This is a genomic window from Ruegeria sp. BB5 (genome assembly GCF_056539405.1).
In genome coordinates this window covers 622662-738004 of record NZ_JBQFUX010000001.1, presented here as the reverse complement: position 1 = coordinate 738004, position 115343 = coordinate 622662, and the positions used below count along the sequence as shown (strand labels likewise).

Genomic DNA, 115343 nt, shown 5'->3' with positions numbered 1-115343 from the left:
GGAAAGGCCGCAAAAATCGGTGCCACGTCATCCGGCAATTCTTTGGCAATGATAGCGCATCGCTGAGCGTGCCCCAATCCAACCCCGTTGGTTGGAAAAAACACTGTTCGCTGTGCCGTTCGAATAGGTTCGCGTTTTTGGGGCTTTAGGTCTGCTGCCTTTTCCAACCGGGAAATGTCCACCGAATGCAGCCACTGGGATTTTGTCGCCTGTTCAGCCACCCCGGCAAGGTTTTCAAGTATCTTCCCTGTGAGGTACCCGTCCAAGGCAAGCGGCGTTTTGGGTCCGATCAAAGCCGGGGCGCCAGAGGACACAATGGCCTCATCATCCGTGCAATCTATCGCGACCCCACCAGTGGCGATCAGTTCGACTGCAAGCGCGGCCATGCGAACCCCGGCGACACCATGACCAAACATCACCAGGACATCTGTCGTTTTTGCCAGAATACGGGCGGAAAGATCGGTATACAAAATAGTCGGCAGATCATGAAAGGGCGACTCATTGATCACCTTGTTCTGCGCCCCGTTGACGATAAGTTGCAGAGTATAGTCACTGCGATTGCTCATCCGGGCCAAGCAAGAGAGAGTCTCGGGCGCGTCAAGTTCCATGGACCCCAAGACCACGGCAACATTTGGCTTTTCGACCGCCGAACGAGCCGTTGGCCGAATGTCTGCGACCAAGGGACAGGCCGCCGAAGGTAACATCGAGCGCGGCTGGAAGTCCGTAAGGTCCAACACCGTGGCTTCACGCCCAAGGGCATATGCCAGACGCGCCTTTGCACCGATATAACTTTGCTGCGTTTCGAAACGGCCCGTGGCAACCACTGGAACATCCGCCGGCAGTTGCCTTTGCCGCAGGGACGCAAGAAGAAAATCATCAATCTCCTCGGCACCAAGCACAAATACCCTTTCGACCTCATGCTCGCCCGGATCGACCAAAAACTTGGCAGCATCGTAAACCCGGCCGCGACCTGCGTCTTTCGGCAAGTATTCGGCATCGATACACACGTTAAAACCGCGTGCGGTCAGCTGATCGGCAAAGATCAATTGCGCATCAAAGGTCCGCAGCGAGCGCGTGCCAGCCTCGATGAAAATCATTTCATAACCCCGCTGTCTGCAGTCAGGACATTTGACAACATTGCCCTGAAACTCTCTGCCGAATAACGCTCCAGCACCTTTTGCGACCGTGAGACCTGTTCATAATATCGCTGCGGGTCAGCGACCAGATCAGATATGACCCGGTCCACGTCGCCCGGATGACACGTAAGGACACCATCGCCGAAATTTGCCCCGGTTTCCGGATTGGTAAGAACCACTTTGCCAGCGGCCAGCGCTTCGGTCACGACGCGACCAAAGCTTTCTTGCCAGGTCGGCGCTGTAAAATAGACGTAGAAATCGATCATTCCAAAAAACTCGTCCACACTAATGGCGTCAAAAGGCAGCAAGGTCCAATGGGCCCGAAGAACACCCGCGTTCAGCATGGCATCAGCACCCAGAATGACATTGCTTTGAGAATGCTCGGGAAAGCACATGTCGAGGTCGGAAAGCGATGGGAACTTTTCAAACCCCGGTCGTGAATGCCTGCCCCGACGGTCCTGTGGCTTTTCGCACGGAGGACTTACATCCGTATGGCAGATGTTGAACCAGTCGGTGTCCCGAACCCTCCACTGCCTTGCCATGCGCGAGCTGTCCAACCAATCGTTCACGGTCTTGCGATTATGGGGAGAAATCGGTGCCAGGGTTCGCCTCAGCACAAAAGATGACGCCTCAATCTGGTTCAGGCAGCCGGAAACGTCGAACCCTTCCTCGCCGCCCGGACGCAAGAAATTTTCATGCGTCACCACGATCAGATCACGGGCAAAAATTCTGGTGTTCAGTGCCTCGTTGAACTTTAGAAACGATGGATTGTGCAGGATCACGTAATCCGCACTAATACGCGGTGCATCCCAAATCAGCGGGATATGCAATTCGTCCAACACCTGCCGCAGTGCCGGCGCAACAGATTGATTTTCACCAAAAGTTCGCGAAGTTATCGCGTGTACCTCTAGCGTTCCAAAGTCCACAGCCACCCGCAGTTCGGCCGCAACCGCTGCTGACGTTCCACCGGAAAACCGCGGTTCAATGATGTAGGCGATCTTTGGACGCACTGAGCAATTGATGGCCTCGAGCGCCGTCATAAGCTTTAATGCGCCAGCTCGTTGTCGGTCGCAGCAGACGCGGTACCGGCTGTCGGTCCGGCGGTATAGCCAAAGTTCAAAGTACCCGTGGACGCGGCCTCGTAAAAGCTGCGCAATTCGACCGACAGTTCATCAGTTCCGGTCAGCAATCCGGGATTTCTTTCCAGATACGAGCGTAGCGCCTGGGTGTCGTTGGCCGACAAGAGTTGATCGATGGCAAGGAGATGCTCAAGCGTGATCTCAGCGCGCGCATCCTGCGCCGTCGTCAGAAATAGTAGCGCGGTTACTATGCCAATAAGTCTGCTTTCAGTCATTTTACAAAAACCCGTCGATACTTTTTAACTTTACACAATTCAACTTAGTCCTTCGCACTTACCCTATAATAGCGCCATTAGTTTGTCGTTGTCCTGAGTTTTTTCAGAACCTGACTTTTAAGGCGGTTAACCGGGCTACTTTGGGTTGTGGTCCGGCGGCTTTTCTTGGCCACCCGTTTGACCGGAGCTTGGCCAAGACCTTCGCCGGCCAAATACAATTCGATCACCCCGGTGGGTGTTTTGGATTTCGATCCCGTGAAATCGCGCAACAAGGCGCCTGCGTCCTTAGCAAGGGCGGCAGCTTTGGCCGCATCCTGTCTGTGATAAAACCGCACATTGGATTGGGATACTTTGTAACCAACGCGCGCCGTTCCGCTAAGTTCATGCCCCGTCGTTGTTAATTCAGCAACAAATGAGTCCACAGCATCATTGGGAATCTTGTTTGGCGCGTAGAGCCTGAATGACGCGCCGCCACCACTTGCACTCGGATTCGATGGCTTGGCGTCTTCGCTCGGTAGGGCCGCAATATCCTCGGCAGGCAATGCCGCGGGTGTGGCCGAATCCAGCGGGTTTGGTGTCTGTTTCAAAGTAAGCGCCTGTGGGATTGGCGGGCTAAGCGCCACGTCTTCCAGCAAGATCGAAGGATCAGATGAAACGACTTTCAAAGGACGCTCAGCAGGATTACCCGCCAAGGGACGATCTGGCTGAGGCTCCTGGATCCGAATTGACGGCAACTGGTGATCTTCTGCGGCTTCCAAAGCCACCGGAGATTGCAACGACACAAGCTGTGAAGACACGCTGGGCGCGCGCTGCGGGGGAATGATCTGGTTGATCGAAATCGTCAAAGGATCAATTTCTGTGGAAATCTCATCCACCAGGGCAATCCGCGTGGTGAAAAGCTCTGGTTCAAGTTCATAAGGCAGAAAACTCGGGTTTGCCTCTTGTTTTGGTAGGTCACCAGCCCCGCCCACCGGCAACAGCGGTGGTTCAAGCGCCGCAACAAATGACAAAACGCTAGGCGGCACGCTTGAGGTGCTGGGCTCAACAACCTCGGTGCTAGAAGAAACAGTAGTCGTACGCCGCGAGGGCGGGATCGGGTCAATCGAAATCGCCACTGGATCAAAGCCTGCCGAAACTTCGTCCAGCAAAGCGATCGACGTAGTAAAAAACTCTGGTTCGAACTCATAGGGCAGGAAACTGGGATTAGCCTCTCGTCTCGGCAAATAGCCAGCGCCGCCTACCGGTAGTAACGGTGGTTCAAGCGTCGGAACATACGACAGAACGCTAGGGGCCAGACTTGGAGTGCCGGGCTCAACGATCTCGGCCGTTTCCGCCAACTCGGACTGAAGGGGCGCTGATGAGGCAAGACTGCTCAAATCCTTCGTCTCTTCCAATTCTGCGCCGGATGACGACGGCAATGATGACGCGTCGAACAAATCGGCGGAAATGACAGTTTCGCCCCCTGCTCCACTCGGCACATCAGGTTGCGATGGTCCGGTTTGGCCAAAATCGTCTGCCGCTGTACCATCAGTAGATCCAATAGCCGCGCTTTCAATCGGGTTCGATACACCCAATCCGAACAAAGTCAGAAATATCGAAGACGAAGCAACCACACCGATGGTGCATCCAAGGGCCACCAAGCTCCACCTGATCCTGCGCCGCGTCCGTTGGTGAGCTTTCAGCTGTTGCAGGAGCTTTTTGGACAGGCGATGATCAACTTCCTCGGAAGACAGTATTAAACTTAACTCTGCCCTCGTCAGCGCGCTTAAGGACGCGTCTTCGCTGACCAGAGCGTCATCAGACGGGCCCGGCCTCCCTGCGTCCTTTTCTTCCAGAACGCTCTTGGCTGTTGCTTGGTCTGGTTTAGCAGCTGCACGATCAGTCTGTTCACGATTGGTCGGCTTGTCTTTCTGTCTGGGTGTCCGTGTAGAGGTTGCTTTGTCTCCGCCTTGCAGATCTCCCTGACGAGCCTCAGGACTACTGGGGTCTGCTTTTTTCGACTCGGCTGCACGACGGGCAAGCACTTCATTTCTTTTGTGTCTTGCTTCCTCGACCTGAGCGGACCATGGCTTTTGCTTGCTTTGGGCACGCTCATTTGTGGTTGATTGGTTGGTCCTGCGGCGAACCGGTTTGGGTTGTTGACCCTCTTTGTTTTGCTGCGCAGGCGCCGAAAGGTTTTTTTCTCGTTCTACCCGCGCTTTTTCAAGCACCTTCTGCCACTCGGGGGATTGCACAAAATCATAAATATCCGCCGTTTGATTGGCAGTTTTCTTGGCAACTTTAGGTCGAGTTCTTGGGCCGTTAGCCTTTGTCATAAATTCCCCCGACTGGCCGCCGAAACAGGCCCTAATTTATTGTAAATTCGACAAACCGATTACGCCTTAGCGCCGTAATTTCTAAAAGATTATGTTTAAACTATAAAAAGATGGCCACTCGAAAACAAGTCGACCGAACCCGCAATCGCCCTGTCACATAGGCAATTGGCCTTGTGAAATGGGTTCTCAGGTATCCGAAACCGTCCACCAAAGCGCCATTGATACCTAGTGTTCCAAAAAATTTTGTTCCAATTCCTATTTCAAGCTAGGCTGTGGAAAATTGGTGGGGGCCACAGGACCGCTCTGGTCGCGCTGTCGGAGGAACTTAGCTAAACGCTTGGATTTTAATGGAAGATATCCAGAACCATCCGGACCTATTCACTCTAATTGACCACCCCGATCCTGCGTGTGGCAACATGGTCGTGGTGGACTGGACGCTCGGGAATTCGTGCAGCTATGCGTGCAGTTATTGCCCAAAGGCTTTGCACGACGGTTCGCTTGAGTGGCAGAAAACCGGTGACGTTCTGAATCTGTACCGTCAATTAAATCGACACTATGTGGATGAATTAGGCAAGATTGTCTGGCTGCAGTTTACAGGCGGCGAACCCACAATGCATCCTCGCATCATTGATCTGTTAGGTCATGCGTCCGATATAGGGTTCAAGGTCAGCCTGATCAGCAATGCGTCGCGCACACTTCGGTTTTGGGAGATGATCAACAGCCGCCTGAACAGCGTTATCCTGACCTATCATGCTGAATTTGCAGAGCTGAGCCATTTTATCCAAGTGGCGGGTACGATGACTGACCGTATCACCGTTCATATCAACGTGACGATGCATCCAGATCGTTTTGATCAGACGCTTGAAGATGCGCGAGAATTACGCGCGGCGCTGCCCACCGCTTCGATTTCCTTGAAACCGTTGCGGAAAGATTTCGGAGTGCAGCTGTACGACTACACCGACGACCAGTTGCAGGTTCTCGCGGTGGGTTTGCCCTCGGACAGGGCCCCGGTTGGTGAAGAACCTCGATCAGTGATGCGCGCAACCACGCGGTCGGGCCACACTGAGATACTCCGCCCCAATGACTTCCTTCTTAGGGATATGAACCGCTGGCGTGGATATAAATGCAACGTAGGGCTTGAATCCCTTCGGGTCCGGGGGAATGGCGAAATCTTCCGGGGCGTCTGCGGCGTTGGGGGCAAAATAGGGACTCTCGGCGACGTGCTTGACCTGCCTCGCGGTCAAATTCGATGTACAAAAGACGCATGCTCTTGTCTGGCCGACATCCTGATCCGTAAGGAGATGTAACTTCCGCGCAATTAATAGGTCAAAGTTCAAATGCGGAAATCAGGTAAGGATGGCGGAGAGACAGGGATTCGAACCCTGGAGACGGTTTCCCGCCTACACACTTTCCAGGCGTGCGCCTTCGACCACTCGGCCACCTCTCCGTGCGCGCGATATTTGGACCATCGCCGAGGGATTTGCAAGGGGCGATTAAAGCGAAAATTCAACCTTCCGCAGTTCCGCCACAGGCCCCGTTACAGCTCGTCCCCATCACCGTCTGCAAGATCGGCCTCGGTCATGTCCGCAGGCTTGGAAGACAGGGGTTCGGTAGGTGTTTTTTCCGTTGCAGGTTCGGTTTCTTGCGCAGGCCCCTGCCCTCGCAGCGTCTCAGGATTGCGCAGCCAGACATCGCGCTGCGCGAAGGGGATTTCAATACCTTCTTCGACAAACCGGCGATTGATCTCGTGGTTCATATCCGATTTCACCGAAAGCACCCAGTTCACGTCGCGCAAGATGGCGCGAATTTCAAAATCCAGCGAATCCGCACCAAAGCCCTGAAACACCACGCTGGGCGCTGGATGCGCCAGAACCATCGGATGGGAATTGGCAATCTCACCTAAAATCTTCTCGACCACGCGGGTATCCGTGCCGTAGGCCACGCCCACCGGCACGATAACGCGCCCGATCGTGTTGCCCCGTGTGTAGTTCGTCACCACCCCGCTGATCAGGTCCGAGTTGGGAACGATCACATCGGTACGATCAAACGTCTCAATCCGCGTAGACCGCACCGAGATATCGCGCACATAACCCATCATCCCATTCACATCGATCCAGTCCCCCTTGGAGATTGGACGCTCGACCAGCAGGATGATCCCCGACACAAAATTCGACACGATGGTCTGTAGTCCAAAGCCGATCCCAACCGACAGCGCGCCGGCGACAATGGCCAGTGAAGACAGATCAAACCCCGCCAACATGATGGCCACCAGCGCGGCCAGGAATATCCCCACATAGCCGGTGCCCGCGGCAATCGCGTTCTGACCGCCCGGATCGATACTGGTCTTGGGCAGCAGCGAGTTGCGCAGCCCGCTTTGCAACAGCCGGGTCAAGCCATAGCCGATGACAAACACGATTAGGAAGGTAAAGAAGTTGCGGGGCGAAATCGTAACGCCGCCAATGTCAAAACCAAGCAGCAAACGCGACCAGACTTCAAGCAAGTCAGTCTGCCGTGCGCCCCAATACAGCGCCAGAACCGGTAAAGTCAGGATGGCGATTATAAACCCGGCCAACACCGAAAACAGTGAGTCCCGCGCCGACTCACCTTGCCCGCTGAGCCAGCCGTAAACCGAGGTGATAAAGCGATGAAAGATCGTCAAAGCCGCAAACAGAACCAGCGTTTTCACCGCCGGGAAAACGATCCCCTCGGCTGCGTTGGTATATCCAATAGCCGCCAAAATCGGGCTCGCGATCCCCAGCAAAAAAATTGCCTTGCGCAGAAAGTCCATCAGCTGAGTCAGCCCGGCACTTCGCGGCGTTTCACCAGATTGCCCATCTTCGGCTTCCGGTTTTGAGGTCTGAATCCGGCGGATACGCAGAAGAACCAGCGCGGTTCCCACTACCACAGGAAAGCTGATAACGGCCCGGGTCGCGTCCGAAATGTTTTCGATCTGATCAAACAGCAGCCCGAATTCGTACACGATCAGGAAGATCGCCAGAATATCCAAGTATACCCGCAACTGCGTGACACTCTTGCGGGATAGCCGGTTAAAGTTCTGTGCCGCCTGCGAGATGTGAACCTGACGCCCGATCCAGTCGTAATAAAAGATAATCGCGGCCCAATAAGGAACATTCTGGATTAATAGCGTTCCGCGCAATCCCGGCAGGCCAGTCATGATGATCGCCTGAACCAGCAACCAGACACCCAGCCATGGCAGCAGAATCCGCAGCAGTGAAACCAGAAACGACCACACGCCGCTGCCCCGGCCGCCCAACTGCCGCAGATATTCACCGGCAGCCTCGGACCAGTAACGCCCGTAATACAGCAAAACCCCCGCAGCGACGGTTAGGAAGAAAATGCCCAGCCCGCGCTCTTTCAGGTGTTTTTGAACGATTTTGGTTTTCAGGTTCAGCGCAGATTCATTGATCAGGCCTCGCACAGCCTCGACAATATCGACCCAGGCTGGGCCCCAATAGACAGGGTTAAGCGGCGATACACCGCGTTCTAAAAGCTCTTTTGTCTGCCGCTCGCGCAACAGGCTGTCTATCTCGCTGATCAGGCCGTTGGCGCGGCTGAACGCTTCTTCCGAGATGATTTGCGGCACCTGCAGGCTGGTCAGTTGGTTTTCCAGATGCTCGCGAAGCCTGGCAATCTCTTCGGGTTCGGTCGCATCCCCTTCGGGGGCTGGTCCCAACGCCTTGATCTGCGCGTCCAGCGTCTGGATACGGTCGGTATTGGCGCCACGTGCATTGTTGAAATCCTCACGATAGTTGTGGATTTCAGCCCGCAGGTTTTCCAATGCCGCGTTTGACGTGCGATCGGATTCGATATCCTTCTCGGCGCGATCCGCCGTCTCAAGCCAGTTCTGGTAATATTCGCTTTGCCGATCAGTCAACTGGGCGGCAACGGGGCCACCCAGCATGGCAAAACAAACCAGAAAGAAGGCTAGAAACAGGCGAACCTGCCGCAGCATCATACGTCCTCGAATACGCCAGGAATGCTGCGTGGGGCTTCGGTCATCCAATCTGGCACCGGCAGTTCCTTTTCACGCAGGAATTCGGGATTGAACAGTTTGGACTGATAGCGCGTGCCATAGTCGCACAGGATCGTCACGATGGTGTGGCCTGGCCCCAGATCCTTGGCCAGACGCACCGCACCCGCCATGTTGATCGCGGTCGACCCACCCATGACCAGACCCTCCTCGCGCAGCAGATCAAAGATGTATGGCAGCGCCTCGTTATCGGTCATCTGGTACGAGAAGTCTGGCTTGAACCCTTCAAGGTTCTTGGTAATGCGCACTTGACCGATACCTTCGGCGATCGAGCTGCCCTCCAAAGCGATCTCACCAGTGGTGTAGTACGAATACAGTCCTGCCCCCATCGGATCGACCAGAGCGATCTTGACGCCCTTGGGCTGCAACGCGTCGGCCACGCCGGCCAGCGTACCACCCGAGCCTACTGCACTGACAAAGCCATCGACTTTGCCGCCCGTCTGCTCCCAAATTTCGGGGCCGGTGGTTTCCACATGGGCCTGACGGTTGGCAACATTGTCGAACTGATTAGCCCAGATCGCGCCATTGGGTTCAGTCTGCGCCAGTTCCTCGGCCAGACGGCGCGAATAATGCACAAAGTTGTTGGGGTTGCGATACGGGGCGGCCGGAACCTGAACCAGTTGCGCGCCCGCCAGACGCAGCATGTCTTTCTTTTCCTCGGATTGGGTTTCCGGGATCACGATCACCGTTTTGAACCCCATCGACGCGCCCACCAATGCAAGGCCAATACCGGTGTTACCGGCCGTGCCTTCGACAATGGTTCCGCCGGGCTTCAGCTCACCGCGCGAAATTGCGTCCTTGATGATGTAGAGCGCCGCGCGATCCTTGACCGATTGCCCCGGGTTCATGAACTCGGCCTTCCCGAGAATCTCGCAACCGGTCTCTTCACTGATGCGCTTCAACCGGATCAGCGGTGTTTTCCCGACTGCGTCGGCAAGGTCTCGTGCAATGCGCATGGCGCCCTCATTTCATTACGTATCAACGAAGATTTACAGATGCCGTGCGACAACCACAAGCGGCGATAGTTAACCGCGCAAACGATCGCGATGCCGGGCCAGCCAATTTGCCATCATCAACAGGGGCAAATCCTTGAATTCGTTGTTGTCGACCTTTTGAAGGAACGCGTCATATGGCAGGATTTGTGTGCGAATATCCTCACCTTCCGTAGCAACTCCACCATTGTCGATGGTCCGGGTCAAATCAGCCAACCCAACATAAAGGTAGACATACTCGGTCGATGACCCGCTCGAGGAGTAGGCACCGCCCGCATATTCCAAGGCGTTCAGCGACACCTGCGCCTCTTCCTGCACTTCGCGGTGGGCGGCCTGATCCGGCGTTTCACCGGGGTCGATCATGCCTGCTACCGGCTCCCACATCCACGGTTCGGGATCGTCGATCAGAAAAACCGGCGCTCGGAATTGTTCAACCAAAAGAACAGTGTCGCGCACCGGGTCATAAGGCAGAACAACGACGGCGGCCCCCTGCATCAATCCGCTCCGGTGCAGCACGGGACCCATCGTTCCGTCATGCTGGCGGTGCTGCACATCCAATTCTTCCACACCGAAATAATTGACATAGGCCCGCCGATGGCTTTGCACGATCACATCTTTTGCGACGTCACGCGGATCGCCCGTCTGGCGTTTTCGCGCAGCCAGCTTAGCCCAAGCCCGGGTGCGGATCGGCGCAAAGTTACGAGCGATCGTAGTTGCGTCGACCTTGCCGTAATAGGCCAGCTCTTCTTGTGCAGCCAGCAAGGTCACTTCGGACCATTCATCAACCCAGGCCTGCAACGACCACGGCTTGTCTGGTGTCCACAATTCGGGTTCGGGAAAGAACACACTAGCCTCGGCGCGTGAGCCGTCAGCAACGTCCACACCGTGCGGGCTGAGATCATAGTCGAACCCACCTTCATAAAAAGCCAATCGTTTCAGGTCTTCGGGGCTGAAACCCTGAACCAGCAACCCCATGGCCTGACTGCCCTTTTCTGGAACAATCATCGGGAAAGCCTGCCCTGCCACGCCATAAACCGCATGGTCCGGCAAACTGGCCTGAGATATTTTTATTTGTGACAGCGGGTGGCCAAGCACACATTCCAGCAGCGGCAAATGCCTGAGCGTGCCGTAAAAAAACAAATCGGACACTAGAGTAAAGCTCGTCTAAATTCTGGTGAGTTATCGCCAGCGACGGCCGGCTTCTTCGGTTGCAAGCCCTGCGATAAGAGCTCCGATAGCCAAAGTCCACAGAATTTCCGGAACGATGAGCAATTTGCCGTACTCCACACCAATCTGGAAAATGGCCGTGAGCGCCTCAAACGGGCCGTCATAGCGATGACGCATGGCCAGTCGGAACATCTCGTAGCAACCCTGAACAAAAAGGGCCCAGAATACCAATGATACAACCCCAGCGATGCCATTATTGACCGCGGCGGTCCAGCCGCGACCAACGCGCTTTCCCATCACCTTCCAACCACAGGCCACCGCAATAATCATGTTGACATAGGTGAACCAGCCATAGTCCTTGCCCTCTTCGCCGTTGCTGATGATCATGCTCGACACGATAAAGGCCACTGCCAATAGGCATAGTGAAGCAACAAGTCGCGGCGCAGTGGGCATTCGGAATTTCCCTTTGTTAACTGGGTTTTGCTATAGTGATCTGTGTCACATCGCAGTTGCCAGTGTCAAAGGCCGCGCCACACGCGGTTAAATAATAGTTCCACATGCGCCGGAAACGCTCGTCAAAGCCCATTTCCGAAATTTCGTCCCATTTGTCGTTGAACGTTTCGTACCAACGCCGCAATGTCAGGTCATAACTTTTACCGAATTCCCGCGATTTCACGACGTTCAATCCTGCCTCTGCCACCTGTTGTTTCAGGATCGTCGGCGCGGGAAGCATTCCGCCGGGAAAGATATATTTCTGAATGAAATCAACGCCGTTCTTGTAAATGTCCCAGCGGTGATCGGCAACGGTTATGATTTGAAGGGTCGCGTGCGCACCAGGTTTTAGTCGATCACGCACAGTCTCAAAGTAAACCGGCCAGTATTTCTGTCCGACGGCTTCGAACATCTCGATCGAGGCGATGCCATCATACTGGCCACGCTCGTCGCGATAATCTTGCAATTTGAACTCAACAAGGTCAGAAAGTCCTGCCTTTTCAATTCTTTGTCGTGCAAAGCTTAACTGTTCCTGGCTGATCGTCAAACCTGTGACCCGAAGGCCACGCTCTTTTGCGGCATATTCAGCGAAACCGCCCCATCCGCAACCGATCTCAAGGATGTGGTCACCGGGTTTGGCACCCATTTCATCGACTAGGCTGGCATATTTCGCAGTCTGCGCTTTTTCCAGGCTTTCCTGCCCTGTTTCGAACAGCGCGCTGGAATAGGTCATCGTTTCATCCAGCCACAGCCTGTAGAAATCGTTCCCCAAATCGTAATGGTACGAGATGTTCTTCTTTGCTTGTCGACGGTTGTTGTTGTGCAACCAAAATCGAAGCCGTTCATAGGCTTGCACCAGGAACCTTCCGGTGAAATCGTCATACACCGTCTCGGTCCCTAAATGCACCAGATCCATGAACGATCGCAGGTCGGGCGTGCTCCACCCACCTTCTAGGTAAGAATCCGAAAAACCCAGCTCACCCTCTCGGATCAAACGCGCAAATACGTCGGGATCGTGAATGTCCACGCGCGCCACTGGCCCCGGCTTGGCACCTTCGGATCGGAACACGCGCCCATCGGGCAAAGCGATATCCATTCGCCCCGAACCCATCCGGTTCAACATTTTGAACACTTGAGCAAAGTATCTGGGCAGGTCTTTTTGCCCTTCAGTTGTCGTCAGGATCATCCGCTCTCCCCTGTGCGGCCGCAGTTAAAAGCTAGGCCGAGTTTGTGTTTCTGGCAAGTTTTCAGTTCCTTACCCGGTTTTTCGGCCTTCATAAGCCGCCAAGGCCCGTGCTCGGCCAGTGGCCAGATCAACCACTGGTGAAGGGTAATTTTCCGCCGGATCAAGCGCCCACGAATGCGGTACCGCCCGGAAATATGCCAAAGCCGTAGCCGAAGGCTTGGCCCGCCCTTCGGCGATCCAGTGCTTTAGATAGACATCATCAGGATCAAATTTTTCCTGCTGTGTCAGCGGGTTAAATATCCGAAAGAACGGTGATGCATCCGGACCCGAGCCTGCAACCCACTGCCAGCCCATCGCGTTGGCCGCCGGATCCCAGTCTATCAGGCAATCGGCAAACCAGTTTAATCCGATTTTCCAGTGCGTCATCAGATGCTTGGTCAGGTAGCTGGCGACAATCATGCGCGCGCGGTTGTGCATACGGCCGGTCACATACATTTGACGCAATCCCGCATCGACAACCGGAATTCCAGTGCGGGCCTGTCGCCAAGCGACAATTGCGGGATGATCGGCGTCCGTGTTCCAAGGGAAACTGTCCCATTCCGGTTTCCAGTTCCCGCTGAGCAAACGCGGTGTGTGATACATCAAGTGATACGCAAACTCACGCCAAACTAATTGACGCAAGTAGGCGTCTGTCCCTTGCGTGCCGTTCATCGCAGCCCGCTGTACCGCATGCCAGACACTGCGGGGGCCGATTTCGCCAAGCGATAGGTATTCGGACAGATCCGAGGTGCCCTCCAAATCCAAACGGTCCCGATCGTGCGAATAGTCTTGGATTCGGTCCAGAAACTCGTGCAAAGCCTCAAAGGCGGCATTCTCGCCGGGGCGGACAAAAGGTGCGACCACGGCTGCGCCCCGGTTCATTGCCGCACCCAGGTTCCAACCGGTCAGGTTTTCCGAAGTCGGCCAATTCAAGGGTGCTTTGATCGACGACACGCCTTCAGGCGTGGCAACTTCTCGGCCTTGAACGGATCGCCACATCGGTGTGAACACACGAAACGGCTGGCCTGTTTTGGTTGCTACGGTCCAGGGCTCAAACAGTAAGTGACCCGCAAAGGATTTGGCCTCTACCCCCTGCTCTGCCAAAGCAGACTTAATGCGTGTGTCACGGTCGATGGCATCAGGATCATACGCTCGCGTCCAATAGACGCCGCTGGCTCCGGTTTCTGCGATAAGGTTCTGCAAAACAGTCAGCGCGTCCCCGCGCCGCAGGATTAACCGGCTGCCAATGTGCGAAAGAGATTGCGCGAAGGCCTCAAGCCCCAGCCCAAGCCGCCATTTCGGCGCGGCACCGAGCGCTTGAGCCAAATCATCCAGTATGAAAACCGGTAGAATAGGACGACCCGTTTGGACCGCAGCACTTAGCGCGGGATGGTCCGACAGGCGTAAGTCCCGCCGGAACCACATGATGATCGGTGAATGTTTGTTTTCCATGACCGCCCGGCTGTTTTCTTCGCATTACGATGCTGAGCAGAAACCGGATCACAAAACGGCGTCAAGTGCGCCCAATAACTGATCAATTTCCTGTTGAGAGGTATAGTGCGTAAAGCTGACCCGCAGCACGCCCTGATCCAAATCCACACCCATCGCCTGCAACGGGCGCACGGCGTAAAAATCGCCGCCTCCTGCCATGATCCCGTGTTCAACCAGATCGGTGGCCACGGCTTCGGCATTCCGGCTCAGCGATAACGCTACGGTCGGAGCGCGACGTGTAGCATCTGAGGTACCGATCAAGCGTACGGCATTTCGATCCTTGACCGCGTCCAATACGGGCTGCAGCAGCGCAACCTCCTGCCCGCGCATCAGGTCATGCACAAAGGCTCCCCGTTCGGTTGCGTTACCCTTGGGGCCGTTATGGTGGTCGCACAACAGATCAACGTAATCCGCCATACCTGCACTGGCCGCGATCTGAGCGTGATCCGGACCCGCCGGGGTGAAACGCTTGTACAGCGCGTCTGCATTGAAATAGTGCGCCTGGTTTGGCAGCAGCTCACCAAGCGCACGCCTGATCACCATGCAACCCTGATGAGGGCCGTAGGTTTTATAGGCCGAGAACAGATAGATATCCGGCCCCAGATCGCCGACATTTGGGAACCCATGTGGCGCGTATGAAACGCCATCTACACAGACGAACGCTCCCGCCGCATGGGCAATGGCGGTGATTTCGGTGACCGGGTTGATCTCTCCGATCACGTTGGAACAATGCGGGAAACAGACCAGACGCACCTTCTCGTCCAGCAGGTTCTCAAGATCCTGCGGGTTGAGCGATCCGGTTTCCGGGTCGATCTGCCATTCGCGGATTTCAAACCCGTCCTCGACCAGGCGCCGCCACGGTCCCGAGTTGGCCTCGTGATCCTGATTGGTGACAACGATGGCATCGCCCGGCTGCATCCACTGGCGAAATGCCTGCGCCAAAACATAGGTGTTCTGAGTGGTCGAGGGGCCAAAGCTCAGCTCATCGGTGTTCACACCCAGAATCGCAGCCATGCGTGCGCGGGCTTCATCCATCTCTTCGCCTGCCAGACGGCTGGCGTCATAGGGGCCGTAGGGCTGCACTTTGCGTTGCGTATAGTAGCGCGTCAACCGGTCCAGCACCGGCTTACAAGTATATGACCCGCCTGCATTTTCAAAGAACGCCTGACCTTGCAGGCTGGGCTCGGAAAAAGCCGGGAACTGCGCCCTAACGAAATCGATATCAAGAGTGCCCATGGCACGTCGCTCCTTGCTCATGCTGCTTGTTCCGATGACGTGCCCGCGCATGATTTCGGACAACTCGGAAATCACGGCAGGTCTTCCAGCCCAGCCACAGCCCCAGTCAAACAAACAGGAGCACGGGCAGTCTTTCAGGACCAAATCTGGCAATCAAAAGACGCGGATACATAGCCAGCGGCCCTAAGCTCGGTCAACCCGGCATGAAACAAAAAAGCCCCGGCGCTTGTCCGGGGCTTTCGAAGGGCTGAATTGGATTCAGCGGCGTCGCTTTTCGTTCGCAAGACCGATGAAGATCGACACGCACATCAGCACCAGAACGATCGCAAACGGGAAGCCTGTTGCAATCGCAGCAGCCTGCAGCGCACCCAAGCCGCCACCCAGCAACAGAACGATCGCGATAGCGCCCTCCAGAATGCACCAGAACACACGCTGCGCCGTCGGCGCATCGGTTTTGCCACCTGCCGTGATCGTATCAATCACCAACGAGCCGGAATCCGAGCTGGTGACGAAGAATACAACCACCAGAACGATGCCAACGAAGGACAGCAAACCTGTCATCGGGAATTGTTCAAACATGGAGAACATCTTGAGTTCTAGCGCAGCATCCGACAGGGCCTGCCCCGAACCGGACATAACCTGATCCAATGCGGCTCCACCAAAAACGCTCATCCACAGGGCACCTACAACGGTTGGGATCAGGATCACGCAAGTCACGAATTCGCGCACGGTTCGGCCGCGCGAGATTCGGGCGATGAACATGCCGACGAATGGTGACCAGGAGATCCACCACGCCCAGTAGAAGGTGGTCCAGCCCTGCATAAAGTTGGTGTCTTCGCGACCAACCCAATTTGACAGTGCAGGCAATGCGACCACGTATTCAATCAAGCTGTCGAAAAAGCCGGTCAGAATCGCCACGGTAGGCCCAAGGATCAGCACCAGCAGCAACAAGGCCGCGGCCAGGATCATGTTGGCCTCGGACAACCGCTTTACGCCCTTATCGAGGCCAGCAACCACCGAGATCAATGCGAATGCCGTGATCAGACCGATCAGCAGAACTTTCATCCCGTCCGTAATTGGAACATCGAACAGATAATTCAGACCAGCCAGCGCTTGCGTTGCGCCCAAGCCCAGCGACGTCGCCAAACCGAAGATCGTGGCGAACACGGCTAGAACGTCAATGATGTGACCCAACGGACCCCATGTCGCCTCACCAAACAGCGGGTAGAACACCGACCGCATGGTCAGCGGCAGACCGCGGTTGAAGCTGAAGAACGCCAGCGCCAGTGCCACCACTGCATACACGGCCCAAGGGTGCATACCCCAGTGAAAAATGGTGGCTGCCATCGCCAGCTTCTTCGAGGCTTCGGGGTCCTCCAGACCGGCACCTAACGGTGCCCAGTCGGTGCGAAGGCCATCCTCGCCAGCGGCAACCCCGCCCAGCGACGACCCGTAATGCGAGATTGGCTCGGCCACGCCCCAGAACACCAGACCGATGCCCATACCCGCGGCAAACAGCATCGAGAACCACCCGGCATAGCTGTAATCCGGCTTGGCATCATCCCCGCCCAGACGGATCGAACCATACGGCGTGACGATCAGCAGTAGTGAAAACACGACAAAGATGTTCGCCGCAATCATGAACACCCAGTCGAAATTGCTGGTCAAAGCCGGTCGAAGCCAGCCAAAGAACTCGCTCGCCTGCTCGCGGAACACCAGCGAGAAGAACACGAATGCAATGATGGTTAGCCCCGAAACGGCAAAGACCGGATTGTGGACGTCCAGACCCATGATCTGAACGTTGTCCTGACCGACTTCATAGTCGGTTTCCGTATTGTCGGACATTATCTTTCCTTCCCCTTATCGATGCGCAGGACATCCAATATCCGGATCGGCAAGGGCGTAACTGAGAAGACCACCTATTACTTAAAAGCGACAAAATGCGTAAAAGTGACAGGCTTGCTTCATATGACCGCCATGACGAAAATCGGTCACTGTAAATGAAAACAGGCCGGGCAATCGCCCCCGGCCTGCACACAAAAAGCTGTCGAAGAATTTAGCCCTGAACCTTGGTATAGGTCCCCTCACCCGCCAGAATTCCGCGGAACCCGCCCGGCTCATCCAAACCGAATACGATCAGCGGCAGGTTGTTGTCGCGTGCCAGTGCAATGGCCGAGGCATCCATGACGCGTAACCGCTTGGCCAGCACGTCATCATAAGTAACCGTGTCATAGCGCACTGCGTCCGCGTGTTCTTTGGGGTCTTTGTCATAAACCCCATCCACACCGTTTTTGCCCATGAAAATAGCCTCACACGCCATTTCATTGGCACGCAGAGTCGCGGCGGTGTCGGTGGTAAAATACGGGTTGCCAGTTCCCGCAGCAAAAATGCAAACCCGCTTTTTCTCAAGGTGGCGCACGGCGCGACGGCGGATATAGGGCTCGCACACCTCATCCATGCGAATGGCCGAGATGACACGAGTGAACACACCGATTTCCTCAAGTGCCGACTGCATCCCCAGCGCGTTCATCACCGTGGCCAGCATGCCCATATAATCTGCTGTTGTGCGCTCCATCCCCTGTGCTGAACCGCTGAGGCCGCGGAAGATGTTGCCCCCGCCGATGACCATGCAAATCTCGACCCCCAGATCATGCACCGACTTGACCTCTTGTGCGATGCGCTGAACGGTGGGGGGATGCAAGCCAAACCCCTGATCGCCCATCAACGCCTCGCCCGAGATTTTCAGCATCACGCGATTGTACTTGGTTTTGGCGGTCTCGGTGGATTCGACGGTCGGGGAAAGGCTCATGTTGCGCTCCGGGCTGGCACGGGTTTATTTTCCGGCGCAAAATGAAGCAAAACCTTCGCAGGTTCAATGCGATTGGTGACGATTGAGGCAGCCCGAATGGACAATAACGACAGATCGCAGATTTGGGACCGCCTGCCCCCCATCCCCGACGACAAACCGGTGTTGATTGCGGGGCCGACCGCCTCGGGCAAATCGGCCCTGGCCCTGCAGATTGCCGAGACGTTCGGCGGCGTGATCGTCAATGCGGATGCGAGCCAAGTCTATGACTGCTGGCGTGTAATTTCGGCCCGCCCTTCGATCGAAGAAGAGGCCCGCGCGCCGCATCTGCTTTACGGCCACATCGCGTATGATCAGGAGTATTCGACGGGTCATTGGCTGCGCGAGGTAACGCCACTGCTGACCGGGGGACAGCGCCCGATCATCGTGGGCGGCACCGGCTTGTATTTCTCGGCGTTAACCGAAGGGATGGCCGACATCCCCGCCACGCCGCTGGAAATCCGCGCCGAGGCAGACCAACTGGACCTGACCGCATTAATTGCTGGTGTCGATACGCGGACACAGGAACGGATCGACACGCAGAACCGCGCCCGTGTTCAGCGAGCTTGGGAGGTGCAGCGGGCTACCGGACGAAGCCTGAGCGACTGGCAGGCTGAGACACCGCCGCCCGTTCTGAATTTGACTGACACGGTTCCGATCGTTTTTGACGTGGATAAACAATGGCTTCTTGATCGCATCACCCGGCGGTTCGATCTGATGCTGGACTCTGGCGCGCTGCAAGAGGTCGAAGCGATGCGAGACCTCTATGATCCGACGTTGCCCGCCTTCAAAGCCATCGGCGTTCCCGAATTGCTGGCCTATCTTGACGGTCATCTTACGCTGGACGCCGCCAAAGAGCGTGCAACGATTGCCACCCGCCGATTCGCCAAACGTCAGCGCACCTGGTTTCGCGCACGGATGAAGAATTGGAATCAGATAGATTTCTCAAAACGATACAAGCCGTAGTTCAAACTTCATCTCCGAGAATCCTTTCCAGCGATTCCCCCAAACGCCAATTGTTTCGGTTCACGACAGTATACATCGCTTGAAATAAGACGCTGCGGGCCCGAGACAACAGCAAACACTCCCAGCCATGTCGTTTTTGTGCTATCTACGTCGATTTCGAACATTGACCTCATTTGAATTCTAGGGCGGAATAGCCCCATGGGGATGATGAAAATCCAACGAGTATTCCGAGAACCTGCTGTTCGCCTCAATATGGTCTGAACGGTTCCAACCTTCTTCAATAAAAAGAACATGTCACAGGGAGAGACATCGATGAATAAGCAAACCTTTACCGGAGCACCGATTCACTGGGCGGCAGAGATGCATGCTCAGGAATATCGGGACGGCAAATTAAGCCGGCGCGAGTTTCTGACCCGCGCCACGGGTCTGGGTGTTACTGCTGTAGGTGCTTACGGCATGATTGGCTTAGCAGCCCCTGTCCGCGCCGAGGGCGAAGATACCAGACAAGAAGGCGGCACCCTGCGCGTCCAGATGAGCGTTCGTGCCCTGAAAGACCCACGCACGTATGACTGGTCGGAAATGGGCAACCAAACCCGCGGCACAATGGAATACCTGGTCGAATACAACTCGGACGGTACATTCCGCGGAATGTTGCTGGAAGGTTGGGAAATCAATGATGACGCCACTGTCTACACACTGAAACTGCGCCCGGGTGTGAAGTGGACCAACGGCGATGATTTCACTGCAGATGATGTGGCACGCAATATTGCGCGTTGGTGTGACAAAAGCTCGGAAACCAATTCGATGGCAGGTCGCTTTGCGACACTGATCGACGCGGACACCGGCCAGGCTATCGAAGGCTCGATCGAAGTTGTTGATCCGACGACGGTGAAACTGAACCTGCCAAGCTCGGATATTTCATTGATTGCCGGCATGTCCGACTATCCGTCGGCCATCGTGCATAGTTCGTTCAATGAAAACGACCTACTCAACAACGTCGGAACCGGTCCCTACATCCTTGAAGAGCTGGAAGTCGGGGTCAAATGCACATTGGTGCGCGCACCTGACCACACCTGGTGGGGTGAAGAAGTATTTGGTCCTGCGACATTGGATCGTATCGAATATATCGACTACGGCACCGATCCGTCGGCATGGCTGGCAGCCCTGGAATCGGACGAAGTCGATATGCTGCACGAATCCGTTGGTGAATTCATCGATGTGATGGACGGCCTCGGCTATGAGAAATCCGAAGTGATCACCATGGGAACCCTCGTGATCCGTCCCAATCAGCTGGCCGAAGTTGACGGCAAACAGGTTTATGCCGACAAACGCGTGCGCAAAGCTCTGCAAATGGCGGTGGACAACAGCGTTCTGCTTGAATTGGGCTATGGCGGCCGCGGCACGCTGGCTGAAAACCACCATGTCGGGCCTATCCATCCGGACTATGCAGAACTGCCCAAGCAAACGGTCGATCCGGCTGGGGCGAAAAAGCTCATGGAAGAAGCTGGCATGGCTGATTTCGAGCACGAACTGCTGTCGATTGACGACGACTGGCGCCGTAACACAACCGACGCTGTTGCCGCGCAGCTGCGGGACGCGGGCATCAATGTAAAACGCACGGTTCTGCCGGGGAACACCTTCTGGAACGACTGGACGAAATACCCCTACAGTTCAACCAACTGGAACCACCGCCCTCTGGGCGTACAGATCTGGGCATTGGCGTATAAATCCGGTGAAGCTTGGAACGAGTTCGGTTGGGCCAACTCCGAATTCGACGCCATCCTGACCGAAGCCCTGGCCATTGCCGACGCCGACAAACGGCGCGAAGTGGTCGCCAAAGGCGAGGCGCTGATTCAGGAAGAAGGCGTGACCATCCAACCCTACTGGCGCGCGCTGTATCGCCATATGAAAGATGGTCTGGTCGGAACCGATATGCATATCGCTTTCGAACATCACCACTACAAGTGGGGTTGGGCAGCCTAAAACCTGTCAGACAATCAACGGGGGCGCCTGATCCAGGCGCCCCTTTCCAGCCGCAGACAACCCGGCGTCAAGTCGGAAGTCCGAGGCCAGAAAATGGTCCAAAGATCTGCGGAACACCCGAAAAACAGGGGCCATCATGGGACTATTCATCCTCCGACGGTTTGGCGTCATGCTATTGACAGCATTGTGCCTGACGTTCGTGGTCTTCTTTCTGACCAACCTATACCCAAACTTGGAAAAGCTGGCCAAAACCCAGGGCAACCAACGGATGTCCGACGAACAGGTCGAGGCCTGGCTGGGTAATCGTGGCTACCTGCAACCCACGTTGGTCAAATATGGCCAATGGCTGGGCGTGGCACCGGGGTTTTCCAAAACTCTGGATGACGGCACATTCGTGGGCACCTGCACCCGTCCCGGATTGACCGAGGAAACGACGCCCCGGTTTTGCGGCATCCTTCAGGGGGACTGGGGCTATTCCACTGTTTTCAAGGATGAGGTCGGCACCATTGTCGCCAAGCGATTGGGCAATACCGGCTACTTGATGATGTGGGTTTTGATCCTGATGGTCCCATCAGCCCTGTTGGTGGGCGTACTGGCCGGGATGCGCGAAGGCTCAGCGCTGGATCGGTCTCTGTCCACGTTCTCAATCATAACGACGGCGACGCCAGAATATGTGTCGGGCGTGATCTTCATTGCCATCTTTACCTCATCCACCGTTGGTCTGAAATGGTTCAAAGGCACTGCAACGCAGGCGATGGACAATCCGACCTTCGAGAACTTTTTCCTGCCGGTACTGACCATTGCGTTGTATGGCATGGGTTATATCGCCCGAATGACCCGCGCCTCGATGACCGAGGTGATGACAGCGCAGTACATTCGCACCGCGCGGCTGAAAGGCGTATCCTTCCCCAACATCGTCATGAAACACGCGCTGCGCAATGCGCTGATCGCGCCCTTTACCGTCATTATGCTGCAGTTCCCATGGCTGCTGAACGGCGTGGTGATTGTTGAGACGCTGTTCAACTACAAGGGCTTCGGTTGGGCACTGGTGCAGGCGGCTGGCAACAACGACATCCAGTTGCTGTTGGCGATTTCGGTCGTGTCGGTCTTTGTGGTGCTGTTGACCCAGCTGATCTCGGATATCGGCTATGTCTACCTCAACCCGCGCATTCGCATTTCTTAAGGAGGGTTAGAACATGGAACCACTTACCTGGACCGGCTCTATCGCCTTCCTGAACCCGCTGTTGATGATCGCAATCGCAGCCCTTCTGGTCTCCATCGTGACTTGGATAGTTGGCAGTATCGTACTGCCCGAGGCGCCGATGAGTGTGAATCTGGACGGCACGCTCAGCTCAGGATCGGGCATGCGTGGGTTGACGCAAAAGGCGCTGCGCTACAGCTTTGCTGCCTGTGTCGCGCTTGCCGTGGCCTATATCGTGCTGGGCATCGTGTTGGGTACCAGCGCGGGGATCATCGGTGCGATCTCACAGCAGTTTCTACCTGTCTGGCTGTCGCTGATCATCCTGTACGCCATGTCGATCGCGTTTAAGCGGCGTCTGGGCCTTTATGGCAAACTGTTCGACAGCCCCATCGGCATGATCGGCTTCGGCCTTGTGATGTTCTGGGTTTTCACCGGCATCTTTGGGGCATTGGACCTGATCGTTACCCATGACCCGCTGTCACAGATTTCTGGGATGAAAAACAAAGTTCCCGGAACACCTCTGCCCAGCCCGGAAGAGGGGGAATACACCTGGTATCTGTTGGGGGGTGACAACCTTGCCCGCGACGTCTTTAGCCGCATGGTCAAAGGTGCCTGGATCGTGGTGCAGATTGCGCCGCTGGCAACGTTGTTTGCCTTTATGGTCGGGATCACTCTGGGTCTGCCCGCGGGTTACTATGGCGGTCGGTTGGATACGTTTCTGTCCTTCCTGGCCAACCTTATCCTGGCCTTCCCGGTGATCTTGCTGTTCTACCTGCTGGTGACACCGGAAATCGTAGCGACGGGCGTGCCGAATTATATGGCAGCTGTGTTGTTCGTCTTTCCGATCCTATTCATAGGCGTTCTGCTGAATTCACGCTATTACACGCGACCGAATTTCCGCACACCGCTGCTGATCGGGGTTTTGGGCGTTGCGATCTGGTTCTACCTGTCGCTGATCTCGACCGGTGGTTACATCATCAATACCGATAGCTATCGCATCTGGGGACTGCCGACTTATCTGGACCTGTTCGATATTCCCGGCGGCATCCTGGTGGTGTTCGTATCCGTTGTGTTCGTGAATTCACCCACCGTGTTCCGCATCGTGCGTGGTTTGGCGTTGGACATTAAGACGCGAGATTATGTGGCGGCGGCGCAAACCCGTGGAGAAGGTCCATGGTACATCATGCTGTGGGAAATTCTGCCAAACGCGCGCGGTCCGCTGATTGTCGATTTCTGCCTGCGGATTGGCTACACCACCATCCTTTTAGGAACCTTGGGTTTCTTCGGACTGGGGCTGCCACCGGAAAGCCCAGACTGGGGTTCGACGATCAACGAGGGGCGCAAGCTGTTGTCGATCTATCTGCACCCTGCCCTTCCGCCTGCGCTGGCGCTGTTGTCACTGGTTCTTGGATTGAACCTGCTGGCAGACGGCCTGCGTGAGGAAAGTCTGAAGGACTGATGTGATCGAGGCCGGGGGCCCTGCCCCCGGACCCCCGGAGTATTTTCGAAAAGATGAAAATGGTCGCTTGATCAATTTCATCAGGGAGTAGGAAACGATGAACAAACTGGCGGATTATGACGGTCCGATCCTCGAGATCGACAAGCTGTCGATTTCCTTCTTTACCCGTCTGCGGGAAATTCCGGCCGTGATGGATTTCTCGGTCAGTGTGCAACCGGGTGAAGCTGTAGGGTTGGTTGGTGAGTCAGGCTGCGGCAAATCCACAGTGGCATTGGGTGTCATGCAGGACTTGGGCAAAAACGGTCGGATCGTCGGCGGCACCATCAAGTTCAAGGGGCGTGATCTGTCCGAGATGACCTCGGACGAGTTGCGCGACATTCGTGGCAATGAGATCGCGATGATCTATCAGGAGCCGATGGCCTCGCTGAACCCGGCGATGAAGATCGGCAAGCAGCTGATGGAAGTGCCCATGATCCACGAAGGCGTCGGCGCAGAAGAGGCCTATGCCCGCGCGCTTGAGGTGGTCACCGATGTACGCTTGCCCGACCCGGAGCGTATGCTGAATTCCTTCCCCCATCAGTTGTCGGGTGGTCAACAGCAGCGGATCGTCATCGCCATGGCGTTGATGTCAAAACCAGCGCTGCTGATCCTGGACGAACCAACCACCGCGTTGGATGTGACGGTTGAGGCCGCCGTGGTAGAGTTGGTCAAGGATCTTGGAAAGAAATACGGCACCTCGATGCTTTTCATCTCGCACAATCTGGGTCTAGTGCTTGAGACCTGTGACCGGCTGTGCGTGATGTATTCGGGTGAAGCGGTCGAGCGGGGCTCGATTCATGATGTGTTCGACGAGATGCAGCATCCTTACACGCAGGCGCTGTTCCGCTCGATCCCCTTGCCCGGCGCTGACAAGAACGCACGCCCGCTGGTGGCCATTCCGGGGAACTTCCCTCTGCCGCATGAACGCCCGCCGGGCTGTAACTTTGGTCCGCGCTGCGACTATTTTGAGGAAGGCCGTTGTGACGCGCAAAACATTCTGATGGAGCCGGTGCCGGGCAATGATCGGCACCACACGCGCTGTCTGAAGTTCCAGGAAATCGATTGGAACGCACCGATCACCATGGCTGAACAGAAGGAAAAGGGCGAAATCGGGCGCACAATTCTGAAGATGGACAATCTCAAGAAATACTATGAGGTGGCCGCGAATGCCCTGTTCGGGGGGGGAGAGACCAAGGTTGTAAAGGCCAATGAAACGTTGAGCTTCGAGGCCCACGAGTCCGAGACACTGGCCATTGTGGGTGAATCCGGTTGCGGAAAATCCACCTTCGCCAAGGTGTTGATGGGGCTGGAAACGGCCACCGACGGTCAGATCTTGCTGGACAACCGCAATATCGAAGCTGTCCCGATTGAGGAGCGCGACACCAAGACCGTGGGCGAGGTTCAGATGGTGTTCCAGAACCCGTTCGACACACTGAATCCATCGATGACCGTAGGCCGTCAGATTATCCGCGCATTGGAAATTTTCGGCGTCGGAAATTCCGAGGCTGAACGTAAGCAACGTATGCTGGAACTACTGGACCTGGTGAAGCTACCCCGCGCCTTTGCGGATCGAATGCCGCGCCAGTTGTCGGGCGGACAGAAGCAACGTGTCGGTATCGCCCGCGCCTTTGCAGGGGACGCCCGCATTGTGGTGGCGGATGAGCCCGTCTCGGCCCTGGATGTGTCCGTTCAGGCGGCGGTGACTGATCTGTTGATGGAGATTCAGCGCGAGCATAAAACCACGCTGCTGTTCATCAGCCACGACCTGTCCATTGTGCGTTACCTCAGCGACCGGGTGATGGTGATGTATCTTGGCCATGTGGTCGAACTGGGCACCACTGATCAGGTCTTTGCCCCGCCCTACCACCCCTATACCGAAGCCCTGCTGAGCGCTGTTCCCATTGCGGATACGTCGATCGAGAAGCAGCACATCGTGCTTGAGGGCGATATCCCGTCGGCCATGAATCCTCCGCCGGGTTGCCCGTTCCAGACCCGGTGCCGTTGGAAATCCGAAGTTCCGGGCGGGTTGTGTGAACGCGACGTACCGCCAGTGAAAACTCTGGCCGATGGTCATCAGGTGAAATGTCATCTGGCCGAAGATATTCTGGCCCGTATGGAGCCGGTCATCAAAATCGCCGCGGAATAGGCTTCAAAATTGGTGCAAAGGGCGTCGGTTTCTGATCGGCGCCCTTTGGCATTACTTGAACAAATTTTCTCATAAGCATTTTAGCTAAATGTACCTGGTCAAAAGAGACCTAAGCATCGAATTTAACTCAACCGCCCCAGATAACCTTCACGTAGTTCTGGGTTTCCTTGTAAGGTGGTACGCCGCCATGTTTCTCAACCGCCTGAGGTCCGGCATTGTAGGCCGCCAGCGCCAGACGCCACGATTTGAACTTGCGGTATTGCCAGGATAGATACCGCGCGCCACCTTCCAGATTTTGCTGTGGATCATGCGGATTCACACCCAAAAGCTGCGCTGTACCGGGCATCAACTGTGCCAGTCCCAAAGCGCCTTTGTGTGATACTGCACGTGGATTCCAACCGCTTTCTTGTTGAACCAAGCGCAGGAAAAGCTCTTCCGGGACGTTATGTTTGCGTGCCGCCTGACGCGCCAGTGTCATATACTGACCGCGATACTTCCCGGTATAGCGTTTGTTAAACTTCGGTTGAGCAGTCTTGGGTTTAAGCCGCTCGGAATCCCGATACTGGGTTGCGGCGCGCGTGTCCAAAATCTTGGATTGTTTAAGGAAAATGTCCTTCCGGCTTTTGGTCGACAACGTTTGTGCGGCCACCGGATCCGAGACCAGAGCAACACATAAACCAACAAAACAACCAACCAGAAAACGCATTAAAGCCAATCTCGCTTAGTCAGGAACCTTATGGAGTATAGATATCTCAGTTTATAATGAAAGCATGGTTAACCGAACCTGAGTAATTTCTTGCTCAGTGTTGCATGCAGTAACTATGTTTCAACCAAGACGCAGGCCGTATAGGGTCGCTGGGAAACACTGCGCCAGATTCGGCGCGCATACGTCAATTCAGAACGGGGAAATACATGGCGGGTTCAGTCAACAAGGTCATTCTGGTCGGAAATCTTGGCCGCGATCCCGAGGTCCGAACATTCCAGAACGGTGGCAAGGTTTGCAATCTGCGCATCGCCACATCCGAGACCTGGAAAGACCGCAACACAGGTGAGCGTCGCGAACGTACCGAGTGGCACTCCGTCGCGATCTTCAACGAGGGGCTTGTCCGCGTGGCCGAGCAATACCTGCGCAAAGGGTCTAAGGTTTATCTTGAAGGCCAACTGCAGACCCGCAAATGGCAGGATCAATCCGGACAGGATCGGTATTCGACCGAGGTTGTTCTACAGGGCTTTGGCTCTACCCTTGTGATGTTGGATGGCCGCGGCGAAGGCGGCGGCGGTGGCGGCCAATCGGGCGGTTACGGCGGCGGTCAGGCCGGGGGTGGATACGGCGATCCTTATGGCGCACCGTCCAGCGCCCCTGCCCCGGCATCCGGTGGAATCGACGACGACGAGATTCCGTTCTAAGCGTAGCGGAGGCAAATCATGACATGGTCCTTCTCACTCGGCCGGTTTCTGGGGTCCGAGTTGAGGGTCCATGTCACCTTTTTCCTGCTGCTGGCTTGGGTCGGATTCGCCGCCTATTCCCGCGGCGGGCTGCCAGCCGCCATCGAAAACCTGATCTTTGTGCTGGCTTTGTTTGCCTGCGTCGTCGCGCACGAATTCGGCCATGCGCTGATGGCACGGCGATACGGCATCAAAACCCCAGACATAACCTTGCTGCCAATTGGCGGTCTGGCGCGGTTGGAACGGATGCCCGAAAAGCCGATGCAAGAGGTTTGGGTGGCCCTTGCCGGTCCGGCGGTGAATATCGTCATCTGGATCATTCTGGTCGCACTGGGGGCCGGTATGCCACTTGAGACAATGGCGCAGATCGACACCACTGTTCCGGGTTTGTTGAACCGTCTGGCATATGTGAATTTGCTGCTGGCCGCCTTCAATATGATACCAGCTTTCCCAATGGACGGCGGGCGGGTGTTCCGCGCCTTGTTATGTCTCAAAATGGATCGGGCGAAGGCAACCAGGATCGCGGCAATCGCAGGACAGATCGTGGCTGTCGCCTTTGGCTTTTGGGGGCTGAGCACCGGCAACGCCATTCTGGTCCTGATTGCGGTTTTCGTTTTTGTCGCCGCCAATTCCGAAAGTCAGGACGTGGCCATGCGTTCGGTCGCGCGGCGGGTTCTGGCGCGTGATGCGATGATCACTGAATTCCACGCTCTGTCCCCGTCCGATACGCTGGCGACGGCAGCGCAGGCAGTCATCCACACCACTCAGCACGAATTTCCCGTTTTGGATGATGACGGCGCATTGCTTGGGTTTGTCACCCGCGGTCGTCTTTTTGCAGCCCTAGCCGGGGAAACTCCGCGGTCCGACCCCGCCACGTCGGTCATGGAAACCAATATCCCAAGGGTGCAACTGACCAGCGGGCTTGAGATGGTTCTGGAAACGCTCCACAAGGGCGCACCGGCTATCGCCGTCTGCACGCAGACTGGTAAAATGGTCGGCTATATCACCCGGGAAAACATTGGTGAGCTGATGGTGATCCGGGGGCGCTGATTAGGCCGTCGCCAGGGCGTCTTCCAGCACGGATATCACCGCCTCACGCGGGACGTCCGATGTCACGAAAGCTTCGCCGATCCCACGCGCCAGGATGAACCGCAATTGACCGTCGATGACCTTTTTGTCCTGCGCCATTAGATCGACCAAGGCTTCGGCCCCAGGCAGGTCGCCGGGGATGTCATTCAAATCGGTTTTCATGCCCATAGCGCGCAAATGTGCCCGCACGCGGCTGGGGTCTTCCTGTGAACACAGACCCAGGCGCGACGACAGCTCGAACGCCAGCGCGCAGCCAATGGCGACGCCCTCGCCATGCAGCAGACGGTCGGAATAACCAGTGGCAGCCTCAAGCGCGTGACAGAAGGTATGGCCAAGGTTCAGCAGCGCGCGGTCGCCCTGCTCGGTCTCATCCCGCGCCACGATATCGGCCTTCATCTGCACCGAACGGGTTACGGCCCGCACCCGTGCGGCCATATCACCGCCTGAGACATCCGTTCCGTTGGTTTCCAGCCACTCAAAGAACGCTGCGTCTCCCAACAGGCCGTATTTCACCACCTCGCCATAGCCTGAAAGGAAATCGCGCTGGGTCATCGACCCCAACACCGAAGTATCTGCCAGCACCAGCGACGGCTGATGGAATGCCCCGATCAAATTCTTGCCCTGCGGCGCGTTGATCCCGGTTTTGCCCCCCACCGAACTGTCGACCTGCGCCAGCAGCGAGGTCGGGATTTGCACAAACCGTACTCCGCGTCGCAAAGCCGCAGCGGCGAACCCCACCAGATCGCCAATCACACCGCCACCAAAGGCAACGACGATATCCCGGCGCTCAATTTTCTCAGCCAGCAACCACTCTACAGTGCGTTCGAAATGCGGCCAGCTTTTGGTCGCCTCACCAGCAGGCAAAGTTAGCGACGTCATCTCGATCCCGGCGTGGGCTAAACCGTCACGCAAAGCGTCCAGATGCAGCGCGCCCACGTTCTCGTCCGTCACAACCGCCACTTTGGGCCGGTGCAACAACGGTGCGATCCGTGTACCGGCCTGAGCCAGCAATTCCGGGCCGATTTCTACATCATACGAGCGCTCGCCCAGCTCTACATGTACGGTTTGATGCATTACTTCCGTTCCAAAACATCGGGGCGTGTTGCCAGCGCATCCACCACCCGGTTCACCATATTCTCGATCGAGGTCTCGCCGTCGGACTCGGCGATCAAATCCGCTTTCGCATAAACCGGGACACGCTGTTCATACAAGCCGCGCAAAGTCGCATAAGGATCAGAGGTACGCAGCAAGGGGCGCGTGTCTTTGTGTTTGACGCGATTCCACAAAACCTCGAGATCGGCCCGCAGCCAGACCGAGACCCCGCGTTCCGTGATCATTGTGCGGTTCTGTTCCGCCAGAAACGCGCCACCACCTGTCGATAGGATGCCTTTTTCCTCATCCAGCAAACGTCCGATAACCTGAGATTCCTTAGCGCGGAAAAACGGTTCTCCGTCACGTTCGAAAATCTCGGGGATGGTCATATTGGCTGCCGATTCGATCTCAGCGTCGCTGTCGAGAAAGGGAACGCCCAGCCGCGCAGCCAGCGCACGGCCCACCGCCGTCTTTCCCGCCCCCATCATGCCTACAAGTACAACCGTTTTGTGCAGTGCAAAGCCCGCATCTGTGTCCGAGCTGTGGGTGTTATGCTTAATTTCGCTCATTTCACTGTGAATGACGTGATCTTAGGAAAAATGCTAGCTATAACTATGACAAAAGAGAAAATTGGGGCAGCGTTGAGCAATGGGCCGTCTAATCAAGTTCCTGTTATATCTGATTTGCCTGGGTTTTATCGGGCTGGTGGCATATGCCTATCTTGGGCCGTTTTTCGGTGCGGATTTCTCGGCGCCGCAAGACGAGATACGAGAGCCGGTAATCCTGAATGTCGAATAAGGCCGCAGTGTTCGCACTGTGTTTGGCCGGTTCGGCGCAAGCGCAGCAGCAACCTCTTTCTGTCATTGATTGGTTGAGCAACCCGCCAGAAAACCTGCCGGGAACCGTTTTGCTGGAACCGCCCGTGACACAGACCGGTGTGCGGCCGGATGTCGAAGTCACACCGCTTGAGGCGCTGTCGCAACCGCTGGGGTTGGTGTCGTCCTCTGTAACGGGCCTGCCTGTGAGCCTATGGCAGAACAGTGATCCCGACCGGTTGGCGCAGCTGATCGCTCGGGTTCCTGTTAAGTACAACCCAGCAATGCAGCGGCTGTTATTCACTCTGCTATTGTCCGAAGCGCGGGCCCCTGCCGGGCCGAGTGCGGAAGAAACCCTCTTGTTAGCTCGCCTCGACCGCTTGATGCAGCTGGGTGCCGCCGATCCGACGCAATCGCTGGTGCAACTGGCCGGACCCACCGACAGCCGCGCGCGGTTTCAGCGTTGGTTCGATGCAACGCTTCTGACCGGGGATGAGGATCGCAGCTGCACAGCGCTCATCGCGCAACCGCACCTATCGCTGGATTATGCAGCCCAGATTTTTTGCAAGGCGCGCCGAGGCGATTGGAACTCTGCCGCGCTAACGCTTGAGGCGGCCCATGCGCTGCAAGTCCTGCCCCCCGAGGATCTGGATGTGCTGGACCGCTTCCTGAGCCCCGAGTTGTTTGAGGATGCCGAGTACCTTCCCCAGCCCGACAATCCCGATCCGCTGACTTTTCGATTGTTTGAAGCGATTGGCGAACGTTTGCCCTCGGCCCCTCTGCCGCGGACTTTTGCCAACGCCGACCTGCGCGATGTGGCGGGCTGGAAAGCCCAGATCGAAGCGGCCGAACGCCTGACGCGGATTGGCGCGCTGACCCCTAACCAGCTATTGGGCTTGTATACCGAGCGTGCCCCGGCGGCGTCAGGTGCGGTCTGGGACCGGGTGTCAGCCATTCAGAAATTCGAAAACGCGCTGGAAACCGGTAAACTCGAAGCCATCGCCATGGCATTGCCCCTTGTATGGGACCAGATGCGCAGTGTCGGGCTTGAGGTTCCCTTCGCCGATTTATTTGCTGGTCGCCTGTCACAAGTCTCTCTGCCGGATGACAAAGCCGAAAACCTGCGGTGGCGTATCCTGCTGCTGTCCGATCTCTATGAAACCGCAGCCGAGTCTCCGCCGGACAAATCAGAAGATGCGCTTTTTCTAACCGCTTTGGCGCAAGGTGATCCGGGGCGTGCGCGCAGCCCTTCACCTTTGGCCGATGCGGTGGCTCAAGGCTTTGCCTGGGCGGCGCCGATCCCATCGGACATTCAGGCGATGCTGAACAACAACCAGCTGGGCGAAGCTATTCTTGAAACGATGGAAATGTTTGCTCATGGCGCCAGGGGCAATCTGGTCGATCTGACGGCTGCCATTGCCACCCTGCGCCGGGTGGGCCTAGAGGATACGGCGCGGCGTGCGGCCCTGAACCTTTTGATCCTGCAGGGCACATGATCATGGCGTCCCCGGCAACTTCTGAGCTTTGGATTTCCACCTTCCTGCAAGCGCAGGCGGCCGAGCTTGGGGCAGCCAACAATACCCTGTTGGCCTATGGCCGCGACCTAAAGGATTTCGCCGCCTGGCTGCAGCGCCGCAAAACCAACTTTGCCGAGGCAGAGCGGGATCAGATCGAGGCATATCTGATCGACTGCGACGCCCAAGGTCTGGCGCAGTCCACCCGTGCCCGACGATTGTCAGCGATCAAACAAATCTACCGTTTCGCGTTCGAGGAAGGCTGGCGCGACACCAACCCCGCCATTCAGATCAAAGGGCCCGGACGCCAAAAACGCCTGCCCAAAACGCTGGACGTGCCCGAGGTGGACCGGCTGCTGCAAGCCGCCCGCCAGACCGGGCGCACCAAGGCAGACCGGGTGCGGAATACCTGCCTGATGGAAGTTCTCTATGCCACCGGTATGCGGGTGACCGAACTGGTCTCATTACCTGTGTCGTCAGCCCGCGGTGATCCGCGCATGTTGCTGGTGCTGGGCAAAGGCGGAAAAGAGCGTATGGTACCCCTATCTCCGCCTGCACGCGACGCACTGGCGGTCTGGCTAATGGTGCGGGATGAAGCCGAGGATCAAGTTGTTGCCGATGGCGGTCAGCGATCCAAGTTCCTGTTCCCCTCACGCGGCAAATCCGGGCATCTAACTCGGCATATGTTCTTTCTGCTAGTCAAGGAATTGGCAGTTCAGGGCGGCGTGTCACCGGAAAAAGTCACGCCGCACACGCTGCGCCACGCATTTGCGACGCATCTACTTGCCAACGGTGCCGATTTGCGGTCGATCCAGACCCTGCTGGGGCACGCGGATGTGGCGACTACCGAGATTTACACTCATGTTCTCGACGAACGTCTGGCCGAGCTGGTGTTAGAGCATCACCCACTGGCGAAAGACCCCGACAACAAGGGCTAACCCCTTGATCCGCAGGGGGCGCGCCCCCATAACGGATGCAGCAACACCAACAACCAAGGACCAATGGAACCCTCTTCTTCTCTGATCGACGGCGCATTCTGGTTTACCACAGGCGCCATTCTGCTTTTGCTCGTCTTGTCGGGCTTTTTCTCGGGTTCTGAAACGGCATTGACCGCATCGTCACGCGGCAAGTTGCGGGCGCAGGCCGACAAAGGCTCACGCGGGGCGCAAAAGGCGCTGGACATCACCGATGACAATGAACGGCTGATCGGCTCGGTCCTGCTGGGCAATAACCTTGTGAATATCCTTGCCGCCTCGCTGGCCACGGCCTTGTTCACCCGGTTGTTTGGCGAAAGCGGCGTGGCGCTGGCAACGCTTGTCATGACTTTGCTGGTACTGGTTTTCGCCGAAGTTCTGCCCAAGACCTATGCCATTACCAACGCGGAAAAAGCGGCAGCATTGGTCGCGCCGATCATCAGTATTGTGGTGACGGTTTTCTCACCCATGGTCGCAGCCGTACGCCTGCTGGTGCGCGGTGTCTTGCGTTTGTTCGGTGTTCGGATCGACCCGGACAGCAACATTCTTGCCGTACGCGAAGAGATCGCGGGCGCGCTGCAGCTGGGCCATTCCGAAGGTGTGGTAGAAAAAGAAGACCGCGACCGCATCCTTGGCGCGCTGGATCTGGGTGATCGGACGGTGGAAGAGATCATGCTTCACCGCTCGAACATCGAGATGATCGATGCCGACGACGCGCCCGAGGCCATTCTGCAACAATGTCTGAAAAGCCCGCACACCCGTCTGCCCGTCTTCCGGGATGAGCCGGAGAACATTGTGGGAGTCGTGCACGCTAAGGACCTGTTTCGCGCCATGTATGCCCATGCGGGGGCCAGTGAAAGTGACACCAACCGGCTAAAAGAATTCGATATCTCCAAAGTGGCAAACGACCCGTACTTTGTGCCGGAAACCACGACGCTGGACGACCAAATGCGGGAATTCCTGCGGATGCACAGCCATTTTGCACTGGTGGTCGACGAATACGGATCATTGCGCGGTTTGATCACGCTGGAAGATATCCTGGAAGAAATCGTGGGGGAAATCGCCGACGAGTTCGATATCGAAGAAGACGTTCCGGTGACCCGCACCGAAGACGGGCAATTTCTGGTCGAAGGCGCAATGACAATCCGCGACGCGAACCGCGCGATGGACTGGTCATTGCCGGATGACGAGGCGAACACAGTCGCCGGGCTTGTCATACATGAGGCACAGATGATCCCGGTGGTAGGTCAGGTCTTCTCATTCCACGGGTTTCGGTTCGAAGTCACCGCGAAGGACGGCAACCGGGTGACCGAGTTGAAGATCCGACCGCTATAACCCGGCTAAAGAAAAAAACCGGCGCCCACCATCGGGCGCCGGTTTCATTTCCGGGGTTACGCGAACCAGGTACGGCTAGCGACATAGCCATCCATCAGGTCACCGTTCGCATGTGCGGACCAACCCGTCACCTTGTCCGAATATCCGTCGATGAACTGATTGAACATCGGGTTGATCAGACCGCCCTCTTCCCAGACGATCCGCGCCATCTGGGCGTAGATGTCTTTGCGCTTGGCGGCGTCCAACTCGGCACGGGCTTTCAATACCAGCGCGTCGAACTCTTCGTTCTTAAAGTTGGTGTCGTTCCAGTCTGCGGTCGACAGATAGCCAACCGACCACATCTGATCCTGCACCGGACGCCCACCCCAGTAGGATGCACAGAACGGTTTGTTGTTCCACACTTCTGACCAGTAGCCGTCCGCCGGCTCACGCTGAATCTCAAGCGGGATACCAGCCGCTTGTGCCGACAGCTGGAACAATTGCGCCGCGTCAAGTGCACCGGCAAACGCGGCGTCAGACACATGCAGAACGATGGGCGAGCCGTCATGACCCGACGCTTTGTAATGCTCAGCTGCCTTGGCCAGATCGAATTGGCGCTGCTCCATCGACGCATCGAACAGCGGATAGGCTTCGTTGATCGGAATATCGTTCCCGACCGAGCCAAAACCGCGCAGAACCTTGTCGACCAGCTCCTCGCGATTGATGGCGTATTTCAGCGCCAGCCGCAGGTCTTTGTTGTCAAACGGTGCGGTGTCGGTGTGCATGACAAAGATGTAATGCCCCCGGCCCGAGGTCGCATTGATGGTGACACCCGGCGCGCGGCCAAACAGCTTGGCGGTACGGGGGGGAACCACGTTGATAGCGTGTACCTGACCGGCCTGCAATGCTGCCGAACGAGCAGTGTCATCGTTCAGAACAAGGATCTCGTGGCTGTCATAATGGCCAACGTTTTCATCCCAGTGGTTGGCGAACTTCTCGAACGCATAGCGCACTCCAGGTTCATCTGCGGTCACCTTGTAAGCACCGGTCGAAACCCCCTCGCCGGGGTTATCGATCCCGCCACCCGGCTGCATGATCAGATGATAATCCGACATCAGATACGGCAGATCGGCGTTGGGTGTGGTCAGCGTGATCACCACGTAGTCACCGTCGACCCGCACATCCTCAATCCCGCGCATAATGCCCAAAGCACCCGACTGCGACTCTTCGTTCGAGTGGCGAGCCAGGGTCTGCTGTACGTCTTCAGGCGTCAGTGTCTTACCATTGTGGAATTCAACGCCTTTGCGGATCAGGAAGGTCCAGACCTTGCCGTCCTCATTCGCTTCCCAGCTTGCGGCCAGGCTGGGTGCGATCCCACCATCAGCAGTCACCACGGTCAGGGTATTTCCATAGGCCCGAAGCGCTTTGGCCGTCACATGCGACGCCGACAATGCCGGGTCCAGTGAGTTGGTGCTTTCACCACCCGTCAGACCCAAAACGAAATGGCCCCCTTTTTTGGGCGTCTCGGCCAGACCGGCCTCGGCCCAGATCAGGTTCGCAGCAGTGGCTGTCAGGCCAAGTGCCGCGGCTTTGGCCATGAATTCACGGCGGCTCAACGCTTGGGGTTGGGGATCAAACTTGCTCATCTTATGTCCTTGTAGAGTAGTTACACAGGGTCCTTCCCGGACGCCTGGTAGATCGATTCCGTAACAGAACCGCGACACCCTTTAGCGGATGTTTTCCGCAGATGCGATTTGCTGCGGCGACACGTTTTGTCGCATTCGGAATTGCATCCTGATCCCCACTGATCAGACTGGCAAAAACACTGACGGAGGCCTTCATGAAACTTGAAACCCGCGTAGCAGTTATTGGCGGTGGTGTCGTCGGTTGTTCCGTGCTGTACCACCTGACCAAACTGGGCTGGTCCGACGTCATGCTGCTGGAACGCTCAGAACTCACCAGCGGATCAACCTGGCACGCGGCGGGCGGGTTCCACACGTTGAACGGCGACACCAACATGGCGGCCCTACAGGGATATACAATCCGCCTGTATAAAGAACTTGAAGAGATCACTGGCATGTCTTGCGGATTGCACCACGTTGGCGGGGTGACTTTGGCCGACAACCAAGACCGTTTTGACATGCTGTTGGCCGAGCGCGCCAAGCATCGGTTCATGGGATTGGAGACCGAGATCGTCGGGCCGGACGAGATCAAGAAGATCGCGCCCATCACCAATACAGACGGCATCATCGGTGCGCTGTATGATCCACTGGACGGGCATCTGGACCCATCGGGCACCACTCATGCTTATGCCAAGGCGGCTCGGATGGGTGGGGCCACAATCGAAACGCATTGCATGGTGCGCGAGACCAACCAACGCCCCGACGGCACCTGGGATGTGGTCACCGATAAGGGCACCATTCACGCCGAACATGTAGTCAACGCCGGTGGCCTCTGGGCGCGCGAGGTTGGCGCGATGGCCGGTGTCTACTTCCCGCTGCACCCAATGGAACATCAGTATCTGGTGACAGATTCAATCCCCCAGATCGAAGCGATCATCGACGCTGGCGGAGAACACCCGCATGTCATGGACCCTGCCGGCGAAAGCTATTTGCGGCAAGAAGGGCGCGGGCTGTGCATCGGGTTCTATGAACAGCCCTGCAAGCCGTGGGCTGTCGACGGCACCCCGTGGGAGTTCGGGCATGAACTGCTGCCAGACGACTATGACAAAATCACGGACAGTATCGAATTCGCCTATCGTCGCTTTCCTGTTCTGGCCGAAGCCGGGGTGAAATCGGTGATCCACGGACCGTTTACCTTTGCACCGGACGGGAACCCTCTGGTCGGGCCGGTACCGGGGATGCGCAACTACTGGTCAGCCTGCGGCGTGATGGCCGGATTCAGCCAAGGTGGCGGAGTTGGCCTGACGTTGGCGCAATGGATGATCGAGGGCGAACCGGAACGCGATGTCTTTGCGATGGACGTGGCCCGGTTCGGAGATTGGATCAGCCCCGGGTACACCCGCCCGAAAGTGATCGAGAACTATCAGAAACGCTTCAGCGTCGCCTACCCGAATGAGGAACTGCCCGCCGCGCGCCCGAACCGAACAACCCCGATGTACAATATTTTCAGCGATCTGGGCGCTGTCTGGGGTCAACAATACGGATTGGAAGTCCCGAACTATTTCGCCCAAGGGGACGAGCCGGGCTATGAAACTCCCTCATTCCGTCGCTCGGACGCGTTTGACGCGACTGGGCGCGAAGTGCGCGCCGTTCGCAACAGTGTCGGCATCAACGAGGTCCACAATTTCGGCAAGTACCGCATTACCGGCCCTACGGCCCGCGCGTGGCTGGATCGGATTATGGCCGGGCGCATTCCACAACCTGGCCGAGTGTCTCTAACCCCGATGCTATCACCCAGGGGAAAACTGATCGGGGACTTTACCGTTTCGTGCCTGGCTGAAGGCGAATTTCAACTGACTGCGTCATACGGCAGTCAGGCGTTCCACATGCGCTGGTTCCTGACACATCAGCAGGACGGCGTACAAATAGATAACATCAGCGACCGGTTGAACGGGTTTCAGATCGCAGGTCCAAAAGCAAAGCAAGTCCTGGACGCCTGCACCCGCGACAGTGTTTCGGACCTCAGCTTTCTAGACGTGCGGCGTATGACCGTTGGCATGACCGACTGTATCGTGCAGCGGGTCAGCTATACCGGCGATCTGGGGTACGAGATTTATTGCGATCCGATGGCACAAAGACAGCTCTGGTGGGTTCTATGGCGGGCTGGACAACCGCACGGGATGGTGCCGTTTGGAATGCGTGCGATGATGAGCCTGCGTCTGGACAAGTTCTTTGGCTCATGGATGAGGGAATTCTCACCTGACTATACCGCCGCGGAAACAGGTCTGGATCGGTTCATATCATTCTCGAAAAACGCCGATTTCATCGGCCGAACCGCCGCTGAGCAAGACCGATCGCAGGGCCCGGCGCGCAAATTGGTGGCATTTGAGGTGGACGCCGACGACGCCGATGTGAATGCATATGAACCGATCTGGTTGGACGGTATGGTTGTTGGCTTCTGCACGTCTGGCGGATACTCGCACCATGCCCAAAAGTCGGTTGCTATGGGGTTCTTGCCCGTGGACCGGGTGACTGACGGATTGCAGGTTGAAATCGAAATCCTTGGTCAACTGTGTAAGGCTAGGGTGATCTCGGAACCACTATTTGACGCAGATGGCGCGCGCATGCGGGGATGACTCTGCCCTGTTGCGGCGGCATGGTGGCGGTATGACACAAATACCCATAATTCTATTGGCCGCTGGGCAATCCAGCCGCATGGGCGGCCAGGACAAGCTGTTGCAGATCATCGACGGCCAACCCTTGCTACGTCGCGCGGCATTGATTGCCGGGCTAGCGGCACCAGTCATCGTTGCATTGCCCTCCGCCCCGCATCTCCGATACCAAGCCCTTGATGGATTGGATCTGCATCAGGTCGAAATTCCGGATGCCCAAGAAGGTATGAATGCCAGCCTGCGCGGCGCACTTGCGCACGTGTCTCCCGAAGCGAGCGGCGCAATGATCTTGCTGGCAGATTTGCCGGACATCACAACCGAAGATTTGCTTGCAGTGCTATCCGCGGTCCAGGCCCACCCGGACAACCTGATATGGCGCGGCGCCACAGAGGACGGCAAACCAGGTCATCCGGTCATCTTTGATCGCAGCCTGTTTGATCAGCTCAGCCGTCTGACAGGAGACGAAGGTGCGCAATCCGTGGTGCGCGCGCATGCGGACAAGGTGCATCTGCACGCCCTGCCCGCCCAACACGCATTGCTGGATTTGGACACGCCCGCGGACTGGGCGGCATGGCGCGCAAAGCGGACCATCTAAAATCGACAGGTCTGAAAGTAAATCGGCCCGGTCGATAACGACCGGGCCGGTACCCAAAACAGGACTACCACTTTTCATCAATCCCGGAAACGCGGCCAATAATGTCTGTCGACACTCTGGCTATTCCGCCGCCGAACCTAAACAAGACCCCCTCGTTAACATGCCGCTCAGCGTTTCCAGTGACTGTGACAAGCCTTGGGCACCCCCTAGTGCCTTTGGCTCCCCCTCGCTTGGGCACATTCATCGTCACCCATCCGTTGGATTCAAACAACGTAAAATTGGAAAGAACGGTTAATTTTGCCGATATCAGGATGGTTTTTCCGCAACATTTATTAAAGGCGATTCAACCTTAAGATGAGTGACATTTTTGCTCGAAACACCACATTTCACCATTAAGCATAAACCTAATGTGCTATCTGGTCTAAATGTTATAAATTGTTTTCGATAACCGCATTAACACTTGAAGGTCGACACAACCAAGACGGTATCACCTGAAAATCGGAGATTGCGACGACTGACTTGTTAACGATTTTGATTCAATTCAACCTTTTTCGCGCTTTGGCGTCCAAACCGGCAACAATCCACCGATTCGTGCTCAGTGATTCGCACAAATCCTCCGACTCCAATCCTCGAACGTCGCGATAGAACCGCTAATTTGTGGCAAAATTAAGATATCTTAACAATTCGCTCAGGAAACACACAGAGTGAAGGCGCATCTCCTGTTTCAACGCGCGGCCGCACCCGCGTGATATAAACAGGAGATAAAAATGAGCATCCGCAAATCCTCACTTCTTTTGCCCGGGACAGCCAGTTGGGTTGGCGCTGGCGCACTGAGCGCCGCATTGCTGGCGACCACCGCCCTGCCCTCGATGGCCGACGAAGCACTGGCCGATCTTGTTGAAAATGTATCGCCCTCGGTCGTCACCATCATCGCCGAACAAGGTGCCACACCGGTTCCCACGCAGGGACAGGAGTTTGACTTTGACCAACACCCGTTCGGAGAATTTTTCAAACGCTTCGGCGCGCCCGAAGGGTTTAGCGCCCCGCAGCGTGGACCGGCACAAGGTCTGGGTTCGGGTTTCGTTTTGGATGAAGCGGGTTACATCGTTACCAATCACCATGTCGTAGACAATGCCGAGTCCGTAACGGTTCGCATGTCGGACGACCGTACGTTTGACGCCGAGGTTATTGGCACCGACCCGCTGACCGACATCGCAGTTCTGAAGATCGACGCGGATGAAACCCTGCAGGCGGTCGAACTGGGTGACAGCGACGGCATCCGCGTGGGCGAAGACGTCGTAGCCATCGGCAACCCGTTCGGGCTGCATTCAACCGTGACGACCGGTATCGTATCGGCCAAAGGGCGCAACATATCGCAAGGACCATATGCTGAGTTCATTCAGACCGACGCAGCCATCAACAAAGGCAACTCGGGTGGCCCGCTGTTCAACATGGAAGGTGAAGTCGTCGGCGTAAACTCGGCGATCTACTCGCCCACCGGTGGCTCAGTGGGTCTGGGGTTTGCGGTGACATCGAATATTGTGGAACACATCGCGGCCGACCTGCGCGATGACGGCCAGGTCAGCCGGGGTTGGCTGGGTGTGTCGATCCAGAATGTCAGCCCCGAGCTTGCGGCAGCCATGGGCATCGATAGCTCAATCGGCGCGCTGGTTGCGGACGTTGTTGCCGACAGCCCGGCTGAGGGCGTTCTGCAACAGGGTGATGTCATTCTGACCTTCAACGATGAAGTGGTCGATTCCAGCAGCGATCTTCCGGTCCTTGTCGGCACCACCAAAGTGGGCACTGACAGCGTTCTGACCGTTCTGCGCGATGGCAAGGAACAACAGATCGAGTTGACCGTCGGCCAGCATCAAAGCGCATCGGCCCAGATTGATAAGTCAGTGGACGAAACCGTCTCGGGCACTGCTTTGGGCGTAACTATTGCACCGCTGACCGACACCAACCGCGCCGAGATGGGTGTGGCTGAAAATGTCGATGGTGTGATCGTCACTGACCTGAAACCCGATAGCCCGGCAGCGAAGGCCGGTCTGCAGCGGGGCGATGTGATCGTGAAACTGGGCGGCCAGGAAACCGCAACACCGGACGCGTTGAAGGCCGCTCTGGACAGCGAAAAAACCGACCCCGCGCTTGTTCTTATCAATCGCGGTGGAAACCAGATCTTTGTAGCGGTCGAAATCGCCTGATCTGACACCAGCGCGCGCCACGTGATGGGGAAATCTGGCGGGCGCCTCCTCGGTGGTTTGAATTGTCCGCAAACCGCCGGGACTGCCGGGTGCGATACACCGCACCCGGCAGATTGATTAGCCAACCCATGTGCTTTGCCCAAAAATTGTGTTTAAATCCCGGTAGAAAGGAACTCGCATCATGAGCCGTCGCTTGCTGATCGTCGAAGATGATGAAGACACACGAGAGTTCATCGCCAAGGGATTTGGCGAAGAAGGTTATGTCATCGAGCAGGCCGAGGACGGCCGTGAAGGTTTGTATCATGCCACCGACGGCGGATTTGACGCGGTCGTTCTGGACCGCATGTTGCCGGGTTTGGATGGCCTGTCGCTGATCAAATCGATGCGTGCGGCGGGCGTTAAAACGCCGGTTCTGATGCTAACCGCTATGAGCGCCGTTGATGAACGTGTCAAAGGGCTGCGTGCCGGTGCGGATGACTATCTGGTCAAACCGTTCTCGTTCCAGGAATTGCACGCCCGGATCGAGGCCCTTCTGCGCCGACCGCAAGAGGCCGAGGAAAGCCCGACCCTGAATTGCCGCGACCTTGAGATGGACCTGCTGACCCGCAAGGTCACCCGCAACGGGCGCGAGATCACCCTCACCCCGCGTGAGTTTCAGATCCTCGAGTTTTTCCTGCGCCGGAAGAACCGCGTGGTATCGCGCACCATGCTGCTTGAGGGGGTTTGGGACTATCACTTCGACCCCAATACCAATGTGGTCGATGTCCATATCTCGAAACTGCGGCGTCAACTGGACGAAGGCGGCGAGCCGCCGTTGATTGAAACCGTCCGGGGCGCCGGTTACATGATATCTGATGGATAACCTGCGACTTTCCTTTAACAATTCACGCACACGCCTCGTACTGGCCAGCATGGTCCTCAGTACCTTGCTGACCGCGACCGTGCTGGCGTTGGTCTATGTAACGGCGAACCGCAGCATTGAAAGCGAGACACGTTCGGTCGTGTCGGCAGAGCTGACAGGGTTGGCGGATGAATACGAACGCCGAGGCCTGATCGGGTTGATGCGGGCGATTGAGCGGCGTCTTCCAACCGCCGCAGACCGCGATGCGTTGTATCTTCTGACCGATCGCTTTGGCGTCAATCTGGCTGGCAACCTTAAACAATGGCCCGAGAATATCGCAGCCGGAAGCGGCTGGGTCGATCTGGAACTGCGCCGGGCCGAAAATGATGAATTGGTGCCCGTCTCGGCCGCCTCGGTTCGCCTGCCCGGCGGTGAACGCCTGCTGGTAGGACGCGACGCACTGGCGCGGCAGCAATTCGACCGGGTTTTGCTGCGGTCGGTCGGCATCGCGCTGGCAATTGCCCTGGCGCTGAGTGTACTCACCGGTTGGCTATTCACCCGCCTGGTCTTTTCTCGCTTGTCCGATATCGCCAACACGGCAGAGAACATCGTATCGGGCGACCTAACCCGGCGCATGCCCCTGCGCGGCACTGGGGACGAATTCGATCAGGTATCCGGGACGCTCAACACCATGTTGGACCGGATTGAGGAACTGGTTAGCAATCTACGTACAACGTCAAACTCAATCGCCCACGATCTGCGCTCGCCCCTGTCGCGGTTGAAGCAACGAGTTGAAACGCTGTCTGACCCTTCGAAAACGGATCAAGAGCGCGAGATTGATATCGCGCGGGCCAGTGTGGAAATCGACCATGTGTTGCGAGTATTGGGGCAACTGACCGAAATCTCACGCGCCGAAGCTGGCGTTGGTCGGGAACAATTCGAACCGGTCGATCTGCAGCAACTGGTGGCGGATGTAGTGGAGCTTTACGATCCCGTGGCAGTCGATCAGGGTATCCAGCTTGAGGTCACGGGCACAGCAGCGCCAATACCGGGGCATCGCCCGCTGTTGTCCCAGGCCCTGTCGAACCTGCTGGAAAACGCGATGCGCTATGCGCCGCAGGACACCACTGTCACGATCCACCTGTCCGAAGATGGTGCCTATTCAAATCTGAGCGTTCGCGATCGTGGTCCCGGCGTTCCGCAAGAAGACCTGCCGCGCCTGCAAATGCCGTTTGTCACACTGGACCCGGCCCGAACCGAGCGGAATGCCGGTCTGGGCCTGGCCCTTGTCGCTGCGATTTCCCACATGCATGGCGGCGCGTTTGAAGCCAGTAATTGCAATCCGGGGCTTGAAGCGAAAATCAAATTGGCGCGCAAACCCTAAGTGGGCACGCCGTTGATTGCCATTTTCTTGTTTTTATAGCGTTTATCAGCGGTAACATCCTCACCGAACCAATCCGGCGGAGTGTAGGCCATAGCCTCGGCTTCGGTCTCAAATTCCACCTCGACCAATTGCAGAGGGGCCAGATCGCCCTGAAACACGTCCAACTCGAACGTGCGCCCGTCGGACAACTGGCCTGTGAAACGTTCCTTTTCCACCCGGCGCCCATCTGTTTCCGGCCAGAATGTTTCGAATTGCTCGGCCGAAATTTCAGCCTCACGCTCGACCCGCACCATCGAACCGCCACCTTTGAGGGTTAGGAAGAACCGGTCATTCTTTTGACGCAGGCGCAGTTCGGTGGAATCGTCGGGCGCTGTCAAATATCCCTGCCGCACGATAGCTTTCTCTGCGCCGCTGAGGTCCGGCAGGTCCGCGACCAAAAACTTGCGTTCAATTTCCATGCTCATTTGCTTGAAATCACTCCGTTTTCCAATTCATCGAACAACGACTGATAGGCAGAGCTGGCGTCACTGCGACCAGCAAAGATACTGACCGGGGCGCGGTTTTGGCCCATACGTTCAATATCGGCGGCAAAAGGTATTTCGGTTTGCAGGAACCGTTTTTTATGCTGTTTACGCATCTTCTCCATCGTTTCCAGATGCAAGGTTTTGCGCCGCTGCACCATCGAAAAGAACGCCCTAATCTTTTTCTTGGGCAGCTTCTGTTGGTCAAAGAAGGCCACCAACTGCGCAAGCGTTCGCTCGGACAAAGTGGTCGGAATGACCGGCACCACGATCTGATCCGCCGCCTTAAAAACGTTCTCGGACAGGGTCGAAAAATTCGGGGGGCAATCCAGAATGATCACGTCGTAGTCACTGCCGGCGGCGGCCAGAGCCTTTTTCAACCGGGATCGCTTGTTTCGCATACGCGATAGGAACACGTCAAAGTCGCGAAAGGTCAAGTTCGCTGGCAACACGTCCAGCCCTTCGAAATCACTGGCCTTGATAGATTTGGTGAACCGGGAAACATCCTCGAAAAACCGCGCGTCGGTCAGCTTTTTTGAAGGTTTTACCCGAAAATAGAACCCCGCCGCACCCTGCGGATCAAGGTCGCACAACAACACGGTGTACCCTGCTTGCGCATAGGCATAGGCTAGGTTTACCGAGGTTGCGGTTTTACCCACACCGCCCTTGTTGCTGTAGCAGGCAATGATCTTCACCAGTCAATCCTCCTTTTGGCGAAACAGGGCTCGGAACAGGTTCTGAGTCTCGGGGCTATCGAAATGCCGAAAATTGGCAATCACGTGGTCGCGCTCAGCTTTTTGGCGCTGATCGAGTACGGCGATCAACCCTCCGACGGCCATGGCAAGCGGCGCACTTGTCCGATTTCGGGCATCACTTTGAGTGGAAACAAAATTAAGCAGCGCCTCTTGTTGCACCGAATAGTCATTGAACAAACCCAAATTATCTTGCATTTTTTTCAATGGCTTAATGAGCGTTTTGATATCACTCTTGTCGAACAAAGGCGCAAAGAACTCCATCAGATAGCGCAGCTTCTTGCAGTCTATCCGCAGTTCATGCACCGCCTCGTCTGGAGTTTTTGGGGTAATCCCACGGGCAAGCTTGCATACTTTTCGGTAGCGTTTCCAGATCAACGAACGGGCATAGTCATAAGCTCTGAGCTCGGCGTTGGGTCCGGGTTCCAACCGTTTAGTATCAGCAAACAATGCTAGAAGTTGCTTCATCTGTCTGCCATAGGCGGCACTGCGCAAACGCCGACTCAGCACAGCAAGTTCGCGGTTACGCTCTTGTTCAAACTTCGCGAACATCGCCTCGATACCGAGATGAAGGTTAGGCGGTATCAGGTTGAAATAAATGTCTTTTTCCAAAAGATAGACATCCAAATCCCGCACCCGCCCCGTAGACGCCATCAGGTCCGAGAATTCGCGTTTTAGTGCGCTTGTCTGATCTGGCGAAAACACGCCTTTGAACAGGCTCAGCACGGACCGCACGCGCCTGAGCGAGACGCGATAATCATGCAAAAATTCCGTGTCTATATCCGCGACGATCCCTGCCTCATTCCGGCGCGCGACCTCCAGATAGGTGCGGATGATATCCACCGCCACTTCGATCGAAGGTTCCTGTTTGCCCAACTCGATATCGGGTTTGGCATTGTAGGCAGGGAAATCTGCAAAAAGGCCTTGCATGACCACCTCTGCACCTGACGCGCCAGCCGCCAATTCCCCTAACGCCAAACTGACCTTTTGAAAGGGGCGTTTATACCCGCGCAGGGGTTGAACGGTCAGGATCGTCACCTGCCCGTGGTGTGTGCCCAAAGTCAGGGCGCGGCCGCGAACTTGTGTTTTTTGCAGATCGTCCAATACGGCAAAAGTGCTGCCTTTGATGGTGCCAGAGCCGATACACATAAGCGCGCGCAACTTTGGGAAATCTTTCAACGCCGCGCGGACAGGTCCATCCGGCAAGTCCTGTACGAACATGCCTGTGCCGCCGCCATCCTGAATCAAAAAGTCCCTGTCGTTCAGCAGCTGCAACGAGCCGCCTGTTTCGATCAATAACCGGCCTTTGGCCCGTAGCGACTGATCATGGCTGTCTAGCAGGTCAAAGGAGCGGGCAGCGGAAGGCGGTTCAATCGCGATCGTCAACCCCTTAACTAATCCTGAGAATTCGTCCTGGTCGAACTTGCCTGAAAGGACGAACACCCTGCGTTTCCGCCCCATCACCCGCGCCTCGTTTTCAAGGCATCAAGGCTTCGTAGTGCCGTGCCATCGAACTGCCAGCGCGGGTTCTTGCCGTGTCTCTTAGCGGTCTCCCGGTTCTTGAACATCGGCACCCTCATGACAGCATGGTGCCATGAAATCGCATACTATTCCGTCTGGCAAGCTTGATGTCTTACTGACCGTGCGTCAGGTCGACAGCCCCTAAACACCCCGCTAAAAGTAGCGCATGTCCGACCCTATCTCCTCAATCCGCAACCTCGGCCCGGCTTACGAACAAGCCTGCGCCCGTGCAGGTATTCATTCGGCACAGGAATTGCGCGAATTAGGTCCCGATAAAGCCTATTCCCGGCTTTTGCAGACAGGAACCAAGCCGCATTTCATCGGCTATTACGTGCTGGTCATGGGGTTGCAGGGCCGCCCGTGGAACGATTGCAAGGGCGATGAGAAAAAGGCCCTGCGGCAGCGGTTCGATGCCATTAAGGCCAGCGTCACCGCGATGCCTGAAACCCAGATGATCTCGGATCTGGATGCAATCGGTGTGCGGGTGTCTGCCGACGACCTCAAGCCGAAAAAAAAGAGCCGCACCCGTAAACGGGAGCGGCTCAAGAATCCGATCTGACGGCGGCTTAGCCGACCAGTTCGATGCCCGAGAAGAAGTAAGCGATTTCAACCGCTGCAGTTTCCGGAGCGTCCGAACCGTGGACCGAGTTTTCACCAACCGATTCAGCAAACTCGGCGCGGATGGTGCCGGGGGCTGCGTCTGCAGGGTTGGTTGCGCCCATGACTTCGCGGTTCTTTGCAATGGCGCCTTCGCCTTCCAGAACCTGAACAACAACCGGAGCCGACGACATGAATTCGCACAGTTCGTCATAGAACGGACGCTCGGCATGCACGTCATAGAACTTGCCAGCCTGAGCTTTGGTCATGTGGATGCGCTTTTGCGCAACGATGCGCAGGCCGGCTTCTTCGAACTTGGCGTTGATCTTGCCAGTCAGGTTGCGGCGGGTTGCATCAGGTTTGATGATCGAGAATGTGCGTTCCAGTGCCATGTCGGCCTCTCCTTAACATAAGGCGCGGGGTCGCGCCGAAATCCATCGCGCGCCGCGTAGCACGGTCTGTCTGATATGAAAAGGACTATGATGCGCAGCGGCTCAGATCGGCTCGGGCAGTGGGTCCTGACGGTCAACCCAGCGCACATAAACCACGGCCAACAGTCCGGCAGAGCTGCAGGCCCACATCATACCCAAAACCAGAAACGGCCCGTTGTCGGGGCTGACCCATAACCCGGTCAGCGAGGTCAGTACCGCCCCAAGCGCCACGATCATCGCACCTGACAAGCCAGCGGCGCTGCCTGCCAGTTTGGGCCGGACAGACATCAGACCGGCCGAGGCATTGGCGTTGGTCAATCCGTTGCCAAAGCCAACAAAAATGGCAGACCCGAAAAACACCCAGACCGAGCCCAGATCCGCAAGAAACAGCAGAAGACCCAAAAGTGGCCCAGTCGACGCGACGATGCGTCCGATCAGGATCATGGTTGTCAGTGGTGTTCTGGCGGCGATCCGACCCGTGATGAAATTCCCCACCATGAAGCCACCGGTGATGATGCCGATCCCCAATCCCAACATCGCGGGGCTTAGATCGAACCATGCCGCCGCCACCAATGGAGCTCCGGTGATGAAACTGTAGAACCCACCGATCGAAAAGGACGCACACAAGGCATAACCCCAGAACCGGCGAGCACGAAAAAGGTGGGGGTATTCACGCAACTGCGCCGCGAAGGTTGAAGAACGGTTGGTATTGGTCTCACCCATATCGACCCACAACAACAGCAGCATCCCCGCTCCCAGCGCCGAGTACAGAACAAAGCCTGCCCGCCAGCCGAACAGGCCGTCCAGCGCACCGCCTAGCATTGGCCCAAGCATCGGGGCCAGCGCCATCGCCATGGCCACATAGCCCAGTTTGCTGGCGGCCTCGTTCGGCGGGTACATGTCCCGGATTGCGGCGCTCGACAGCACAGGCCCGGCAACCACAGCCGCCTGCAACAGACGAAAGCCCAGAAAGGCCCAGATTGATTCAGCCAAAACGCAACCAACCGAGGCCACAACAAAGACCGACATACAGATCAGCAAAACGGGCCTGCGACCAAATCGGTCGGACAGCGGCCCCATGATCAGTTGCAATACTGCAGACACCGCCAGATATCCGGCCACCGACAGGTTCACCAATGCATAGTCGACCTGAAAATCCCCGGCCATTCGGGCCAGCGACGGCAGGAACATATTCAACGTCAACACGGAAATCGCCGTGGCGAACACCAAAGTGACTAGAGAGGGAGGCGAAGAAGCCGAGCGCATGTTAAAACCGTCAAAATCCAACCGGACCAGCGCTAGCACATAGGCTGACCGATGAACATGCCAACCCGCTGGCGGCGTCTGACATGCTCTGTTATGAGCGGCCCATGTTACGGATCGAAGACATCACCTATGCGGTCGAAGGCCGCCCCCTGTTTGACGGTGCCAGCGCCACCATTCCCGATGGCCACAAGGTTGGTCTGGTGGGGCGTAACGGCACTGGCAAGACCACTCTGTTCCGCTTGATCCGGGGCGAGCTGGCGCTGGAATCGGGCAATATCGTGTTGCCGAAACGCGCACGGATCGGCGGCGTGGCGCAAGAGGTCCCCTCGTCCGACGTGTCGCTGATCAACACGGTACTGGCCGCCGACACCGAACGCAGCGCCCTAATGGCCGAGGCCGACAGCGCCGAAGACCCCGCACGCATTGCCGAGATTCAAACCCGGCTGGCGGATATCGACGCGTGGTCTGCCGAATCCCGCGCGGCCTCGATCCTCAAGGGTCTGGGATTCGACGACGGAGATCAATTGCGCCCCTGTTCCGATTTCTCGGGCGGTTGGCGGATGCGTGTGGCACTGGCGGCGGTGTTGTTTTCGCAGCCCGACCTATTGCTGCTAGACGAACCGACCAACTATCTGGACCTCGAAGGCGCACTGTGGCTGGAAAGCTATCTGGCGAAATATCCGCATACGGTGATCATCATCAGCCACGACCGCGGGTTGCTGAACCGTGCGGTGGGCTCGATCCTGCATCTGGAAGACCGCAAACTGACCTACTACGCGGTGCCTTATGACAAATTCGCTGAACGCCGGGCGGAGCGACTGGCCCAGGCGGAATCTGAGAACGCCAAGGCCAAGGCCCGCATCGCTCACCTGCAGAGCTTCGTGGACAGGTTTCGGTACAAAGCATCGAAAGCCGTTCAGGCCCAGTCGCGCCTGAAGATGATCGAACGCATCCAGCTGGTCTCGACCCCACAAGAGGCCGCTTTGCGGGCGTTTTCATTCCCTGAGCCCGAGGAACTATCCCCCCCGATCATCCAGATCGAAGGCGGTGTGACTGGCTATGGCGAAACCGAAGTGCTGCGCCGTCTGAACTTGCGCATTGATCAGGACGACCGCATCGCGTTGTTAGGTAAAAACGGTCAGGGTAAATCGACGCTATCCAAGCTGCTATCCGACCGCCTGCCCCTGATGGCGGGGAAGATGACCCGCAGCAACAAACTCCGCATCGGGTATTTCGCACAGCATCAGGTGGATGAGCTGCACGTGGACGAAACACCGCTGGACCACCTGCGCCGTCTGCGCCCAGATGAGGCACCGGGCAAGTGGCGATCACGTCTGGCCGGGTTCGGGCTGAACGCGGATCAGGCGGAAACGCTGGTTGGGCGCCTTTCGGGCGGTCAAAAGGCCCGCTTGTCGTTGCTGATCGCAACCATCGACGCGCCTCATATGCTAATCCTGGACGAACCGACCAACCACCTGGATATCGAAAGCCGCGAGGCGCTGGTCGAGGCGCTGACTGAATACTCCGGCGCAGTCGTTCTGGTCAGCCACGATATGCATCTACTGTCACTGGTTGCTGACCGGCTGTGGCTGGTCTCGGACGGAACGGTCAAACCCTTTGACGGAGACCTTGAGGCTTATCGCGCCATGCTGCTGGCCCGTGACAAACCGGTCAAAGAGAAACCCAAGGAAGCGAAACCCAAACGCCCTTCGCGTGATACGATGCAGGCCCTGCGCGCCGATCTGCGCAAATGCGAGGACCGGATTGAAAAGTTGACGGACATGCATGAGAAACTGTCCGCAAAACTAGCAGATCCAGCATTGTACGAAGACGACCGCATCAACGATCTGGAAACCTGGAACCGGAAATTTGCCGAAGTGGTTGAAGCCATGAAAAAGGCCGAGACTTTGTGGGTGGCAGCCGCCGAACGACTTGAACAGGCAGAAACAGCAGCATGATAGACAGCGCATTCCTTATCACCGCGTTCACGACGCTTTTCGTGGTCCTCGACCCGCCGGCCCAAACGCCTATCTTTGTGGCGTTGACCCAGGGCATGGACTGGCACACCCGTCGCTCAATCGCGATCCGGGCCTGTCTGACAGCAGGTGTGATTTTGGCCGCCTTCGCTGCCTTCGGTGAGGCCCTTCTGGGGTTTGTAGGCATCTCGATGGAAGCGTTTCGCGTCGCGGGGGGCGTTCTGTTGTTTCTGACCGCGCTCGACATGCTGTTTGAACGCCGCACCAAACGTCGGGAAAACAGTGCCGAGGAAGAGGAACATCCGGATCCATCGGTATTTCCGCTGGGTATTCCACTGATCGCTGGCCCCGGCTCGATTGCGACAATGATCCTGCTGGCAGGTCAGCAGCCCGGTATTCAGGGCTTGGCCGTGGTCGTCGGAGTAATGCTGGTCGTGTTGGCAATGGTCTTTGTGATGTATCTGACATCTGGGGCGGTGGCACGTGTATTGGGCAAAACCGGGCTGAATGTGTTGACCCGGCTGCTGGGCATGCTGCTGGCGGCGTTGTCGGTTCAGTTTATTTTGGACGGGCTTAAAGCCTTTGGTTTTGCGTCGTAAATCCCCATATAGATTAAAGTGAGCGTGGTAAGGGGTACGGCATGGACGGCGACAGCATTGGACGTTTGGTATATCTGGCCGTGCTTGGTGCGGCGGTGGTGGCGTGGTTCGTCTCGCAGAACCGTCAGTCTCTGAACAAGACCATGCAACAGGCGATGGCCTGGGTGTTCATTTTCGTCGGTGCCATTGCCGTTGTCGGACTGTGGGAAGACATCCGATCAACCGTTGGCCCTGCCCCGCAGATGACTGTCACTGGCGAAACGATCGCGGTGCCTCGGGCACGTGACGGCCATTATTACCTGCCCGTTGTGGTTAATGGAGAGCCGATAACCTTTCTTGTCGACACCGGTGCCAGCCAGATCGTGCTGAGCGATCAGGACGCCCGACGCATTGGTATTGACCCTGACCAACTGAACTATCTCGGCCGCGCCTCGACCGCAAATGGAGAGGTCCGCACCGCACCCGTTCGGCTGGATAGCCTTGAGCTGGGGCCGATCACCGATCACAACGTCTCGGCCTGGGTCAACGAAGGCGATTTGCGCCAATCGCTACTGGGCATGGATTATCTGCATCGCTTTTCGAATATCCAGTTCGCGGATGGCCGTCTGATCCTGTCTCGTTAAAGGGTCTGCGGCGGCATTTCCGAATTGAGAACAAAATAAGAACATGCTAAGCTGCGGGCATGTCTACAAACCTTCTTGGCCGCAAACCTGCGCGTGAGGCGCCGGGGCTGACCTTACACCCTCAGATCACTCTGCAGCTGGCCCGCGTGCACGAGGCCTGCGGCCCCGCCCGGCGCAGCTTTGCCATGTGGTTGGCCGGCCAGGCGCAGGGGCCGGTGCTGTGGATTTCTCCAGCTTGGGAGTCCGGCCAATTGAACCCGGACGGGATGATGCCCTTTGCCGATCCTGCCCGGTTCCTGTTCGTCCGCCCCACCCGCGCCGAAGACCTGCTGTGGTGCATGGAAGAGGCGCTGCGCAGCGGGGCCATTCCGCTGATCATCGGCGACCTGCCGGGCGCACCGGGGCTGACGCCGGTGCGGCGCATGCATCTGGCTGCTGAACAGGGTGGCACGATGGGGCGGGCGCCGCTAGGGCTGCTGCTGACGCCCGGCGACGGTGGCGCGCAGGGGGTCGAGACCCGCTGGCACATGGCCGCGAACCATCAGGGCGAGGCCCGCCGCTGGACCCTGACCCGCCGCCGCGCCCGCGCCCTGCCTCCGGTCAGCTGGCACGCCACCCAGATCAAACCGCGCGCCGGGCTGAATCTGACCCGGACCGAAGCCGAAGATGTTTTGGTGTGACACATCACGCAGTTCACGCAACTTGTGACTGGCAAAAGCCGGACCCCCGCCCTAGCGTGCCAGCATGGGCCATCCAATCCATGACAGCCGATATTCCTGGCTTCGCCTTCTGATCACGCTTGGCATCGCCATGGTGGCGAATGCCGGTATGTGGGCGGTGGTCGTGGTGATGCCCGCAATCGAGGTACAGTTCAACGCCGGAAGAGCCGAAGTGTCGATGCCCTACACGCTCGCCATGATCGGCTTTGCGTTTGGTAATATGTGGCTGGGGCAACTGGTGGATCGGCTGGGCGTGACCAAAGCGCTGATCGGGGCTTCTGTGCTAAGTGCAGTCAGCTATCTATTGGCGACATTGGCCCCGAACATGTTGATGCTCTCGGTGGCGCATCTATTGATGGGCTTGGGCGCATCCATCGGGTTTGGCCCCTTGATCGCGGACATTTCCCATTGGTTCATGCGGCGACGCGGGATCGCCGTCGCGCTGGTCGCCAGCGGAAACTACCTGTCTGGGGCCATCTGGCCCACCCTGCTGGCCGGAATTCTGGCCCGAGAAGGGTGGCAGCAAGTCTATCTGACATTGGCCATCGTGACACTGATCGTTGTTATACCTCTTTCCTTACTACTAGGCCGTAAGGTTCCGGACGAAGCCCACAGTACTGCAGCTGCTACTGCTCAAATTAATACGCGCAGCGTTGGAATACCTCCGCGCACCCTTCAATACATCCTGGGTCTGGCCGGGATCGGCTGTTGCGTAGCCATGTCCATGCCACAAGTTCATATCGTGTCCTATTGCGTCGGGCTGGGCTATGGCCCTGCGGTCGGGGCCGAGATGTTGTCACTAATGCTGTTGGGTGGTGTCCTCAGCCGGATCGTTTCGGGGTTGGTCGCCGACAAGTTGGGTGGGATCAGGACCTTGCTTATCGGTTCTACCCTGCAATGCATCGCCCTGTTTCTATTCCTGCCCTATGACGGGATGATCTCGCTTTATGTCATCAGTATGCTGTTCGGGCTGGCGCAAGGTGGGATCGTGCCCAGCTATGCCTTAGTGGTGCGCGAATACATGCCCCCGAAAGAGGCCGGCGCACGGGTGGGATTCGTCCTGATGATGACCATCATGGGTATGGCTTTGGGCGGCTGGATGTCCGGGTGGATATACGACGTGACGGGAAGCTATCAGTTGGCCTTCGTCAACGGCCTTCTTTGGAACGGGTTGAACATCGCCATCTTGCTGGTGCTGCTGCACCGCTCGCGCCCTCGCGGGCACGGGGCGTTGGCATGAGCCTGCTGTCCCGGCGCATCGTTCTGGCCGGGTTGGCCGCCTTGCCCATGGCACGTCCAGCCCAAGCTGCGCTTACTCAATACGAGCTGGTGTCACAGGGCACATCCGTCGACTTTACCTTTGATCTGTCGGGCCTTGCACAATCCGGTACCATGCCAATCCAGTCGGCGGATATTCAGATCGACCTGAGCAATCTGATCAACAGCCGCGTCAGCGTGACCCTGAACGCGGCTGATGCCCGCACCAGATTGCCCTTTGCCCGAACCGCAATGCTGAGCGCCGGGGTGCTGGACGTTGAGAACTTTCCAACCATTCACTTTACGTCAACCAAGGTGCAGCTTGGCGAAGGCGGTCGAATTTCGCGCGGGGCAGAGATTACCGGAGACCTGACCCTGCGCGGCGTCACCCGCCCAATCACCCTACAAGCCAACCTTCACCGGCCGCCCGGCAGCGCCGCAAATATCCTGGATATGCTCTCGATCCAATTGACCGGCTCGCTCAATCGCCACGACTTTGGGGCGTCCGGCTATGCCGATCTGGTACAGGACACCGTCGGGCTGGACATCCGGGCGGAAATCAAAAAGGCCGAATAGGCAAAAAACGACGCGCCCGCGTCGATTAGGCGCGCGCATCACCGGCAAATTCCGCCAAGGTGCCCCCATCATGCGTACGATCATTTCTTTTGCCGCCCTCTTTCTTTCAGTCATTCTGCTGCAACTTTCCACAGGTGGCGTCGGGCCGCTGGACGCCATCTCGGGCATTACACTGGAATTCACGACCGAGCAGATCGGTCTGCTGGGCTCGTCCCATTTCCTAGGCTTTTTCATTGGTTGCTGGTGGGCCCCGAGACTGATGGGGAATGTCGGCCACTCTCGCGCCTTCGCGGTCTGCACGGCTTTGGGCGCAATGGGGTTGATCGGGCACACCCTGACCGACAACCCCTATCTATGGGCCGCATTGCGGATCGCTTCGGGCACCTGTGTGGCGGGCTGCTATACCGTGATCGAGGCCTGGCTGAACGCCAAGGTCACCAACGAAACCCGTGGCCGGGCAATGGGAACTTATCGGTTCGTGGATATGGGGGCGTCACTGGGGGCACAGTTGATCATCGCCGTGCTGCCGCCCGCCTCATACGTGTCTTATAACCTGTTGGCGATTTTGTGCTGTGCCGCCCTGCTGCCGCTGACCCTGACCCGCGCCAGTCAGCCGATCACACCTAACGCCCCCCGCTTGCGGCCCAAACTGGCCTGGCGCAGTTCGCCCCTTGCTGTGGCAGGTGTGATTGTTGCGGCGCTCAGCTCAGCCTCGTTCCGAATGGTCGGTCCGGTTTATGGGCAAGAGGTCGGACTAGGCGTGGATCAGATCGCGTTCTTCCTGGCCTCATTTGTTCTGGGTGGGGCGCTGGCGCAATATCCGCTGGGATGGTTGGCCGACAAATTCGACCGGCGCTGGGTACTGATCTGGTTGTCCGGTGCTGCCGTGCTTAGCTGTGGCGTAACAATGGCCGCCAGCGGAACCGGCACCTTGGGCGTCATGCTGGCCGCTGCCATTTTTGGCCTGACAACTTTCCCGATCTTCTCGGTGTCATCGGCGCACGCAAATGACTTTGCTACCACCGAGGAACGGGTCGAATTATCAGCCGCTTTGATGTTCTGGTACGCGCTGGGGGCTATTGCTTCGCCCTACATTTCGTCCACCCTGATCCAGCAATTCGGTCCAAGTGCCCTGTTTGCCTTTGTGGCAGCCGGGCATCTGGTTTTGATCGTGTTTGGCCTGGCCCGGATGCGGTCCCGCCCAACACCGGACGAGCGGACCAACTATGTTTACGCCCCACGCACTTCGTTCACCATCGGGCGGTTGTTGAAAAAGTCGCGCGAAGATTAAAGGGCCGGGAAATCCCTGCCCCTTATTCCGTTATTGCTGTGTCGGCGGTGTTTCGTCTTCCACCACCTCGGCCACTTTGGCGGGTTCAACCGTCTGCTCCAGCGCGCCGTTCACCACCCCACCGACGCCTTGCTCCATCGACAAACCAAGTTCTTCACCCAGCTTCTTGAGCGCGGGCATCTGCACCGCCATACCCATGATCGAATCCAGCGCCTGATTGACCACCGGCTTGTCGCCATTTGCAGCCCCGCCTCCATTGGCAGCGCCGATGCCGCCGACCTGATGGATCTTGATCGAGTCGATCTTTTCAGCCGGCTTCACCATTTCCGAGATGATCGACGGCATGGTTTCTATTCGGGTCAGATCAACCTTCATGCGGATCTGTTCGGGCGACAGGGCATTGTCTGCCTCAACAATCGCGCGCTTACCTTCCGCTTCAGCCAGCATGTCGTTCTTCTTGGCCTCGGCGCGGATATTCAGCGCGTCCGCTTCGGCCTGCGCTTCTTCGCGGCGGGCTTCGGCGCGGTCGGCGGCGGCCTCTTTCTCGGCCTGTGCGGCCAAACGGATAGCGGTGGCCTGACGTTCGGCTTCACGCGTGGCTTCGATCAGTACGATCTGCTTCTGACGCTCGGCCTCGGCCACTTCGCGAGCAGTTGCCACGGCTTCGGTCGCCTTAGTCGCTTCAGCACGAGCCAAGTCAGCAGAGGCACGCGCGCGGCTTTCCTCTTCGGATTTCTGCGCGATGATGATCTGGCGCTCTTGTTCGGCCACTTCCAGCTCCCGCTCTTTTGCGATCTCGGCGTCACGGATATTGCGCTCACGCTCGATCTCGGCGGCCCGAATGGCTTCCTCACGGGCGATCCGGGCGCGTTCGGTTTCACGCACCGAATCTTCGGTTCGCGCCGCAATTTCAGCCTCTTGTGCCACGCGCAAGGTTTCCACCTTCTGCGTCTGCTCGATCCGCGCCTGCGCTTCATCCTGCTCGATCAGCAGTTTCTGACGTTCCGCTTCCATCGCGGCACGGCGAACTTCAACCTCAGCTTCAGCGTCGATCTGCGCGCGTTCTTTCTTGGACACGGCGATAACCTCGGCCAGTTTGCGCATACCTACCGCGTTAAACGCGTTGTTCTCGTCCAAGGCCTCAAACGGCGTCTGGTCCAGCGCCGTCAGCGAAACAGATTCCAGCGACAAGCCGTTCTTCAACAGGTCTTCGGACACCGCATTTTGCACCTCTTGTACAAAATCAGCGCGGTTTTCGTGCAGACCATCCATGGTCATCTGTGCGGCCACAGCCCGCAAACCGTCGATCAACTTACCTTCGATCATCTCGCGCAATTGCTCGACGTCAAAAGTGCGACCACCAAGCGTTTGAGCCGCGCGCGAAATACCTTCTTCGGTTGCCATTACCGAGACATAAAACTCGACGCCCACATCCACGCGCATCCGGTCCTTAGTGATCAAAGCAGCCTCACCGCTACGCTGCACCTCAAGGCGCAAGGTCTTCATGTTGACCGGGCTCACCTCGTGCAGCAGCGGCACGATGATGACACCGCCATCCATGATGACTTTCTTGCCACCGGCCCCGGTTTTCACCAGACTGACCTCTCGGGTCGCGCGGCGATACAGACGGCCAAGCACAAGGCCGATGAACAAAACGACTGCTAATAAGGTCACAACTGTGACGGCCAGGAATGGTAGTTCCATGCTAAATCCTCCAGGTTGGGGTTTGAATTTTGTTAGTCTGACAAGCCGACCAGAACGAACCGGTCACGCCGTCGGTCACGCAAAACCAGCACTTCGGTGCCTTGTTTCAGCGCATCCTTGTCCTGCAGCGGTTCCGCGCGAAGGTAGTGAGAGTTTCCAAAACGGTCGGTGACGCGGACCTCAGCCGGACGCCCGCGCGAGGCCGTTCCTTGCGTGATCACGCCACGACGGCGTGCAAGCATGCGTTCCGACATCGCCTCGGTCTCGGTTTTCGGCAACAGGCGGGCAAAGACACCACCAAAGCCGCGCGCAAACCACAGGGCAAAGGCACCGGCCGGAAGTGCCGCCATCCAGCTTGGCAGGTCAAAGCCCAGCAGATCGCGCAGCGCCAATTGCAGGCCAATTCCCGACAGGCCGAATCCAGCCAGCAAAACCGCCAGCCATATCATGAATGGCACCTTGCCGATCCCAAGCCACGCCAACGGACCCGAAGGGGCTGCGCCCGATACGTCCGCCTCAACCTCGGCCAGTTCGAATTCGCCCAGATCAACATCCGCGTCGACATCGAGGTCAAAATCACCAATGTCCAGATCGGGACCGTCAACCACATCCAGGTCAACCTCGGCCTCGCCTGCCATAAGACTTCCGCCCAGAACCAATGCGATCAGTTCCAGCCCAAGAAGACCGAACAGAAGTGCAAGCGCCAGAGTAAAGGGCACAAACGCACCCTCAAGCAGAAAGTCGAACATCAGTAGACTGCCCTCATTTTGTGTATACTTTTGTATACATTAGATAGGTAGCGATAACACAGATTCAAGTAGCTGTGATTCCGTTATTCAACCTAGGGGTATTGTGGACCACGAGCCGGATGCAATCGTATTCCTCTGCTAGATGGATTTTCGGGGTTGTTGTTGTTTTAAATCGCCCCTGAGCAAAAGCCGGGCTTTTGCTGGCCTTCCACATAAGATAGACGGGCGCGCAGATAGATACGTGGAAACGCAAAATGGCTCGGATTCTCATCACCTCGGCGATCCCTTACATCAACGGGATCAAGCACCTCGGCAATCTGATCGGCTCGCAATTGCCTGCTGATCTGTACGCACGCTATCAGCGTGGCCGGGGGAATGAGGTCATGTTCCTGTGTGCCACCGACGAACACGGCACCCCGGCTGAACTGGCGGCTGCCAAGGCTGGCAAGCCTGTGGCTGAATACTGCGCCGAGATGTACGGCGTTCAGGCCGACATCGCCAACCGCTTTGGTCTGAGCTTCGATCACTTTGGCCGTTCGTCCAGCGATCAAAACAAGAAGCTGACCCAGCATTTTGCAGGTAAGCTGGATGACGCCGGACTGATCCGCGAAGTCACGGAAAAGCAGGTTTATTCCAATGCCGATGGCCGCTTTCTGCCCGACCGTTATATCGAGGGCACCTGCCCCAATTGCGGCTATGAGCGCGCGCGCGGCGACCAGTGTGAAAACTGCACCAAGCAGCTGGACCCGACCGACCTGATTGAGCCGCGCAGTGCGATCAGCGGTTCTACCGATTTGGAGGTGCGCGAAACCAAGCACCTGTATCTGCGTCAGTCGGCCATGAAAGATCAGCTGGACGCCTGGATTGACAGCAAGACCGACTGGCCGATCCTGACGACCTCCATCGCAAAGAAGTGGTTGCACGATGGCGACGGTCTGCAAGATCGCGGCATCACCCGTGATCTGGATTGGGGCGTACCGGTCAAGAAAGGTGATCAGGATTGGCCGGGAATGGAAGGTAAAGTCTTCTATGTCTGGTTCGACGCGCCCATCGAATACATCGCCTGCGCCAAGGAATGGGCCGACGCAAACGGCAAAGCCGACGCCGATTGGCAGCGCTGGTGGCGCACCGACAAGGGCGCGGATGACGTGCGCTATGTGCAGTTCATGGGCAAGGACAACGTGCCCTTTCATACGCTGTCCTTCCCGGCCACCATTCTGGGTTCGGGTGAGCCGTGGAAGATGGTCGACCACCTGAAATCGTTCAACTACCTGAACTATGACGGCGGCCAGTTCTCGACCTCTCAGGGCCGCGGCGTCTTCATGGATCAGGCGCTAGAGATTCTGCCCGCTGATTACTGGCGCTGGTGGCTGCTGAGCCATGCGCCCGAAAGCAGCGACAGCGAGTTCACGTGGGAGAACTTCCAGCAATCTGTGAACAAAGACCTTGCGGATGTTCTGGGCAACTTTGTCAGCCGGATCACCAAATTCTGCCGGTCTAAATTCTCTGAGGCCGTGCCCGAGGGCGGTAGTTTTGGTGAACGTGAAAAGACCCTGATTGACGATCTCACAAAACGCGTTCGGGCCTATGAAGGACACATGGAGGCGATGGAGGTTCGCAAATCCGCGCAGGAATTGCGGGCGATTTGGGTCGCGGGCAACGAATATCTGCAGGCCGCTGCCCCTTGGTCAACCTTCAAAGAAGATCCGGAACAGGCCGCATCTCAGGTACGTCTGGGCTTGAACCTGATCCGCCTGTATGCCGTTCTCAGCGCCCCTTTCATCCCCGAAACCTCGGCCCGGATGCTGAGCGCGATGAATACTCTGGACACCAGCTGGCCCGACGATATCGCGGCTGCGCTGAACGCACTGCCCGCTGGGCATGCCTTTACGGTACCAGACGTGCTGTTCGCCAAAATCACTGACGAACAGCGCGAAGATTGGGAAAACCGGTTCGCCGGCGCGCGCGAATGATCCGATGCAACATCTGAATTTGGAAACGGGGGCCAAACGGTCTCCGTTTTCGGTTGCCTCACCGGAATCCAGCCATACGACCGCAGGCACGTTGGCCTAAGTCAGCCTGTTAACGAGAAAATTCCTGCAGGTCTCCGCCCGTTCATCGCATTCAATAAGCTTGAGATATAATCCCAAAACGGTCATCCTGACCTGAATTCAGTCGACTCGCCGGGGCGGCCAACCTGCCCGGGCGCAAAATCCTTATAATGAACGAGGCGCCTGCCATGTCCCTTGCATTGAAGAACTTGAATATCCGTCACAGCGGACCGGTCCAGACCTTTGCTGTCTTGGTTTGTCTGGGCATGGCACACACAGCCACAGCACAAGACCAAAGCGACGCCCCGCCGCCCAAAGTTTCGATCGCGGCTGCGTATACTGAGGAAATCACCGAAGAGGCCAGCTTTATCGGCCGCGCCGAGGCCCTGAACAAGGCCGACATCGTGGCGCGCGTCAGCGGGTTTCTGGAAAGTCAGAATGTCGAAGACGGCGCGCTGGTGAAACAGGGCGATTTGCTGTTCACCATTGAACCCGACCTCTATGAGGCGACGGTAGAGGCACGCAACGCCGACCTGGACAAGGCCGAGGCCAATCTGGAACTCGCCAAAGTCGAGCTGGCCCGCAAACAAGAGCTGTACGAACGAGACGCCACCCCTGAATCCGAACGCGATATTGCACGCGCAAATGAACTGGTGGCCGAAGCACAAGTCAAAGCTGCCAAAGCCGCGATCCAGCAGGCCGAACTTGATCTGAGCTACACCAAAATCCACGCCCCGTTTGACGGGCGCATTGGTCGGGTTGCAATCAGCGTCGGTGACGTAGTCGGTCCGAACAACCCGCCGCTGGTCAATATCGTCAGCGAGGCGCCGATCTATGTGAATTTTTCACTGAATGAAAAGCAGTTTACCTCGGTTCTTGAAACCGTGGGTGAGAACCCCGCATCCCTAAGCGAAAGCGACAAAAGCCCGAATGTTCATATAGATCTGCCAAACGGCTCAGAACTGGATGAAACGGGCAAAATCGTGTTTGTCGACAACCGGATCGACCCTCTGACCGGTGCCATTACGATGCGTGCCGAATTCTCGAACGCCGACCGGTTGATCGTGGACGGTGCATTTCTGAACGTGCGGATCGAGGCCCTGCAACCCACGCTTGAGGTTCTGGTGCCGCAGGCCGCACTGCAACGTGATCAAAGGGGTGAATTCGTACTGGTCGTCAATGACCAGCAAATGGTCGAACAGCGTTACATCACCACCGGCGACAACGAAGGAACGGCTGTGATCGTCAAAGACGGCCTGCGCGAAGGCGAAAGCGTCATTGTCGAGGGCCTGCAAAGGGTTCGTCCCGGGGTTGCCGTCGATGCCGTCGTGGCATCTGAGCAGCCGGGAGAGTAACAGATGTTCTCAGCCCTGTTCATCAGCCGGCCCAAGCTGGCGCTTGTTATTTCGCTTGTCCTGACCATCATGGGCGCCATCGGCTATCTGGTTCTGCCAGTGGCCCAGTTCCCCGACATCACGCCACCGGTGGTCAGCGTAACGACCACCTATACCGGTGCCAACGCCGAGACCGTTGAAAACACCGTTGCCGCGCCCATTGAGGCGCAGGTGAACGGTGTGGATGACATGATCTACATGACGTCCACCTCGGCCGATAACGGCTCGTATTCATTGAATGTCACCTTCGAGGTCGGCACCGATCCCGATATCGCCTCGGTGAACGTGCAAAACCGCGTGGCACAAGCGATGTCCTCGTTACCGGCCGAAGTGACATCTTCGGGCGTGGTGACGCAGAAGGCGTCCACCAACATGCTGCTGCTGGTGACGCTGACCTCGCCCGAGGGAACGTATGACAGCGTGTTTCTGTCGAATTATGCCTCGATCAACCTGAAAGACGCACTGGCGCGCGTTCAGGGCGTTGGTAAGGCGGACGTTCTGACCAATCTGGAATACGCCATGCGGATCTGGATGGACCCGGATCAAATGGCCGCGTTGTCCATTACTCCGGGCGACGTGATCAACGCCATCCGCGAGCAGAACGTCGAAGTATCGGCAGGTTCGATCGGTGCCCCACCAGTGCCCGAGGGGCAGACATTTCAGTACACGATCAAGACCAAGGGCCGCCTGACCTCGGCCGAGGAATTCGGCGAAATTGTCATCCGCACCGGCGATGCAGGATCTATCGTGCGGGTCAAAGATATCGCACGGGTGGAACTGGGTGCAGAATACTATGCGGCGTCCGGCTATTTCGATAGCGTTCCGGCCACCGTCATTGGTATTTATCAGGCCCCTGGCGCAAACGCGCTGGCGGTTTCTGAACGTGTCGAGGCCGAATTGCAGCGGCTGTCTCGCAGCTTCCCTAACGATGTAGAATATGATGTTCCCTTCAACACCACCGACTTTGTGGAGCAATCACTGAACGACGTGGTGACGACCCTGATCTTGACGTTCACGTTGGTAATCTCGGTTGTGTTTGTCTTTCTGGGCAGTTGGCGGGCGACGATCATCCCGGCTGTTGCGATCCCGGTCTCTCTGATCGGTACGTTCGCTTTTTTGCTGCTGTTCGGAATGTCACTGAACACGATCTCGCTGTTTGCGTTGGTTCTGGCCATCGGCATCGTGGTGGATGACGCGATTGTTGTGGTTGAAAACGTCGAACGGATCATCGCGGACGAAGGCTTGCCCCCGGCCGAAGCAACCCGAAAAGCCATGGGACAGATCACCGGCCCTGTGATTGCGACCACGCTGGTTCTGCTGGCCGTGTTCGTACCGGTAACTTTCATGCCCGGTATCTCGGGGCGTCTGTATTCACAGTTCGCGGTAACCATCTCAACCGCCGTTGTGATTTCCTCGATCAACGCGCTGACCCTGTCGCCAGCCTTGTGCGGCCTTGTTCTGAAGGCGCGTTCGGGGCCACCCAAGGGGTTGCTGGCCGTGTTTGAACGCTTCATCGGCACAATCCGCAGCGGCTATGTCGCCATCGTGCGCAAACTGTTGATCCTGCCGGTCGTCGGTCTGGGCGTTATCGTTGCGCTGGCGATGGGCACCGGGACCATCATGTCCAACACATCCAGCGGCTTCCTGCCGCTTGAGGATAACGGTTACCTGTTTGTCGACATTCAGCTGCCAGACGCGGCAACGCTGGAACGGACCGAAGTCGTCTCGGCCCGTGTGGATGATCAAATTCAGCAGATCCCCGGCGTTTCAAGTACCGTTCTGATCAACGGATTTTCGATCCTGAATGGCACCACCACAAATGGCGCGGCGATCTTTGTGAACCTCGAAAACTGGGATGATCGTCAGGACGATGACCTGAGTGCGGATGCTATTCTGCAAAAGGTTCTGGCGATTGCGTATGGGGAATCCGCCGCCTCGATCGTGGCCTTTAACCCGCCGCCTATTCAAGGCCTTGGCAATTCGGCCGGTGTCGAGATGGAGGTGCAACAAACCGGGGGCGGCACGCCTCAGGATCTGGCCTCGGCCGTGGGGTCGTTCGTCTACGCAGCGAACCAGCGGCCCGAAATCGGGCAGTCCTATACGACCTTCCGCGCAAACGTGCCGCAGTTATTCGTCGATCTGGACCGCGAAAAAGCCAAAACACTGCAAGTGTCCGTGGCCGAAGTGTTCCAGACCATGCAGGCGCAGTTGGGGTCGTACTACGTCAACGACTTCAACCTGTTCGGACGGGTGTATCGCGTGATGATCCAGGCCGATGGCAGCTATCGCGACAATGTCGAAGATATCTCGAACCTCTATGTCCGCTCGGAACAAGGTGAGATGGTGCCACTGGGCACGCTGATCGACGTGGAAAACGTGCTGGGACCAGTGCTGCTTAAACGGCACAACCTGTTCCGGTCGGCGACCGTTACAGCTGTGCCTGCGCCGGGTCTATCCACTGGCGATGCGATAAACGTGATGACCGAGGAATCGGCAACCGCCCTGCCCCCGGGATACGCGTTCGAATGGACTGGTACAGCGCAACAGCAGTTGGCCTCGGGCAGTCTGGTGATTGTGATCCTGGGGCTGGCGATCTTGTTTGGCTATCTGTTCCTTGTGGGGCAATACGAAAGCTGGTCGATGCCGGTGTCGATTCTGCTGTCGGTGATTGTGGCCCTGTTCGGGGCGGTGGCCGCCGTGGCCATCGTGGGCAGTGATATCAACCTCTACACACAGATCGGGATGATCATGCTTGTGGGGTTGGCATCGAAAAACGGCATTCTGATCGTTGAGTTCGCGATGGAGCAACGGGCCAATGGCCTTTCGATCCGGGATGCCGCCGCCGAGGCAGCCTATCAGCGTTTTCGCGCGGTGATGATGACCGCCCTGTCCTTCCTGCTAGGCGTTGTACCGCTGCTAGCAGCGAGTGGCGCGGGTGCGGCCAGCCAGAAAGCGATCGGTGTTGCCGTCTTTGGCGGGATGCTGGCAGCCACGCTGGTTGGTGTCATTCTGGTGCCGGTTCTTTATGCCCTGATGCAGAGTCTCAGGGAATGGGTCAAGGGCACCAAGAACGACCCCGATCCCTCGGAAGAAACAGCGTAATAATAAAAGCCCCGCCAAATCGGCGGGGCTTTTTCTTAGGCAGCAGCCTGAGCGCTGCGATGGTCCATCCAATCCTGTATCCGGGCGACCTGCTCAGCGCTCAGACGCAAGCCCAGCTTGTTTCGACGCCAGACGACATCCTCGGCCGTGCGGGCATATTCTTTATCCATCAGCCATTCCAACTCGCGCGCAGTCAGTGTGGCACCGAAGTCCTCTCCCAAGTCTTGGGCGGATTTCGCATCCCCTAGAATGATCCTGGCCTCGGTGCCGTAGGCGCTCACAAGACGCTCGGCCCAGGCGCGCTCCAAAAAGGCAAAGTCAGCTTCCAACCCAGCCACCAGATTTTGCACCCCGTCGACAGGGAAATCTCCGCCAGGCAAAGCCACACCAGCCGTCCAGGGACCGGGTAAGTCCGGAAAATGCTCGGCTGCTTTCTCCAACGCACTCTCGGCCAGACGTCGGTAGGTTGTGATCTTGCCGCCGAAGACATTCAGCACCGGTGCCCCGCCTTGCGCGTCCACTTTCAACGTATAGTCCCGAGTCGCGGCGGTGGCGCTACTGGCACCGTCATCGTACAGCGGGCGGACACCTGAGTATGTCCAGACGATTTCATCTCGCGTCACTGGCGTCTTGAAATATTTGGTCGCAAACGCGCACAGATATTCCTGTTCCGCCTCGGTACACACCGGAGATTCAGATGGATTCGGATGATCCTGATCTGTCGTGCCGATCAAGGTGAAATCACGCTCGTACGGGATGGCGAAAATGATGCGCCCATCCTCGCCCTGAAAAAAGTAACACTTGTCGTGGTCAAACAGCCTGCGGGTCACGATATGACTGCCCCGCACCAACCGGACGCCCTCGCGCGAATTCACGTGGATTTTCGATTGAATGATATCCCCAACCCAGGGACCACCAGCATTGATCAGCATTCTAGCCTTGATCACGCGTGTCTCGTCACTGTCGCGGTCCCGAACCGTCACCTCCCATAGGTCGTCTACGCGCTTCGCCGCCAGAACCTCGGTGCGAACCATAATATTAGCACCGCGTGCCGCGGCATCACGGGCGTTGAGAACGACAAGGCGCGAATCCTCGACCCAGCAATCGGAATACTCGTAGGCGGTCTCAAACTTGTCCTGCAGCGGTCGCCCTTCGGGTGCTGTTTTCAGGTTCAGAGACGCCGTGCCCGGTAGAATTTTACGCCCACCCAGGTGGTCGTACATGAACAACCCCAACCGGATCAGCCAGGCCGGACGACGACCCTTCATCCAAGGCATCACGGTGCTCAACAGGCGCGAGGTCGGCGTTTCGGAATCGAACCGCATGTCTGCGTGGTACGGCAGCACAAATCGCATCGGCCAGCTGATATGCGGCATCGCCTGCAGCAAGGTTTCACGTTCGATCAGGGCCTCGCGGACAAGGCGGAATTCAAAGAACTCCAGGTACCGCAATCCGCCGTGAAACAGTTTGGTCGACGCCGACGAGGTTGCCGAGGCCAGATCGTTCATCTCGGCCAGAGTCACCGACAGCCCGCGCCCCGCTGCATCGCGTGCGATGCCGCATCCATTGATGCCGCCGCCAATGATAAAAAGGTCTGAGATCTGGTCGTGTGACTGTTCCATATCTGGATGATTCCCGTTTGCCGAAAACGCGCGCTCATTAACCGTACAGGCCCGCGCTTCGTCAATGTTTGTTTTCGTTTTTGTTCGTTTTGCCACACAATATTCGCATTTTTGCGCATTCGCCCAGCAAATTATTGCAATTCAACAAAAACAGAACAAAAACGAACCCATCACAATTGGAGCCAACCGTGTCCCTTTCCTTTCGCCAGTCAGACATTCTGAACATCGCTAAACAAGATGGCCGCGTGATGGTCGAAGACCTGGCGCTGCGGTTTGATGTGACGGTTCAGACCATCCGCCGCGATCTTTCGGAACTTGCTGACATGGGCAAACTGGACCGCGTGCATGGTGGTGCTGTCCTTCGTTCGGGGGTGTCGAATATCGGGTATGAGGATCGCCGGGCGCTTAACGCAGACGCCAAGACGCGCATCGCCCAACTCTGCGCGCAGCACATTCCCGATGGCGCATCTGTGTTCTTGAACATCGGCACCTCGACCGAGGCTGTTGCCCGGCAATTACTGAACCACAAGGACCTGATGGTGGTGACCAATAACATGAACGTCGCCAATATCCTGATCGACAACCCAAACTGTCAAATTGTTGTGGCGGGCGGTGTGCTGCGCCGTTCGGATGGGGGACTGGTCGGCAACCTGACGATTGCAACCATCGAACAGTTCAAGTTCGACTATGCCATCATTGGATGTTCGGCGTTGGATGCCGAAGGTGATCTGATGGATTTTGACTTTCAAGAAGTCCGGGTCAGTCAGACCATCATTGCCCAAGCCCGCCGAACCTGTGTGGTGGCCGATCACTCCAAATTCCAACGTACAGCCCCCGCCCGAATTGCCTCATTGTCCGATGTCGATGTGTTCTATACCGACAAAGCCCTTCCCAATTCGCTGACCAAGAAATGTTCCGAATGGCGAACACAATTAAAGCTGTGCGCCTGACCCCAAGTAATTCGCATTAAACGGGAATTTCCTTCGCGACTTCTTGCCAGGACCAAATTCACCTGACACACTCCCCCATATTGCAATCGTCGCACGGGAGGGGAGAACCGAGCCATGATAGCGCTTTTATTTGCGTTACTTACAGCCACGATGGGACTGAATTACTTTAATCGGACAACAGCGGCCAACGTTCTGTTCTTTTTCACGCTGGCGTTGAGTGCATATTGGCTGAAATTCCATGCCACCAGCCAACTGACGATCCAATTGTAAGGGGGCCGCGATGACACCGGAACTTTCACGCAATCTCAACGCTCTTGGTATGCTGGCTGTCAGTCTGGTGTTGGTGCTGGCCTATTTCTACCAGCTTAAACTCGATGAACTGCCCTGCCCTCTGTGCCTGTTGCAAAGGGTTGGACTGGTGGCTGTGGGCGTTGGTCTAGGCCTGAACCTGCTGTACGGAGCGCGACCGCAGCACTATGCGATCATGTTGCTTGCGGCACTGTTCGGCGGCAGCGTCGCCGTACGCCAGATTCTGCTGCATATCGTACCGGGCACAGGTCACTATGGGTCGCCGGTTCTAGGGTTGCACTATTATACCTGGTCCGCGATCTGCTTTTTCCTGATCTTGCTGGGTACGGCCTTTATGCTGCTGTTTGACCAGCAATACGCCGAAAACACCCAACAACCGCGTTTTGGTGGCAGCATTTTGGCCAAAAGCGCGTTCTTTATCATGCTGGGGCTGGCGGCGCTGAATGCGGTCTCGACACTGGTGGAATGCGGGCCTGGAATCTGCGCAGACCCACCCACCAGCTACAAATTGATTGACGAACTGGGCACCGACGGCTGAGGATAGGACAACCTGCCCAAAAGGAGGCACGAGCATGGGACTATTGGGGCAGCCACTTGGCTACTATGACTACCTGACTTTCGTGGCATTGATCCTGCTTCTTGCGGCGGTGATGGCGCTGATCCTGTTCATTATGGGGTTACCGGGGCGGATCGCGATCAAACGCAATCATCCCCATGCCGAAGCCGTCAAGATAATGGGGTGGATGGGTTTTCTGGCTGTTGTGCCGTGGGTGCATGCCTTTATGTGGGCCTTCCACGATGGCGTCACAGTCGACATTCGGCGCACACCCGATGACGAAAAAGATGCGATCCGCAAGGAAATCAAGCGGTTGGGCGGAACGGTGAACGAAGAATACAGCGATCCGCTAGACCCTGACGAGACGCAGAAAAGCTAAGGCCAAAGGAAGTCACAGAATATGTTTGTCGCCCTCGGCATTACGCTGTTCTACATCATTTTCGTCTGGTTCATTTTCTTCAAAGCGAAGTTACTGAAGTTCAACATCACCTGGGGTGTCGTTTCATTCTGGGTCGGCGCGCATCTGCTGCTGATTTTCCTTGTCGCACTGCGCTTTTTTCAACCGTTTTCGCTCGACAGCCACGTGGTACGTTCGACCATCCAAATCGTACCGCGATTGACTGAACCGACGATCCTGACCGAGGTGCTGGTCGAGCCGAATACCGAGGTGAAAAAGGGCGATCCCCTCTATCGCTTTGACGACACGGTATTCGCTTTGGAAGTTGAAGAGGCAACCGCGCAGCTGGTGGCAGCCGAGCAGAATGCCAAAATCCTAGAACAGGACGTGATCGCGGCGTCCGAGGCCATCGAGCGCGCAAATGCGCAGCTGGCCTACGCGCTGACCCAACAGGCGCGGTACGAGAACCTCGTGCCTGCTGGTGGCGCAAGGCAGGACGAACTGGATCGCTGGGATGAGCAGGTCACCGAGGATCAGGCACAGGTCAAAGAGGCCGAGGCCAATCTCGAAAAGGCCCAACTGGCGCTGGATTCCCAGATTGAAGGGGTCAATACCGGCATCCTTCAGGCGCAGGCACAGCTAGATAAAGCCCAGTATTTTCTTGACAACACGACGATCTATGCACCCGAAGACGGTATGATCGTCTCGCAACAGGCGCGTCCCGGTCTGGTTGTTGGCGATATCCGGCTGGGTGCAATTGCCAGTTTCGTGACCAAGGACAATCCTTACATTCTAGCCACCTATCGTCAGCAGAACCTGAAATTTGTCGAGCCCGGTCAGGAAGTGGAGGTCGCGCTGGACCTTTATCCCGGCGAGATTCTAACGGGCAAGGTCGAAGCAATCTGGTGGGCTACGCGTCAAGGTCAGTACCTGCCCTCAGGCCGCCTGCCCGGCTTTGAGTTTCCAAAACTACCGGGTCGCATCGCGGTGCAGATCTCGGTCGACATCCCAGACGGTCACACATTTCCCGCCGGCGGCCACGCGGCGGTCGCCATCTACACCGGTCAGGGCAAAAGCTTTGAATTCCTGCGCCGCATCAATATCCGCCTGTATTCCTTCGCCAACTTCATCCGACCACTGGATATCTGAGGACACATGACATGACCCGGGCCAGACTTCACCGCAGATTGATCGGCACCGCCCTATGCGCGGCCCTGCTGGTCGGCTGCACGCCAGTTGGCCCGGATTTCGTGCGCCCGAACTCTCCGGTCGTGAAAGAATGGATCGAGGTGAACAGCCCCAGCGCCGGACCCAGCGGCCTAACCTCGCGCAGCGCGCCGGTGGTGAAATGGTGGGAGACGTTCAACGACCCCACCCTGAACAAACTGGTTGCAGAGGCTTATGCCCAGAACCTTGATCTACAGGTGGCAGGTGCCCGTGTCCTGCAGGCTCGCGCGCAGTTGGGGATTGCGTTCGGGGAGCTGTATCCGCAATCGCAAGCCATCGGCGGATCAATCGAGCGGCGCCAAATCAGTGACAATCTTGGGCCGATTTCGGATGTAAATCGGATCATCCCCTTGGATACCGAGTTTTCGACATCTCAGGTCGGGTTCGATGCGCAATGGGAGCTGGACGTCTGGGGTCAGCAAAGGCGCGGCGTTCAGGCGGCGCGGTCCAATCTGGCGCTGCAGGTGGCGAATTACGACGACGCCCTGGTGACGCTGACCGGCGACGTCGCCGCCCTGTACGTAAATATCCGCGCTTTGCAGGAATCTCTGGCGGTCGCGCGTGAGAACATTCAGCTGCAACAGGCGTCTGCTGATCTGACGCAATTGCGCTTTGACAACGGTGTGACGACCGAGCTGGACGTGCAGGAATCCACTGCCCTGCTGAACAACACCAAGGCGCTGGTCCCAGAGATTGAAAGCGACTTGCAGCAAGCCAAAAATGCGCTGGCTGTGTTGCTGGGGGCAACGCCCTCGCGAATGACCAGTCTGCTGGGTAATTCGGGGCGCATCCCTTCAGCCCGGTCGAATGTTGCCGTGGGTGTTCCGGCCGAGCTGCTGCGTCGCCGTCCCGATGTCCGCGCGGCCGAGTTGGCGGCGGCAACGCAATCGGCCGAGGTCGGCATTGCGATGGCTGATCTGTACCCGCAATTCATTCTGTCAGGGTCCATCGGCCTGCAAGCCTCGGGCGGGCGGGATTTGTTTTCCGCAGCCAGCTCAACCAGTCTGGCCAATGCAGGTGTGGTCTGGAACGTGCTGAACTACGGCCGGATCAAGAACAACGTCCGTGCGCAAGACGCGGCTTATCAAGCACTGATCGCCAACTACCAAAACACTGTTCTAACCGCCTATTCCGAGGTGGAAAGCGCGATGGTCGCCTACACCCAATCGCGCAAGCAGGTGGGCTTTTACGAAAACAGCGTCACAGCGTCGCGCAAGGCCGCCCAGATTGCGGTGGATCAATATCGCGACGGTATTGCCGATTATTCCCGCATCCTGAACACTCAGACCGCGTTGCTGCGGTCGCAGGCCAATCTGATCGAGGCGCGGCAACAGGTCTCAAGCAATCTGGTTGCCGTGTACAAGGGGCTGGGCGGCGGCTGGCAGATTCGCCAAAATCAGGAATTCCTACCTGAAACCGTGCTGGCCGAGATGGCATACCGCACCGATTGGGGCGACCTGCTGCAACAAGACCCAACGCGGGCAAGCCTCAACTAATCGCTATTTGGTCAATCCGCGCAGCCCGCCGGAAATCAGGATGTTCACTTCATAAAGGATGCGCGGCGCTGCAAAACCGCCCGGGCTGGCCAGATAATTCGGGCTCCATTCCGGGTCGAACTTCTGCTTGAAGGATCGCAATCCTTCAAAGTGATAAAACTGTTCGCCATGCTCATAGACGAACCCGCCGACACGGTTCCAGAACGAAGCCAGTTGCCGGTTCTCGATCCCCGAAAACGGCGCCGCGCCCAGCGAGAACCAGTGGAACCCCTGCTCTGCTCCCCACGACATCATCTCGGCAAACAGCGCGTCCATGATGAAGTTCGAGCCGTCAGGTTCGTAACGCATCAAATCCAGCGACAGTTCAGATTTATGGCCGCCTTGGAACAGATTAGCAAAAGCCACGATCTTGCCTGTGTCCCCATTTCGCAGCACGGCAAAATCGAAATAGGACAGGTAGTCATCGTCGAACCCGCCAAGGGCAAAACCCTTTTCCTCACCCGCTTTATGCTCGAGCCAGTCGTCAGAAATTTTGCGTAGCTCCGGCAGGACCGGGGTCAGTTCTTCCTTCGGGATGATCTCGAACACATACCCTTCACGCTCGGCCCGGTTTTTGGCCTGACGGAACCGTTTGCGGGATTTGCCATCCAGCGAGAAATCTTGCAGCGGCACCCGCGCGACCTCACCGATTTTCAAGATGGACAGACCCAGATCCAGAAAGGTTGGCAGATATTTGGTAGAAACGCTGTAAAACGCACAGAGCTTGCCCTCGCGATCCGCCATTTCGCGCAGCTGCCAGATCAGTTGCTGACCGGCTTTTTCATCGCCAACCGGCTCTCCCTTGGTGATTAGAGCGTTGCCGGTGTCGGCATAAGCAAGAAACGCGGATTCATCGGGCGCGATCAGAAACTGCTTGTCACCGGTCAGTGAAATCTGCGCTTCGGTATCTTCGCTTTCCAATGCCAACCGTTCGACGGCAGGCGGTATTTCTGTGCGTACCGGTTCAGGGATTTCCCGCCCGAATAGTGAGTTCACAGCCACCACACCAAGTATGACCGCTACCACCAGGCTGGAACGCAGGAACCGTGAGGCGTCGCCGCTCCACGCGAAATCCCACCACAGGGCGTTCTGGTATTCGACATGCGAATAGGCAAACAGCCCGATCCAGAAAATGACCGCCAACAGGGCCACTACGCTGACCAGCCACGGGATGTTCAGCCGAAAAATCGACGCGCCGCTGACCCGGTAAAACGCACCCCGGAATGTGGCCAGCACCGCGATTGAGGCCAGCATGCCGATCGCCTCGTGCGTATCCAACCCCTTGGTCAACGAGGCAACGAAACCGGCCACCATCAGCAACATCGCCACGATCCAGGCACGATAAAGTTTGCGGAACAAACCGCGCGAAATCAGGATCAGAAGAACACCTATTGCACTGCCTGCCAGATGTGAGGCTTCGACAAAGGACAAAGGCAGAAAATCTCGCAAAACACCAAGGCTTTGACTGCTGGACGGTAAGGCCCCGGACACCAACAGGATGATCCCGGCAACCGCAGTCACGCCTGCGGCAACCATCGGCACAATCGGCCGGATCGCGCGATAGACCCATGTGGCCGCGCCACTGATATGGTGGCGATGCGTCAGCGCCGAGGCCACAGCAATCGACACGCTGGCAATGACAAAAGGCAGAAATGTGTAGACCAGACGATACAGCAGCAAGGCCGCGATTACGTCAGACCGGCCAGAGGCACCCAAACCTGCAATCAATGTCGCCTCGAACGCGCCAATGCCGCCCGGCGCGTGACTTACGATCCCAACGGCAATAGCCCCAATAAAGATCGTGAAGAAATAGGGGTAGCCGACCCCAAGGTCATCGGGCATCAGGGTATAAAGCACCATCGAAGCGCCAAACAGGTCCCCGATCGCGGCCAGCGTTAGCAAGCCTGCCAGTTTGCCGCCAGGCAGGTTAAACCCAAATCCGCCATAGGCCAACTTGCGCCCGCCCCGCGCGAGCCAGAGGAACAAGGCCACCAACGCGGCCAACAGGCACAGACCGATTATGGTTTCAGTCGTGTCGCTGATCGGCAGAACATTTGAAATACCATCGGGATGCAGGGTAAGCAGTATGCCCAGCAACAGCACCAGCCCGGACCAGAACGCGATCCAAGAGGTCGCGATGACCCCGGCAACCCGGCTTAGGTCCAACCCAAGCGAGGCGTATATGCGATAGCGGATCGCCGTTCCGGTAATGTAGGAAAAGCCAAGGCAGTTCGATACGGCATAGCCACTGGCTCCGGCCATGCCAGCTACGGTCAGGGGAACCTCTCCGTCCGCCACGCTTTGCACGGCCAGCACGTCGTACATGGACAAGGACAAAAAGCTGAAACAGGTCCAGCACAGGGCGATGAACATCAGTTTCCAGGATGTATTTGCCACATCCACCTGAACATCGGCCCATTTCACGTGCTGGGACAGTTCGTGCAGTACGACCAGCGCAATCAACGTCACCAGGATCGGAACCGCAATTCTGACCGCGGGCTTTTCAAGGAACCCGGTGACCCGCTCGGCCAGACGAACGGCCCAAAGCTCTTTGTCAGTCTCCTGCGTGGTCATGGTTCCCCCCTGCTCTGAGGCACTGCAACGATCCTGTGCGTGGATCGGCGACGCAGGGCAACCTTGGCACAATTTCCTTGAACGTCAAAGCACTACAAGGGATCAGACCCGCCCTTTACGCGTGGACAGCAACAGATTGGTCTCGGACCGCGTTATCCCCTCCATCCGCCGAATCTGAAACAAGACCTCGTCCAGTTCCGCCAAAGTTTCGGTGCCGATCTCGGCAATCAGATCCCAACTGCCGTTGGTCGTATGCACGGCGCGCACTTGGCGCAGGGCCGCGATTCTGGCCATCGTGCGTTCGGTCCCGCGGCCTTCGATTTCAAGCATCATAAGGCCCCGCACCGGGCTTTCCGCCACATCCAAACGGGTCAGGACGGTAAAGCCCACAATCTCACCCGATTGTTTCAGACGCTGCAGGCGGCTGCGCACCGTGGTGCGGGTGACGCCCAGCGTCTCGGCCAGTTCAGACAGCGAGGCCCGCGCGTCCCGGTGCAGCGCATTCAGCAACCTACTGTCCAAATCGTCCATAGTCATTTCTCATTTCGCTTATTGAGGTTTCATTTTGAACATTTTGCTCTCTTTTCGCAACCCACCCTGCGGAACTAAACAAACATATGGACAACAAACACGTTATATTGGTCGGCGCCCCGATGGACGCTGGCAAGCGTCGTCAGGGCTGCCGAATGGGGCCTGACGCCTATCGAGTGGCCGGTCTGGATCAGGCTTTGGCCAATCTGGGTCATCAGGTTTCAGACATTGGCGATGTCCAGCCGGACAGCACGGATGTGGCTGAGGACACACATCTGTTCGCCCTGCCCGAGGTTATCGGCTGGACCAACGCGCTAAGCCGTGCGGCGCAGGAAACTGCCCCCAAGGGTCTGCCGATCTTTATGGGCGGCGACCACGCGCTGTCGATGGGAACCGTTGCAGGGATGGCCGCCCATGCCCAGCAGATCGGACGCCCTCTGTTCGTGCTTTGGCTGGATGCCCATAGCGACTTTCACACCCCCGACAGCACTGGCAGCGGCAACCTGCACGGTACTCCTGTCGCCTATTTCACCGGCCAGGCGGGTTTTGATAATTTCCCAACCGTACCCGCCCCGGTTCCAACAGATCGCGTGGGCATGATTGGCTTGCGCTCGGTCGATCCTGCCGAGCGCGCACGGCTTGAGGAAGATCACGCCATGCTGGCCGATATGCGCAGCATTGACGAACACGGAATCAAAGCCCCATTGAACGCGTTTCTTGATCGGGTCCGGGCGGAGAATGGCATCCTGCATGTCTCGCTGGATGTCGACTTTCTTGATCCCTCGATCGCCCCTGCCGTCGGCACCACCGTCCCCGGCGGCGCTACCGAACGCGAGGCGCATCTGGTGATGGAGCTGCTGCACGAAAGCGGCCATGTCTGCTCTTTGGACCTGGTCGAGCTGAATCCGTTTCTGGACGAACGCGGCCGTACCGCAAAGCTGATGGTCGATCTGGCCGCCTCATTGTTGGGCCGCCGCATTTTTGACCGCCCAACACGGAGCTTCTGATGCACTCTCTGCAAGCCCCCCCTGCCGTCGTGATGATCCGGCCCCATGCGTTTGCTTCTAACCCTGAGACGCGCGACGACAATGCGTTTCAGACATTGGCCAACCGCTCGGCCGCAGCCACATCTGCTCAGGCGCGCGATGAACATGACCAGGCGGTCGCATTGCTGCGCGATGCGGGTGTAAAGGTTCATGTCTTCGACGATCACGGGGACCTCGACACACCCGACAGCGTATTTCCGAACAACTGGTTCTCGACCCATCCCGGCGGGCATGTGGCGATCTATCCGATGTTTGTACCGTCGCGCAGGCGGGAACGCCGCGCGGACGTCATTGAAATGCTGAAACAGGAATACCGTGTTCAGGACGTGATCGACTATTCCGGGCTTGAACAGGACAAACTGGCGCTGGAAGGCACCGGAGCAATGGTTCTGGACCACGTCGGCCGCGTCGCTTACACAGTCAAATCCAACCGTGCCGATCCCGTTTTGTTGGAGCGTTTTTGCACCCATTTCAATTATGAGCCTATTGTGTTCGAAGCACATGATGCCGAAGGGCGAGATGTCTATCACACCAATGTTCTGATGGGCATCGGCAGCGAATATGCACTGATTTGTCTGGACATGATCACCGATCCGGGCCGGCGCGCGACCGTAAAAGCCCGGTTGGAAGAATCCGGTCGTACGGTCATTGACCTGACCCACGAACAGATCGCCGAATTTGCGGGCAACGCCATCGAACTCAGCGGTCGGGATGGCCTGGTTTTGGCGCTGTCGAGCCGGGCGCTTGCCGCCCTGACCCCGGATCAACTCGCAACAATCGAAGCCAGCGCAACGCCGCTGCCGCTGTCGGTTCCCACAATTGAAACTGCCGGTGGATCCGTGCGCTGTATGATTGCAGGCATCCACCTGTCCCGTCGATAGGAGACCCCAATGCAACCATCTGAAAAGGCGCTTGTGCCCTTTGTATCCGTCGACAACATGATGCGTCTGGTGCATCACGTCGGGCTTGAGAAGATGATCACCCAAATCGCGGCCCAGATCGAATCCGATTTCAAGCGTTGGGAGAGCTTCGACAAAACCCCACGCATCCCGGCCCACTCACCGCATGGCGTGATCGAATTGATGCCCACATCGGATGGTGAGGCCTACGGATTCAAATACGTGAACGGTCACCCCAAGAACACCTCCGAAGGGCTGCAGACCGTGACCGCTTTTGGCCTGCTGGCTGATGTCTACACCGGCTATCCCACCCTGCTGACCGAGATGACGATGCTGACCGCCCTGCGTACAGCCGCAACCTCGGCACTAGTGGGCAGTTACCTGGCACCGAAGTCTTCGTCGGTTATGGCCATGATCGGCAACGGCGCGCAATCAGAGTTCCAGTGCCTGGCTTTCAAGGCCATGTGCGGGATTGATACGGTTCGTTTGTATGACACCGATCCGAATGCCACCACGAAATGTGCCGCGAACCTTCAAGGCAAGGGTCTGACAGTTGTGCCCTGCAAAACCGCCGAAGAGGCCATCGAAGGCGCACACATCATCACGACCTGCACCGCCGACAAGAAATACGCCACGATCCTGACTGACAACATGGTCGGCCCCGGCGTTCACATCAACGCCATCGGCGGTGACTGTCCCGGCAAAACCGAATTGCATCGTGATATCCTGTTGCGGTCGGAAATCTTCGTGGAATACCCCGAGCAGACCCGTATCGAAGGCGAGATTCAGGCGCTGGACGACACCCATCCAGTGACCGAAATGTGGCAGGTCATGACCGGCCAGGCCAAAGGGCGCAGCGATGATCGTCAAATCACTCTGTTCGACAGCGTCGGCTTTGCGATCGAGGACTTCTCGGCCCTCCGCTACATCAAGTCCGCTATCGAGGACACTGATTTCTTTGAACCTTTGGACATGTTGGCCGATCCTGACGATCCGCGCGACCTGTTTGGAATGCTGATGCGGGCAAGCTAAAGAACCCGCAAATGGCATTACCTCGCCCCCGGTTCATCACCGGGGGCTTTTTCTATCCGGCCAGTGACGGCAGGTAGAGGACGATGGCCGGGAACGCCACAAGCAACGCGATGGTAATCGCGTCGGCGATGAAGAACGGTGTCACGCCTTTGAAGACGTCTTGAACGCTCAGGTCCGGGCGCACGCCAGCGACGACAAAGCAGTTCAGGCCAATCGGCGGCGTGATCAAGCAGAATTCGGCCATTTTCACAACCAGAATACCGAACCAGATCGCACACATCGGCCCCGACATGCCAAAGGCACTTTCAGCGGCGCTGACGGCTTCCCCACCGTTCAGAGCCATGACGGCCGGGTACACGACCGGTAGCGTTAGCAGCAGCATTCCGATGGCATCCATGAACATGCCCAACACCGCATAGGCCAGCAGGATGCAAATCAGGATCAGCATCGGCGACATCTCAAGCGAGGTGATCCAGTCCGAAAACGCGCCCGGCAGGTCGGCGAAACCAAGGAACCGCACGTAGATCAGCACGCCCCAGATGATCGAAAAGATCATCGCGGTCAGTTTGGCGGTTTCAAGCAACGCGGATTTCAGCTCGGTCCAGCGCATGCCGTGAAACAGGGCAAAACAGAAGACAATGAAGGCGCCGATGGCACCGCCCTCGGTTGGCGTGCCCCAGGCCTTTTCTCCGAACGGGTTATAGACAAAGCAGATGATGATCAGGATCACGGCCACAATCGGCAAGGCACCGGGCAAGGACGCAAAGCGCTGTTTCCATGTAAACCCCGTGACCGGAGGTCCAACGGATTTGAAAATCACCGCTATTCCCACAATAAGCAGGCCATAGATAACTGCCGAAAACGCCCCGGGGATGAACCCGGCCAACAGTAGCTTACCCACGTCCTGTTCAACGATGATGGCATAGATCACAAGAATGGCCGAAGGTGGGATCAGAGAGGCCAGCGTACCCCCGGCAGCAACGACTCCGGCAGCAAATTGCTTGTTGTAACCGACTTTCAGCATCTCGGGGATGGCGATGCGGGCGAAAACCGCGGATGTGGCGACCGACGCGCCCGACACGGCGGCAAACCCGGCTGTCGCGAACACGGTCGAAACTGCCAGCCCACCCGGCACCCACGCCACCCAACGTTTGGCCGCTTCGAACAATGCCTTGGTCAGGCCCGCGTAATAGGCCAAGTATCCGATCAGGATAAAGGTTGGGATCAGGCTGAGCGTATGGGCGGCCACCTTGGAATGCGGCACCTGCCCGGCCGTTTTCACGGCAACTGTTAAGGCTTTGCCAAACCGGTCGGGGTCATATCCGAATTTGGCCCAGAAGATCCACACCAGCCCGACCAACCCGGCAAGCCCAGCGGCAAAGGCGACCCGCATCCCTGTGACGACCAATACAAGCAGGCCACCTGTAACCCACAGACCAATATCTATTGTGTCCATGCGTTAGTCCTGCCCTTCGAATTGCTCAGCCTCGGCAGCGGCCTGCGCCGCAGCATCCTGGATCAACGGCACGGCCACCGGATGTTCGAGCCCCAGCAAAAAAGCACGCCCATATCCCCAGACCTGCAACATCAGCCGCGCGCACAGGACCGAAAACGCCACTGGCGCCAGCAGCTTGGCGGGCCAAAGCGGAATGCCAATGTCAATTGAACTGTCACGGCTCCACAGCGGTGCACCAAAATCGAAAGAGCGGTCGAAATGGGACCAGCTTCCCCAGACCAGTGCCAGCATAAGCACAAGGATCAAAACTACCGAGATCAGTTCGAACAGCCACAAAGCCCGCCCGTGCAGACGCGCGATTACGATATCCATTCGGATATGACCGCCTTCGCGCTGCACGTATGAGATTCCAAGGAAAGCAATCAGCGGCATGGCCTGTTCGATCCAGTCCACATAACCGGGCAAAGGCGCGTTAATCGCGTTGCGGCCACTGACCGAAACCACCGCAAGCACCATAAGGCCAAAAACGGCAAGCCCGCTGATCAATGCCAAAAACTGCTCTAACCTCAAGAGCTGACGATCCAGCCAACTGAGCCGACTGCCGTCCTCAAGCACCGTGGCTTGTCCTGCCATTCCGGTGATCCCCTGTTTTTTGATGAGTGTCCGGGTGCCCGGTCAGGCACCCGGAAAAGGAACTCAGTTTCCGCCGCGCTGTTGCTTCAGAGTCGCCTGAACCAGATCATAAAGGTCCTGCGCTGGCAGACCCTGTGCGGACATATCCGCAATCCACTGTTCACGGATCGGATCGGCTGCCTTAGCACGGAATTCTTCAAGAACGGCATCGTCGATCTCAACTTTTTCAACGCCCTTCTCAGACAAAACGCTATCCCACTGCTCAAGCAGCCCGCCGTAGTTCGCAAGGTAATGGTCAATCGCCTCGTCGATCGAACTGTTCAGCGCCTCCTTGTGCTCCGCAGGCAGCGCTTCATAGGCTTCGATATTCACCACCACCGGGCAGTTGACCGTGCCGGGGTTCAGGTTCGCGGTCCACCAGTCGGCTTCATTGATGGTGCCGAAAGACAGGTGAGCGTGTTGGGCAAAGGCAACCGTGTCGACGACACCCGATTCCATCGCGTTGAACGCTTCTGTTGCTGGGACAGAGGTTGGCACACCGCCCACAGCCTCGAACGCCTGCCCCAGGCCACCAGTGGCACGTACACGCATCCCGTCAAAATCCGCCAATTCGTCGCGCGGATCACCAGTACCGACCAGGTTGTACTGCGGCATTGGTGAGGTCATGATGATGCGCGCGTTCCACTGCGCCATCTCATCCTTAACAGCCGGGTGATCGTAGACCGCGTGGCTGACAGCCACTTCTTCGTCAAGATTGTTCACACCCAAAAACGGCAGCTCAAGCACTGTGATCGCGCGGTTCTTGTCGCGGTGATACCCGGCGCAGAATTGAGCCATTTCAAAAGCACCGATTTCAATGCCGTCCAGATTTTCCTTGGGCTTTGACAGGCCACCATAACTGACGTTGATAGTGAAATCGCCACCCGTCTTTTCACTCACCAGTTCGGCCAACTTTTCGACATGTTCAGTAAAGGCGCGCCGCTTGCCCCAAACCGAGGCATTCCATTCGGTTGCAGCAGCCTCTGAGACGAATGCAACACCCAAGGCGGCGACGGCCGCGCCGCTCAACATCTTTTTCATCATGAATTCTCCCTTTGTTGCGCTTCTTCTCCAAGCGCTTGCGATCAAAGCTAGCGCCAACATTGATGTGTGCCAACCCCGGACAAATTCACCAAGCACCAGAAGACAGCGCTAACAACCAATAGGTGCATCCAAGATTCAAAAATTGCGGTTGATCATCTGCATCCACCAATCAAAAATTTCATGACACTTACTATTTTGGTTTTATTTATTTTTTTGAAACTCATAGTAGTTTTATTTACTATTATTTGCACACTAACAAAATTTCTTTACAAACAAATCTAAAGATATCGGTAATTTATTTAATTGTTTTCAGTTTCGCTTATTATTTGACGTGGGGAGGAAACGGGTCGACATCGCCCGTTCCGCGGGCAAGATTTGGCCCAGTGAAATAAAGTCCAGAGGGAGGAGCCTCAGAATGACAACCGCTGCTCAAGCAGATGCCAAGGTCTATCCGCCATCCGCAGAAACCGTTGCCCGCGCCCATGTCGATGCCGACGCATACACCCAGATGTACAACGCCTCGATCGAAAATCCTGTGGCGTTCTGGGATGAGCAAGGCAAGCGAGTAGATTGGATCAAACCGTATACACAAGTCAAAGATGTCAGCTATGATTTCGGCTCGGTTGGAATAAACTGGTATGCCGACGGCACACTGAATGTGGCAGCCAACTGTCTGGACCGCCATCTGAAAACACGCGGCGACCAGACCGCGATCATCTGGGAGCCGGATGACCCGAACGACGACGCCCAGCACATAACCTATGCCGAGCTGCACCGCCGCACCTGCCGAATGGCCAATATTCTGGAATCTCTGGGCGTTCGCAAAGGTGACCGGGTGGTGATCTATCTGCCGATGATCCCCGAGGCAGCGTATGCGATGCTGGCCTGTGCGCGTATTGGCGCGATCCATTCCATCGTATTCGCGGGCTTTTCGCCGGACGCGTTGGCAGCGCGGATCAACGGCTGCGATGCCAAGGTGGTTATCACGGCGGATGAGGCCCCGCGCGGCGGTCGCAAGACCCCTCTTAAGTCCAATGCGGATGCCGCTCTGCTGCACTGTAAAGACACCGTGAAATGTCTGGTGGTCAAGCGCACCGGCGGCCAGACCACATGGGTTGACGGCCGCGATTTCGATTACAACGAAATGGCGCTTGAAGCGGATGACTATTGCGCACCCGCCGAGATGAACGCCGAAGACCCTTTGTTCATCCTGTATACTTCCGGCTCAACCGGTCAGCCCAAAGGCGTGGTGCATACCACTGGTGGCTATCTGGTCTACGCAGCCATGACGCATCAGATAACCTTCGATTACCACGATGGCGACATCTATTGGTGTACCGCAGACGTAGGCTGGGTCACCGGCCACAGCTATATCGTCTATGGCCCGCTGGCCAATGGTGCGACGACCCTGATGTTCGAAGGCGTGCCGACCTATCCCGACGCTGGCCGATTTTGGGAAGTCTGCGCCAAGCACAAAGTAAACCAGTTCTATACCGCCCCCACGGCGATCCGCGCATTGATGGGTCAGGGTACCGAATGGGTCGAAAAGCACGATCTGAGCGATCTGAAAGTGCTGGGCACCGTGGGTGAACCGATCAACCCCGAAGCGTGGAACTGGTATAACGAGGTTGTCGGCCAGGGCAATTGCCCCATCGTCGACACATGGTGGCAGACCGAAACCGGCGGTCACCTGATGACCCCCCTGCCCGGCGCACATGCGATGAAGCCCGGCTCGGCGATGAAGCCGTTCTTTGGAATTCAGCCTGTCGTTCTTGACCCGCAATCGGGTGTCGAAATCACAGGAAACGGGGTCGAGGGTGTGCTGTGCATCAAAGACAGCTGGCCCGGACAGATGCGCACCGTCTGGGGCGATCACGAGCGGTTCGAGAAAACCTATTTTGCCGACTACAAAGGCTATTACTTCACGGGCGACGGTTGCCGCCGAGATGAGGATGGCGACTACTGGATCACTGGCCGCGTCGATGACGTGATCAACGTCTCGGGCCACCGTATGGGTACGGCCGAGGTAGAAAGCGCGCTGGTGGCGCACGCCGCCGTGGCCGAAGCTGCTGTTGTCGGTTATCCCCATGATATCAAAGGGCAAGGCATTTATTGCTATGTCACTCTGATGAACGATCGCGAGCCTTCGGATGAGCTTCTGAAAGAGCTGCGTACTTGGGTCCGCACTGAAATCGGCCCGATTGCCAGCCCCGATGTGATCCAGTGGGCCCCCGGCCTGCCCAAGACCCGTTCCGGCAAGATCATGCGCCGTATCCTGCGCAAGATCGCCGAAAACGACTTTGGCTCGCTGGGTGATACTTCGACCTTGGCCGATCCGTCGGTGGTCGAAGATCTGATCGAAAACCGCGCAAGTAAGTGAGGATGTGATGGACGCTGCCACGACCACCACCCCCGCCGTTCTGATCCTTCTCGGCCCTCCGGGCGCCGGGAAGGGCACGCAGGCGCGGATGCTCGAAGACACGTTCGGGCTTATACAACTCAGCACCGGCGACCTGTTGCGCGCCGCCGTTGCCGCCGAGACCGAGGCCGGACTTTCTGCAAAGGCCGTTATGGAAGCTGGCGATCTGGTCAGCGACGAGATCGTCATCGCCATCTTGCGCGACCGGCTGGATGAACCGGACTGCGCCAAAGGTGTCATTTTGGACGGCTTCCCGCGCACGACCGTGCAGGCCGAGGCGCTGGACGGATTGCTGTCGGAAAACGGCCAGAAGATCAGCGCCGCAATCAGCCTTGAGGTCGAAGACGCCGAAATGGTCACCCGCATCTCGGGCCGCTACACCTGCGCAGGCTGCGGTGAAGGATTTCATGACACGTTCAAGGTCCCCGCGGTCGAGGGCAAATGCGACAAATGCGGCCATACCGAGTTCAAACGCCGCGCCGACGACAACGCCGAAACCGTTGCCTCGCGCCTTGCTGCCTATCACGCCCAAACCGCGCCGCTGATCACTTACTATGAATCCCACGGTGTTCTGCAACGCACTAACGCAATGGGCAAGATCGAAGACATCGCTAACGACCTCAAGAATATCGTGGGTCACGCGATGAGTTAAGGGGAGGAGAAAAGCCCCCCCAAGGCTTTGATCTAACAAGAGAATACTTCAATGGACCCGCCTTGGCGGACCAGAGGAGTCTTGCCTGACATCATGCTGGTGCCAGGCACAATCGAGAAGCGGCCCAAGTCACTGGAGGAGTTGGGCACGGGCCGCCCAACGAGGAAGCGAAGGAGGAACCCGCAATGGCGGATCAATCAACAAACTCCGCGCAGGCTGCCGAGGCCGACAAGGGCTATTGGCAGGCCAACCTGCGTCTCATCTACATCAGCCTCGTGATCTGGGCGCTGGTGTCTTTTGGATTCGGCATTCTGCTGCGTCCGCTGCTGTCCGGTATCGCCGTTGGCGGCACCGATCTGGGCTTTTGGTTCGCTCAGCAGGGATCAATCCTGGTCTTTCTGGTGCTGATCTTCAACTACGCCTGGCGCATGAACAAACTGGACGCCGAATACGGCGTGGATGAGGAGTAAACCCCATGGACCAGTTTACTATCAACCTGCTGTTTGTCGGCGCGTCCTTTGCGCTGTACATCGGCATCGCGATCTGGGCCCGGGCGGGTTCCACATCGGAATTTTACGCCGCCGGTCGCGGCGTTCACCCGGTCACCAACGGTATGGCAACAGCGGCCGACTGGATGTCGGCGGCTTCGTTCATCTCGATGGCGGGTCTGATTGCCTTTACCGGCTATGACAACTCAACTTTCCTGATGGGGTGGACCGGTGGCTACGTGCTGCTGGCACTGTTGCTTGCGCCTTACTTGCGTAAATTCGGCAAGTACACAGTATCGGAATTCATCGGCGACCGCTTCTACAGCCAGACCGCACGTATCGTTGCGGTGATCTGTCTGATCGTGGCCTCTGTGACTTACGTAATCGGTCAGATGACCGGCGTTGGCGTGGCCTTTGGCCGCTTCCTCGAGGTGTCCAACACATCCGGTCTGCTGATCGGTGCCTGTGTCGTGTTTGCTTACGCGGTGTTCGGCGGGATGAAGGGTGTGACCTATACTCAGGTCGCTCAGTACTGCGTGCTGATCACAGCCTATACCATCCCGGCAATCTTTATCTCGCTGCAGCTGACCGGCACGCCGATTCCGGCGCTGGGTCTTTTCAGTGATACCGCCAGTGGTGAGCCTCTGCTGACCAAGCTGGACGCAATCGTGACCGAGCTGGGCTTTGCCGACTACACAGCGCACCATTCGAACACGTTGAACATGGTGTTGTTCACGCTGTCGCTGATGATCGGTACTGCTGGTCTGCCGCACGTGATCATGCGCTTCTTCACCGTGCCTCGCGTGGCTGACGCCCGTTGGTCGGCTGGCTGGACGCTGGTCTTCATCGCGCTGCTGTATCTGACCGCCCCTGCGGTTGGCGCAATGGCCCGCCTGAACATCACCGACATGATGTGGCCCAATGGTGGCATCGAAGGTGGTGCCGTTTCGGTCGAGGAAATCGACACGGATCCGCGTTATGACTGGATGCAGACATGGCAGAAAACCGGGCTGCTGGATTGGGAAGACAAGAACGGCGACGGCAAAATCCAGTACTACAACGATCAAAATGCAGACATGCAGGTGCTTGCCGAAGAAAAAGGCTGGGTTGGTAACGAGTTGACCAAGTTCAACCGCGACATCCTGGTTTTGGCCAACCCCGAGATCGCCAACCTGCCAGGTTGGGTGATCGGTCTGGTCGCTGCCGGTGGTCTTGCAGCTGCTCTGTCGACCGCTGCGGGTCTGTTGCTGGCGATCTCGTCGGCTGTGTCCCACGACCTTGTCAAAGGCGCGATCAACCCGCAGATCTCGGAAAAAGGAGAGCTTATGGCGGCGCGGATCGCAATGGCCGTGGCCATCGTTGTTGCAACCTATCTGGGTCTGAACCCACCGGGCTTTGCAGCGCAAACTGTGGCCTTGGCCTTCGGTCTGGCGGCAGCCTCGATCTTCCCGGCGCTGATGATGGGGATCTTCTCGACCCGCATCAACAACACCGGCGCGGTTGCTGGTATGCTGGCTGGTCTGACCGTGACCCTGGTCTACATCTTCCTGCACAAGGGCTGGCTGTTCATTCCGGGCACCAACTCGTTCACCGATGCTGATCCGCTGCTGGGTCCAATCAAGTCGACCTCGTTCGGTGCAATCGGTGCGATGATCAACTTCGGTGTCGCCTACGTGGTCGCTGGTATGACCAAAGAGACCCCGCAGGAAATCGTGGAATTGGTCGAAAGCGTTCGCATTCCCCGTGGCGCTGGCGCAGCTCAGAATAAATGAGCATGATGCGGCATATGGATAACACCCGTGTGCCGCGTCTTTCGACCTACTGTTCCCGCCCGGCATTCCACCGGGCGGGATTTTTCAAATGGAAGCCCAGGATTGTCTGATGCCCCTGTCCCATGACCAGATCACCCGGTTTCTGAAATCCGTACACCCCTATGACGCCTTGCCGCCTGACACGCTGGACGATCTGGCCAACCAGATCGAGGTGTGGGAGGTCGATGAAGGGTTTCCCGTGTATGAGCTGGGCAACACTCTACCCGGCATATTTGTGATCTATGAAGGACAGGTTGAGATCACGGATGAAAACGGCGCTGTCGTTTCGCATCTGGGACTGCGCAATTCCTTTGGGGAACGTGGTCTTCTGAAGGACGGCAAAGCTGCAACCCATGCACATACGCATACGCCGTCCGTTCTGATGGTTCTGCCCCCCAACGTGGTGCGCGGGCTGATCGACGGCCATGATGTTGTCGCCAACTTCTTCAACCGTACGCGCGGGGAACGTGCCGGTCCGCAAAGCTTGGCGACCAGCGCGATTGACGTTTTGATGGCCCACAACCCGGCCACCTGTCCTCCGGACATGCAAGTTCAAAAAGCCGCGCGGGTGATGCGCGATCGCCATATCTCGTCTCTGTGCGTGACCCACGACGACACGCTGCTGGGCATCGCAACGCTGCGGGACGTAGCCGGAAAATACGTGGCGGACAACATGCCCGAAACAACGCCCGTTTCAGCGATCATGACACCTGATCCCGTCACTCTTTCACCCTCCGATATCGGATCGGACGTGTTGCATGTGATGATGGAGCGCGGGATCGGCCATATCCCGATCTGTGAAGGCGGCAAGCTGGTCGGTATCGTCACGCAGACCGATCTGACCCACTATCAGGCCGTAAACTCGGCCGAACTGGTTCGGCGGATCGCTCATGCCAACTCTGCGGGTGAAATGGCACTGGTCACGGCTGAAATTCCTCAACTTCTGGTGCAGCTGGTGGCCAGCGGTAACCGGCATGAGATCGTTACCCGCCTGATCACCGACATCGCCGATACTGTGACCCGCCGTCTGCTGGCGCTGGCAGAAAAGAAATTGGGCCCGCCGCCCGTGCCCTATTTGTGGCTGGCCTGTGGTTCGCAAGGGCGGCAAGAGCAGACCGGCGTATCGGATCAGGACAATTGCCTGATGCTGGACGACAACATGTCTGACGGCGACATGGCCTATTTCAGCGAACTGGCAAAATATGTTTCGGACGGGTTGGACACTTGCGGGTATTTCTATTGCCCGGGCGACATGATGGCGACCAATCCCCGCTGGTGTCAGCCGGTGCGGATATGGCGGGATTATTTCAACGGCTGGATCGCCAAACCGAACCCCGAGGCGCAAATGCTGGCCTCGGTCATGTTCGACCTGCGCCCCATCGGCGGCGCGTTCGAGCTGTTCGAGGATCTGCAAGCCGACACGCTGGCTGCAGCCAACTCGAATTCGATCTTCGTGGCGCACATGATTTCCAATTCATTAAAGCACACGCCCCCGCTCGGCCTGTTACGAGGTTTTGCCACCATCCGTTCGGGCGAACATCGCAACACGCTTGATCTGAAACATAACGGCGTTGTGCCGGTGGTTGATCTGGCCCGCATCTACAGCCTTCAGGGTCAGTTGCCCGAGGCCAACACCCGCGCCCGCTTGAAAGCCGCCGAAGCGGCCCAGGTTCTTAGCCCCTCGGGCGCGCGGGATATTCTGGACGCCTATGACTTGATCGCTGAAACACGGCTGGAACATCAGGTGAGGCTGGTCAAATCCGGCAAAAACCCCGACAACTATCTTCCACCATCGACTTTGTCTGACTTTGAGCGAAGTCATCTGCGAGACGCCTTTGTCGTCGTAAAAACAATGCAGTCGGCGGTGGGCCATGGCAAAGGTATGCTGAACTAGGCAGACCCAAACGGGCGCAAAAGCGTTAAACCAGGAGAAGAACATGTTTCTGGAACTGATCGGCACCATCTTTGCAGGGATCGCCTTTGCAGGTGTGGTGATGGGAGTGAACAAACTGACGGGTGGTCGCCTGCCCCGCTGGGCCGCTCCGGTCGCGGCTGGGTTGGGTATGATCGGCATGACCATCGCCAGCGAGTATTCCTGGTACGACCGAACCGCTGAAACGCTGCCGGAAGAAATGGAAATCGTGCAAGAGGTCGAAAGCCGGGCCTTCTATCGCCCATGGACCTACGCCGTACCGTTCGTCAATCGCTTTGCCGCGATCGACACCGCCTCGGTCCGCACCAACGAGCAGGTGCCGGATCAACGCCTTGTGGACATGTATTTCTTTGGTCGCTGGTCCCCGATCTCGAAACTGCCGGTGGCCGTCGACTGCGCCACCAACAGCCGTGCCAGCCTGGCCGATGGAGCCGAGTTCGGTGACGACGGCCAATTGCTCAATGCCGACTGGCTGACCGTCAACGCCGATGACCCCATAGTCGAGGCCACCTGCGGAGTGTAACATGCTGACCCGGCTTAGCCTGCGCGTCCGAATTTTTCTGTTCTTCTGCTTGATGGCAGTGGGCGCACTGGCCGTTAGCTCTGTGGCACTTTGGCTAAGCTATCTGCGTGTCGCTGATCCTGCGTTAGCAAGTGCTTTTATCCTGGCTGAAATCCTTATGGGTTTCGGCTTCATCGCCTTGATCATTGCCGTCTGGCTGCTGTTTGACGACAACGTGGCAAAGCCCATCGAACGTCTATCGGCCCAGCTGCGCGCCCGCGCACATGCGGGCGTCAGCACGGATATGGACATGCAGGCCGCACGTTATCTAGGCGACCTGGCCCCAGCGGCCGCTGGGCTGGCGGATCAGCTGTCAGGCAAGACCATGGATGTGGCTCAGGCCGTGGCCGCTGAGACTGCGCATCTGTCTGCTGAAAAACAAAGACTGACGGCCCTGCTGACCGAGATTCCGGTGGCGATGGTGCTGGCCAGCCCCACCCACAAAATCGTGCTGTACGATGGGCAGGCCGCCGGAGTGCTGGCCCAAATCGCCCATCCCCGCTTGAACGCCTCGCTTTACGAATACCTGCAACCCGTGCCACTGCAACAAGCCTACGAGAAACTGTCAAAAACCGGGCTTGAGGTCGATTGCACCCTGACCAGCATCGACGGCGCGCAAACCTATTCCGCCCGCATGAAGCCGCTGGGCGACGCGCCCGGCTATCTGCTGATATTCGACGAAAGCGCCGCTAATATCGCACCCGAGGCTGCGCGCCCACTGGTATACGACTTTGACTTGCTGAACAGCGCGGTCGCGGGCGAGTTCGAATCTCTCGCTCTTCGCGATCTGTGTTTTGTGGTGTTTGACACCGAAACCACGGGACTACTGCCGCACAAGGACGAAATCGTCCAGATCGGCGCGGTCAGGGTTGTGAATGGACGCATCGTTCAGGGCGAGCGGTTTGATATGTTGGTTGATCCTGGCATGCCGATCCCGCCGGCTTCGACCAAAGTTCATCATATCAGCGACCACATGGTTCAGGGCGCACCGGATATTGCTGCGGCGGGGCGCACGTTCCACCAATTCGCGCGGGATGCGGTGATCGTGGCCCATAACGCGCCTTTCGACATGGCCTTTCTGCGGCGCCATGCAAAACGCATGGATGTCGACTGGGATCACCCCATCCTCGACACCGTTTTGCTATCTGCCGTTCTGTTCGGCGCCAGCGACAAGCACACCCTGGATGCGTTGTGTGACAGGTTAGAGATTGCCATTCCGCACGACCTGCGCCACACCGCCCTTGGCGACGCTGTCGCCACAGCGCAAGCACTGGTCAAGATGCTGCCTATGCTGCAAGCCCGTGGCATGACAACCTTTGGCGCAGTCATCGAGGCAACCCGTCAGCATGGCCGCCTGCTGGAAGATTTGAACTGAACGTCAAAATATTCGCTCAAGATTCAGCTTTTCATGGACAATTCCGGCAGACCGTGGCACCTGATGCGCGGCCACTGCACGAGCGGACAATGACTGAAAAGACCTTCACCCCAACTCCTGACCAAAGTACCGCTTTTCGCGAAGCGCTGGGGTGTTTCGGCACAGGTGTCACCGTCATCACGACGAACACCGAAAACGGACCGCGTGCGATAACCGTCAATTCGTTCTCATCGGTCTCGCTGGACCCACCGCTGGTGCTTTGGTGCCTGGCAAAAGACTCGTTCCGGTTTAATTCCTTTAATGCCTGCCAACACTATTCCATTCACGTGATGGCACAGGAACAGCAGGATCAGGCACTGCAGTTCGCGCGTGATGGGTTGGATTTCTCGCACGTGGAATGGGATACGGATCACAAAGGCAGACCGCAACTGAACGAGTGTCTGGCCCGGTTCGATTGCCAATTACATGCCAAGCACGAGGCCGGGGATCACCTGATCTTGGTTGGTGAGGTCGAACAGGTGATGTATCGCACAGGCAAAGGCCTGATTTTCAAACGCGGTCAGTTCGGCGGCTTCGCGGACCTGCTGTAACCTTCATTCATCAAGCGAGCCGTGAACGGCCAACGCCTCAAGCTGTGTTTCCTGTGGGGTGATAATACGGAACGCTTCGTGCACACCCGTGTCGGACAACTCACGCGCTACCGTCAACAGTGTGTTCGGGGCGTGTTCTTCGCAAAGCTCACTCATATGGACGATTTCGGCCTGTGCCACACCCAAGGCCGCTTCGACTGAAGGCGCACCGTAGAATTGCACAAAATGCTCGGCCAGAGTTTGCACGATCTGGTCCAACTCGGCCTGTTCGATCTGGGTCACGGCGACAAATGTCACGCGCCCAAAGGTTTCGACGCCCAACCAACCGTTTGAAAACGCCTGCCGCGCCTTACCTTCTAGATCGGCCTCACCCCAGTTCGAGAATTCAAACCCGCCTGATATGCACCATTCCCCCGTCCGCGCCGGGGAATGGAACACGTTCATGTCGCTTTCATCGAAATGGATCGCACGGGCCAGTTTCATCATCGGTTCTCCAACAGTTCGGTCAGCGGGCGTAAACGTGTTTCATCGCCGTCACGGATCAGCATACCGAACCGCTCATCGGTGCCCAGAAACACGCCCGTCTCTCCGTAGGGCTCTCCGACGCCGCGCAGCAGCCCCATCCATTCGCCGTGCAAAGGGGCGTTGCCGTCCTCTTGCCAGCGATTGAGCCAGGTCAGCATATGCCGCGACCAGCTTTCAACCAGTTGTGCTGCGGAGACATCGGCGCACCCTTCGTCATACAGTGCGGTGACATCCGGCGTTTTCCCCGGATCATCCCCGGTTTGCAGCAACGCCAGTTCCCAACTGACCACCAGCCAATCGGGTTCTTGCCCGGGATCGCGGCCTGAGGCGGCGGTGCGGAACATTCCACACTTCGCCCCGTTCACGCAAATCAGTCCATCCCAGCCCAGATGCACGGCAACCTCGGGCGGAGCCAGCGCGCCCAGCGCGTTCTGAAACCCCACGGCGCACAAAGGCAGCATCGCCATAGCGTCCTGCAAAGGCACCTCGGGAGCAAAAACGATGGCAACGCGCAAGCGGTCGGCCTGAATGTTGTAAACCACCGTCCCCGCGTCGCAGCCCAGCGCGGCCATGGCTTGGGCGCGGTCGAACGGGTCTTCCCCGCCCTGCACAGGATGGCCCGTCAGCAATGGCGGAAAGACCGGTTGGTTCATGCGTTACCCTTGGCGATCATATCGCGGGCGACTTTGCGGAATGCCTCAGCCTGCGGGCTGTCGGGTTTGCTGACCACGATGGGCGCGCCCCCGTCCGCAGCGACCCGGATATCCAGATGCAGGGGGATTTCGCCCAGCAGCGGAACACCCAGCGCTTCGGCCTCGGATTTCACACCGCCGTGGCCGAACACGTGTTCCTCATGCCCGCAGTTGGAGCAGATATGGGTCGACATGTTTTCGATCATGCCGACGATAGGAGTCTTGAGCTGGTTGAACATGTCGATCCCTTTGCGGGCATCGATCAAGGCCACGTCCTGCGGGGTAGATACAACAATGGCACCGTCCACCTTGAACTTTTGGCTCAGCGTCAGTTGCACGTCACCGGTGCCTGGCGGCAAATCCACGATCAGCACGTCCAAAGCGCCCCACTGAACCTGGCTCATCATCTGTTGCAGCGCCCCCATCAGCATTGGGCCGCGCCAGACAACCGCTTGTCCTTCATTGGTCATCAGACCCATCGACATCATGGTGACGCCGTGATTGCGCAGCGGCAGGATCGTCTTGCCATCGGGGCTGGCTGGACGGCCCGAGACACCCAGCATCCGGGGCTGCGACGGGCCATAGACATCTGCGTCCAACAGGCCGACACGACGACCCTCGGCCGCCAGCGCACAGGCGAGGTTGGCAGACACGGTGGATTTGCCCACTCCGCCCTTACCCGAGGCAATGGCGATTATTCGATCCACCCCCGGTACGGCCTGCGGGCCGGTTTGGGATGGCTTGGGTTTCGGTTTCAGATCTGGCGGAGCCTTTTCCGAATGCGCGGTCAGCAGAGCAGACACATTGGCCACACCGTCTGCCAACTTTGCGGCCTGCTCGGCGGCGGCACGAACGGGCTCCATTCGCTCGGCCTGTTTCGGATCAATCTCAAGTACGAACCGAACGGTGTCACCTTCGACATTCAGCGCGCGCACCACTCCGGCGCTAACGATATCCTGCCCCGATACAGGGTCAGTGATCTTTTTCAGGTTTGCCAGAACCGCGTCACGAACACTCATGCCATTACCCCTATAATTCCACCCACGATGAGGTTGCGTTTCATTGCATGTGTCTCCGTCTCATTCAGTTCATTTGACGCAATCGGGACCAGACCGTTAGGTTGGGCCATGCGCTTTGTCCTTTTGTGCCTGAGCCTGACGCTCTCTGCCAGTCCCTCTTGGTCGCAGGAGGCCATTGGCCTTGCCGCCCCGACGGAAGTAACAGACTCTGGTCTGCTGCAACATATCCTTCCTCGCTTCTCTCTCAAGACCGGGATACGCGTTATTGCGGATGACGGGGGCATTTTGGTGCTGGAAACCTCCCCGCCGGGCGATCCAGTCTTTGCACGCGGCGGAGTGGTGTACCATCTACGGATCGGAGACAACGCCCGGCACGAACGGTTCCGCGACTGGCTGCTGTCCGATATCGGCAAGAATACGGTCGAAAGCTTTGTCCCTGACCAAGGGGCACCCTTCTCTGCGAGTTTCGAAGTAACGGCAACCCAGCAGGAAACCGTGATCGAAGGCGACGCTGCCCGGGGCGCGGAACTGTCGATGACCCATTGCGGTCGGTGTCATGTGATTGGGCCGCAGAACAGGATGAACGGTCTGGGTTCAACCCCCTCGTTCGCGGTATTGCGCGCCATGCCGGACTGGTCTGAGCGGTTCGAGGCGTTCTTTGCCCTTAACCCCCATCCCGCCTTCACACAAATTGACGGGCTGACACCGCCGTTTGCCCCTGAACGCCCCTCGCCCATTCACCCGGTCGAGATGACGCTGGAAGAACTGGAGGCCATTCTGGCGTTTGTTTCTGCCATCCAGGCTGCTGATTTGGGCGCACCGCTAAAGCTTCAATGATCCTTTCGCTTTGAGAAATAATCCTCGGTCGTGACAACCTTGGGTCTTGGATTGGACTGGAACGGATTGTCTGATTGCTGAAACTGCGCGTTCACTCGGCAATTGTCACACATCTGGATCATCCGGGCCTTGTCCGAGGTGGCAAACATCGGATGCGTGCCAGACAGCTTTTCCATGATCCGTTCGACCGTAGATTTCACGCCGAACAACGCACCGCATTCAACGCAGGCAAAGGGTTCTTCCTCATTCAGCACCTGCTGAGACAAGGCTGCGTCGCTCAGGTCCAGTTGCGGGACAAGGGTAATCGCATCCTCGGGGCAAACGCCCTTGCACAAGCCACATTGCAAACAGGCGTCCTGCTGAAAGTTCAGTTGCGGTTTGTCCGGGTTGTCAGCCAGCGCACCTGACGGGCATAGCGACACGCAGCTGAGGCACAATGTACAGGCGTCCGTATTCACCGCCACCGCCCCGTACGGAGCATTTTCGGGTAATGATAAAGGTGGATCCGCCTGCGGATTCAACGCCTGTGCGGACAAGCGCGCGATTTGTCTGCGGTTGCCCAGCGGCAGCACCGGATCGGACAGCGGTGACGGAACATCCTGCGCATATAGCAAGTCTGCCATCGCATCGGGGTCGGCCTGATCAATCAAGGACAAACCATCCGGTCCTGCAATTGCCTGCGCCAGAACCAATTCGCGATCCAGCGCGTCGCGTTCGGTGGTTGGGGCCACAAGGATATCGACACGTGCGAACCCATGCGCCAATGCGGCCAGCATTTCGGCGTGGCCGAACCCCGAAATCACGTTTAACTCAAGCGGGATGACATCTGCGGGCAAGCCGCGCCCGAACCGGGCAGCCAGCCGGATCATCTCAGCCCCGTGGGCATCGTGGACCAACAAACGGGGAGACGTCCCCCCTGCCCGCCGATAGGTCCGCGCCAGAATGTGCATGCGTGACAACAGGGCAGAAACTGGCGGGTCCTCGTATGTGATTGCGGTCGATGGGCACACCGCCGCACATTCTCCGCATCCGGCGCAGACCATTGGGTCAATGGACACATGTTCTCCCGCCGGGACAATCGCACCCGTCGGACAGATATCCAGACAGTTGGTACAGGCGATCTGCTCGGCACGGGAATGGGCACACAGCGTTTCCTCGAGCCGCACGTAAAGCGGCTTTTCAAACGTGCCAACCAGTTGCACCGCCTCATAGGCCAACCGTTCCACGGCAAGCGGGTCCTTGGGATCTGCGCGCAAATAGCCTTCGCGCTTGGCCGGGGCCTGCACGAACGCAGTGCCGCCGGTCAGGTCGATGATGATATCGCAGACCGAGTGCGCCCCATCACGAGCCTCGGTCCAGGTAAACACCCCACGACCGCCCGGCTTTAGCTGTTGCAAGGCGTCCAGCCGCAATGTGAACCCGCCCAGTGCGCCGTTCAGCGACCGAAGCTGGCCGCGCACTACGTCAAAAGACCGCGAAACCGGCGACGCGTCATCGGTCACCAGCACCGTCACCGCCAAAGTGTCCGACAGCCGGGCCGCCAGATCAAAACTCACCTCACCTGCCCCGACAATGAAACAGGTGCCTTCGCTAAAGACGTCAACGCTGGGCGTGATGGGCTGAGGCAGCAGCGCCTCAGCCGCCAAAGCGGCCATCTTGGGGGTCGCATCGCTGCTCTGCTCTGACCAACCGGCGCGGTCACGCAAGTCGACAAACCCCGGCATGTCTATATTCAATTCGTCTGCAAGGTCCCGGAACACATCTTGCTCCTGCCCGCAGGCAATCACAGTATCCCCTTCCTGCATCAGGGACGCAGCGGTCTTCAACTCAGCCGTACACAGGGCCGTATGAACCTTTGAGCAAGCGATCCCACAAGCGGATGCGATTTTCTCGGCCTCCAGATCCTGCGTTCCGGCGCAATCGCATAGTATTAGTTTTGTGCCCATGGCATCCCCTCCCCATCTTGGTTTCAGCTTAGGGTGTCTTGGAAAAGTGGCAATGCCCCATGGCAAATCTTTCGGCATGGCCGGGTCTTCAATGCCTCTCGGGTTCGTAAACAATCGGTGATCAGATCATTAGCCCAGCAATTCAGACTTGGCACATGGTTGCTTTGTGTACCATAGTAGACCCAGGGGAAGGCAGGGGAGAGCCTTCCGGGGAGGACTAAGTGGCCAAGGCCGCAAGCCAGATTGAAATGCCAATCGGCGTCGTCGTGCGCAAAACACCCGGTGTTACCCGCTGGGCGAAATGGAACTGGCGCGCCGTTGCTGTGCTGCCCGGTGCCGGGCCAGCGGATTGGCTTGAGATGCGCCGCGAGGGTGAAGCCGTGGAGTACCACGCCGCCACCCTTCCCCTGACGCTTTGGGCTGATGAAACTGAGGCCTACATGGTCAACCTGTCCGACGGACAACCTTCGATCTACCTTGTTCTTCGCGATGCGCTGGATGGCGAACGCCCGATGGATGCGGTGCTGGTCACGGCGTCCCCTTTCGAAGGGCAGGATTATGCAGATACCGGCGAAGAGATTGTCGAAAAAATCCCGATGACTGAAGGGCTGATTGCCTGGGTTCGGGATTTCGCGCTGGAACACCACCGTGATGAGGTATTCGTTAAACGCCGCCGCGACAAGAAACGGACGGACCTTGTAGAGGACGGCAAGGGGGATGCGCGTATCCGGCAGACCTCGGACGTTTACCGCGCACCGCGGAGGCTGTTGCAATGACCCAAGCTCACGATTTCTGGTCCCGCCGCAAAGCAGCCGTTCAGGCCGAAGCCGAGGCCGAGGCCGAGGTCATCGCGAGTGAAGAACAGGTCATCGCCACGCAACACGCCGAGTTGGAAGAAAAGAGCGACGCCGAGATTTTGGCACAGTTCAACTTGCCCGACCCCGATCAGTTGCAGGCTGGGGATGATGTCTCGGGGTTTATGGCAAAGGCCGTCCCTGACCGGTTGCGCCGCCGTGCCTTGCGGCGGCTGTGGCGGCTGAACCCGGTATTGGCCAATGTGGACGGGCTTGTCGACTATGGTGAGGACTATACCGACGCGGCCTGTGTGATCGAGAACATCCAGACCGCCTATCAGGTTGGCAAAGGAATGCTGAGCCACATCGAAGCATTGGCTGCAGAGGCCGAAGAGGATGCCCCCGAAATCGAGCCCTTGGTGGATGAAGGTGAAACCCTGGCAGCCGAAGAGGAACCGGAAGTGGTTCCAACCCCAGCCCCCGCCCAGGTGGCCGTGGCATTTACCGATGAGGTGGACGAGACAGCGCCGCAGGTTGCCCCGCGCCGCATGAAATTTGAATTCGAAGGATGACGAAATGACCGCAGGCAATGCGCAAAATCTGGAAGTCTCGGCCGAAGATCGCCTGCGCGCGGATTTCTACAATTTTCTAGGTCTGCTTCTGTCAGGCCCACCAGATCAAATGCTGCTAGATCAGGTCGCGGGTCTGACCGGGGATGGCACAGACCTGGGTCAAGCCATTCAAGCCATGGCGCGGGTGGCCAAAGTCACCAAACCCGCTGCCGCGGAACGGGAATTCAATGCGCTGTTCATCGGACTGGGCCGGGGTGAGCTGCTGCCTTATGGCAGCTATTACCTGACTGGGTTTTTGAACGAGAAACCTCTGGCGCAGTTGCGCAATGACATGGCCGTCCGCGGGATCACCAGAGCGCAGAACGTATTCGAGCCTGAAGACAACATTGCCTCGCTGATGGAAATGATGGCAGGCATGATCGTTGGCCGTTTTGGCGCACCCGCCACGGTCGAGGATCAAAAGGCGTTCTGGAACAAACATATCGGCCCCTGGGCCACACATTTCTATTCTGATTTGGAAGCAGCCGAAGCGTCGGTTCTCTATGCCTCGGTCGGCACAGCCGGTCGGGTGTTTATGGAAATCGAACGCGAGGCCTTCCGAATGACGGCGGTGTGAACCACCGCAACTCGCCAGCGCCCGAATTGGCGCTAGATCGCAAATGGGAAAGGAGAAGCCCATGAGCAAGACCAAGGAAGAAGGCGCCTCGCGCCGCGACTTCCTCAAACTGGCCGGAACCGCAGCGCCCGCTGCTGTTGCCGCAGCCACACTAAGCGGAAAAGCCGAAGCAGCCGAGCTGCCCACGGACGAAACCCGCATGCAGGACACAGCGCACACCCGCGCTTACCTGGACAGCGCGCGCTTCTAAGCCGCCTCGACTGCGCCCGGTTTACCGACCGGACGATGTCACCAACCGACTGACGGTTGCGATTGGCCCTGACGTCGGCATCAGCAGTACCAAGCCAGCCGTGGCTTACACGGCGCGCAAGGGAGGAAAACAATGCTAAGGAAAAAGACCAACGGGGTTGCGAGACGCCCCCAGCGGACAAGTATCCTGTCCCAGGTCGGCGAGAAAACCGTCGATCGCCGCGCATTCCTGCGTGGATCGGGCCTGACGATCGGCGGCCTTGCCGCGATCAGCGCCACGGGTGGAACCGTGACGCCAGCCAGCGCCCAGACAGCGGCCAATCAGGCCGTTGAAAACATCAAATCCGTATGCACCCATTGTTCGGTCGGCTGTACAGTCGTCGCCGAAGTGCAGGACGGCGTCTGGATCGGGCAGGAACCCGGTTGGGACAGTCCGTTCAACCTGGGTGCGCACTGCGCCAAGGGGGCCTCGGTTCGCGAGCACGCCCATGGCGAGCGCCGCCTGAAATACCCGATGAAAAAGGAAGGTGGCGAGTGGAAACGCATCAGCTGGGAAGAAGCGATCAACGAGATCGGCGACGGCATGATGAGCATCCGCGAAGAGTCGGGGCCAGACAGTGTTTATTGGCTGGGTTCCGCGAAGCACAATAACGAACAGGCCTATCTGTTCCGCAAGTTCGCCGCCTACTGGGGCACGAACAACGTGGACCATCAGGCGCGTATCTGCCACTCGACCACTGTTGCGGGTGTTGCGAATACATGGGGCTACGGCGCCATGACCAATTCGTATAACGACATGCACAACAGTAAGGCGATCTTCATCATCGGCGGCAACCCGGCTGAGGCGCACCCTGTCTCGCTGCTGCATATATTGCGCGCGAAAGAGCAGAACAACGCACCGCTGATTGTCTGCGACCCGCGTTTTACGCGCACCGCGGCCCATGCAGATGAATATGTCCGCTTCCGCCCCGGCACAGACGTTGCGCTAATCTGGGGCATCCTGTGGCACATCTTCGACAACGGCTGGGAGGACAAAGAGTTCATCCGCACCCGTGTCTGGGGTATGGACCAGATCCAGGAAGAGGTTGCCAAGTGGAACCCAGAAGAGGTCGAGCGCGTCACCGGCACGCCCGGTTCGCAGCTGAAGCGCGTTGCCCGCACCATGGCCAACAACCGGCCCGGCACAGTCGTCTGGTGTATGGGTGGGACTCAGCACACCAACGGCAACAACAACACCCGCGCCTACTGCGTGCTGCAGCTTGCGCTTGGCAACATGGGCACCTCGGGTGGTGGCACCAACATCTTCCGCGGTCACGACAATGTGCAGGGCGCGACGGACCTTGGTGTTCTGTCTCACACCCTGCCCGGCTATTACGGCCTGTCAGCAGGGGCGTGGGGTCATTGGGCACGTGTCTGGGGTGAAGAACCCGAATGGCTGGCTGGTCAGTTCGCCACGATCAAGGACAAGGAAGGCAAGGATAAACCGCTTCAGAACGAGCGCGGCATCCCTGTCTCTCGCTGGATCGACGGTGTTCTGGAAGACCCAGCAAACATGGATCAGGACAACAACGTTCGCGCCATGGTTCTGTGGGGTCACGCGCCGAACTCGCAAACGCGTGGGCCGGAAATGAAGACGGCGATGGAGAAGCTGGACATGCTGGTCGTGATTGACCCGTACCCCACCGTCTCGGCCGTTCTGCATGACCGCACCGATGGCGTTTACCTGTTGCCTGCCTGTACGCAGTTCGAAACCCGTGGCTCGGTCACGGCCTCAAACCGCTCGCTGCAGTGGCGCGACAAGGTGGTTGATCCGCTGTTCGAAAGCTTGCCGGATGAGGTCATTATGGCCAAGTTTGCCAACAAGTTCGGCTGGGCGGACCGGTTCTTCCGCAATATCGAAATGGAAGACGCCGAAACCCCGAATGTTGAAAGCATCACGCGTGAGTTCAACTCGGGCCTCTGGACCATCGGCTATACCGGTCAGTCGCCGGAACGTCTGAAAAGCCATATGGCCAACCAGCACACGTTCGACAGAACGACGTTGCAGGCTGTTGGTGGACCAAACGACGGCGAATACTACGGTCTGCCATGGCCCTGCTGGGGCACGGCCGAGATGGGTCATACGGGGACTCCAAACCTTTATGACATGTCCAAACCGGTGGCCGAGGGTGGCCTGACCTTCCGCGCCCGTTTCGGGGTGGAACGCGATGGCGACAACCTGCTGGCCGAAGGGGTCTATAGCGTAGGGTCGGAAATTCAGGATGGATATCCCGAATTCACGATGCAGATGCTGATGGATCTTGGCTGGGATGGCGATCTGACGGATGAGGAACGCGCAGCAATCGACGCCGTTGCGGGTCCGAAGACCAACTGGAAAACCGACCTGTCCGGCGGCATCCAACGGGTCGCGATCGAGCATGGCTGTGCGCCCTTTGGGAACGCCAAAGCCCGTGCGGTCGTCTGGACCTTCCCGGATCCGATCCCACTGCATCGCGAGCCGCTATATACCAACCGGCGCGATCTGGTGGAGGATTATCCGACCTACGAAGACCGTCAGGCCTATCGCCTGCCTACCCTTTACGCTTCGATCCAGAAGAACGACTTTTCAAAGGATTACCCGCTAATCCTCACGTCTGGTCGTCTGGTCGAATATGAGGGTGGCGGCGAGGAAAGCCGATCGAACCCGTGGCTGGCCGAACTGCAACAGGACATGTTCGTCGAGATCAACCCGCGCGATGCCAACAACCTTGGTATTCGTGATGGGTCTCAGGTCTGGGTCGAAGGTCCCGAGGGCGGCAAAGTCAAGGTGATGGCGATGCTGACCAACAGGGTCGGTGCCGGCGTGGCCTTCATGCCATTCCATTTCGGCGGCCATTTCCAGGGACAGGACTTGCGGGACAAATACCCCGCTGGCGCTGATCCCTACGTGCTGGGTGAAAGCTCCAACACCGCCCAGACCTATGGCTACGATTCAGTGACCCAGATGCAGGAGACGAAATGTACTCTCTGCAAAATCTCGGCAGCGTAAGGAGGACGATTTATGGCTAGAGCAAAGTTTCTCTGCGACGCTGAACGCTGCATCGAGTGCAACGCCTGCGTCACCGCGTGCAAGAACGAGCACGAGGTCCCATGGGGCATCAACCGCCGCAGGGTGGTGACGATCAATGACGGCAACCCGGGTGAACGCTCAATCTCGGTGGCCTGTATGCATTGCTCGGATGCGCCTTGCATGGCGGTGTGCCCGGTCGACTGCTTCTATCAGAACGAAGAAGGCGTCGTCCTGCACTCCAAGGACCTGTGCATCGGTTGCGGCTATTGCTTCTATGCGTGCCCCTTCGGCGCGCCGCAGTATCCACAGGCCGGAAACTTCGGATCACGCGGCAAGATGGACAAATGTACCTTCTGCGCCGGTGGTCCCGAGGAAACGCACTCGACCGCAGAGTTCGCCAAATACGGTCGCAATCGGATCGCCGAGGGCAAACTGCCCATCTGCGCCGAGATGTGTTCCACCAAGGCCCTGCTCGCCGGTGATGGCGACGTGGTTTCGGCCATCTACCGCGAACGCGTCGTGGCGCGCGGGTTTGGCTCGGGCGCCTGGGGTTGGGGCACGGCCTACGACCAGAAAGACGGTTAGTCCCGTTTTGAAATTGGCGGTTCCGTAGTGTCAGCTACGGGACCGTCCCAGCCCGGCCAAACCACTTGGCCGGGCATAAGTTGGCGCGACCAACCTGAACGGAGTATTTCATGACCGAAGATGTTTATTGGCTGCTGAAACTTGACCTGCAAGCAGATCAGGATGACATATTCGATGCGCTAATGGCTGAAATGGTGGATGCAACACTGAATGAAAGCGGTGCGAAGTCCTATGAATGGCACCGCAGCGGATCGGCAGTTCACATATTTGAACGATACGCCAGTTCTGATGATGCGATGATCCACATGCAAAACTTCGGGGCAAATTTCGCAGATCGTTTTCTGGCAATTCTGACACCAACTCAGCTGGACGTTTACGGCCCCGCTAAAGAAGACCTGCACGCGGCGCTTACGCCGGTTGGAGCGGTCTTTCACAAACAAGTCAGCGGCTTTGACCGATAGACACGAACGACATAGGAGATTCGACAGATGCGCCTGATCTTAATGCTGCTGATCCCCCTATTCCTCACCAGTGTCGCCTTGGCTCAAGAAAGTGCGGATGTCCCGACTGAATCCGAACGCAGCACCACTGGCGGCGCCACGACACTGGAAGACATTCTGGCCCGTCAGCGCGGTGAAAAGGTCGACAATCGTTATCGCTCGGACAACACCGGTCAAGGCAATGCCGAAGGTCTGCTGGGCCAGTTGGGAACACGCGGCGTTGCCTCAGACAGTGATGTCTATCGCGCGATCCGATACGGCTCGGCCGATACAACAGTTTCATCCAAGGGGCCTGCGGCTGGCGTTCTAATCCAGGACGGTGGCATGTGGTGGCTGAACTTCCGCACAGGCCCCTTGCGCGAATACGGAACGTATATCCTGGGCGGAATGGCGGCCATCATCGTGTTGTTTTTCCTGATCCGCGGAAAAATCCGCATCGATGGGGAAAAAACCGGCCGCACCGTAACCCGCTTTAACAGCTTTGAGCGGTTCGGGCACTGGCTGTTCGCCGGGTCTTTCCTTGTACTTGGCCTGACCGGCCTGCTGACCCTTTATGGCCGTGATTTCCTGATCCCGCTTTTCGGGAAAGAAGGGTTTGCCACCATCGCGCAAGGCTGCAAGTGGTTACACAACAATCTCGCATGGGCATTTATGCTGGGTCTGGTCATCGTCACCGTGAACTGGATCGCCCACAACATCCCCAACCGGGTGGACCTGAAATGGCTGGCCGCCGGTGGGGGCCTTTTCACCAAGGGCAGCCATCCGCCTGCCAGGAAGTTTAACGCAGGACAAAAGGTCATCTTCTGGGCCTGTATCCTGCTGGGCGTTTCGATCAGCCTGTCCGGGTTGTCGCTGCTGTTCCCGTTCGAATTGCCGATGTTCGCCAAGACCTTCTCGGTCGCCAATTCCACCGGTATTCCACAGATGTTTGGCCTGAATTTGCCAACCCAGATGTCCCCGCAGGAGGAGATGCAATACGCGCAGGTTTGGCACGTGATGATCGCCTATGTGTTCATCGCCATCATTATCGCCCATATCTATTTGGGTTCAGTGGGCATGGAAGGTGCCTTTGACGCAATGGGTACCGGCGAAGTCGAAGAGCAATGGGCACGCGAACATCACTCGCTGTGGTTGGAAGAGGTACAAGAAAAAGAGGCCGGTAAGGCAGCGGCCTCACCCGCAGAATAGATGCGCGGGCTGGTCCTGGCCCTGGCGCTGGTCCCCCTGCCCGCCATGGCCGAGTTTTTCACGCTTAAGGGTCACGGCGGACCGATCATGGGGATCGCCACCGCGCCAGACGGACGGATCGCCACCGCCAGTTTCGACAACTCGGTTGGCTTGTGGTCGAACCGTACGCCCGAATGGCTGGAGGGGCACGAGGCAGCCGTAAACTCGGTCGCGTTCAACGGGCGCGCGATCTATTCAGCAGGCGATGATTTCACCCTGCGCCGCTGGCCGGGCGGAGAGGTTGTTGGCCAGCACAAAGGCAAGATCGTGGGGGTCGCGGCCTCGAAAACCCATGTGGCCACTGCTAGTTGGGACGGCACCATTGGACTTTGGCCCGAAGATGGATCGGCCGAACAAATGCTTACGGCAGGCAGCGGTGTGAACGCCGTCACTTTTTCACCAGATGGTGCAACCCTGTACTCGGCTGGCATAGATGGAACACTGCGAGTTTGGGATGTAGCCAGTGGACAGGAAATCCGGCGACTGGTGGAACACGGGTTCGGGATCAATGAATTGGTTCTGAACGTCGCCGACAACTGGATTGCCTATGGTGCAGTCGACGGTGTGACCCGCATTTTGGACCTGACCACCGGCGAAGAACGCGACTTTACCCTGGATCGCCGTCCTATTCTGGCGCTGGCACTCAGCCCGGATCGTAGCCTTTTGGCCGTGGGTGATGGTGAGGGCTACATCATGGTGATCGACACAGTCGAATGGCACATCGCGCAGGACTTCCGCGCCACTCTTCGCGGGCCGGTTTGGGCGCTGGCCTTTTCTACGGACGGTCAGAACATCCATGCGGGCGGCATGGATGAGGCGATGTATAGCTGGCCGGTTTCATCCCTCGGCGATCGCGAACAGATGGCAGCGGCCGAGCCCAGTTTCCTGAAGAACCCCGAAGAAATGAGCAACGGGGAACGGCAATTTTCCCGAAAATGTTCGATCTGCCACAGCCTTACGCCTGATGGGCAAAGACGTGCAGGGCCGACTTTGTATGGTGTCTTCGGACGCAAGGCTGGAACGTTGGCTGGATATTTCTACTCGGATACGCTGCAAGACTCTGATATCGTTTGGAATGACGAAACGATAAATGCCCTTTTCGACGAAGGGCCAGACCACTACATACCCGGATCGAAGATGCCGATGCAGCGGATTACTCAGGCCCAGGACCGCGATGACCTGATTGCCTTTTTGCGCCGCGCAACGGCACCGGAGAATAAGACCGGAGGAGACCAATGAAAGCCTTTCTTGCCGCTGTGGCCGTAATGGTCGTAATCACCGTCGCTGCGCCTTATGTGCTGCAACAGGTCGGCTTCAGCGCCGCCGATGCGGGAACCGGTTCGGCTGTGCGCCTCGACTGAATGTCCGAATACCTGACCACCAAAGAGCTGGCCGACCTGCTGCGCATTGGCGAGCGTAAGGCCTATGATCTGGCCTCATCCGGCGCGGTCCCCTGCGTGCGCGCCATGGGCAAGCTGCTGTTTCCTCGGGCCGAGGTCATCGCCTGGCTGAACGCATCCCGGTCCGGCCCGCAAGTGGCAGAACCCGCCCTGCCCCCGATCATTGCTGGCAGCCATGATCCGCTGCTTGATTGGGCTTTGCGCGAAAGCGGCTCGGGTCTGGCCACGTATTACGACGGTTCCTTCGACGGGCTGATCCGCCTGAAGGACCGCAGTGCGCAGGCTGCGGCGCTGCATATTCATGAGGAACAGGGGTTCAATACGCAATCCCTGCGCGCCAATCTGGGTGAAGCCCCGGTGGTTTTGTTTGAAGTCGCGCAGCGGCAACGCGGATTGTTATTGGCACCGGGCGTCACCGGTATCACTGACTTTGCCGATCTGAAAGGACGGCGGGTGATCCTGCGGCAGGACAGCGCCGCCAGCCAACGGCTGTTCGACGCACAGCTAGAAGCCCACGATCTGACACGCGACGATCTGGACGCCCTACCCGCCTGCGCCCGGACCGAAGAAGAACTGGCCATTGCCCTGCATGACAGCAAGGCCGAAGCCGGGTTTGGGTTGGGTGCCCTGGCCAGCCTATACAATCTGGGCTTCGCGCCCACCCATACTGAACGGTTGGACCTGGCCATCTGGCGCCGCGCTTATTTTGATGACCCGATGCTGAAACTTCTCAGCTTTTTTCAGTCTGAACGTTTCGCCAACCGTGCTGCCGAATTCGGTGGTTATGACTTGTCCGAGTTGGGCACGATCCACCACAATGGCGCAAGCGGCTGACCCCGATCACTCGGCGTTGGGAAAGAACAACTGCTCACCATCCAGCTTGTAAGACGCAATGGCCGCCTGCCCGTCGGGGCCGATCAGCCAGTCAATGAACCGTTGACCCGCTGCGGCCCGGACCTGCGGATGCTTATCCGGGTTCACAAGGATGATACCGTATTGATTGAATAGACGCGGGTCACCCTCGACCAGAACCTCTAGATCCCCCCTGTTGCCAAAGGATTGCCACGTTGCGCGATCCGTCAGCACATAGGCCCCCATCCCGCTGGCCACGTTCAAAGTCGCCCCCATGCCCGAGCCGGTCTCGCGGTACCACGTCCCCGATGCGGCGGTCGGATCGGCACCCGCCCAATCCCAAAGGCGCATCTCGGCCTTGTGCGTTCCGCTGTCATCTCCGCGCGAGGCAAAGGGCGCTTCGGCTTCGGACACCGCAACCAGCGCCTCAACGATATCCATGCCACCCCGCACCTTGGCCGGATCGGATTTTGGCCCGACCAGAACAAAATCGTTGTACATCACGTCAAACCGCTCGACCCCCCAACCGTCGTCAACGAATTGTTCCTCGGCTGGTCTGGAATGCACCAGCAACACGTCCCCATCCCCGTTGATGGCATTGCGGATCGCCTGACCGGTGCCCACGGCAACAACACGTACGTCAATACCCGTCTCGGCCTCGAACCCCGGCAGGATGTAATCCAGCAAACCCGAATTCTGAGTGGACGTCGTCGATTGCACCACGATAAAGGGTTCCTCGGCGTTGGCGGACGCAGCGGTCAAACCAACGGCGAAAAGAGCTGCTCGAAAAAAAGTTCGGATCATTTAGATCTCCGTTATTGTTTAAGTGACTAGCCCGCCAGCCAGATATCGGCGTGCGGCGTCGCTTTTGGGGGCATCCAGTACCTGTTTGGCCGCCCCATGTTCAACCACGTGACCGCCCTGCATCATCACGATATCGGCGGCTAACCGCCGGGCCTGCCCGATGTCATGCGTCACCATAACGATGCGGACACCCCGGGTTGAGGCGCGCAGGATCATCCTTTCGATCATCTGCGTGGCATTGGGATCAAGCGCGCTGGTAGGTTCATCCAGAAACAACGTCTCTGGGTCCAGCGCGAGGGCGCGCAGAATGGCCAGCCGCTGCGCTTCTCCCCCTGACAGGGACCGGGCGGATTGGCGGGCTTTGCCATCCAGGCCGCCTTCGGTCAGCAATTCCTCGATCCGGGACTTGCGCGTGCTACGCGGCATCCCCTGGCGCTTCAGCACAAAATCCAGGTTGGAAGCAACGGTCCGGCGCAACAGCACGGGCTGCTGAAACACCATCGCCTGCCGCGCCTTGTGATCAGCATTCAGCTCGACACCATCCTGCCGAACCTGCCCGCGATCCGGTACGATCAGTCCATGCAGACAGCGCAGCAACAGGCTTTTGCCCGATCCATTCGGCCCAAGGATCAAGGTTGGCCCCGGACCATCAAGGATAAGTTGCGGCACATCCAACAAGGCCTTGCCTTTACGGGTGATCCGCATCCCATCAACCGACAAACAACTGGCCAATTGCAAAGTCAAATCACGCATGGCGCAACCCCTCCTGCTCGGCTCGCAGGCTGAGCGTGCTGACCATGGCGTTCACCGCCACCGCGATACCGATCAGGATCGCCCCCAGTGCCAACGCCAGCGCCAGATTGCCCTTTGAGGTCTCCAAAGCAATGGTCGTCGTCATAACACGCGTGACGTGATTGATGTTGCCGCCAACGATGATCACCGCGCCGACCTCGGCAATGGCCCGACCAAATCCAGCCAGCAGTGCGGTCACCAGCGCCAATCGCGCATCCCACAACAGCACCGGAACCGATGCCAGCCGGGACACCCCCAGTGAGCGGAGCTGTTCCGAATACTCCTCGGCCAGCAATTCGACCACTTGCCGGGTCAACGCTGCGATGATGGGGGTAACCAGAACAACCTGCGCAATGATCATCGCGGTCGGCGTATACAGCAACTCAAGCACACCCAACGGACCCGAGCGTGACAACATCAGATAGACCAACAGCCCAACAACGACCGGTGGGAACCCCATCAAAGCATTCATCAGCACGATCAGAATTCGACGTCCCGGAAACCGAGCGACCGCCAAAGCCGCACCAACGGGCATGCCAATCAACGCAGAAATCAGCACGGCAAAGATGGAAACTTTCAGGGACAGCAACACAATCGCCCACAACTCTGCATCCCCGTTGAGGATCAGGGTCATTGCCGAGTTGAATTCTGATGCAAATCCCTGCATTCCCTACCACATATCGAGTATTTCGTACAAAATGCGCCTAATTTCATAAAGATACTAGACCATTTACTTACCAAGTACAGACACGATTCCGACATCCCCAAACGAAAACGCGGCCCCAATTGGAGCCGCGCGTGTTCAGGCAATTGAACTGGGATCAGTTTAGCGCCGCATCTGTGATCTGATGTGTCCAGGCCCCGTCGGGCTGCTTGGTGATCACTGGGTCAGACCCACCTGCCAGCAAGGTACCCACGGTACGTTCAAAATCGGCCGGATCCAACGCGCCATTCGAACCCGCGGTCAGTTTGGCGATCTCGCCCATCATGCGCTTCTGATGCTCTTCGGTCTGGGCACCGGTCGCGTCATTCTCAAGCACGATGTCGGCTGCCTCATCAGGGTGTTCTTCAGCGTATTTCCAGCCTTTCATCGAAGCACGAACAAAACGCTCCATTTTTTCAACAAAGGCCGCGTCACCCAAATTTTCCTCAAGCACATACAAACCGTCCTCCAGCGTCGCCACGCCCTGGTCTTCGTACTTAAAAGTGACCAACTCATCCGGGCTGACGCCAGCATCGATGACCTGCCAGTATTCATTATAGGTCATGGTGCTGATGCAATCGGCCTGACGCTGCAGCAAAGGATCAACGTTAAAGCCCTGTTTCAGAACCTCGACGCCGTTTTCACTTTTGCCACCGGTGTCGATACCCAACTGGCTCATCCAGCTCATGAACGGGAATTCATTACCAAAAAACCAAACACCCAGCGTGCGGTTCTTTAGGTCCTCGGGCGAGGAAATCCCGGCATCTTTCCAGCAGGTCAACATCATACCTGAGCTTTTGAACGGCTGCGCGATATTCACCAGGGGCAGACCCTTTTCGCGCGCGGCCAGTGCGGCGGGCATCCATTCGACGGTCACATCCGCACCACCGCCGGCAATGACCTGAGTCGGTGCGATATCCGGGCCGCCAGGCAAAATGGTGACGTCCAGTCCCTCTTCCTCGTAGAACCCTTTGTCTTTGGCCACATAATAACCCGCGAACTGCGCCTGAGTGACCCACTTGAGTTGCAAAGTCACCTCATCTGCGGCCAGCGCTGCGCTGGCAGTCAGGCTAAAGGCAGCGATCACCCCGCTGAGTAGCTTGTTCATCTTCATATCTCCTAGTTGTTGTTGGCGCCCCATTTTTGGGGTCTGTTAATTTCCATTTATCCGCGTTGCGACGGGTGCCAGAATGTCACCCCCTTTTCGATCATGGCGACCAGCCCATAAAACGCCGTCCCGGCCAAAGCAGCCACGACAATCTCGGCCCAGACCATATCCAGTGACAGTTGCCCGACACTGGTCGATATCCGAAAGCCCATGCCCAGAGTTGGAGAGCCAAAGAACTCGGCCACGATAGCGCCGATCAGCGCCAGAGTGGTAGAAATCTTTAGCCCATTGAAAACAAACGGCATCGCCGCGGGCAAGCGCAGTTTCAGAAAGCTCTGCCAATAGGTCGCGGCATAGGTCTCCATCAGGTCGCGTTGCATGGTGGTCGCTTCGCGCAGACCTGCTACGGTGTTCACCAGCATCGGAAAGAACACCATCACCACGACCACCGCCGCCTTGGAATGCCAGTCGAACCCGAACCACATCACCAGAATGGGGGCCGTCCCGACAATAGGCAGGGCCGCCACAAAGTTCCCGACCGGCAACAATCCGAGGCGCAGGAAATCCCAGCGATCCACGGCAATCGCCATCAGGAAGGCCGATCCGCAACCGATAATGTAACCGCTCAGCGCGCCTTTGATGATGGTTTGCACGAAATCCGCCCACAGGATTGGCAGGCTGTCAGCAAAGCGCACAGCGATCACTGACGGTGCAGGCAAAATGACCAACGGCACATCAAGCCCGCGCACCAGCAGTTCCCAAATTGCAATCACGGTCAGTCCAAAGATCAGCGGCGCCAAAAACCGCACCGTCTTTGTATCGGCATAAGGTCCACTGGCCAGGCGGCTGTTCAACCACCAGCCAAACAGCCAGACGCCAATTGCACCAAGAACAGGTATCATTGCGCCATCCCCATCCGTTTCAGGACCGCGCGCTCGATCAGACCCAACAGCCCGACCAGACAGGCCGCCAGGATGGCCGCCGCAAACAATGCCGACCAGATTTGCACGGTCTGACCGTAATAGCTGCCGGCCAGTAGCCGCGCACCCAAACCAGCCACGGCCCCTGTCGGCAGCTCTCCGACGATAGCCCCGACCAGTGAGGCTGCGATACCAATCTTCAGCGAAGTAAACAGATACGGCATCGACGCTGGTAAGCGCAGCTTCCAGAATCCCTGAGACCGACTGGCGTTATACGTGCGCAACAGGTCCAGTTGCATCGCATCGGGGCTGCGCAGCCCCTTCACCATACCGACCACGACGGGGAAAAAGCTAAGGTAGGCCGAGATGATCGCCTTGGGGATGATCCCCTGAATACCTATCGAATACAGCACCACGATGATCATTGGGGCCAGCGCGATGATTGGAATAGTTTGGCTTACAATGGCCCAGGGCATGACCGACAGGTCCATCACTCGGCTGTGTACAATTCCCACTGCCAGCAGAATGCCCAACCCGGTGCCAATCGCAAAACCCAGAATAGTGGCGCTGAGTGTCACCCAGGAATGATAGATCAATGATCTTTTCGAGGTGATTTTCTTCTCGACCGTGGTGTCCCACAGCTCTTCGGCCACCTGATGCGGTGCTGGCAAACGCGGTCGGTCCTGTTCCCATGTCTCATCAATGGCATAGGGGTTGTCGATGACCAACTCGAACTCGCTCATGTCGCGGCGGTCAACAGCCTTGGGCGGATCGACTTGTTCCCCGGCTCGTTCGAATTCAGTCAGAACACCTTTGATGTTCATCGGCACGCTGGCGGCATACCAGAACAGGATAATGACGCCTACAACGGTCAAGACGGCCCAGACAGCTTTGATCCCTGCACTAGTCATCCGTATGCCCCGCCCGCAGCCCCTCGCGCACACGATGGGCTACTTCGATGAATTCAGGCGTGTCGCGGATATCCAGCGGCCGTTCCTTTGGCAGAGGGCTGTCGATCACATCAGTGATCCGACCCGGTCGCGGGCTCATCACCACGATCTTTGTGCTGAGATACACCGCCTCGGGGATCGAGTGCGTCACGAAACCGATGGTCTTTTCAGTGCGCGCCCAAAGTGCCAGAAGCTGTTCGTTCAGGTGATCGCGCACGATCTCATCCAGCGCGCCAAAGGGCTCATCCATCAAAAGGATATCGGCGTCAAAAGCCAGCGCCCGCGCAATGCTGGCGCGTTGTTGCATGCCGCCAGAAAGCTGCCAGGGGAATTTCCCGCCAAATCCCTCTAGATCAACAAGTTCCAGAACTTTTTTAACCCTCTCTTCCTGCTCGCTGGCGGAATAACCCATGATTTCCAAGGGTAGCTTAATGTTCTTGGCAATGGTCCGCCAAGGATATAGCCCCGCCGCCTGAAACACATAGCCATAGGCCCGGTTCCGCCGCGCCTCATCCGGCGTCATTCCGTTGACGGTTAACGTTCCCCCTGTCGGTGTTTCCAGCGCCGCGATACAGCGCAGAAAGGTGGTTTTACCACAGCCCGAGGGGCCGATGAAGCTGACGAAATCGCCTTTGTCGACTGTCAGGTTCACATCCTTGAGCGCATGGATTGGCCCGTCGTTTGTTTGGAAGGTAAGGTCCAACTGCCTTGCCTCGATTACGGGCTGGGTAGTGCTTTCAGTATTCATTCCATTGCCTTGAAAAGGTTTGGCTTTAGGGTGCCTTGGTGACAATCCCTGCGCAATCAGACACCCGTCGCCGGAATGCCCGTCCGCTCAACCGGGCGCGGCGCAGTCAGCTCTTTCCACGTACTCAGCGCCTTGTTCACGTGACCATTGGGCTCGCGCGCTACAAACTCTCCATGCCCTTCCTGCGTGCGGATTTCACCGTCATGCACGGCCACCTGTCCACGGGTCAGCGTAAAGCGCGGCAGACCTTTGACCTCTTTACCCTCGAACACGTTGTAGTCGATCGACGATTGCTGGGTATCAGCGCTGATCGTTTTTGCTTTCTCAGGGTCCCATACAACGATATCGGCATCCGCCCCCACAAGGATCGCACCCTTTTTAGGATAGCAATTCAATATTTTGGCGATGTTTGTTGAAGTCACGGCCACAAACTCATTCATCGTCAAACGCCCCGTATTCACACCATGGGTCCACAGCATCGGCATCCGATCCTCCAGCCCACCGGTCCCATTCGGTATCTTGGTAAAGTCACCGACGCCAAAACGCTTTTGGTCGGTGGTAAAGGCGCAATGGTCAGTGGCCACAACGCTCAATGTCCCGGAATGCAACCCGTTCCATAGACTGTCCTGATGCTGTTTGTTCCGGAACGGGGGGCTCATGACGCGCCGCGCCGCGTGGTCCCAATCCTGATGGAAATACTCGCTTTCATCCAACGTCAGGTGCTGGATCAGAGGCTCACCCCACACCCGTTTTCCATTCATCTTGGCCCGGCGAATGGCTTCATGCGCCTCTTCACAGGATGTATGCACCACGTAAAGCGGCACGCCCGCCATATCGGCAATCATAATGGCCCGGTTGGTCGCCTCGCCTTCAACCTGTGGCGGTCGCGAATACGCATGCGCTTCGGGGCCTGTATTTCCTTCGGCCAGCAGCTTGGCGCTTAACTCAGCCACGACATCGCCGTTTTCAGCATGCACCATCGCGATGCCACCCAACTCAGCCAATCGCTTGAACGAGGCAAACAACTCATCGTCATTCACCATCAGTGCGCCCTTGTAGGCCATGAAGTGCTTGAACGTATTGATGCCGCGCGTCTCGATCACCGTTTTGATGTCGTCAAACACCTGTTCGCCCCACCAGGTCACCGCCATATGGAAGGAGTAATCGCAGTTTGCACGGGTCGACTTATTATCCCAGCGCTTCAAGGCATCAAGCAGACCCTCACCGGGGTTTGGCAGCGCGAAATCGACCACCATCGTGGTGCCCCCGGCCAGCGCCGCTCGCGTCCCGCTTTCGAAATCATCGCTGGAATAGGTTCCCATGAACGGCATCTCAAGATGCGTGTGCGGGTCAATCCCACCGGGCATCACGTAACACCCCGTCGCATCAAGCACTTTGTCGCCCTTAAGATCCATTCCGATCTCGGTGATCACACCGCCTTCGACCAGCACATCCGCCTTATAGGAAAGATCGGCGGTCACGACGGTTCCGTTTTTGATAACAGTGCTCATTTTAGTCTCCCTGACGCGGTCTGCGCCGCTTGCTTCATCTGGCCAAAATACCTCGGGTGAGTCGCTTTTCGGGCGACAGGGGCAGCGTCCCTTACTCCACAATCTCTGCGGTTTCGACGACCGCATGAAACAGAACATCTGCCCCGGCGGCCGCCCAGTCTTTACTGATCTCTTCGGCCTCGTTGTGGCTCAGCCCATCAACGCACGGACACATGACCATCGCGGTTGGTGCCACTCGGTTGATCCAGCACGCATCATGTCCTGCGCCCGAGATGATGTCGGTGTGCGAATACCCCAACCTCTCTGCCGCATCGCGAACCGCCTTTACGCACCCCTCGTCGAACGTCACAGGGTCAAAGCCGCCAACTTTCTCGAATTCGATCTGAAGGCCCATCTCTTCGACGATATCTTCGGCGGCAACACGCAGGCGGTTAACCATGTCGGTGATCACGTCCAATTCGGGTGAGCGGAAATCGACCGTGAAAACAGCCTTGCCGGGGATCACGTTGCGAGAGTTCGGATAGACATCGATATGCCCTGCTGCACCGACCGCATGGGGCGCATGCGACCAGGCGATTTCATCCACTTTCTCAAGGATGCGTGCCATTGCAAGGCCAGCATTCTTGCGCATTGGCATCGGGGTCGACCCAGTATGGGAGTCCTTGCCCGTCACGGTGATCTGTGTCCAGCTCAGGCCCTGCCCATGAGTAACAACGCCGATGTCCTTACCCTCGGCCTCAAGGATCGGCCCTTGTTCGATATGCAGCTCAAAGAAAGCGTGCATCTTGCGTGCGCCGACCTCTTCGTCGCCCCGCCAGCCGATGCGATTCAATTCATCGCCAAACTTTTTGCCTTCGGCATCCTCGCGGTCATAGGCCCAATCCTGCGTGTGCATTCCAGCAAAAACGCCCGAAGACAACATAGCCGGCGCGTAACGTGTGCCCTCTTCGTTGGTCCAGTTGGTCGCCACGATGGGATGTTTGGTTTTGATGTCCAGATCATTAAGCGTCCGTATGATCTCTAACCCGCCCAGCACGCCCAGCACGCCGTCATATTTCCCGCCGGTCGGCTGCGTATCCAGATGTGAACCTACATAAACCGGCAGAGCCTCGGGGTCAGTCCCCTCTCGGCGAGCAAACATATTGCCCATTTGATCCAGGCCCATTGTACAGCCCGCGTCCTTGCTCCATTTCTGGAACAAGGCGCGCCCTTCAGCATCCTCATCCGTCAGGGTCTGGCGGTTGTTACCCCCTGCAACACCGGGGCCAATCTTTGCCATCTCCATCAGGCTGTCCCAAAGTCTGTCGCCATTGATCCTGAGGTTTTGCGCCGGAGCTGCCATTGGTGTCTTCCCTGTTGCTTGCGATTTGGCTCGCTTTTGGTGTCTTGATTTGACCATCTGGTCAAACTCACGCTATCACGGGTTCGAGATCAGTCAAGAAATTGCATGGTGCCGCCGGAATTTTCGGCATAATTGGCCCCCGCATGGCAAAAAAAGAGACACGCTGGAAACATGCCCAAGGATCGCGCCCCGACCCGAATACAGAGAAAGAACCGCGCTGCGATTCTCGAGGCCGCGCTGAACGTGTTTTCCGCCCACGGATTTCGCGGCGCAACTGTTGATCAGATTGCTGCCGAAGCTGGGTTAAGCAAACCGAATTTACTGTATTATTTCCCGTCGAAAGAGGCGATCCATACTGCCCTTCTTTCGGGGCTGTTGGACACATGGCTGGCCCCCTTACACGAGTTGGATGCCGACGGAGACCCGATGGAGGAAATCCTGTCCTACCTCCGCCGCAAATTGCAGATGAGCCGTGAGTTGCCGCGTGAAAGCCGCCTGTTCGCGAACGAGCTTGTTCAGGGCGCGCCGCGCATTCACGAGGCTTTGTCGAATGATCTTAAGGCGCTGGTGGACGATAAAACCACGATCCTGACGCAATGGATGGATGAGGGCAAAATTGCGCGCCTGCATCCCTATCACCTGATCTTTTCAATCTGGGCTCTGACGCAGCACTACGCCGATTTCGATGTGCAGGTCCGTGCCATTCTGGGCAACGAGGATCCGTTCGCAGGTGCTGAACCGTTTATTGATACGCTTTATCGCAAACTTCTGACACCCTAGAAAAACAGTCTCACAGAACCCTTGGCAGACCATTCCATCTTGCCATGATATACTGGGTCAATTGAGGTGACTTTCATGCGGCAGCAACACCGAAAGGAAGGTGACTGCATGATCATTCGCATATTTCAGGTCGTTACACGCCCCGGCAAAGAAGAAGAGTTCGGGAAGTTCTTTCACGAGACGGCGATCCCGCTCATGAAGGGAACGAAAGGGATAGTTCAGGTCATACCCGGGGCGCCGCGTGCCGATACACCCAGAGAGTTTAGTTTTGTTATGGTTTGGGAAGACCTTGAGTCTCTGAAGGCTTTTGTAGGTGACGATATTTCCAGCCCTCATATTGATCCTATGGAAGC

At 57.6% G+C, this 115343-nt stretch carries 102 protein-coding genes and 1 tRNA gene (2 of these 103 cut by a window edge); 59 read left to right on the top strand and 44 right to left on the bottom strand.

The window, feature by feature from the left end; all coding sequences use genetic code 11:
* The 4 genes from ACR0DL_RS03615 to ACR0DL_RS03600 all read right to left on the bottom strand — a co-directional run.
* A protein-coding gene (locus ACR0DL_RS03615) for a glycosyltransferase (RefSeq protein ID WP_480687621.1) crosses the window boundary here: on the bottom strand, positions 1–1097 show its 5' portion. 967 nt of this gene lie to the left of the window's left edge; 1097 of the gene's 2064 nt are visible here — the first part of the coding sequence; the start codon lies at positions 1095–1097; the stop codon falls past the left edge of the window.
* Entirely contained in the window at positions 1094–2176 is a 1083-nt protein-coding gene (locus ACR0DL_RS03610; RefSeq protein WP_480687619.1) for a hypothetical protein, read from the bottom strand. Before ACR0DL_RS03610 ends, ACR0DL_RS03615 begins: the two co-directional genes overlap by 4 nt.
* A gap of 5 nt (positions 2177–2181) precedes the next feature.
* Positions 2182–2490, bottom strand: a complete 309-nt coding sequence (locus ACR0DL_RS03605) for a hypothetical protein (RefSeq protein ID WP_480687617.1) — start codon at positions 2488–2490, stop codon at positions 2182–2184.
* A gap of 77 nt (positions 2491–2567) precedes the next feature.
* Positions 2568–4127 carry a hypothetical protein gene (locus tag ACR0DL_RS03600; RefSeq protein WP_480687615.1) on the bottom strand — a complete coding sequence of 520 codons (1560 nt, stop codon included), beginning with the start codon at positions 4125–4127 and terminating at the stop codon, positions 2568–2570.
* 1025 nt (positions 4128–5152) lie between these two features.
* Here ACR0DL_RS03600 and ACR0DL_RS03595 point away from each other — a divergent pair.
* Positions 5153–6112, top strand: coding sequence for a radical SAM protein (locus ACR0DL_RS03595; protein WP_480687613.1), 960 nt, complete (start codon positions 5153–5155; stop codon positions 6110–6112).
* Positions 6113–6162: 50 nt separating this feature from the next.
* On the opposite strand, the gene ACR0DL_RS03590 is transcribed toward ACR0DL_RS03595, so the two are convergent.
* The 10 genes from ACR0DL_RS03590 to pyrH form a co-directional block, all read right to left on the bottom strand.
* Positions 6163–6252 (bottom strand) — tRNA-Ser (locus ACR0DL_RS03590).
* A 90-nt stretch (positions 6253–6342) separates the two neighbouring features.
* Positions 6343–8778: a DUF3772 domain-containing protein gene (locus ACR0DL_RS03585; RefSeq protein WP_480687611.1), complete on the bottom strand. Its 2436-nt coding sequence runs from the start codon at positions 8776–8778 to the stop codon at positions 6343–6345.
* Entirely contained in the window at positions 8778–9812 is a 1035-nt protein-coding gene (locus ACR0DL_RS03580; RefSeq protein ID WP_480687609.1) for a cysteine synthase A, read from the bottom strand. Before ACR0DL_RS03580 ends, ACR0DL_RS03585 begins: the two co-directional genes overlap by 1 nt.
* A gap of 69 nt (positions 9813–9881) precedes the next feature.
* Positions 9882–10997 (bottom strand): NUDIX domain-containing protein, encoded by a 1116-nt coding sequence (locus ACR0DL_RS03575; protein ID WP_480687607.1) that lies wholly within the window; start codon positions 10995–10997, stop codon positions 9882–9884.
* Positions 10998–11027: 30 nt separating this feature from the next.
* Complete coding sequence (locus tag ACR0DL_RS03570) at positions 11028–11468, bottom strand: TrgA family protein (protein ID WP_170348481.1); 441 nt, start codon at positions 11466–11468, stop codon at positions 11028–11030.
* Positions 11469–11484: 16 nt separating this feature from the next.
* A complete protein-coding gene (locus tag ACR0DL_RS03565; protein WP_170375006.1) occupies positions 11485–12693 on the bottom strand; it encodes an SAM-dependent methyltransferase in 1209 nt (402 codons plus the stop codon).
* Between the two features lie 69 nt (positions 12694–12762).
* Entirely contained in the window at positions 12763–14184 is a 1422-nt protein-coding gene (locus ACR0DL_RS03560; protein WP_480687605.1) for a cryptochrome/photolyase family protein, read from the bottom strand.
* Positions 14185–14232: 48 nt separating this feature from the next.
* Entirely contained in the window at positions 14233–15459 is a 1227-nt protein-coding gene (locus tag ACR0DL_RS03555) for an aminotransferase class V-fold PLP-dependent enzyme (protein WP_226688808.1), read from the bottom strand.
* Positions 15460–15717: 258 nt separating this feature from the next.
* The gene (locus ACR0DL_RS03550) at positions 15718–17304 is read right to left on the bottom strand and encodes a BCCT family transporter (RefSeq protein ID WP_170348477.1); all 1587 of its coding nucleotides are present in this window, start codon (positions 17302–17304) and stop codon (positions 15718–15720) included.
* 211 nt (positions 17305–17515) lie between these two features.
* Positions 17516–18268 carry a UMP kinase gene (gene pyrH / locus ACR0DL_RS03545; protein WP_170358119.1) on the bottom strand — a complete coding sequence of 251 codons (753 nt, stop codon included), beginning with the start codon at positions 18266–18268 and terminating at the stop codon, positions 17516–17518.
* A 96-nt stretch (positions 18269–18364) separates the two neighbouring features.
* Here pyrH and miaA point away from each other — a divergent pair, with 96 nt between their 5' ends.
* The 5 genes from miaA (at position 18365) to ACR0DL_RS03520 (ending at position 26098) form a co-directional block, all read left to right on the top strand.
* Entirely contained in the window at positions 18365–19270 is a 906-nt protein-coding gene (gene miaA / locus ACR0DL_RS03540; protein WP_170348475.1) for a tRNA (adenosine(37)-N6)-dimethylallyltransferase MiaA, read from the top strand.
* Positions 19271–19582: 312 nt separating this feature from the next.
* Positions 19583–21253, top strand: coding sequence for an ABC transporter substrate-binding protein (locus ACR0DL_RS03535; RefSeq protein WP_170393766.1), 1671 nt, complete (start codon positions 19583–19585; stop codon positions 21251–21253).
* A 136-nt stretch (positions 21254–21389) separates the two neighbouring features.
* The gene (locus ACR0DL_RS03530; protein ID WP_170348473.1) at positions 21390–22436 is read left to right on the top strand and encodes an ABC transporter permease; all 1047 of its coding nucleotides are present in this window, start codon (positions 21390–21392) and stop codon (positions 22434–22436) included.
* Positions 22437–22449: 13 nt separating this feature from the next.
* Entirely contained in the window at positions 22450–23913 is a 1464-nt protein-coding gene (locus ACR0DL_RS03525) for an ABC transporter permease (protein ID WP_170348472.1), read from the top strand.
* Between the two features lie 97 nt (positions 23914–24010).
* Complete coding sequence (locus ACR0DL_RS03520) at positions 24011–26098, top strand: dipeptide ABC transporter ATP-binding protein (RefSeq protein WP_170348471.1); 2088 nt, start codon at positions 24011–24013, stop codon at positions 26096–26098.
* Positions 26099–26225: 127 nt separating this feature from the next.
* Here the strand turns inward: ACR0DL_RS03520 and ACR0DL_RS03515 are convergent, their stop codons facing one another.
* Positions 26226–26804, bottom strand: coding sequence for a lytic transglycosylase domain-containing protein (locus tag ACR0DL_RS03515; RefSeq protein ID WP_480687603.1), 579 nt, complete (start codon positions 26802–26804; stop codon positions 26226–26228).
* Between the two features lie 206 nt (positions 26805–27010).
* Here ACR0DL_RS03515 and ssb point away from each other — a divergent pair, with 206 nt between their 5' ends.
* Both ssb and ACR0DL_RS03505 read left to right on the top strand, forming a co-directional pair.
* Positions 27011–27505, top strand: a complete 495-nt coding sequence (gene ssb, locus ACR0DL_RS03510; protein ID WP_170348469.1) for a single-stranded DNA-binding protein — start codon at positions 27011–27013, stop codon at positions 27503–27505.
* 18 nt (positions 27506–27523) lie between these two features.
* On the top strand, positions 27524–28594 hold the full coding sequence (locus ACR0DL_RS03505; RefSeq protein WP_480687601.1) for a site-2 protease family protein: 1071 nt from the start codon (positions 27524–27526) through the stop codon (positions 28592–28594).
* On the opposite strand, the gene aroB is transcribed toward ACR0DL_RS03505, so the two are convergent.
* Positions 28595–29707 carry a 3-dehydroquinate synthase gene (gene aroB, locus ACR0DL_RS03500; RefSeq protein WP_480687599.1) on the bottom strand — a complete coding sequence of 371 codons (1113 nt, stop codon included), beginning with the start codon at positions 29705–29707 and terminating at the stop codon, positions 28595–28597. It lies immediately after the preceding gene.
* Entirely contained in the window at positions 29707–30294 is a 588-nt protein-coding gene (locus tag ACR0DL_RS03495) for a shikimate kinase (protein ID WP_170374987.1), read from the bottom strand. The genes aroB and ACR0DL_RS03495 overlap by 1 nt, the downstream gene beginning before the upstream one ends.
* 79 nt (positions 30295–30373) lie before the next feature.
* On the opposite strand from ACR0DL_RS03495, the gene ACR0DL_RS03490 reads away from it, so the two are divergent.
* The 4 genes from ACR0DL_RS03490 (at position 30374) to ACR0DL_RS03475 (ending at position 34363) form a co-directional block, all read left to right on the top strand.
* Positions 30374–30523: a hypothetical protein gene (locus ACR0DL_RS03490; protein WP_170348465.1), complete on the top strand. Its 150-nt coding sequence runs from the start codon at positions 30374–30376 to the stop codon at positions 30521–30523.
* The gene (locus tag ACR0DL_RS03485; protein ID WP_480687597.1) at positions 30513–32036 is read left to right on the top strand and encodes a hypothetical protein; all 1524 of its coding nucleotides are present in this window, start codon (positions 30513–30515) and stop codon (positions 32034–32036) included. The genes ACR0DL_RS03490 and ACR0DL_RS03485 overlap by 11 nt, the downstream gene beginning before the upstream one ends.
* Positions 32037–32038: 2 nt before the next feature.
* On the top strand, positions 32039–32992 hold the full coding sequence (locus ACR0DL_RS03480) for a site-specific tyrosine recombinase XerD (RefSeq protein WP_480687595.1): 954 nt from the start codon (positions 32039–32041) through the stop codon (positions 32990–32992).
* A gap of 63 nt (positions 32993–33055) precedes the next feature.
* Positions 33056–34363: an HlyC/CorC family transporter gene (locus ACR0DL_RS03475; protein ID WP_170358106.1), complete on the top strand. Its 1308-nt coding sequence runs from the start codon at positions 33056–33058 to the stop codon at positions 34361–34363.
* Positions 34364–34419: 56 nt separating this feature from the next.
* Here the strand turns inward: ACR0DL_RS03475 and ACR0DL_RS03470 are convergent, their stop codons facing one another.
* Positions 34420–35988 carry an ABC transporter substrate-binding protein gene (locus ACR0DL_RS03470; protein ID WP_480687593.1) on the bottom strand — a complete coding sequence of 523 codons (1569 nt, stop codon included), beginning with the start codon at positions 35986–35988 and terminating at the stop codon, positions 34420–34422.
* Positions 35989–36182: 194 nt separating this feature from the next.
* On the opposite strand from ACR0DL_RS03470, the gene ACR0DL_RS03465 reads away from it, so the two are divergent.
* The 5 genes from ACR0DL_RS03465 to ACR0DL_RS03445 all read left to right on the top strand — a co-directional run bounded on the left by ACR0DL_RS03465 (position 36183) and on the right by ACR0DL_RS03445 (position 43660).
* On the top strand, positions 36183–38600 hold the full coding sequence (locus ACR0DL_RS03465; protein ID WP_480687591.1) for a GcvT family protein: 2418 nt from the start codon (positions 36183–36185) through the stop codon (positions 38598–38600).
* Between the two features lie 31 nt (positions 38601–38631).
* Positions 38632–39231, top strand: coding sequence for a nucleotidyltransferase family protein (locus ACR0DL_RS03460; RefSeq protein ID WP_480687589.1), 600 nt, complete (start codon positions 38632–38634; stop codon positions 39229–39231).
* A gap of 767 nt (positions 39232–39998) precedes the next feature.
* A complete protein-coding gene (locus tag ACR0DL_RS03455) occupies positions 39999–41435 on the top strand; it encodes a DegQ family serine endoprotease (RefSeq protein WP_480687587.1) in 1437 nt (478 codons plus the stop codon).
* Positions 41436–41616: 181 nt separating this feature from the next.
* Positions 41617–42297, top strand: coding sequence for a response regulator transcription factor (locus ACR0DL_RS03450; protein ID WP_170348457.1), 681 nt, complete (start codon positions 41617–41619; stop codon positions 42295–42297).
* Complete coding sequence (locus tag ACR0DL_RS03445) at positions 42290–43660, top strand: sensor histidine kinase (protein ID WP_170358095.1); 1371 nt, start codon at positions 42290–42292, stop codon at positions 43658–43660. The genes ACR0DL_RS03450 and ACR0DL_RS03445 overlap by 8 nt, the downstream gene beginning before the upstream one ends.
* Here ACR0DL_RS03445 and ACR0DL_RS03440 read toward each other — a convergent pair.
* Genes ACR0DL_RS03440 through ACR0DL_RS03430 form a run of 3 tightly spaced genes read right to left on the bottom strand, consistent with a single transcriptional unit; the run spans position 43657 to position 46376 of the window.
* On the bottom strand, positions 43657–44124 hold the full coding sequence (locus tag ACR0DL_RS03440) for a CYTH domain-containing protein (RefSeq protein WP_480687585.1): 468 nt from the start codon (positions 44122–44124) through the stop codon (positions 43657–43659). The genes ACR0DL_RS03445 and ACR0DL_RS03440 overlap by 4 nt on opposite strands.
* Positions 44121–44876: a ParA family protein gene (locus ACR0DL_RS03435; protein ID WP_480687583.1), complete on the bottom strand. Its 756-nt coding sequence runs from the start codon at positions 44874–44876 to the stop codon at positions 44121–44123. The genes ACR0DL_RS03440 and ACR0DL_RS03435 overlap by 4 nt, the downstream gene beginning before the upstream one ends.
* Before the next feature lie 3 nt (positions 44877–44879).
* Positions 44880–46376 carry a CHAD domain-containing protein gene (locus ACR0DL_RS03430; protein ID WP_480687581.1) on the bottom strand — a complete coding sequence of 499 codons (1497 nt, stop codon included), beginning with the start codon at positions 46374–46376 and terminating at the stop codon, positions 44880–44882.
* 244 nt (positions 46377–46620) lie between these two features.
* Here ACR0DL_RS03430 and ACR0DL_RS03425 point away from each other — a divergent pair, with 244 nt between their 5' ends.
* Complete coding sequence (locus tag ACR0DL_RS03425) at positions 46621–47013, top strand: TfoX/Sxy family protein (RefSeq protein ID WP_170374966.1); 393 nt, start codon at positions 46621–46623, stop codon at positions 47011–47013.
* Positions 47014–47020: 7 nt separating this feature from the next.
* Here ACR0DL_RS03425 and ndk read toward each other — a convergent pair whose 3' ends face one another.
* Together ndk and ACR0DL_RS03415 are read right to left on the bottom strand one after the other, a co-directional pair.
* Positions 47021–47443, bottom strand: coding sequence for a nucleoside-diphosphate kinase (gene ndk, locus ACR0DL_RS03420; protein WP_008757405.1), 423 nt, complete (start codon positions 47441–47443; stop codon positions 47021–47023).
* Positions 47444–47545: 102 nt separating this feature from the next.
* Positions 47546–48748, bottom strand: coding sequence for a multidrug effflux MFS transporter (locus ACR0DL_RS03415; protein WP_480688466.1), 1203 nt, complete (start codon positions 48746–48748; stop codon positions 47546–47548).
* Positions 48749–48852: 104 nt separating this feature from the next.
* Here ACR0DL_RS03415 and ACR0DL_RS03410 point away from each other — a divergent pair, with 104 nt between their 5' ends.
* The 7 genes from ACR0DL_RS03410 to ACR0DL_RS03380 all read left to right on the top strand — a co-directional run bounded on the left by ACR0DL_RS03410 (position 48853) and on the right by ACR0DL_RS03380 (position 55789).
* Positions 48853–50706: an ABC-F family ATP-binding cassette domain-containing protein gene (locus ACR0DL_RS03410; RefSeq protein WP_480687579.1), complete on the top strand. Its 1854-nt coding sequence runs from the start codon at positions 48853–48855 to the stop codon at positions 50704–50706.
* Positions 50703–51323 carry a MarC family protein gene (locus ACR0DL_RS03405; protein ID WP_170348449.1) on the top strand — a complete coding sequence of 207 codons (621 nt, stop codon included), beginning with the start codon at positions 50703–50705 and terminating at the stop codon, positions 51321–51323. Before ACR0DL_RS03410 ends, ACR0DL_RS03405 begins: the two co-directional genes overlap by 4 nt.
* A 41-nt stretch (positions 51324–51364) precedes the next feature.
* Positions 51365–51946: a retropepsin-like aspartic protease family protein gene (locus ACR0DL_RS03400; protein WP_170348448.1), complete on the top strand. Its 582-nt coding sequence runs from the start codon at positions 51365–51367 to the stop codon at positions 51944–51946.
* Positions 51947–52005: 59 nt separating this feature from the next.
* Entirely contained in the window at positions 52006–52626 is a 621-nt protein-coding gene (locus tag ACR0DL_RS03395; RefSeq protein WP_170348447.1) for an ImuA family protein, read from the top strand.
* Between the two features lie 64 nt (positions 52627–52690).
* A complete protein-coding gene (locus ACR0DL_RS03390) occupies positions 52691–53905 on the top strand; it encodes an MFS transporter (RefSeq protein ID WP_480687577.1) in 1215 nt (404 codons plus the stop codon).
* Positions 53902–54498, top strand: a complete 597-nt coding sequence (locus ACR0DL_RS03385) for a YceI family protein (protein ID WP_480687575.1) — start codon at positions 53902–53904, stop codon at positions 54496–54498. The genes ACR0DL_RS03390 and ACR0DL_RS03385 overlap by 4 nt, the downstream gene beginning before the upstream one ends.
* Positions 54499–54568: 70 nt before the next feature.
* The gene (locus ACR0DL_RS03380) at positions 54569–55789 is read left to right on the top strand and encodes an MFS transporter (protein ID WP_170348444.1); all 1221 of its coding nucleotides are present in this window, start codon (positions 54569–54571) and stop codon (positions 55787–55789) included.
* A gap of 30 nt (positions 55790–55819) precedes the next feature.
* Here the strand turns inward: ACR0DL_RS03380 and ACR0DL_RS03375 are convergent, their stop codons facing one another.
* Positions 55820–57493, bottom strand: a complete 1674-nt coding sequence (locus ACR0DL_RS03375; RefSeq protein ID WP_170358079.1) for a flotillin family protein — start codon at positions 57491–57493, stop codon at positions 55820–55822.
* Between the two features lie 32 nt (positions 57494–57525).
* Positions 57526–58242 (bottom strand): OB-fold-containig protein, encoded by a 717-nt coding sequence (locus tag ACR0DL_RS03370; RefSeq protein ID WP_480687573.1) that lies wholly within the window; start codon positions 58240–58242, stop codon positions 57526–57528.
* A 254-nt stretch (positions 58243–58496) separates the two neighbouring features.
* Between ACR0DL_RS03370 and metG the strand changes: the two genes are divergently transcribed.
* The 3 genes from metG (at position 58497) to ACR0DL_RS03355 (ending at position 64789) form a co-directional block, all read left to right on the top strand.
* A complete protein-coding gene (metG, locus tag ACR0DL_RS03365) occupies positions 58497–60215 on the top strand; it encodes a methionine--tRNA ligase (RefSeq protein ID WP_480687572.1) in 1719 nt (572 codons plus the stop codon).
* Between the two features lie 266 nt (positions 60216–60481).
* Positions 60482–61648 (top strand): efflux RND transporter periplasmic adaptor subunit, encoded by a 1167-nt coding sequence (locus ACR0DL_RS03360; protein WP_480687570.1) that lies wholly within the window; start codon positions 60482–60484, stop codon positions 61646–61648.
* A 3-nt stretch (positions 61649–61651) separates the two neighbouring features.
* Entirely contained in the window at positions 61652–64789 is a 3138-nt protein-coding gene (locus ACR0DL_RS03355; protein ID WP_480646416.1) for an efflux RND transporter permease subunit, read from the top strand.
* 35 nt (positions 64790–64824) lie between these two features.
* Here ACR0DL_RS03355 and glpD read toward each other — a convergent pair whose 3' ends face one another.
* Entirely contained in the window at positions 64825–66411 is a 1587-nt protein-coding gene (gene glpD / locus ACR0DL_RS03350; protein ID WP_480646415.1) for a glycerol-3-phosphate dehydrogenase, read from the bottom strand.
* Positions 66412–66599: 188 nt separating this feature from the next.
* Here glpD and ACR0DL_RS03345 point away from each other — a divergent pair, with 188 nt between their 5' ends.
* The 6 genes from ACR0DL_RS03345 (at position 66600) to ACR0DL_RS03320 (ending at position 71346) form a co-directional block, all read left to right on the top strand.
* The gene (locus ACR0DL_RS03345; protein WP_480687568.1) at positions 66600–67361 is read left to right on the top strand and encodes a DeoR/GlpR family DNA-binding transcription regulator; all 762 of its coding nucleotides are present in this window, start codon (positions 66600–66602) and stop codon (positions 67359–67361) included.
* Between the two features lie 114 nt (positions 67362–67475).
* On the top strand, positions 67476–67631 hold the full coding sequence (locus tag ACR0DL_RS03340; RefSeq protein ID WP_170513526.1) for a DUF5993 family protein: 156 nt from the start codon (positions 67476–67478) through the stop codon (positions 67629–67631).
* Between the two features lie 10 nt (positions 67632–67641).
* Complete coding sequence (locus tag ACR0DL_RS03335) at positions 67642–68208, top strand: disulfide bond formation protein B (RefSeq protein ID WP_425080790.1); 567 nt, start codon at positions 67642–67644, stop codon at positions 68206–68208.
* Positions 68209–68242: 34 nt separating this feature from the next.
* Positions 68243–68605 carry a DUF3302 domain-containing protein gene (locus tag ACR0DL_RS03330; protein ID WP_170348435.1) on the top strand — a complete coding sequence of 121 codons (363 nt, stop codon included), beginning with the start codon at positions 68243–68245 and terminating at the stop codon, positions 68603–68605.
* A 21-nt stretch (positions 68606–68626) separates the two neighbouring features.
* Positions 68627–69772, top strand: coding sequence for an HlyD family secretion protein (locus ACR0DL_RS03325; protein ID WP_480687566.1), 1146 nt, complete (start codon positions 68627–68629; stop codon positions 69770–69772).
* Positions 69773–69783: 11 nt separating this feature from the next.
* Positions 69784–71346 carry an efflux transporter outer membrane subunit gene (locus ACR0DL_RS03320; protein ID WP_480687564.1) on the top strand — a complete coding sequence of 521 codons (1563 nt, stop codon included), beginning with the start codon at positions 69784–69786 and terminating at the stop codon, positions 71344–71346.
* Between the two features lie 3 nt (positions 71347–71349).
* On the opposite strand, the gene mprF is transcribed toward ACR0DL_RS03320, so the two are convergent.
* Together mprF and ACR0DL_RS03310 are read right to left on the bottom strand one after the other, a co-directional pair.
* Positions 71350–73959: a bifunctional lysylphosphatidylglycerol flippase/synthetase MprF gene (mprF, locus tag ACR0DL_RS03315; protein WP_170374940.1), complete on the bottom strand. Its 2610-nt coding sequence runs from the start codon at positions 73957–73959 to the stop codon at positions 71350–71352.
* Positions 73960–74061: 102 nt separating this feature from the next.
* Positions 74062–74490, bottom strand: coding sequence for an Lrp/AsnC family transcriptional regulator (locus ACR0DL_RS03310; protein WP_058280995.1), 429 nt, complete (start codon positions 74488–74490; stop codon positions 74062–74064).
* Between the two features lie 86 nt (positions 74491–74576).
* Between ACR0DL_RS03310 and rocF the strand changes: the two genes are divergently transcribed.
* From rocF to ACR0DL_RS03295, 3 genes are read left to right on the top strand one after another with little or no spacing between them, the layout of a single operon-like run.
* Positions 74577–75497, top strand: a complete 921-nt coding sequence (gene rocF / locus ACR0DL_RS03305; protein ID WP_170374938.1) for an arginase — start codon at positions 74577–74579, stop codon at positions 75495–75497.
* The gene (gene ctlX, locus ACR0DL_RS03300; protein ID WP_480687562.1) at positions 75497–76417 is read left to right on the top strand and encodes a citrulline utilization hydrolase CtlX; all 921 of its coding nucleotides are present in this window, start codon (positions 75497–75499) and stop codon (positions 76415–76417) included. The genes rocF and ctlX overlap by 1 nt, the downstream gene beginning before the upstream one ends.
* A 9-nt stretch (positions 76418–76426) precedes the next feature.
* Positions 76427–77467, top strand: a complete 1041-nt coding sequence (locus ACR0DL_RS03295) for an ornithine cyclodeaminase (RefSeq protein ID WP_480687560.1) — start codon at positions 76427–76429, stop codon at positions 77465–77467.
* A gap of 52 nt (positions 77468–77519) precedes the next feature.
* Here the strand turns inward: ACR0DL_RS03295 and ACR0DL_RS03290 are convergent, their stop codons facing one another.
* From ACR0DL_RS03290 to ACR0DL_RS03280, 3 genes are all read right to left on the bottom strand, one after another.
* The gene (locus ACR0DL_RS03290) at positions 77520–78923 is read right to left on the bottom strand and encodes a TRAP transporter large permease (RefSeq protein WP_170358051.1); all 1404 of its coding nucleotides are present in this window, start codon (positions 78921–78923) and stop codon (positions 77520–77522) included.
* Between the two features lie 3 nt (positions 78924–78926).
* Positions 78927–79556, bottom strand: a complete 630-nt coding sequence (locus ACR0DL_RS03285) for a TRAP transporter small permease (RefSeq protein ID WP_226688562.1) — start codon at positions 79554–79556, stop codon at positions 78927–78929.
* A 63-nt stretch (positions 79557–79619) separates the two neighbouring features.
* Positions 79620–80636 (bottom strand): C4-dicarboxylate TRAP transporter substrate-binding protein, encoded by a 1017-nt coding sequence (locus tag ACR0DL_RS03280; RefSeq protein WP_170548422.1) that lies wholly within the window; start codon positions 80634–80636, stop codon positions 79620–79622.
* Positions 80637–81054: 418 nt separating this feature from the next.
* On the opposite strand from ACR0DL_RS03280, the gene acs reads away from it, so the two are divergent.
* The 8 genes from acs (at position 81055) to ACR0DL_RS03240 (ending at position 90469) form a co-directional block, all read left to right on the top strand.
* Positions 81055–83019 (top strand): acetate--CoA ligase, encoded by a 1965-nt coding sequence (gene acs / locus ACR0DL_RS03275; RefSeq protein WP_170348426.1) that lies wholly within the window; start codon positions 81055–81057, stop codon positions 83017–83019.
* Between the two features lie 7 nt (positions 83020–83026).
* The gene (locus ACR0DL_RS03270; protein ID WP_480687558.1) at positions 83027–83710 is read left to right on the top strand and encodes an adenylate kinase; all 684 of its coding nucleotides are present in this window, start codon (positions 83027–83029) and stop codon (positions 83708–83710) included.
* A gap of 185 nt (positions 83711–83895) precedes the next feature.
* Positions 83896–84180: a DUF4212 domain-containing protein gene (locus tag ACR0DL_RS03265; protein ID WP_170348424.1), complete on the top strand. Its 285-nt coding sequence runs from the start codon at positions 83896–83898 to the stop codon at positions 84178–84180.
* A gap of 5 nt (positions 84181–84185) precedes the next feature.
* On the top strand, positions 84186–85970 hold the full coding sequence (locus ACR0DL_RS03260; protein WP_170358045.1) for a sodium:solute symporter family protein: 1785 nt from the start codon (positions 84186–84188) through the stop codon (positions 85968–85970).
* Positions 85971–86079: 109 nt separating this feature from the next.
* Positions 86080–87903 carry a DUF294 nucleotidyltransferase-like domain-containing protein gene (locus ACR0DL_RS03255; RefSeq protein ID WP_480687556.1) on the top strand — a complete coding sequence of 608 codons (1824 nt, stop codon included), beginning with the start codon at positions 86080–86082 and terminating at the stop codon, positions 87901–87903.
* A gap of 43 nt (positions 87904–87946) precedes the next feature.
* Positions 87947–88465 (top strand): hypothetical protein, encoded by a 519-nt coding sequence (locus tag ACR0DL_RS03250; protein ID WP_480687554.1) that lies wholly within the window; start codon positions 87947–87949, stop codon positions 88463–88465.
* 1 nt (position 88466) lies between these two features.
* The gene (locus ACR0DL_RS03245; RefSeq protein ID WP_480687552.1) at positions 88467–89879 is read left to right on the top strand and encodes a 3'-5' exonuclease; all 1413 of its coding nucleotides are present in this window, start codon (positions 88467–88469) and stop codon (positions 89877–89879) included.
* 89 nt (positions 89880–89968) lie between these two features.
* Complete coding sequence (locus ACR0DL_RS03240; protein WP_170348419.1) at positions 89969–90469, top strand: flavin reductase family protein; 501 nt, start codon at positions 89969–89971, stop codon at positions 90467–90469.
* A gap of 3 nt (positions 90470–90472) precedes the next feature.
* On the opposite strand, the gene ACR0DL_RS03235 is transcribed toward ACR0DL_RS03240, so the two are convergent.
* The 3 genes from ACR0DL_RS03235 to ACR0DL_RS03225 are packed head-to-tail and all read right to left on the bottom strand — an operon-like array spanning position 90473 to position 92705.
* Positions 90473–90952, bottom strand: a complete 480-nt coding sequence (locus ACR0DL_RS03235; RefSeq protein ID WP_170359302.1) for a DUF6505 family protein — start codon at positions 90950–90952, stop codon at positions 90473–90475.
* Positions 90952–91647 (bottom strand): biotin/lipoate--protein ligase family protein, encoded by a 696-nt coding sequence (locus ACR0DL_RS03230; protein WP_170393695.1) that lies wholly within the window; start codon positions 91645–91647, stop codon positions 90952–90954. Before ACR0DL_RS03230 ends, ACR0DL_RS03235 begins: the two co-directional genes overlap by 1 nt.
* Complete coding sequence (locus ACR0DL_RS03225; RefSeq protein ID WP_170393693.1) at positions 91644–92705, bottom strand: Mrp/NBP35 family ATP-binding protein; 1062 nt, start codon at positions 92703–92705, stop codon at positions 91644–91646. Before ACR0DL_RS03225 ends, ACR0DL_RS03230 begins: the two co-directional genes overlap by 4 nt.
* Positions 92706–92813: 108 nt before the next feature.
* Here ACR0DL_RS03225 and ACR0DL_RS03220 point away from each other — a divergent pair, with 108 nt between their 5' ends.
* Positions 92814–93542: a c-type cytochrome gene (locus ACR0DL_RS03220; RefSeq protein WP_480687550.1), complete on the top strand. Its 729-nt coding sequence runs from the start codon at positions 92814–92816 to the stop codon at positions 93540–93542.
* On the opposite strand, the gene ACR0DL_RS03215 is transcribed toward ACR0DL_RS03220, so the two are convergent.
* Positions 93536–95488 carry a 4Fe-4S binding protein gene (locus tag ACR0DL_RS03215; RefSeq protein WP_480687548.1) on the bottom strand — a complete coding sequence of 651 codons (1953 nt, stop codon included), beginning with the start codon at positions 95486–95488 and terminating at the stop codon, positions 93536–93538. The genes ACR0DL_RS03220 and ACR0DL_RS03215 overlap by 7 nt on opposite strands.
* A gap of 221 nt (positions 95489–95709) precedes the next feature.
* On the opposite strand from ACR0DL_RS03215, the gene ACR0DL_RS03210 reads away from it, so the two are divergent.
* The 11 genes from ACR0DL_RS03210 (at position 95710) to ACR0DL_RS03160 (ending at position 105314) form a co-directional block, all read left to right on the top strand.
* Positions 95710–96264: a DUF3305 domain-containing protein gene (locus ACR0DL_RS03210; protein WP_170348414.1), complete on the top strand. Its 555-nt coding sequence runs from the start codon at positions 95710–95712 to the stop codon at positions 96262–96264.
* On the top strand, positions 96261–96854 hold the full coding sequence (locus ACR0DL_RS03205) for a DUF3306 domain-containing protein (protein ID WP_480687546.1): 594 nt from the start codon (positions 96261–96263) through the stop codon (positions 96852–96854). The genes ACR0DL_RS03210 and ACR0DL_RS03205 overlap by 4 nt, the downstream gene beginning before the upstream one ends.
* 4 nt (positions 96855–96858) lie before the next feature.
* The gene (locus ACR0DL_RS03200; RefSeq protein WP_170358029.1) at positions 96859–97470 is read left to right on the top strand and encodes a TorD/DmsD family molecular chaperone; all 612 of its coding nucleotides are present in this window, start codon (positions 96859–96861) and stop codon (positions 97468–97470) included.
* A gap of 61 nt (positions 97471–97531) precedes the next feature.
* Entirely contained in the window at positions 97532–97720 is a 189-nt protein-coding gene (locus ACR0DL_RS03195) for a twin-arginine translocation signal domain-containing protein (RefSeq protein WP_170348411.1), read from the top strand.
* A 132-nt stretch (positions 97721–97852) separates the two neighbouring features.
* The gene (locus ACR0DL_RS03190; RefSeq protein WP_170348410.1) at positions 97853–100747 is read left to right on the top strand and encodes a formate dehydrogenase subunit alpha; all 2895 of its coding nucleotides are present in this window, start codon (positions 97853–97855) and stop codon (positions 100745–100747) included.
* A 12-nt stretch (positions 100748–100759) separates the two neighbouring features.
* Positions 100760–101353: a formate dehydrogenase FDH3 subunit beta gene (gene fdh3B, locus ACR0DL_RS03185; RefSeq protein WP_037307340.1), complete on the top strand. Its 594-nt coding sequence runs from the start codon at positions 100760–100762 to the stop codon at positions 101351–101353.
* Between the two features lie 110 nt (positions 101354–101463).
* Positions 101464–101814, top strand: coding sequence for a putative quinol monooxygenase (locus ACR0DL_RS03180; protein WP_170348409.1), 351 nt, complete (start codon positions 101464–101466; stop codon positions 101812–101814).
* A 27-nt stretch (positions 101815–101841) separates the two neighbouring features.
* Complete coding sequence (locus ACR0DL_RS03175) at positions 101842–103041, top strand: formate dehydrogenase subunit gamma (RefSeq protein WP_480636345.1); 1200 nt, start codon at positions 101842–101844, stop codon at positions 103039–103041.
* Positions 103042–104319: a c-type cytochrome gene (locus ACR0DL_RS03170; RefSeq protein WP_480687544.1), complete on the top strand. Its 1278-nt coding sequence runs from the start codon at positions 103042–103044 to the stop codon at positions 104317–104319.
* Positions 104316–104441, top strand: a complete 126-nt coding sequence (locus tag ACR0DL_RS03165; RefSeq protein ID WP_480687542.1) for a hypothetical protein — start codon at positions 104316–104318, stop codon at positions 104439–104441. Before ACR0DL_RS03170 ends, ACR0DL_RS03165 begins: the two co-directional genes overlap by 4 nt.
* On the top strand, positions 104442–105314 hold the full coding sequence (locus tag ACR0DL_RS03160; protein ID WP_480687540.1) for a substrate-binding domain-containing protein: 873 nt from the start codon (positions 104442–104444) through the stop codon (positions 105312–105314).
* Positions 105315–105320: 6 nt separating this feature from the next.
* Here the strand turns inward: ACR0DL_RS03160 and ACR0DL_RS03155 are convergent, their stop codons facing one another.
* The 9 genes from ACR0DL_RS03155 to ACR0DL_RS03115 form a co-directional block, all read right to left on the bottom strand.
* On the bottom strand, positions 105321–106136 hold the full coding sequence (locus ACR0DL_RS03155) for an ABC transporter substrate-binding protein (RefSeq protein WP_170374910.1): 816 nt from the start codon (positions 106134–106136) through the stop codon (positions 105321–105323).
* Between the two features lie 18 nt (positions 106137–106154).
* Positions 106155–106889 (bottom strand): ATP-binding cassette domain-containing protein, encoded by a 735-nt coding sequence (locus ACR0DL_RS03150; RefSeq protein WP_170374908.1) that lies wholly within the window; start codon positions 106887–106889, stop codon positions 106155–106157.
* Entirely contained in the window at positions 106882–107595 is a 714-nt protein-coding gene (locus ACR0DL_RS03145; protein WP_170358007.1) for an ABC transporter permease, read from the bottom strand. The genes ACR0DL_RS03150 and ACR0DL_RS03145 overlap by 8 nt, the downstream gene beginning before the upstream one ends.
* Positions 107596–107749: 154 nt before the next feature.
* Positions 107750–108739, bottom strand: coding sequence for an ABC transporter substrate-binding protein (locus tag ACR0DL_RS03140; RefSeq protein WP_170409475.1), 990 nt, complete (start codon positions 108737–108739; stop codon positions 107750–107752).
* Positions 108740–108795: 56 nt separating this feature from the next.
* Positions 108796–109641, bottom strand: coding sequence for an ABC transporter permease (locus tag ACR0DL_RS03135; protein ID WP_170358001.1), 846 nt, complete (start codon positions 109639–109641; stop codon positions 108796–108798).
* Complete coding sequence (locus tag ACR0DL_RS03130; protein ID WP_170349379.1) at positions 109638–110555, bottom strand: ABC transporter permease; 918 nt, start codon at positions 110553–110555, stop codon at positions 109638–109640. Before ACR0DL_RS03130 ends, ACR0DL_RS03135 begins: the two co-directional genes overlap by 4 nt.
* Before the next feature lie 7 nt (positions 110556–110562).
* Positions 110563–111357 carry an ABC transporter ATP-binding protein gene (locus ACR0DL_RS03125; RefSeq protein WP_170348400.1) on the bottom strand — a complete coding sequence of 265 codons (795 nt, stop codon included), beginning with the start codon at positions 111355–111357 and terminating at the stop codon, positions 110563–110565.
* A gap of 56 nt (positions 111358–111413) precedes the next feature.
* Complete coding sequence (gene hydA, locus ACR0DL_RS03120) at positions 111414–112868, bottom strand: dihydropyrimidinase (protein ID WP_170357995.1); 1455 nt, start codon at positions 112866–112868, stop codon at positions 111414–111416.
* 91 nt (positions 112869–112959) lie between these two features.
* Positions 112960–114210, bottom strand: a complete 1251-nt coding sequence (locus ACR0DL_RS03115; protein WP_480687538.1) for a Zn-dependent hydrolase — start codon at positions 114208–114210, stop codon at positions 112960–112962.
* 171 nt (positions 114211–114381) lie between these two features.
* On the opposite strand from ACR0DL_RS03115, the gene ACR0DL_RS03110 reads away from it, so the two are divergent.
* On the top strand, positions 114382–114990 hold the full coding sequence (locus tag ACR0DL_RS03110) for a TetR family transcriptional regulator C-terminal domain-containing protein (protein WP_480687536.1): 609 nt from the start codon (positions 114382–114384) through the stop codon (positions 114988–114990).
* Positions 114991–115098: 108 nt separating this feature from the next.
* Positions 115099–115343: the 5' portion of an antibiotic biosynthesis monooxygenase family protein gene (locus tag ACR0DL_RS03105; protein ID WP_170374894.1), read on the top strand. The gene runs 52 nt beyond the window's last position; the window shows 245 of its 297 coding nt (coding positions 1–245); it begins with the start codon at positions 115099–115101; its stop codon lies off the right edge, out of view.

Bases quoted from the DNA above. Each gene is read 5' to 3' on its own strand.
- ACR0DL_RS03610 (WP_480687619.1), bottom strand. From the start codon at position 2,176: ATGACGGCGCTCGAGGCCATCAATTGCTCAGTGCGTCCAAAGATCGCC.
- ACR0DL_RS03605 (WP_480687617.1), bottom strand. From the start codon at position 2,490: ATGACTGAAAGCAGACTTATTGGCATAGTAACCGCGCTACTATTTCTG.
- ACR0DL_RS03595 (WP_480687613.1), top strand. From the start codon at position 5,153: ATGGAAGATATCCAGAACCATCCGGACCTATTCACTCTAATTGACCAC.
- ACR0DL_RS03585 (WP_480687611.1), bottom strand. From the start codon at position 8,778: ATGCTGCGGCAGGTTCGCCTGTTTCTAGCCTTCTTTCTGGTTTGTTTT.
- ACR0DL_RS03580 (WP_480687609.1), bottom strand. From the start codon at position 9,812: ATGCGCATTGCACGAGACCTTGCCGACGCAGTCGGGAAAACACCGCTG.
- ACR0DL_RS03570 (WP_170348481.1), bottom strand. From the start codon at position 11,468: ATGCCCACTGCGCCGCGACTTGTTGCTTCACTATGCCTATTGGCAGTG.
- ACR0DL_RS03565 (WP_170375006.1), bottom strand. From the start codon at position 12,693: ATGATCCTGACGACAACTGAAGGGCAAAAAGACCTGCCCAGATACTTT.
- ACR0DL_RS03560 (WP_480687605.1), bottom strand. From the start codon at position 14,184: ATGGAAAACAAACATTCACCGATCATCATGTGGTTCCGGCGGGACTTA.
- ACR0DL_RS03555 (WP_226688808.1), bottom strand. From the start codon at position 15,459: ATGGGCACTCTTGATATCGATTTCGTTAGGGCGCAGTTCCCGGCTTTT.
- ACR0DL_RS03550 (WP_170348477.1), bottom strand. From the start codon at position 17,304: ATGTCCGACAATACGGAAACCGACTATGAAGTCGGTCAGGACAACGTT.
- pyrH (WP_170358119.1), bottom strand. From the start codon at position 18,268: ATGAGCCTTTCCCCGACCGTCGAATCCACCGAGACCGCCAAAACCAAG.
- miaA (WP_170348475.1), top strand. From the start codon at position 18,365: ATGGACAATAACGACAGATCGCAGATTTGGGACCGCCTGCCCCCCATC.
- ACR0DL_RS03535 (WP_170393766.1), top strand. From the start codon at position 19,583: ATGAATAAGCAAACCTTTACCGGAGCACCGATTCACTGGGCGGCAGAG.
- ACR0DL_RS03530 (WP_170348473.1), top strand. From the start codon at position 21,390: ATGGGACTATTCATCCTCCGACGGTTTGGCGTCATGCTATTGACAGCA.
- ACR0DL_RS03525 (WP_170348472.1), top strand. From the start codon at position 22,450: ATGGAACCACTTACCTGGACCGGCTCTATCGCCTTCCTGAACCCGCTG.
- ACR0DL_RS03520 (WP_170348471.1), top strand. From the start codon at position 24,011: ATGAACAAACTGGCGGATTATGACGGTCCGATCCTCGAGATCGACAAG.
- ACR0DL_RS03515 (WP_480687603.1), bottom strand. From the start codon at position 26,804: ATGCGTTTTCTGGTTGGTTGTTTTGTTGGTTTATGTGTTGCTCTGGTC.
- ssb (WP_170348469.1), top strand. From the start codon at position 27,011: ATGGCGGGTTCAGTCAACAAGGTCATTCTGGTCGGAAATCTTGGCCGC.
- ACR0DL_RS03505 (WP_480687601.1), top strand. From the start codon at position 27,524: ATGACATGGTCCTTCTCACTCGGCCGGTTTCTGGGGTCCGAGTTGAGG.
- aroB (WP_480687599.1), bottom strand. From the start codon at position 29,707: ATGCATCAAACCGTACATGTAGAGCTGGGCGAGCGCTCGTATGATGTA.
- ACR0DL_RS03495 (WP_170374987.1), bottom strand. From the start codon at position 30,294: ATGAGCGAAATTAAGCATAACACCCACAGCTCGGACACAGATGCGGGC.
- ACR0DL_RS03490 (WP_170348465.1), top strand. From the start codon at position 30,374: ATGGGCCGTCTAATCAAGTTCCTGTTATATCTGATTTGCCTGGGTTTT.
- ACR0DL_RS03485 (WP_480687597.1), top strand. From the start codon at position 30,513: ATGTCGAATAAGGCCGCAGTGTTCGCACTGTGTTTGGCCGGTTCGGCG.
- ACR0DL_RS03480 (WP_480687595.1), top strand. From the start codon at position 32,039: ATGGCGTCCCCGGCAACTTCTGAGCTTTGGATTTCCACCTTCCTGCAA.
- ACR0DL_RS03475 (WP_170358106.1), top strand. From the start codon at position 33,056: ATGGAACCCTCTTCTTCTCTGATCGACGGCGCATTCTGGTTTACCACA.
- ACR0DL_RS03470 (WP_480687593.1), bottom strand. From the start codon at position 35,988: ATGAGCAAGTTTGATCCCCAACCCCAAGCGTTGAGCCGCCGTGAATTC.
- ACR0DL_RS03465 (WP_480687591.1), top strand. From the start codon at position 36,183: ATGAAACTTGAAACCCGCGTAGCAGTTATTGGCGGTGGTGTCGTCGGT.
- ACR0DL_RS03460 (WP_480687589.1), top strand. From the start codon at position 38,632: ATGACACAAATACCCATAATTCTATTGGCCGCTGGGCAATCCAGCCGC.
- ACR0DL_RS03455 (WP_480687587.1), top strand. From the start codon at position 39,999: ATGAGCATCCGCAAATCCTCACTTCTTTTGCCCGGGACAGCCAGTTGG.
- ACR0DL_RS03450 (WP_170348457.1), top strand. From the start codon at position 41,617: ATGAGCCGTCGCTTGCTGATCGTCGAAGATGATGAAGACACACGAGAG.
- ACR0DL_RS03445 (WP_170358095.1), top strand. From the start codon at position 42,290: ATGGATAACCTGCGACTTTCCTTTAACAATTCACGCACACGCCTCGTA.
- ACR0DL_RS03440 (WP_480687585.1), bottom strand. From the start codon at position 44,124: ATGAGCATGGAAATTGAACGCAAGTTTTTGGTCGCGGACCTGCCGGAC.
- ACR0DL_RS03425 (WP_170374966.1), top strand. From the start codon at position 46,621: ATGTCCGACCCTATCTCCTCAATCCGCAACCTCGGCCCGGCTTACGAA.
- ndk (WP_008757405.1), bottom strand. From the start codon at position 47,443: ATGGCACTGGAACGCACATTCTCGATCATCAAACCTGATGCAACCCGC.
- ACR0DL_RS03415 (WP_480688466.1), bottom strand. From the start codon at position 48,748: ATGCGCTCGGCTTCTTCGCCTCCCTCTCTAGTCACTTTGGTGTTCGCC.
- ACR0DL_RS03410 (WP_480687579.1), top strand. From the start codon at position 48,853: ATGTTACGGATCGAAGACATCACCTATGCGGTCGAAGGCCGCCCCCTG.
- ACR0DL_RS03405 (WP_170348449.1), top strand. From the start codon at position 50,703: ATGATAGACAGCGCATTCCTTATCACCGCGTTCACGACGCTTTTCGTG.
- ACR0DL_RS03400 (WP_170348448.1), top strand. From the start codon at position 51,365: ATGGACGGCGACAGCATTGGACGTTTGGTATATCTGGCCGTGCTTGGT.
- ACR0DL_RS03395 (WP_170348447.1), top strand. From the start codon at position 52,006: ATGTCTACAAACCTTCTTGGCCGCAAACCTGCGCGTGAGGCGCCGGGG.
- ACR0DL_RS03390 (WP_480687577.1), top strand. From the start codon at position 52,691: ATGGGCCATCCAATCCATGACAGCCGATATTCCTGGCTTCGCCTTCTG.
- ACR0DL_RS03385 (WP_480687575.1), top strand. From the start codon at position 53,902: ATGAGCCTGCTGTCCCGGCGCATCGTTCTGGCCGGGTTGGCCGCCTTG.
- ACR0DL_RS03380 (WP_170348444.1), top strand. From the start codon at position 54,569: ATGCGTACGATCATTTCTTTTGCCGCCCTCTTTCTTTCAGTCATTCTG.
- ACR0DL_RS03375 (WP_170358079.1), bottom strand. From the start codon at position 57,493: ATGGAACTACCATTCCTGGCCGTCACAGTTGTGACCTTATTAGCAGTC.
- ACR0DL_RS03370 (WP_480687573.1), bottom strand. From the start codon at position 58,242: ATGTTCGACTTTCTGCTTGAGGGTGCGTTTGTGCCCTTTACTCTGGCG.
- metG (WP_480687572.1), top strand. From the start codon at position 58,497: ATGGCTCGGATTCTCATCACCTCGGCGATCCCTTACATCAACGGGATC.
- ACR0DL_RS03360 (WP_480687570.1), top strand. From the start codon at position 60,482: ATGTCCCTTGCATTGAAGAACTTGAATATCCGTCACAGCGGACCGGTC.
- ACR0DL_RS03355 (WP_480646416.1), top strand. From the start codon at position 61,652: ATGTTCTCAGCCCTGTTCATCAGCCGGCCCAAGCTGGCGCTTGTTATT.
- glpD (WP_480646415.1), bottom strand. From the start codon at position 66,411: ATGGAACAGTCACACGACCAGATCTCAGACCTTTTTATCATTGGCGGC.
- ACR0DL_RS03340 (WP_170513526.1), top strand. From the start codon at position 67,476: ATGATAGCGCTTTTATTTGCGTTACTTACAGCCACGATGGGACTGAAT.
- ACR0DL_RS03335 (WP_425080790.1), top strand. From the start codon at position 67,642: ATGACACCGGAACTTTCACGCAATCTCAACGCTCTTGGTATGCTGGCT.
- ACR0DL_RS03330 (WP_170348435.1), top strand. From the start codon at position 68,243: ATGGGACTATTGGGGCAGCCACTTGGCTACTATGACTACCTGACTTTC.
- ACR0DL_RS03325 (WP_480687566.1), top strand. From the start codon at position 68,627: ATGTTTGTCGCCCTCGGCATTACGCTGTTCTACATCATTTTCGTCTGG.
- ACR0DL_RS03320 (WP_480687564.1), top strand. From the start codon at position 69,784: ATGACCCGGGCCAGACTTCACCGCAGATTGATCGGCACCGCCCTATGC.
- mprF (WP_170374940.1), bottom strand. From the start codon at position 73,959: ATGACCACGCAGGAGACTGACAAAGAGCTTTGGGCCGTTCGTCTGGCC.
- ACR0DL_RS03310 (WP_058280995.1), bottom strand. From the start codon at position 74,490: ATGGACGATTTGGACAGTAGGTTGCTGAATGCGCTGCACCGGGACGCG.
- rocF (WP_170374938.1), top strand. From the start codon at position 74,577: ATGGACAACAAACACGTTATATTGGTCGGCGCCCCGATGGACGCTGGC.
- ctlX (WP_480687562.1), top strand. From the start codon at position 75,497: ATGCACTCTCTGCAAGCCCCCCCTGCCGTCGTGATGATCCGGCCCCAT.
- ACR0DL_RS03295 (WP_480687560.1), top strand. From the start codon at position 76,427: ATGCAACCATCTGAAAAGGCGCTTGTGCCCTTTGTATCCGTCGACAAC.
- ACR0DL_RS03290 (WP_170358051.1), bottom strand. From the start codon at position 78,923: ATGGACACAATAGATATTGGTCTGTGGGTTACAGGTGGCCTGCTTGTA.
- ACR0DL_RS03285 (WP_226688562.1), bottom strand. From the start codon at position 79,556: ATGGCAGGACAAGCCACGGTGCTTGAGGACGGCAGTCGGCTCAGTTGG.
- ACR0DL_RS03280 (WP_170548422.1), bottom strand. From the start codon at position 80,636: ATGAAAAAGATGTTGAGCGGCGCGGCCGTCGCCGCCTTGGGTGTTGCA.
- acs (WP_170348426.1), top strand. From the start codon at position 81,055: ATGACAACCGCTGCTCAAGCAGATGCCAAGGTCTATCCGCCATCCGCA.
- ACR0DL_RS03270 (WP_480687558.1), top strand. From the start codon at position 83,027: ATGGACGCTGCCACGACCACCACCCCCGCCGTTCTGATCCTTCTCGGC.
- ACR0DL_RS03265 (WP_170348424.1), top strand. From the start codon at position 83,896: ATGGCGGATCAATCAACAAACTCCGCGCAGGCTGCCGAGGCCGACAAG.
- ACR0DL_RS03260 (WP_170358045.1), top strand. From the start codon at position 84,186: ATGGACCAGTTTACTATCAACCTGCTGTTTGTCGGCGCGTCCTTTGCG.
- ACR0DL_RS03255 (WP_480687556.1), top strand. From the start codon at position 86,080: ATGCCCCTGTCCCATGACCAGATCACCCGGTTTCTGAAATCCGTACAC.
- ACR0DL_RS03250 (WP_480687554.1), top strand. From the start codon at position 87,947: ATGTTTCTGGAACTGATCGGCACCATCTTTGCAGGGATCGCCTTTGCA.
- ACR0DL_RS03245 (WP_480687552.1), top strand. From the start codon at position 88,467: ATGCTGACCCGGCTTAGCCTGCGCGTCCGAATTTTTCTGTTCTTCTGC.
- ACR0DL_RS03240 (WP_170348419.1), top strand. From the start codon at position 89,969: ATGACTGAAAAGACCTTCACCCCAACTCCTGACCAAAGTACCGCTTTT.
- ACR0DL_RS03235 (WP_170359302.1), bottom strand. From the start codon at position 90,952: ATGAAACTGGCCCGTGCGATCCATTTCGATGAAAGCGACATGAACGTG.
- ACR0DL_RS03230 (WP_170393695.1), bottom strand. From the start codon at position 91,647: ATGAACCAACCGGTCTTTCCGCCATTGCTGACGGGCCATCCTGTGCAG.
- ACR0DL_RS03225 (WP_170393693.1), bottom strand. From the start codon at position 92,705: ATGAGTGTTCGTGACGCGGTTCTGGCAAACCTGAAAAAGATCACTGAC.
- ACR0DL_RS03220 (WP_480687550.1), top strand. From the start codon at position 92,814: ATGCGCTTTGTCCTTTTGTGCCTGAGCCTGACGCTCTCTGCCAGTCCC.
- ACR0DL_RS03215 (WP_480687548.1), bottom strand. From the start codon at position 95,488: ATGGGCACAAAACTAATACTATGCGATTGCGCCGGAACGCAGGATCTG.
- ACR0DL_RS03205 (WP_480687546.1), top strand. From the start codon at position 96,261: ATGACCCAAGCTCACGATTTCTGGTCCCGCCGCAAAGCAGCCGTTCAG.
- ACR0DL_RS03200 (WP_170358029.1), top strand. From the start codon at position 96,859: ATGACCGCAGGCAATGCGCAAAATCTGGAAGTCTCGGCCGAAGATCGC.
- ACR0DL_RS03195 (WP_170348411.1), top strand. From the start codon at position 97,532: ATGAGCAAGACCAAGGAAGAAGGCGCCTCGCGCCGCGACTTCCTCAAA.
- ACR0DL_RS03190 (WP_170348410.1), top strand. From the start codon at position 97,853: ATGCTAAGGAAAAAGACCAACGGGGTTGCGAGACGCCCCCAGCGGACA.
- fdh3B (WP_037307340.1), top strand. From the start codon at position 100,760: ATGGCTAGAGCAAAGTTTCTCTGCGACGCTGAACGCTGCATCGAGTGC.
- ACR0DL_RS03180 (WP_170348409.1), top strand. From the start codon at position 101,464: ATGACCGAAGATGTTTATTGGCTGCTGAAACTTGACCTGCAAGCAGAT.
- ACR0DL_RS03175 (WP_480636345.1), top strand. From the start codon at position 101,842: ATGCGCCTGATCTTAATGCTGCTGATCCCCCTATTCCTCACCAGTGTC.
- ACR0DL_RS03170 (WP_480687544.1), top strand. From the start codon at position 103,042: ATGCGCGGGCTGGTCCTGGCCCTGGCGCTGGTCCCCCTGCCCGCCATG.
- ACR0DL_RS03165 (WP_480687542.1), top strand. From the start codon at position 104,316: ATGAAAGCCTTTCTTGCCGCTGTGGCCGTAATGGTCGTAATCACCGTC.
- ACR0DL_RS03160 (WP_480687540.1), top strand. From the start codon at position 104,442: ATGTCCGAATACCTGACCACCAAAGAGCTGGCCGACCTGCTGCGCATT.
- ACR0DL_RS03155 (WP_170374910.1), bottom strand. From the start codon at position 106,136: ATGATCCGAACTTTTTTTCGAGCAGCTCTTTTCGCCGTTGGTTTGACC.
- ACR0DL_RS03150 (WP_170374908.1), bottom strand. From the start codon at position 106,889: ATGCGTGATTTGACTTTGCAATTGGCCAGTTGTTTGTCGGTTGATGGG.
- ACR0DL_RS03145 (WP_170358007.1), bottom strand. From the start codon at position 107,595: ATGCAGGGATTTGCATCAGAATTCAACTCGGCAATGACCCTGATCCTC.
- ACR0DL_RS03140 (WP_170409475.1), bottom strand. From the start codon at position 108,739: ATGAACAAGCTACTCAGCGGGGTGATCGCTGCCTTTAGCCTGACTGCC.
- ACR0DL_RS03135 (WP_170358001.1), bottom strand. From the start codon at position 109,641: ATGATACCTGTTCTTGGTGCAATTGGCGTCTGGCTGTTTGGCTGGTGG.
- ACR0DL_RS03125 (WP_170348400.1), bottom strand. From the start codon at position 111,357: ATGAATACTGAAAGCACTACCCAGCCCGTAATCGAGGCAAGGCAGTTG.
- hydA (WP_170357995.1), bottom strand. From the start codon at position 112,868: ATGAGCACTGTTATCAAAAACGGAACCGTCGTGACCGCCGATCTTTCC.
- ACR0DL_RS03115 (WP_480687538.1), bottom strand. From the start codon at position 114,210: ATGGCAGCTCCGGCGCAAAACCTCAGGATCAATGGCGACAGACTTTGG.
- ACR0DL_RS03110 (WP_480687536.1), top strand. From the start codon at position 114,382: ATGCCCAAGGATCGCGCCCCGACCCGAATACAGAGAAAGAACCGCGCT.